The following is a 115,343-nucleotide window of genomic DNA, read 5'->3' as shown; positions in this document are numbered from 1 at the left end:
GCCTTGAGCAGTTGCGGCCAGCGGTTCTGATTGAGAGTGCCGGCCTTGAAATCGTCGCGCAGGATCTCGGCCATCAGGTTGGCGGTATCGACCAGGGTTTCTTCGGTGGACTGGCGAACGCCCGGGCGGATCTCTTGCATGACCGTGTTGAGCACAAAGTAGCCTGTCAGGCCGATGAACAGTGCGTAGACCAGAAAAAACCGGATTCCCAGCGGCATCAGCTTTGTCCCGGACTGTAACTGTAGCCGAGGCCGCGGTGGGTCTGGATCGGTTCGGCGTCAGCCTTCACCCGTCGCAACTTGGCGCGCACGCTCTTGATGTGGCTGTCGATGCTGCGCTCGTAACCGGCGTCGGCGGCCACGCCCAGGGCATCGAGCAACTGTTCGCGACTGAAGACGCGCTCGGGCTGTTCCAGCAGGCATTGCAGCAGGCGGAATTCATGGCGGGTAAGGGTCAGCAGTTGACCGCGATAACTGATTTGCACACGGTCGCTATCGATGCGAAACAGCGTCATCGACGCTTCGCTCACCGTGCGGGGCGCCATGCGCTTGAGAATCGCCCGGACCCGCGCCGCCACTTCCCGAGGACTGAACGGCTTGACCACGTAATCGTCGGCGCCGATTTCCAGGCCCACGACGCGATCGATCTCGCCATCCCGGGCACTGAGGAACATCACCGGCACTTCGCTGAAGCGCCGCAGTTGCTTGCAGGTTTCGAAGCCGCTGATGTCCGGCAGGCCGATATCGAGAATGATCAGATCCGCCGGGGTCTGACGCTGATACTCCAGCGCCGCCGCGCCGAGGCTCAACCATGTGGTGGTGAAGCCCTCGCCTTGCAGGGCGAAAATCAGGGTGTCGGCAATGGCCGCTTCGTCTTCGACAATCAGGATATGAGGCATGGCGTCCGAGCCCGGCAGGGATGTGGGCGAACGGTGCCCCAAGCCTCACACCCCGTCAATCAGCAATCGGGCTTGTCCGCCGTGAACCGCCGTGCCGGGTTCACCGCCGCACCGAACTCGCGCAACGCCTTGGCGCCGATCAGCAACGGGTAGTTGAAGCTGCTGCGGTCCGTCAGGTTGACCTCCACGGTGCGCTTGACGTTGCCCAGGCACAGCTCCAGATCGACCACCGGACGCTTGCTCGGCGCGACAACTTCGCTGTCCTCCTCGTCCTCTTCAGAGCGGGTCTTGATCTTGCTGATGCGCGCGACCTTGTGTTCGTAGACCTGGTTGCCCGCATCCTTGGTGGCCAGGCGGAAACGCACCCAGTCTTCGCCGTCACGCTTGAAGGTTTCGATGTCCTTGGCCGACAGGGATGCGGTCAGGGCGCCGGTGTCCATTTTCGCCTTGAGGACTTGCCCGCCGATTTCCGGCAGGGCGATGTATTCGTAACGCCCGTACAGGGTCGGCTCAGCGGCCATGACCGGCAAAGCGATGAGGGAGAGCACTGCAAGGAGGGATTTCACGTAATGGGCTTCCATAAGAGTGAACTGCCGGATTTTAGACCGTTGTTCGCTTGATCGTTCCCCCAAGGTTACCGACCCGGAGGTGAAACATTCGTCACCCCCGATTTGGCCTGTCGCCCGAAGCTGCTTATCATGGCGCGCCCAACCGCTTCCACGAGTGACTTATGCGCCGCCTGCTCACCGGCTGTTTCGTGACCCTGCTGCTTCTGCTCAACACCCTGGTCCTGATCGGGCCATTGCTGGTGTTTGCCCTGCTCAAGCTGATCCTGCCCGGCCGTTTTCGCGACTACGCGTCCTGGACCGTGATGTGGATCGCCGAAACCTGGTCGGAAATCGACAAGCTGATTTTCCGCGTCTGCATCCCCACTCAATGGGACATCCGTGGCGGTGAAGATCTGCGCCGCGATACCTCGTACCTGGTGATCAGCAACCATCAATCCTGGGTCGACATCCCGGCGCTGATCCAGACGCTGAACCGGCGCACGCCGTTTTTCAAATTCTTCCTCAAGAAAGAGCTGATCTGGGTGCCCTTCCTGGGCCTGGCGTGGTGGGCGCTGGATTATCCGTTCATGAAGCGCTACAGCAAGGCGTTCCTGGCCAGACACCCGGAGCTGGCGGGCAAGGATCTGGAGATCACCAAAAAGGCCTGCGAGCTGTTCAAGCGCCAGCCGGTGACGGTGGTCAACTATCTGGAAGGTACGCGCTTCACCGCAGCGAAAAGCGCTCAACAGCAGTCGCCGTTCACTCACCTGCTCAAGCCCAAGGCTGGCGGTGTGGCATTCGTGCTGGCGGCAATGGGCGAACAGCTGGACGCCGTTCTCGATGTGACGGTGGTTTACCCGCAGCAGAAGATTCCGGGGTTCTGGGACCTGATCAGCGGCAATCTGCCAAGGGTCATCATCGACATCAAGACCCGCGAGCTCGATCCGGCGCTGTGGCAGGGCGATTACGAAAACGATCCGGTGTTTCGCGAGAAGATCCAGAACTGGGTCAACCAGCTCTGGATCGAGAAGGACCGGCGCATCGACGCCTTGCGCGCCGAGCGCTACTGATTCAGCTACCGGTGCCGGCCCCGGCGCCCCAGATGTTGCCCAGGCTGCTCAGCAGCGTACCGCCGACGCCCTGCTGACCGAGGTACTGCAAGAGCACCGGGGTGAACAGGCCGATCATGCCGCTGTCCATGCCCAGGGCGCTGAAGGCGTTGTTCAGGTCGTTGGTGTCCTTGACGTTGCCCAGGGCATTATCCAGCCCTGCAGCTTTGCCGCTGGAGCCGAGCAGGCCGGCCAGCGCACCCAACTCACCGCCGCCCGAGAGCATGTCGATACCCGGCACGCTTTTGGCCAGTTCCGAGTAGTCGGTCGAACTCAACTGGTTCTTCGCCAGGCCCAGCATCGCCCCGGCGCCGCCAATGGCTTGCTGTGGGGTGATGTCCAATTCACTGAGGGTGCTCAGCAAATCGGCTGTCTGCGGCGTCGGTGCGGCGGTCGCGGTCGCGTCATCGCCCTTCATGCCGGCAATGACATTGGCTGCATCACTCAGGTTGAACTGTGCAAAGGCCGGGCTGGCAGCCAGGGTCAGGAGTGATGCCAGTGCAAAACCGCGTGAAATCTTCATTCAGACATCCTCGATGAACACCGCCCGGCAATGGGCGGCGAAAAACTGTGCATTGGACTGACGCCCTCAAGGATTGTTCCCGGCCCTGCGAGCTTGTCACGACTCTGTAGGCGCTGCCGAAGGCTGCGATCTTTTGTTCCTGGCGTGAATCACCAGTTCTGAGTAACAGCCCAAACAAAACGGCGACCCGAAGGTCGCCGTTTTGGTATTACCAGAACGCTTAAGCAGCGCTGAACATCTTGTGCGGATCGATCACAAACTTCTTCGGCACACCTGCATCAAACTCGCCATAACCCTGCGGAGCCTGATCCAGGCTGATCACCTGAACGCCCACCACTTCGGCGATGTTGATACGGTCCCACATGATCGCTTGCATGAGCGCGCGATTGTACTTCATGACCGGGGTCTGGCCGGTGTGGAAGCTGTGGGACTTGGCCCAGCCCAGCCCGAAGCGGATGCTCAGGCTGCCCATTTTCGCGGCAGCGTCGACAGCACCCGGGTCTTCGGTCACGTAGAGGCCCGGAATGCCGATCTTGCCGGCCACACGCACCACGCCCATCAACGAGTTGAGGACGGTGGCCGGGGCTTCGTGTTTCACGCCGTCATGGCCATGGCCACGGGCTTCGAAGCCGACGGCATCGATGGCGCAGTCAACTTCCGGTTCGCCCAGCAGCGCAGCGATCTGTTCGTGCAGCGGCGTGTCCAGGGACAGGTCGGCGATCTCGAAGCCCTGGGCCTTGGCATGAGCCAGGCGAACGGTGTTGACGTCACCGATGATCACCACCGCCGCGCCCAACAGGCGAGCCGAAGCCGCCGCTGCCAGACCGACCGGACCGGCACCAGCGATATACACAGTGCTGCCTGGGCCAACGCCGGCAGTCACGGCACCGTGATAGCCGGTCGGCAGGATGTCGGAGAGGCAGGTCAGGTCGCGGATTTTTTCCATTGCCCGGTCGCGATCCGGCAGTTTCAGCAGGTTGAAGTCGGCGTACGGCACCATGGCGTATTCAGCCTGGCCGCCGGTCCAGTCGCCCATGTCGACATAACCGTAAGCACCGCCAGGACGCGCCGGGTTGACGCTCAAGCACACGCCGGTGTGCATTTCCTTGCAGGAACGGCAGCGCCCGCAAGCCACGTTGAACGGTACAGACACCAGGTCGCCGATTTTCAGGTTCTCGACGTCGCTGCCCTTCTCGACCACTTCGCCGGTGATTTCATGGCCCAACACAAGGCCGGTTTGCGCCGTGGTACGCCCGCGCACCATGTGCTGGTCGGAACCACAGATGTTGGTGGAAACCACTTTGAGAATGACCCCGTGCTCGATCTTGCGACCGCGCGGGTCCTGCATTTTCGGATAGTCAATCTTCTGTACTTCGACCTTGCCAGCGCCGAGATACACCACACCACGATTGCCAGACATGCTTTCACCTCGCTGTTGTTTTTATGGAACCGCGTCGCCCAGGCAGGCAGCGCGTTAAGTGCTCGGGTTATTGCCTGTGTGTCTTGTGTTGCTTGTCAGGGCCCCATCGCGAGCAAGCTCGCTCCCACAGTGGATCGGGGGTGGACACAAGATCTGTGAACAACACAAAACCTGTGGGAGCGAGCTTGCTCGCGATGGGCTGCGAAGCGGCCCCAAAAAATCTAGAGAACGACCGTTCTGTTGGCGTTCAAAAACACTCTTCTTTCGATGTGATATCCAACCGCCCGCGCCAGCGTCAGCCCTTCGATATCCCGCCCCTTGGCGATCAAGTCTTCCGGGTAATGGCTGTGGTCCACTGCCTCGACGCCCTGGGCAATGATCGGGCCTTCATCAAGGTCGTTGTTGATGTAATGCGCCGTGGCGCCCACCAGTTTCACCCCCTTGTTGTAGGCCTGGTGATAGGGCTTGGCACCCTTGAAACCTGGCAGCAGGGAGTGGTGGATGTTGATTGCCTTGCCATCGAGCTTGCGGCACAACTCTGGCGACAGCACTTGCATGTAGCGCGCAAGGATCACCAGCTCGGCACCGGACTCTTCGATCACCTGCCACACCTGACGCTCTTGCGACGGCTTGTCGTTCGGGTCCAGCGGGAAGTGGTAGTACGGAATCTGGTGCCAGTCAGCCAGAGGCTTGAGGTCCGGGTGGTTGGAGACCACTGCGGCCACGTCCATCGACAATTGGCCGATGCGCTGGCGATAAAGCAAATCGTTGAGGCAGTGATCGGCCTTGGAGACCATGATCACCACTTTCGGCCGGTAGTTCGGCTCCGTCAGTTCGAAGATCATGCCGAAGGCTTCACCGCGCTCGGCGAGCCCCGCGCGGAATGATTGCTCGTCGAAGCCGTCGGGTTGACGGAATTCCACACGAATGAAGAAACGGCCCGAGAGCCGGTCATCGAAGGAATGGTGCTCGGTGACGTAGCAGCCCTGCTCGAACAGAAAGCGGGTCACCGCGTCCACGGTGCCGAGGACACTGGGGCAGTCGGCGGTCAGAATCCATGTGTCTGGGGCGCGGCTCATGGTGCGGTGACTCCTGTTTCAACATCGGTGATCACAGAGAATCCTGTGTTGAGCTTGTCTGTGGCGAGGGGGCTTGCCCCCGTTGGGCTGCGCAGCAGCCCCAAGTCCTGAGTGTGCGATCTAACAGGTACACCGCATTCACTGGTTTTACGACTGCTTTGCAGCCGAACGGGGGCAAGCCCCCTCGCCACAAAAAGCAGCTACAGCCATATGTTGTGATCAAGCCTGAACGCTGAGGCCATACTCGGCAGATGCATCCTGCAACCACAGCCACCAGTAATCCGAGAAGCTGCGACGAATCAGCAGTTCCCAAGTGTCTTCGGCGGTGTGACGGATCATCAGTTGCGACTTGGCGAACACCGTGCCGACCGCTTTGCCCACCGGGAAGTTGTTCGGGTGCACGTCATAGCTGGTGGACTTCATCAGCACCTGGCGCACGTTCGGGCCGCTCAGTTCGAGGAGTTGCTGGCCGCCGCTGACGTTGACGATTGCAATGTGCAGATCGCCCAGTGCTTTGCGCAGTTTTTGCTCGGCGGCCAGTTCTTCACCGGTTGGCACGATCAGCAGCCATTCATCCGGCCCCATCCATTGCAGGCTGGTTTCACCTTTGACGATGACGGTCAGTGCACCCGGCAACTCGATGCCCAGGGCCTTGTGCACACCGGCGGCGAACGCGGCATCGTGGCCGTCGCCACGAATGGTCAGGTGGCCGAGGAGTTTTTTCTCACGCACGGTCACGCCGGCGTTCTTGCGACCCTTGCCCACCAGGCTGGCGAGGTCGGCATGATGCAACGACGACTCGGCCTTGGCCCCGGAGGTTGGGCGTTGTTGGTAAACATTGGCTGCGGTCATAAAGCACCTGTTCTGAATTCTGTTGGTTCCGGCCCTTGTGGTGGCTGCTCTATCGCCATCGCGAGCAAGCTCGCTCCCACATTGGACTGATGCCTGGCACAAATTTTTCTGGCGACTTCAATCCTGTGGGAGCGAGCTTGCTCGCGATGCAGACGACGCGGTTTCACGGCGCGCCCACAGGACCCGAGGCCATTTAAACGTTCTGGCGTTCACCCTTCGGATCGAAGAACACCGAAGAAACGATTTCCGCCTCGATCACGCTGCCATCGGCCAGCGGTGCGAACACTCGCTCACCCATCCGCTGCAACCCGCCCTTGACCACGCCCATGGCGAATGAATAGCCCAGGGAGTTGTGCAGGTAGCTGGAAGTCACGTGACCCACCATGGTCATCGGGATGGCTTGCTTGGTGTTGAACACCAGTTGCGCACCTTCCGGCAGCCATTTGGTCGGATCGATCGGCTTCAGGCCAACCAGCTGTTTGCGCTGATCACGCACGCAGTCTTCACGGTTCATGCCACGCCAGCCGATCCACGAGAACGGTTTGGTGCGACCGACACACCAACCCATGTTCAGGTCGTCCGGGGTCATCGAGCTGTCAGTGTCCTGACCGACGATGATGAAGCCCTTCTCGGCCCGCAGCACGTGCATGGTTTCGGTGCCGTACGGAGTCAGGTTGTACTTCTTGCCGGCATCGACGATTTTTTCCAGCACACCCATCGCATAGTCGGCTTGCACGTTGACTTCGTACGACAGTTCACCGGTAAACGAAATCCGGAACACCCGCGCCGGCACACCGCCGACCAGGCCTTCTTTCCAGGTCATGAACGGGAAGGCTTCGCTGCTCAAGTCGATGTCGGTGACTTCGCTGAGCAGCTTGCGGCTGTTCGGACCGGACAGGGTCATGGTTGCCCAGTGGTCGGTCACGGAAGTGAAGTACACCTTCATGTCCGGCCATTCGGTCTGGTGGTACAGCTCCAGCCACTGCAGCACGCGAGCCGCGCCGCCAGTGGTGGTGGTCATGACGAAGTGGTTGTCGGCCAGGCAAGCCGTCACGCCGTCGTCGAAGACCATGCCGTCTTCTTTGCACATCAGGCCGTAACGGGCCTTGCCCACGTCGAGCTTGGTCCAGGCGTTGGTGTAAACGCGGTTGAGGAACTCGCGCGCATCCGGGCCCTGGATATCGATCTTGCCCAGGGTCGAAGCATCCAGCAGGCCGACGCTGTCGCGCACGGCTTTGCATTCGCGCTTGACCGCGGCGTGCAGGTCTTCACCGGATTTCGGGAAGTACCAAGGACGTTTCCACTGGCCGACGTCTTCGAACTCGGCGCCGTTTTTCAGGTGCCATTGATGCAGCGCGGTGTAACGCACCGGCTCGAAGATGTGCCCACAGTGACGACCGGCCACGGCGCCGAAAGTCACCGGCGTGTAGTTCGGACGGAACATGGTGGTGCCCATCTGCGGGATGGTCACGTTCAGCGAACGGGCGGCGATGGCCAGGCCGTTGACGTTGCCGAGCTTGCCCTGGTCCGTACCGAAGCCCAGTGCGGTGTAGCGCTTGACGTGCTCGACCGACTCGAAGCCTTCGCGGGTCGCCAGTTCGATGGCGGCAGCGGTGACGTCGTTTTGCAGGTCGACGAATTGCTTCGGCGCACGTGCGGTGTTCTTTTCATGGGGGACCTGGAACAGCGCCAGGGTCGGCTCTTCGAGACGGCTCAAGGCTTTTGGCAACACACCTTCAATCGTCTGGAACCCGGCTTCGGCAGCGGCGCGGGCGCCACCTTCAAAACCGTCAGCCAAAGAATCGCCAAGGCCGTAGACACCGTTGATGCCACCGACGCATACGCGTTTCTGCGGCGCTTCACCCGGTACGAAACCGAGGATGTCTTCGCGCCAGATCGGCTTGCCACCCAGGTGCGAAGCCAAGTGAACCACCGGGCTGTAACCACCGGAACTGGCTACCACATCGCAATCAAGCCATTCGCCAGGACTGGTCACGGCGTGGGCCTTGACGTCGATGGCGGCCACGCGGGCAGCGGTCACGCGCTTGCTGCCACGGGCCTCGATCACGGCGCTGCCGGTGAGAATGCGGATGCCTTTGGCACGCGCCTCTTCCACCAGCGCACCACGCGGGTTGCTGCGGGCATCGGCGATGGCCACCACTTGCAGGCTGGCGTCGAGCCAATCCAGGGCAACGCGGTAGGCGTGGTCGTTGTTGGTCGACAGCACCAGTTTCTTGCCCGGTGCCACACCGTAACGACGCACGTAGGTCGAGATGGCGCCAGCAAGCATGTTGCCCGGCACGTCGTTGTTGCCGTAGACCAGTGGACGCTCGTGAGCGCCGGTCGCCAGCACCACACGCTTGGCACGGACCCGGTGGATGCGTTGACGCACCTGGCCAATCGGTGCGCGGTCGCCGAGGTGATCGGTCAGGCGCTCGTGAATGGTCAGGAAGTTGTGGTCGTGGTAGCCATTGACGGTGGCGCGCGGCAACAGCAGCACGTCCGGAGTGTTCTTCAGTTCGTCGATGACGCTGGCCACCCACTCCATCGCCGGCTTGCCGTCGAGGCTTTCGCGGGAGTCGAGCAGGCTGCCGCCGAACTCTTCCTGTTCGTCAGCCAGAATCACACGGGCACCGCTGCGCGCAGCCGCCAGTGCAGCCGCCAGGCCGGCAGGGCCAGCGCCGACGATCAGCACGTCACAGTGCTGGTTCATGTAGTCGTAGGTGTCCGGATCGTTCTCGGTCGGCGAGCGACCCAGGCCGGCAGCCTTGCGGATGTACTTCTCGTAAGTCATCCAGAACGATTGCGGGTACATGAAGGTTTTGTAGTAGAAACCCGGCGGCATCAGCTTGCCGCCGACCTTGCCGAGAATCCCCATCATGTCGTTGTTCACGCTCGGCCAGCCGTTGGTGCTGGTGGCGACCAGGCCTTGATACAGCGCCTGTTGCGTGGCGCGCACGTTCGGGATCTGCGTGGCTTCGGTGGCGCCGATCTGCAGCACCGCGTTCGGCTCTTCGGCACCGGCGGCGAAGATGCCGCGCGGACGGGAATACTTGAAGCTGCGACCGATGATGTCGACGCCGTTGGCCAACAGTGCAGCGGCCAGGGAATCGCCTTCGAAGCCTTTGTAGTTCTGGCCGTTGAAGGTGAAGCTCAAGACTTTGTTGCGGTCGATCCGTCCGCCGTTGGACAGGCGATTGATCTGGCTCATACCTTCTCTCCCAGAGCCGTGCTGGCCGCTTTCGGGCTATCGGTCTTGTCGGTGAATTGTGGCTTGGTGCCGATCTTGTAGGTTTCGAGAATCTCGTAGGTCACGGTGTCGCGGGTGACGTTGAAGTACTGACGGCAACCGGCGACGTGATCCCACAGCTCGTGGTGCAGACCGCGTGGGTTATCGCGGAAGAACATGTAGTCGCCCCACTCCTCGTCGGTGCAGCTGTTCGGGTCCAGAGGGCGCGGGATGTGCGCCTGGCCGGATGCATGGAATTCCTCTTCGGAGCGCAGTTCGCCGCAGTGAGGACAGAAGATATGCAACATAGGAAATTTCTCCTGTTAGTGGGCGACGGCAGCAGCGCCGTGTTCGTCAATCAGCGCACCGTTGTGGAAACGGTCGATGGAGAACGGTGCGGCCAACGGGTGCATTTCGCCCTTGGCCAGGCTTGCGGCAAACACGTTGCCCGAGCCAGGTGTGGCCTTGAAGCCACCGGTGCCCCAACCGCAGTTGAAGAACATGTTCGGTACCGGGGTTTTCGAAATGATCGGGCAGGCATCCGGGGTGGTGTCGACGATGCCGCCCCACTGACGGTTCATGCGTACACGCGACAGCACCGGGAACATCTCGACGATCGCCTGGATGGTGTGCTCGATCACCGGGTACGAACCACGCTGGCCGTAGCCGTTGTAGCCGTCGATACCGGCGCCGATCACCAGGTCGCCCTTGTCGGACTGGCTGATGTAGCCGTGCACGGCGTTGGACATGATCACGCTGTCGATAATCGGCTTGATCGGCTCGGACACCAGCGCTTGCAGCGGGTGGGATTCGATCGGCAGGCGGAAACCGGCGAGCTTGGCCATGTGCCCGGAGTTGCCGGCAGTCACCACACCGACACGCTTGGCGCCGATGAAGCCTTTGTTGGTTTCCACGCCGATGCACACGCCGTTTTCCTTGCGGAAACCGATCACTTCGGTCTGCTGGATCAGATCCACGCCAAGGGCGTCAGCGGCCCGGGCAAAGCCCCAGGCCACGGCGTCGTGACGGGCCACGCCACCACGACGCTGGACGGTTGCGCCCATCACCGGATAGCGAGTGTTTTTCGAGCAGTCGAGGTACGGGATCTCGTCAGCCACTTGCTTGGCATCGAGCAGCTCGCCGTCCACGCCATTGAGGCGGTTGGCGCTTACCCGACGCTCGGAATCGCGGATGTCCTGCAGGGTGTGGCACAGGTTGTAGACACCGCGCTGGGAGAACATCACGTTGTAGTTCAGGTCCTGGGACAGGCCTTCCCACAGCTTCATCGCGTGTTCGTACAGGTGGGCCGACTCGTCCCACAGGTAGTTGGAGCGCACGATGGTGGTGTTGCGCGCGGTGTTACCGCCGCCCAGCCAGCCTTTCTCGACCACGGCCACGTTGGTGATGCCGTGCTCCTTGGCCAGGTAGTAAGCCGTGGCCAGGCCATGCCCGCCACCGCCGACGATGACCACGTCGTAGACCTTTTTCGGGGTCGGCGTGCGCCACATGCGCTGCCAGTTTTCATGGTGGCTGAGAGAGTGTTTGAAGAGGCCGAAGCCCGAGTAGCGTTGCATAGTCATTTACTCCAAAACCGCACTCAGCGATAAACCGGGAAGTCCGCGCACAAGGCTGCCACTTGCTCGGCGACATTGGCTTCGACATCGGCATCGCCGAGGTTGTCGAGGATGTCGCAGATCCAGCCGGCCAGCGTGACGCACTGGGCCACCTTGAAGCCGCGCGTAGTCACCGCCGGGGTGCCGATACGCAGGCCGGAGGTCACGAACGGCGACTGTGGATCGTTCGGCACAGCATTCTTGTTCACAGTGATATGGGCGCGACCGAGGGCGGCATCCGCGTCCTTGCCGGTCAGGCCCTGACGGATCAGGCTGACCAGGAACAGGTGGTTGTCGGTACCGCCGGACACTACATCGTAGCCGCGTTTGATAAACACGCCGGCCATGGCCTGGGCGTTGTCGATCACTTGTTGCTGGTAAGCCTTGAAGCCAGGCTCCAGCGCTTCCTTGAAGCACACCGCCTTACCGGCGATCACGTGCATCAGCGGGCCGCCCTGGGCACCCGGGAAAACTGCCGCGTTGAGCTTCTTCTCGATTTCTTCGTTGGACTTGGCCAGGATCAGGCCGCCACGCGGACCGCGCAGGGTCTTGTGGGTGGTGGTGGTGACCACGTCGGCATAAGGCAGCGGATTCGGGTACAGACCGGCAGCAACCAGACCGGCAACGTGGGCCATGTCGACGAACAGCAGCGCACCGACCTTGTCAGCGATCTGGCGGAAGCGCGGGAAGTCGAGGGTCTTGGAGTAGGCCGAGAAACCGGCAACGATCATCTTCGGCTTGCACTCGACGGCCAGGCGCTCGACTTCGTCGTAGTCGATCAGACCGGTCTTGGTGTCGATGCCGTACTGCACGGCGTTGTACAGCTTGCCCGAGGACGACACTTTGGCGCCGTGGGTCAGGTGACCGCCGTGGGCCAGGCTCATGCCGAGAATGGTGTCGCCGGCTTGCAGCAGGGCCAGGTACACGGCGCTGTTGGCCGAGGAACCGGAGTGCGGCTGGACGTTGGCGTAATCGGCGCCGAACAGTTGCTTGGCGCGCTCGATGGCCAGGGCCTCGACCTTGTCTACGTGCTCGCAGCCACCGTAGTAGCGCTTGCCCGGGTAACCTTCGGCGTATTTGTTGGTCAGGCCGCTGCCCTGGGCCTGCATCACGCGCTTGCTGGTGTAGTTCTCCGACGCGATCAGCTCGATGTGATCTTCCTGACGTTGCTCCTCGGCATTCATCGCCGCCAGCAGTGCATCGTCGTAACCCTGGATCTGGTCTTGCTTGCTGAACATCGCGTCTCTCCCAGCGGCGGCGGTGCGCCATTCGTCTCGGTGAGGCACTGGCTTTTCGGCAGTGCCCTTTGGTAGCGATGGTATGACTGGCTTGGAGTCGTCAAATGCCTACGGGCGCCACGCAAAGGTGCGTTTACGACATGGCGGGAAATGGTTGGGCTGAGGATATCTGTGTGGCGAGGGGGCTTGCCCCCGTTCGACTGCGAAGCAGTCGCAAATCCAGCAGGCGTGATGTATCTGAAAAAACGCGGTTTCAGCATTCGGGGCCGCTACGCAGCCCAACGGGGGCAAGCCCCCTCGCCACAAAGGCAGAGTCAGGCAATGAGTTGGCGCAAGGCTAGTAACAACAGGAAATGCACGGGATACAGCGCATAGGCCCAGCGACGCATCGGTGGTGGATTTACGCCCTTGGCATGTCGCAACAAGAACAGCCCTAGCCATGGCGCAATCAGACAAGCGGCGATTGCCGGAATGGCCGCGTGGTTGCCCAGTCGTGCGGCGTGATACAGCACCTGCCATTGATTGGCCGCCAGACAGGCCAGCCCCGCCAACAACCCGAAATACCAGGGTCGGCGCAGTACCAGCAGCAAGACAAACGGCAACAGGACGCCAAAAAAACCGAACATCAGTCGCTGGGAGAAAAACGCCGCCAGCAGGACAGCGCCAACTGCAAGCAGTCGCGATGCAAGCACCGGCTGCTGCCAGCCACGAACCACCAGCAAGCCCAGGGCAAGGGTGGGCAGCACGTTCAAGGTGTCGGGATGGGGAATGAACATCCGGTAGGGAACTTCACTCACCGCGCTAAACAGCAACAACCAACCCAGATAGCGCCACTGGCCACCGGTCGTCGTAGTCCGCTCGCGCGCCAGATTGGCCGCCATCGCCAGGCAGAACCACGGAAACGCCAGGCGCCCCGGCACATACAGCCAATCGGCGGAATAGCCGACATATCTCAGGTGATCGAGCAGCATGCTCAAAAGCGCCAGCCACTTGAGCAGATCCAGTGCCCCATCTCGCTGCTTTAAGTGCATGGCCTTGTGCATCGTCATGTGCATAATTGCCCTTCGACTGTGTATGTTCCAAACAGCGACATACTGTGCGCTGCACCTGACGATCTTGGGTACAGTGCGCACCCTCATTGACCACGGGACGCTTCACCATAGGCATCTCGACCACGGAAGCAGGCCATGACCGACAAGAGCCAACAATTCGCCAGCGACAACTATTCCGGTATCTGCCCTGAAGCCTGGGCGGCCATGGAACAGGCCAACCACGGCCACCAGCGCGCCTACGGCGACGACGAATGGACCGCCCGCGCCTCCGACGATTTCCGCAAACTGTTTGAAACCGACTGTGAAGTGTTTTTCGCCTTCAACGGCACCGCCGCCAACTCGCTGGCGCTGTCCTCGCTGTGCCAGAGTTACCATAGCGTGATCTGCTCGGAAACCGCTCACGTCGAAACCGACGAATGCGGCGCCCCGGAGTTTTTCTCCAACGGCTCCAAACTGCTGATCGCCCGCACTGAAAACGGCAAGCTGACCCCGGAATCGATCCGCGAGGTCGCGCTCAAGCGCCAGGATATCCACTACCCGAAACCTCGCGTGGTGACCCTGACCCAGGCCACCGAAGTCGGCAGCGTCTACACCCCGGACGAAATCCGCGCCATCAGCGCCACCTGCAAGGAACTGGGCCTGAACCTGCACATGGACGGCGCACGCTTCTCCAACGCTTGCGCATTCCTCGGCTGCTCCCCGGCCGATCTGACCTGGAAGGCCGGCGTCGACGTGCTGTGCTTCGGCGGCACCAAGAACGGCATGGCAGTGGGCGAAGCGATTCTGTTCTTCAACCACAAACTGGCCGAAGACTTCGATTACCGCTGCAAACAGGCCGGGCAGCTTGCTTCAAAGATGCGCTTCCTGTCGGCACCCTGGGTCGGCATCCTGGAAAACGACGCCTGGCTCAAATACGCCAACCACGCCAATCACTGTGCACAACTGCTGGCCGAACTGGTCAGCGACATTCCTGGCGTGGAACTGATGTTCCCGGTACAGGCCAACGGCGTGTTCCTGCAACTATCGGAGCCGGCCATCGCCGCCTTGGCCGCCAGGGGCTGGCGCTTCTACACCTTCATTGGCAACGGCGGCGCACGTTTCATGTGCTCGTGGGATACCGAGGAAGAGCGCGTACGTGAATTGGCAAAAGACATTCGTGAAGTGATGAGCGCCTGAGTCTGGCACCAGCAGCGGCAGGCGCATCCGGATTGCGTCGTGCCGCTCATCAGAACTGATATTTCTGACAGTTCAACTGCTCTGCAACGCTGGCGTATCGTCGGAACACCTGAAAAGGTTACGCAGTCTTTCAGGAACAAGGCCCGTCGAACATTCGGCGCAAACGCTGTTCCAGTAGAGAGCGATCAAAATGAACGATCTATCACAAGATGAGCGTCTGAGAAGTATTTTCTCAGAAATTGAAAAGCGTGAATTTGCAATTTCTGCGAACACCGGCGACACAGTTAAACTTTCCGACAATTCAGAATACTTTGTTAAAAGAAAGGATTTCGAGGAAACAGTATTAGGTTACAAGGCTCGGGTCGTCTTAGAACGTAAGTAAATTATTGCTCCAATGCTCCGCGTCTAAATTCTCTAGACGCGGAGCCCATCAGATGTCTTCCGACATACCCCCGCCGTTTACCTTACCCACTGCAGGCCCCGACAAGGCCCCTGCCAAAGGGTGAAAGTCACCTTTGTCCGCTCGCGCCATCAGGCTTCGTCGAGATTCTCTGTCGAACTCGTCCGCTCACATAACAACAATCAGGAGCGTACGCATGAGCGCGTACGTGAATTGGCGAAAGACATTCATGAAGTGATGAGTGCCTGAATCCGGCACCAGCAGCGGCAGGCACATTCTGATTGCGTCGCACCGCTCATCGGCTCTGGTATTTCTTACAGTTCCAGATCTGGATATCGCTGGCGTAGGGTTTGCCGACTTGAAAAGGAATCTACGCAGTCTTTCGGGAACCATGGCCTGTCGAAGATACGACGGAAAAACCGAGTTCCAAAAGAGAGCAATCCAAATGAACGATCAAACCTTGGACCAACCGCTGGAAAACGGCTCCATCACATCCGACTTTAATATCACTCCGCACGAGTATTATCTAAGTGTGAATGTCGGCAACACCTTTAAAATGCAAGGCATTCGTTACAAGATCACAAACAAGGAATACGAGGAGAATGCGGAAAGCATGCGCAGAGTAAAGCTGGAATTCATGCGCGCTTAACTGATGACTCCAACAGCCCGCATCATCGATTGATGGCGGTTTGAATCACAACCTTATCCATTGTGGCGAGGTGCTTGCCGCCTCGCCACAAAGGCCTCCACTTGCCACAGTCGCTGTGGATTGAAACCTCCAGAAACCCTCCCTCAAACCGACGCCTGCAAGACTTCGTCTACATTGTCTGTCGAGCCAATCCGCTCACATAACAATAATCAGGAGCGTCAGCATGTCATTGCAAGGCAAAACCCTGTTCATCACCGGCGCCAGCCGCGGCATCGGCCGTGAGATTGCGCTGCGGGCCGCACGCGATGGGGCCAACATTGTGATTGCCGCCAAAAGTGCCGAACCCCACCCCAAGCTGCCGGGCACGATTTTCAGCGTGGCCCGGGAAGTGGAAGCCGCAGGCGGCAAGGCGCTGGCCTTGCAGGTGGATGTACGTGAAGAAGATGCTGTACGCGAGGCACTGGCCCGGGCCAACGAACATTTCGGCGGTATCGACGCATTGATCAATAACGCCGGGGCCATCAAGCTGACCGGGGTTCAGCACATTGAACTCAAGCGCTTTGACCTGATGCACCAGATCAACACCCGTGCCGTATTGCTGTGCAGCCAGGCTGCGTTGCCGTACCTGAAGAAGTCCGGTGGCCACATCCTCAATCTGTCTCCGCCGCTGAACCTGGCCACCAAATGGTTCGCCCAGTACAGCCCGTACACCGTCACCAAGTACGGCATGAGCATGCTGACCCTGGGCATGAGTGAGGAGTTCAGGAATTACGGCATCAGCGTCAACTCGCTGTGGCCACAGACGATGATTGCCACTGCGGCCATCGAGTTTCAGTTGGGGTCGAAAGAATCATTCAAGCATGCGCGAACGCCTGCGATCATGGCGGATGCGGCGCATGTGATTTTGAGCTGCACAAACCGCAGCCTGACCGGGCGGTTGTTGATCGATGAGGAAATCTTGCGGGAGAACGGCGCGACCGAGTTCGAGCACTATCGGTTCGCGCCCGATAGCACCGAAAAGCTGATGACAGATCTGTTTATTGACTAAAACCCTCCCCTGTAGGAGCGAGCCTGCTCGCGATGAACCTGAGAACGCCGCGGGGTGCCAGGTTGCCAGCGTCATCGTTGACGCCCATCGCGAGCAAGCTCGCTCCTACAAGGGTATTGCGTAACGCTTAGAATTCGATGCGCACGTCGCCCTTCGGCACGCTGCAGCACGACAGGATGAACCCTTCGGCTTCGTCTTCCTCGGTGATGCCGCCGTTGTGCTCCATCTCCACTTCGCCACCCAGCTTCAACACCTTGCAGGTGCCGCAGATGCCCATGCCGCACGCTTTCGGAATCATCAGGCCGACCTTGGCCGCCGCCGCATGCACGGTCTCGCCCGGAGCCACGCGGATGCTCTTGCCGGAGGCGGTAAACTCCACTTGATGCAGGTCCGCGGCGTCGACTTCCGGTGCCTCGGCCGCTTGTTCCGCATGTTCTACCGCATCGGCGCGCGCCTCTGGCGGAGTCGCACCGAAGGATTCTTCGTGGTAACGCGACATGTCGAAACCTGCGCCTTCGAGCAAGCGCTTGACCGCATTCATATAGGGTGTCGGGCCGCAGCAGAATACTTCGCGTTCAAGGAAGTCAGGCGCCATCAATTCAAGCATTCTGTGGTTCAGGTATCCGCGATAACCGGCCCAGGGCTCACCCATGCCGTGCTTCTCGCAGATCAGGTGCAGGCTGAAGTTTTCGATCCGCGACGCCATGTGCTCCAGCTCGCGGTGGTAAATGATGTCTTTGGGCGAACGGGCGCTGTGGATAAACACCATGTCGACATTGCCGTTGGTGTCGTAGAACCAGCGCGCCATGGACATGACCGGCGTGATACCAACGCCGCCGCTGAGGTAGAGTACCTTCGGCGCGGTGAAGTCCATGGCATTGAACAGCCCGACCGGGCCGTGCACCGCCAGCTCCTGGCCTTCGTGCAGGGTGTCGTGCAGCCAGTTCGAGACCTTGCCGCCCGGCACACGCTTGATGGTCACCGAAAAGCTGTACGGCACCGACGGAGAGCTGGAAATGGTGTACGAACGCATGATCGGCTGGCCTTCGATTTCCAGCTCCAGGGTGACGAATTGCCCCGGCTTGAAGAAGAACAGGATCGGCTGGTCGGCCATGAAGCAAAAGGTGCGCACATCCCAGGTTTCCTGGATGACTTTGACGCAACGGACAATGTGTCGACCATTGGCCCAGGTCTGGGTGGTTACCGGATTCAGGAAGCTGTTGGACATGCTGATCTCCACGGCCGACTGTCGGCCTTCATGTTGGCGATTCTGCGTATAGCGCGGATCACCCATTTACCTATCTGCGACATTGACATGCTTATCGCGACCAGCCCCCAACGACCGGGGCTTGCGCGTCGGGAACAGATTGCACCATGTCGCCCATGGATAAGGTTCTGGCCAGCGCCGGCCCCACACTCGCCCCATACCAAGACACAACCATTACACCTTGCGTAGCAACCCTGATTAGCCACTTTCGCCGGCCACACAGAATGGCCTTGAGGATTAAACGATGGACGTCACTACTACCCTGAGCCTGGGCGATCCGCTGGAACCCGCACGCAAGGCCACCGCGCAAATGCTGCAGGAGCGCGAGCGCACGTTCTCGCTGCCGCAGCCGTTTTACTCCGACGAGCGCCTGTTTGATATCGACATGCAGGAAATCTTTCAGAAAGAGTGGCTGATCGCCGGCATGACCTGCGAGATCCCTACCAAGGGCAACTACCTGACCCTGCAGGTCGGCAAGAACCCGATCATCGTCATCCGTGGCGCCGAAGGCGTGGTGCACGCGTTCCACAACGTCTGCCGCCACCGTGGCTCGCGCCTGTGCACCAGCGACAAGGGCAAGGTCGCCAAGCTGGTTTGCCACTACCACCAGTGGACCTACGAACTCGACGGTCGCCTGCTGTTCGCCGGCACCGAGATGGGCGCCGACTTCGACATGAATCAGTACGGCCTCAAACCGGTGAACGTGAAGACTGCTGGCGGCTACATCTTCATCAGCCTGGCGGAGAACCCGCCAGCCATCGATGACTTCCTGTCGACGCTCAACCACTACATGGAACCGTACGACATGGAAAACACCAAGGTGGCGGTGCAAACCACCTTGATGGAAAAGGCCAACTGGAAGCTTGTGCTAGAGAACAACCGCGAGTGCTACCACTGCAACGCATCGCACCCGGAACTGCTGAAAACCCTGCTGGAATGGGACGACGTCACCGACCCGCGCGCCGACCAGGCGTTCAAGGACCACGTCGCTGCCTCCGCCGCCGCCTGGGAAGCCGAGAAGATCCCGTACGCCCACGCCAGCTTCGGCCTGCGTAACCGCATCGTGCGCATGCCGCTGCTCAAGGGCACCGTGTCGATGACCATGGACGGCAAACAGGGCTGTGCCAAGCTGATGGGCCGCATCAAGAACCCGGACCTGGGCTCGATGCGCATCCTGCACCTGCCGCACTCCTGGAACCACTGCATGGGCGACCACATCATCGTGTTCACCGTGTGGCCGATCAGCGCCCAGGAAACCATGGTCACCACCAAGTGGATCGTGCACAAGGATGCCGTCGAAGGCGTGGACTACGACGTGGAGCGCATGCGCCAGGTCTGGGACGCCACCAACGACCAGGACCGTCGCCTGGCCGAAGAGAACCAGCGCGGCATCAACTCCACCGCATACCAGCCTGGCCCGTACTCCAAGACCTATGAGTTCGGCGTGGTGAACTTCGTGGACTGGTACAGCGAGCGTCTGCTGAGCAACTTGGGGGCCGAGCCTGCGCCGTACCTCAAGGGCGTTCCGGTCCAAGGCTGAATCCACTCCCTGTAGGAGCGAGCTTGCTCGCGATGAGCCTGAGAACGCCGCCGGGTGTCAGGTTGCCAACGTTATCGTTGACGTCCATCGCGAGCAGGCTCGCTCCTACAGGGGGCTTGCCCGCCATTCATAGAACTGTACGAAATATGACCTATCTCGTTCAGACCTATGCCCGCCGCACCTCCCAGCCTTCCGCAAACAAGTTATCCACATTTCCACCCACAGCTATTGGGGACAACTGTGGAAATGCTGGAAACTTTCTTCACGAAAACCAAAGAAAAACCGTGACTTATCCAGAAGCCTGCTTCCACGAGTGAACTGGTCGTTTTTTGATCTAAAGCCTGAAAGCCACGCCCTGCATGGCTCTCAGAGGATGGCGAACACCTTATCCACAGAAGCGCCAACAGACTTTGGGGTTAACTTGGAAGGCTCTGTGGAAAACCGCTGAAACCTTGATAAATCCAGCGTTTGCGTGAAAGCCGACAATGCAAAACCGCCTTTTGATCATTTTATGATCAGATGCCTGCACACCTCTATTTACAAGGCCTGCAGCCGAGAGCAAACATCTTATCCACAGAAGCGCCAACAGAGATTGGGGGCAAGTCTGCGTTAACAGCAGCACTTATCCCCTTGAAAAAGCTTGGAAAAAACACACGCGAGGCTGGTTGTTTTTTGAACGACGCCTTGCAGGGCTTGATTTACATGGGCCGTAGCGAGGGGCGAACATGTTATCCACAGAACCACCAACAGGGATTGTGGGTAAACACCAACGTGTTCAGACTTTATTGAAGCATGAGCGACCTGAGTCCAGGTCCAGGTTCAATTCAAAGTCTTTGAAGGCACGCCAACCGAGCAATATCGACGGCACGTATTGCCCGCCCAGCAGCGACGGCGGGATGGTGAAGCCCGGGTAGTATTTGTAGCTGACCGCCATGATGTTGCCTTGCATGACCAATATGCCGTCAAAGCGCTGAAAGTGCTTGTTGTCGCCGGTGTAACCGTTCGAGCTTCCTGGCGTCAGTGCCTGCACGGCATTGGCCTGTCTGCCAGGTAACGCGGCCGTCAGGTAGTCGACATTTCCCGTATCGATGATGGCCAGCGTTGTGCGGCGATCCAGCTGAGCGGCAACCACCAGCCGCTGGTTGAGATCCACGCGGTTAAAGGCAATGAACGCATCACAGCGCCTGGCAGGCGCAGGATTGAGTTCCAGGGCGTTTCTGGTGATCTTCAAGCGCCCCAGTTTGCTGATCAGGTCCAGCCCCAGCAAATTCTCCCGGTCGCTGACAAACACCAGGACATTCCTGAACTCTCGGGTGCCGACTTTGAGTGACCTGAGAATGCCCAGCCTCGCAGCCAGGTCTTTTTCGCCATAAAACGTGCTGTAGCGATACTGAGCATCGGGTAACAACCTGATGCCCATCTGTTTCGCAGTGTCGATGTTGACCCGGGTTTGCGGTGCCCCCGTGTCCAGTACAAAACGCGCCGAGACACCGTTGGCCGCGCCGACATCGATAAATGGCAGCACTTCTTGCGCGATGTAAAAGTCGTTGGCATACGGATGCAGCGGCAGCACCTCATGCCGCACCGAATCGCTGACCGAGAAATTGCCAGTCGTCGCCAGGATAGCCAGTGATTTGTCGCCGAACATGGAGAACAGCGGTTTCAGCTCAGCGCTCGCCTCTATCGCCCGGGCATGCCTGCCCTTGATCGCCAGATAGTATTCGGGGAGTTGGTTGGCGACCTTGGCTTCGAGCATTCTGGCCAGGACCGACACCGAACAGTCGAGGTGCTTATCGGCATCCAGCTCCTTGTCGCACTGCTGCCGCAACTGTGCCAGGGACGCGTTACGCCCCTGCTCGGTCTCGACCCACTGATAAAAGTCCTGATCGGCCGCGGGGGCTTTTATCCGGACGGCAGACATCAAGCCTGTGGATACCCACATGGTCGTAGCGAAGAGCGCCAAAAGAGCGAAAGTCTTCATATTCAAGCCAGTCATAAAACCGGGTTTTATGAGTCAGCGCTGAATGTCTGAAAACTCCCGAAAGCGTGCCGCACCCTTGATCAGCGCATAGAAAACTGTAGCTCACCGCCCTTGTCAGCGTGGAGCCAGATAAATGATGCGTGGCGCTGTGGATAACTGTCGCGACTCGAACAACCCCGGAACCGGCTCAGGGTCTGTGCATAAGATAGGCGTCACCTGTGACGCGGATCATGGGATGAGGGGTGATCTGGCAGGTCTTGACGATCCCGAAGCCGTGTCGCTCGTAAAAACGCCAGGCGCCAGTGTTGGCGGCATAGTCGATCAGGCTCAGGCCGTTGAGCCCGAGCCGGTCGGCACGTTCCTGGGCATGGGCAAGAAACTGCTTGCCCAGCCCCCGGTTACGCCAGCCTTCATGCAGGGCCAGGCTGGAGATATACAGGGTATCGGACACTTCCATGTCGGCATAAGGCGCCAGCACCGGGTCGGTCGTCGGCACCGCCAGTGGATCGTGGCGCATCGCGTAACTGTGCATCATGCCAATGACCTGGCCATCGGCCTCGGCAATCAGGCAGTTCTGGTAGGAGAAATCGACGTCGTCCCGGGCATAGCGAATGGCACCGACGTCCAACAGATCCTGACCGGGCTCTGCGATCTGACTCCAGATGTAATCTGAAGCGCCCTCGGACGAAATCTGGAACAACCGCGCAATCTCACGCGCATCGGCGCGCACTGCCGAACGAAATTCAACGGCCATTGTTCCCCCATAAATGTCGGTGAGATGAAGCTTTTCTGTGGGAGCGGGCTTGCTCGCGAAAGCGGCGGGCCAGGCGATATTCATGTCGACTGACACGCCCCCTTCGCGAGCAAGCCCGCTCCCACATTTGATCCGGGGTGACTATTTGTCAGCGGACCACACCCTCTTCAATCAGCAACTTGAGGATCGCTTCAGCCCCCGCTTGTGCCGTCACGCCCTTGAGCACCTGCCCGCCCCCACCACTGGCCTTGGCCGTCGCGGCTTTCATGCGGTCGGCGCCGCTCTTGGCCTTGATCACTTTCAACCGCTTGGGCCGTGGCTTGGCCGGTTGCAGACTGGCGACCGCGAGCAGTTCATCATCGATGACTTCAACGTCCTGCGCTTGCAGCACGCCGCGCCGGGCCGGACCATACGCGCTCTGGCGAGGCTTGGGCGCGGCGTTGTCCACCGTTGCCAGAAACGGCAGGCGCACCTTCAGACGACGACGTTGACCGCGCGGCAAGGCTTGCAGCACCAGCGCCGAACCGCCATCGATGGACTCGACCTGCGCCAGCCCCACCACCAGCGGCCAGCCCAGGCTTTCAGCCAGCAGGAAGGGCAACATGCCCGAGCCTTCACCGGTTTCCGCCTGGCTGCCGGTCAATACCACCTGAGCACCGGCATCGCGCAGATACTCGGTCAGTGCCGGCAGCGCATCGGCACCCTCGGGTTGCTCAAGCACATGCAGCTGTTCGAGGCCCATGCCCAGGTACGCGCGCAGCGCAGGCTCGGCGATGTCGCCGGCATGCAGCACCTGCAAGTTATCCCCAGCCAGTTGCAGGCCCAGTTCCACCGCCCGCGCATCCTGTTCCGCGCGACGCGGCCGACCGGACGTCGGGTGGGCGCCGATGGACACCAGGCTGATGATTTTCGTGCTCATAACCCTTTCCTTCCCTTAAGCCGCATCGCGCTTGGCGTCGTTGCGGTAAGCCTCTACCGCTTCGATCAAGGCTTGAAGAATCTCCGCACTCTCGCCGATCACCGAGAGGTCGGCACGCTTGATCATGTCGCAGCCAGGGTCGAGGTTGATCGCCACCACCTTGTCGCAGGCACCGATGCCCTGCAGGTGCTGGATCGCCCCGGAAATCCCCACGGCCACATAGACCCGTGCAGTCACCCAGGTACCGGATGCCCCGACCTGACGATCGCGGGCCATGAAGCCGTCGTCCACCGCCACCCGCGATGCGCCTTCGGTCGCGCCGAGGGCTTCGGCGGTCCTGTGGAAAAGTCCCCAGTCCTTGACCCCGTTACCGCCGGAGAAAATGAACTCGGCCTCGGCCATCGGAATCGCCGCCGGATCCACCGCCACCGCGCCCAGATCTTCGATCCGCGACAGGCTGCGCGCCACGGTTGTGGATAACTCCACCGGTAATGCTTCATGACGGGTTTCGCTGACCGGTTCGGCGCACTCGGCAGCCGCCAGAATCAAGCGCGCCAAAGGACGGGCAAGGTCTTGCAGACCGGCACCGGCGCGGCCGATGCACTCCTGATCCTTGACCTGCCAGACCCGCGTCGCCGGGCGTTCGCCCCGGGCGGCGGCAAAGCGCCGACCCAGTTCCCCTCCACCGGTGCGACTGTCCGGCAACAACCAGTGACGTGGGTTGAACTGGTTATCCACAGCCCGCAGGCCCTGGACCCGTTGTTCCGGTGCATAACCGTTGAATTCTTCACCTTCCAGCACCAGCAGACGATCGACGCCCGCCGTGGCAAAAGCGCTTTCCTTATGCTCGCCGAACACCACGGCCAGCACCGCGCCGTCCTTGCCGGCCAGTTGATGGGCCAGGCCCAGCAGGTCGCGGTCGTGACTGCTCAAGCGGCCACCGACCATATCCGGCACCACGCTGATGTAAAACGCCGGCGCGGCCACCTGGTGCAATGGCAATTGCACTTCGACAGCGGCTGTACGTTTATTCGTCCCGCCCTGCTGGGCGCCGCTGCGGTCGATGCGCTTGATGCCGTTGGGGCCGATAAAGCCAATGCCATGGGGATTCTTGCGGATGACACCGTTAGGCCCCATCCAGCTGTGTTGCACCGGTTGCATGGCCGCGTGCAGTGGATGCAGACGGTTGCGGGCAATCCATTCGGCCCGAGGGTCGCGGCGAATAATGTCGCTCATCAGTGGGCCTCCGCAGGTTCACGCTTGACGGGTGTCTTGGCGGGCGCGGCGTCTTCGAGCAACGCATCGGCCACCAGTTCGGCGATGTCCTTGATCAGCGGCCGGGGTTCGACCACGCCTTCAAGCATCGCGGTGCACTGCGGACAACCCACGGCCACCAGTTCGGCGCCGGTTTCGCGGATGTCTTCCATGCGCATGTCAGGAATGCGTTGCTTGCCCGGAATGTCGGTGATCGGCGCACCGCCGCCACCGCCGCAGCAGCGGGAGCGGAAACCGGAACGTTGCATCTCTTTCACTTCGATCCCGAGCGCGCGCAGTACCTCACGCGGCGCCTCGTATTCGCCGTTGTAGCGGCCGAGGTAGCACGGGTCGTGGTAAGTCACGCTGTCGCCTTTGTGCTGACCGAGGTTCAGCGCGCCGGCCTGGATGATTTCCGCCATGTAGGTGCTGTGGTGCTGCACCAGGTAGTTGCCATCGAAGGCGCCGTACTCGTTTTTCAGCACGTGGAAACTGTGCGGATCGCAGGTGACGATGCGGTTGAAGCTGTACTTGGCCAGGGTCTGGATGTTGCGTTTGGCCAACAGCTGGAAGGTCGCTTCGTCGCCCAGGCGCCGGGCCACGTCACCGCTGTCGCGTTCTTCCAGGCCGAGCACGGCGAAGTCGATTTTCGCCGCCTTGAGCACTTTGACGAAGGCGCGCAGGGTGCGCTGGTTGCGCATGTCGAAGGCGCCGTCGCCAACCCAGAACAGCACGTCGGTGGATTTCTTTTCGCTGAGCAGGTTGAGGTTCAAGTCTGCCGCCCAGTTCATCCGCCCGCCCGGCGCAAAGCCGCCCGGGTTGTCGGTGGCGATCAGGTTTTCCAGGACTTCGGCGCCCTTGTTCGGAGTCGCGCCCTTTTCCAGGGTCAGGTGACGGCGCATGTCGACGATGGCATCGACGTGCTCGATCATCATCGGGCACTCTTCGACGCAGGCGCGGCAGGTGGTGCAGGACCACAGGGTCTCGGCGTCCACCAGACCGTTGACGATCGGTTGATGCGGATTGCCAGCGTGCTCGCCAACCGCTTTGCCGGGATATGGGCTGCCAGCGAATTTGGCATCGGTGCCACCGGCCAGGCCGACGACCATGTCCTGAATCAGTTTTTTCGGGTTCAGTGGCTGGCCAGCGGCGAAGGCCGGGCACGCCGCTTCGCATTTACCGCACTGCACGCAGGCGTCGAAACCGAGCAATTGGTTCCAGGTGAAATCCTTGGGTTTTTCCACGCCCAGTGGCGCACTCAGGTCGCTAAGATCCAGCGGCTTCAAACCGGTGGAACGGCCGCCGCCAAAACGTTCGGCGCGACGGTGCCAGGCCAGGTGCAGGGCGCCGGCAAAGGCGTGCTTCATCGGCCCGCCCCAGGTCATGCCGAAGAACAGCTCCGACACACCCCACAACACGCCAACCCCGAGAATCGCTGCCAACAGCCAGCCGCCGAAGTTTTCCGGGAGGATGCCCGCCACCGGCAGGGTCAACAGGAAGAACGAGGCCGAGAATGCCAGCAGGCTTTTCGGCAGGCGCATCCACGGGCCTTTCGACAGACGCGACGGCGGGTTGCGCCGACGCAGGTAAACGAAGATCGCGCCAACGAACATCACCGCCGACATCAGCAGCAGCGCATAGCCGAGGAAGCGATTATGCAGGCCGAAACCATGCACCAGAATCGCCAGCACGATGGACGCCACCGCACCGCCGGCTGTGGCGACGTGGGTGTTGGCAATGTATTTGTCCCGCGCCACCACATGGTGCAAGTCGACCATGTAGCGCTTGGGCATGGCGAACAGGCCGCCGATCAGGTCGACTTTCGAAGCCCGGCCCCGGCGCCACATGGCCACCCGCCGCAACGCGCCCAGGACACCAAGGCCCAGGGCTGCGAACAACAGGATTGGAAGAAGGGTGTTCAACATGGTGGAGCTCCCAAAGACCTCGGGCTTAACTACCTGGATGCCTTGCTCGATCCTCTGTAGGAGCGAGCTTGCTCGCGATGGGCGTTAACGATGACGCGTGCGGTCTGGAGAAACGCGGCGCCTTCAAATCCATCGCGAGCGAGCTCGCTCCTACAGGGGTTGTTCACAAGCTCTTAGAAATCCTTGCACAACCGCAGCGCGTCATAGATCGCCGCGTGCACGTTACGCTGGGCCACGCAGTCGCCGATGCGGAACAGCAGGTAGCCGTCGCCGCTCTGTTCCAGGCAAGGTTGCGGCTTGATCGCGAACAAGGCTTCGACGTCGATCTGGCCTTTGTTGCGCGAGCCTTCCTTCAGCGCGTAGTAGATTTCTTCGTCCGGACGCACGCCGTTTTCCACGACCACCTGGTCAACCACCCGTTCCTCTTTGGCACCGGTGTATTCGTTTTCCAGTACCGCCACCAGCTTGTCGCCTTCGCGGTAGACCTTCTCCAGCATCATGTCGCCGGTCATGATCACTTCTTTCGGGTACATGCTGCGGTAGTAAGTCGGGAACGATGTACCCCCGATGGCCACGCCTGGCTTGATGTCGTCGGTGACGATCTCGACCTGGCTGCCCTTGTCGGCGATGAAGTCAGCGGTGGACATGCCGGTAAATTCGCAAATGGTGTCGTAGACCAGCACGTTCTTGCCCGGTGCAACCTTGCCGTCGAGGATGTCCCAGCTGCTGACCACCAGGCCTTCAGCCGCGCCCCAGTGTTCGTTCTGCTCGATGAACGGATGACCGCCGACGGCCAGCACCACCACGTCCGGACGCAGGTCCATGATGGTTGGCGCGTCAGCCGCGGTACCCAGGCGCAGGTCGACTTTCAACCGTGCCAGTTCCAGTTGATACCAGCGGGTGATACCGGCGATCTGGTCCCGTTGCGGGGCTTTCGATGCGGTGGTGATCTGCCCGCCGATGAATTCCTTTTTCTCGAACAGGGTCACGTCGTGGCCACGCTCGGCGGCCACTCGGGCGGCCTCCATCCCGGCAGGACCGGCGCCGACCACCACCACCTTGCGTTTCACGCCAGTGGTTTTTTCGATGATGTGCGGCAGGCCCATGTATTCACGAGAAGTAGCAGCGTTCTGAATGCACAGTACATCCAGGCCCTGATACTGACGGTCGATGCAGTAGTTGGCACCGACGCATTGTTTGATCTGGTCGATCTGGCCCATCTTGATCTTGGCGATCAGGTGCGGGTCGGCGATGTGCGCGCGGGTCATACCGACCATGTCGACGTAACCGCCTTCCAGGATACGCGTGGCCTGGTTCGGGTCCTTGATGTTCTGCGCGTGCAGCACGGGGACCTTGACCACTTCCTTGATGCCGGCAGCCAGATGCAGGAACGGCTCCGGCGGATAACTCATGTTCGGAATCACGTTGGCCAGGGTGTTGTGGGTGTCGCAACCCGAACCCACGACACCGATGAAGTCGAGCATGCCGGTATCGTCGTAATACTTGGCGATCTGCTTCATGTCTTCGTGGGACAGGCCATCGGGGTGGAACTCGTCACCACAGATGCGCATGCCCACGCAGAAGTCGTCACCGACCTCGGCGCGTACGGCTTTCAAGACTTCCAGACCGAACTTCATCCGGCCTTCGAAGGTGCCGCCCCATTCGTCGGTGCGCTTGTTGACCCGTGGGCTCCAGAACTGGTCGATCATGTGCTGATGCACCGCCGACAGTTCGACACCGTCCAGACCACCGGCCTTGGCGCGGCGGGCCGCTTGAGCGTAGTTACCGATCACCCGCCAGATCTCTTCCGGCTCGATGGTTTTGCAAGTGGCACGGTGCACCGGCTCGCGCACACCCGACGGAGACATCAGCGTCGGCCAGTTGAAGCCGTCCCAACGCGAGCGACGGCCCATGTGGGTAATCTGGATCATGATCTTGGCGCCGTGCTTATGCATGGCATCGGCCAGATTCTGGAAGTGCGGAATGATGCGATCGGTGGACAGGTTCACCGAGCTCCACCACTCCTGCGGGCTGTCGATGGCCACCACGGACGAACCGCCGCAAATCGCCAGGCCGATCCCGCCCTTGGCTTTCTCTTCGTAGTACTTGACGTACCGATCGGTGGTCATGCCGCCGTCGGTGGCATAAACCTCGGCGTGCGCGGTGCTGAGCACGCGGTTACGGATGGTCAGTTTGCCGATCTGGATCGGCTGGAACATTGCTTCGAAAGCCATGGCGGGTTCCTCGACTTACAACGGCTTGACGATGAACAAGCCGTCTTCGTGGCCCTCTTCGGAGCCACCGTAGACTTGCTCGGCCACGGTGCGGATCTTGCTGCCGCGAGCGGCGAGGATCTGGTCCATCGCGCCGGCAAACCAGCCAGTGAACATGTAGTCGACCTTGCGCCCGACCTTGCCGTACACATAGACGAACGCCGAGTGCTCGAGCTTGACGCTGGCGGTGCCTTTGTCGAGGTCGATGTCCTGGATCTTGAACAGGCCCCAGCCGCGCTGCGACAGGCGCTTCATGTAGTGCTCGAACACCGCGACACCTTCCAGACCATGGCATTCGGCTTCTTTTTCACACCAGTGCCAGGCGGACTTGTAGCCGGCCTTGTAGAGGATTTCGGCATAGGCTTCAGCGCCCAGCACTTCCTCGATGCCCATGTGATTATTGACGAAGAAATGCCGTGGCACGTACAGCATCGGCAGGGCGTCGGACGTCCAGACACCGGTCTCGCTGTCGACTTCGATTGGCAATTGCGGGGCGATCTTGGCCATGGAAACTTAACTCCAGAAAAATTTTTGTGTTGCCCCCGGCGCGGGCGGCCGGGGGAAAGGATTCAGAGGTGCAGTGGCTTACTCGCCCCAAACGTCCTTGAGGACGTTCACCCAGTTTTCGCCCATGATCTTGCGTACCACTCGCTCGGAGTGGCCGCGCTTGAGCAGGGTCTCGGTCAGGTTCGGGAACTCGCCCACGGTGCGGATGCCCAGCGGGTTGATGATCTTGCCGAAGCTGGTCAGGCGGCGGGCGTAACCCTTGTCGTGGGTCAGGTATTCGAAGAAGTCCTGGCCATGGCCCTGGGTGAAGTCGGTACCGATGCCGATGGCGTCTTCGCCGACGATGTTCATCACGTACTCGATGGCTTCGGCGTAGTCGTCGATGGTCGAGTCGATACCCTTGGCGAGGAATGGCGCGAACATGGTGACGCCGACAAAGCCGCCGTGGTCGGCAATGAACTTGAGTTCTTCATCGGACTTGTTGCGTGGGTGCTCCTTGAGCCCCGACGGCAGGCAGTGGGAGTAGCAGACCGGCTTTTTCGACTCGAGGATGACTTCTTCGGACGTCTTGGAGCCGACGTGGGACAGGTCGCACATCACTCCAACGCGGTTCATCTCGGCGACGATTTCGCGACCGAAGCCCGACAGGCCGCCATCACGCTCGTAGCAACCGGTGCCCACCAGGTTCTGGGTGTTGTAGCACATCTGCACGATACCGACGCCGAGCTGCTTGAACACCTCGACATAGCCGATCTGGTCTTCATAGGCATGGGCGTTCTGGAAGCCGAAGAGGATGCCGGTCTTGCCCTGCTCCTTGGCCTTGCGGATGTCGGCGGTGGTACGCACCGGCATCACCAGGTCGCTGTTCTCGCGGATCAGCTTCTGGCTCGCGGCAATGTTGTTGACGGTAGCCTGAAAGCCCTCCCACACCGACACGGTGCAGTTGGCTGCGGTCAAACCGCCCTTGCGCATGTCTTCGAACAGTTCACGGTTCCACTTGGCAATAATCAGCCCGTCGATAACGATGCTGTCGGCGTGCAATTCGGCTGGGCTCATCAGGCTGTCCCCTTATTAGCGATTCATGCGCCGAATCGTCTGCCGGCGCTTTGGGGCCAGCATATGCCTCGGTGCCTCGGCGACCGGGTGCAAAAACGACAGGGGGTTTGCCGAAAGCGTCAATCCGCGACAAAGGGTCGTCTCCCGGCACAATCAGCGACCTGTTCAAGGCCCTCGGCTTGGGCCAGAATTCGCTGCATCACTGGAATAGAGCGGCGACCTGAATGAAATCCATCCTTCTGGCTTTGGCATTGATTGCGACTGGCGTACACGCAGCGCAGGAGTCCGACGACAACCCGTGCGATAAAGTCGAAAACGACGTCCAGACCCTCGAGTGCTCGGCCTTCAGCAAAACCAGCGCCGAAGACCTGCTCAAGGAAAACCTCCAGGGCCTGGCCGACCGCATGCAGTCGCAATACGGCAAAAACCCGTCGCAACTGGCCGACATCACCGCCAAACTCAAGGCCGCCCAACAGCAATGGCTGAAGACCCGGGATGCCGACTGCGCCGTCGAAGCCTTCCCGGCCACCGGTGGCAGCAAGGCGTTCACCATTGCCCAGAACGATTGCATTGCGCGGATGAGTGATGAACGGTCGGAGTTTTTGGAGTCGATTGGGCAGGAATGATCCATTCGCCAGCCAACTTGAGCTGTAAGCTGCACGCTTCAGCCAGTAAAGGGATTCAACATGAAAGTCTGCGGCATCGAAATCAAAGGCAGCGAAGCGATCATCGCCGTGGCCACGCTGGACGGTCAGGCGCTGAGCCATGTCGCGCTCGCCACCAAGAAAATTGCCCTGGACGATGACGACGAAGCCGCCAACGTCAAAGTATTCGCCGCTCAGCTCGCCTCATTTGTGCGCGAGAACTCCATCGACCGCATCGCGATCAAAAAGCGCAGCAAGAAAGGTGAATTCGCTGGAGGGCCGACCACATTCAAGATCGAAGGGGTTTTCCAGTTACTGGAGAATTGCGAGGTGACGCTGCTGTCTCCGCAGACAATCACGGCGCAGTGCAAGAAATTCAATGTCGAGCTGCCGCAGACACTGAACAAGTATCAGCATGAAGCGTTTAAAGCGGCTTGTTCGGCGTTGTTGAAGAAGTAAGGCTTTCTACCTGTCAAAACCGAACACTGTGGGAGCGGGCTTGCCCGCGAAAGCGGTGTACCTGTCGACATCCATATTGAAAGTGCCGGCCTCATCGCGGGCAAGCCCGCTCCCACAGGTTTCTCGGGTGTTTATGCCTGCGCGGTGCGCCGATCCTCCCGCGGACAACGCTCATATTTCGCCCGATAACTGCGGGTGAAATACGACGGCGACTCAAACCCGCAGGCAATGCTCACCTCCAGCACGCTCATGTCGGTCTGCCGCAGCAACTGCCGCGCTTTTTCCAACCGTAACCGCAGATAGAAATTGCTCGGCGTATCGTGCAGGTGCAACCGAAACAACCGCTCCAACTGCCGCCGCGTCACCTTGATCGATTCCGCCAGTTCCAGCGTACTCAGCGGCGGTTCGCTGTGCTGTTCCATCTCGCCGATCACCTGCACCAGCTTCTTGTTACTGATGCCGTAGCGCGTGGCGACTTCCATGCGTTGGTGGTCTTTGCGCGGGCGGATGCGGCCGAGCACGAATTGCTCGCTGACCTGGATCGCCAGTTCCGGGCCATGGGCCTGGGCGATCAAATCCAGCATTAAATCGATGGAGGCGGTGCCGCCAGCGGAAGTGATGCGCCGACGGTCGATCTCGAACAGTTCCTGGGTGACGCTGAGCTGCGGATAGGACTCCTTGAAGGCGTCGATGGCTTCCCAGTGCAGGGTCAGGCGATGGCCGTCGAGCAAACCGGCCTCGGCGAGAATGAAACTGCCGGTGTCGATGGCGCCAAGGGTCACGCCTTCGTTGTCCAGTCGGCGCAACCAATGCTCAAGCGCCGGGGTGGCGAATTTCAGGGGTTCGAAGCCAGCAACCACCAACAAGGTCGCGCCTTTCTTCAGCGGCTCCAGCGCCGCATCGGCGTTGACCGACATACCGTTGCTGGCCAGCACTGCCCCGCCGTCCGCGCTCAACACATGCCAGCGATAGAGTTCGCCACGAAAGCGATTGGCGACCCGCAACGGCTCGATGGCCGAGATAAATCCGATGGCCGAGAAACCCGGCATCAACAAGAAATAGAAATCCTGGGACATGGAGCGCACTCGCTTAGCAGGTAACAAGAGGCCAGGTAACGAGAGGGCGGGCAGCGTAGGGATGTTGATACGCCAGTTGCAAGCGGCTTTCAAGAGCGCAGGTCGCTGCAGTGCAAGAGCTGGTCGCCGCAGTGCGCTTTCATCGGTGCTTTGCTGCGTAACTTTGCATCACCGGCGCATCAGACACCGGAACTCACAATAAACGAACTGCCGAGGAACCTGAGAATGAAACGACTGATCAGCAGCTGTGTTCTTGCACTCAGTGGTACCGCGTTACTGAGCGCCAGTGCCATGGCCGCCGAACCCGCCGCGTGCCAGAACGTGCGCATGGGTGTAGTGAACTGGACCGACGTGATCGCCACCAGTGCCATGGCCCAGGTATTGCTCGATGGCCTCGGCTACAGCACCAAACAAACCAGCGCCTCCCAGCAAATCATCTTCGCCGGGATCCGCGACCAGCGTCTGGATCTGTTCCTCGGGTACTGGAACCCGCTGATGACCCAGACCATCACCCCCTTCGTCGAGGCCAAGCAGGTCAAGGTGCTTGATGCGCCAAGCCTGCAAGACGCCCGCGCGACCCTCGCCGTGCCGACCTATCTCGCCGACAAGGGCCTGAAAACCTTCGCTGACATCGCCAAGTTCGAAAAAGAACTGGGCGGCAAGATCTACGGCATCGAGCCTGGCTCGGGCGCCAACACCCAGATCAAGGCGATGATCTCCAAGAACCAGTTCGGCCTCGGCAAGTTCCAGCTGGTCGAGTCCAGCGAAGCCGGCATGCTCGCCGCGGTGGATCGCGCCGTGCGTCGCAACGAAGCCGTGGTGTTCTTCGGTTGGGCGCCGCACCCGATGAACGTCAACGTGAAAATGACCTACCTCACCGGCAGCGACGACGCCCTCGGCCCGAACGAAGGCAAGGCCACCGTGTGGACCGTCACCGCACCGACTTACGCCCAGCAATGCCCGAACATCGGTCGCCTGCTGAGCAACCTGACGTTCACCGCCGAAGACGAGAGCCGGATGATGCAGCCACTGCTGGATCACAAGGACGCTTTCGAGTCGGCCAGACAATGGCTCAAGGATCACCCGCAGGACAAAAAACGCTGGCTTGAAGGCGTCACCACCTTCGATGGCAAACCGGCCGCTGAAAACCTGCAACTGACCAGTAAATAAACCCGAACCCACCACCGTTCGCAGCCCCAAGGGGCTGCGAACGGGATCACCACGCCTGGCCAAAACCAAAAACTCGCCTGTAAGGAACCGCCAAATGAACCACGACGTCATCATCACCTGCGCACTCACCGGTGCTGGCGACACGACCAGCAAGAGCCCACACGTGCCGGTCACCCCAAAACAGATCGCGGCTGCCGCCGTGGAAGCCGCCAAGGCCGGTGCCACCGTGGTTCACTGCCATGTGCGCGACCCGCAAACCGGCAAGTTCAGCCGTGATGTGGCGCTGTATCGCGAGGTGATGGAGCGTATCCGCGAGGCGGACGTGGACATCATCGTCAACCTCACCGCCGGCATGGGCGGCGACCTGGAAATCGGTGCCGGCGAAAATCCGATGGAATTCGGCCCGAACACCGATCTGGTCGGCCCGCTGACTCGTCTGGCCCATGTCGAAGAACTGCTGCCGGAAATCTGCACCCTCGATTGCGGCACCCTGAACTTCGGCGACGGCGACACCATTTACGTTTCTACCCCGGCCCAGCTCCGCGCTGGCGCCAAACGCATTCAAGAGCTGGGCGTGAAGGCCGAGCTGGAAATCTTCGACACCGGTCACCTGTGGTTCGCCAAGCAGATGATCAAGGAAGGCCTGCTCGACAACCCGTTGTTCCAGCTGTGCCTGGGCATCCCGTGGGGTGCGCCGGCGGACACCACCACCATGAAAGCCATGGTCGACAATCTGCCGGCCGACGCGGTCTGGGCCGGCTTCGGTATCGGTCGCATGCAGATGCCGATGGCGGCGCAAGCGGTGTTGCTCGGCGGCAACGTGCGGGTCGGGCTGGAGGACAACCTGTGGCTGGACAAGGGCGTGCTGGCGACCAACGGCCAACTGGTCGAACGCGCCACGGAAATCCTCAGCCGCCTTGGTGCCCGCGTGCTCACCCCCGCTGAAGGCCGCAAGAAAATGGGCCTGACCCAGCGCGGTTAATTCACAACAACTTTCCCCCTGTGGGAGCGAGCTTGCTCGCGATGACATCGGTACATCCGAAGCATCATCTGCGGCAGGAATACCGCCATCGCGAGCAAGCTCGCTCCCACAGTTTTTTTCCGAGCCAAATTCAGGAATTGACCATGAGCTTCATCACCGAAATCAAAATCTTCGCCGCCCTGGGCAGCGGTGTCATCGGCAGCGGCTGGGTGTCCCGCGCCCTCGCCCATGGCCTGGACGTAGTGGCCTGGGACCCGGCACCAGGCGCTGAAGCAGCCCTGCGCAAACGCGTCGCCAACGCCTGGGGTGCACTGGAGAAACAAGGACTGGCACCGGGTGCATCGCAGGATCGCCTGCGTTTTGTCGCGACCATCGAAGAATGCGTTCGCGACGCTGACTTCATCCAGGAAAGTGCCCCGGAACGCCTTGAGCTGAAACTGGACCTGCACAGCAAAATCAGCGCGGCGGCCAAGCCCAATGCGTTGATCGGCTCCAGCACCTCCGGCCTGCTGCCGAGCGAGTTCTACGAGAGCGCCACGCACCCGGAACGCTGCGTGGTCGGTCACCCGTTCAACCCGGTTTACCTGCTACCGCTGGTCGAAGTGGTTGGCGGCAAAAACACCGCGCCCGAAGCCGTGCAAGCGGCGATGAAAGTCTATGAATCCTTGGGGATGCGCCCGTTGCACGTGCGCAAGGAAGTGCCGGGGTTCATCGCCGACCGCCTGCTCGAAGCGCTGTGGCGTGAGGCGCTGCACCTGGTCAACGACGGCGTGGCGACTACCGGTGAAATCGACGATGCGATCCGCTTCGGCGCGGGCTTGCGCTGGTCGTTCATGGGCACCTTCCTGACCTACACCCTGGCCGGTGGTGATGCCGGCATGCGTCACTTCATGGCGCAGTTCGGCCCGGCGTTGCAGTTGCCGTGGACTTACCTGCCGGCGCCGGAACTGACCGACAAACTGATCGACGACGTGGTCGACGGCACCAGCGATCAACTGGGTAAACACAGCATTTCAGCGCTGGAGCGCTATCGTGATGACTGCCTGCTGGCAGTGCTCGAGGCGGTGAAGACCACCAAAGAGAAGCATGGGATGGCTTTCAGCGAGTAAGCCCAGGCTGTGGGGCCAGCAGCACTGGCCCCATCGCGAGCAAGCTCGCTCCCACAGGGGATCTGCTGAGTGACATAGATTGTATTCACACTGCACATCACTGTGGGAGCGAGCTTGCTCGCGATAGCGGCAGTCCAGTCACCACACAAATTGGATCAGAAACCATGCCCACCCTCACCACCTACCAAACCACCATCATCCCCGACTGGGTCGACTACAACGGCCACCTGCGCGACGCCTTCTACCTGCTGATTTTCAGCTACGCCACCGATGCCCTGATGGATCGCCTGGGCCTGGACAGCGACAGCCGGGAAGCCAGCGGCAACTCGCTGTTCACTCTCGAACTGCACCTCAATTATCTGCACGAAGTGAAACTCGACGCCCAAGTCGAAGTGCACACCCAAATCATTGCCCACGACAGCAAACGCCTGCACCTCTATCACAGCCTGCATCGGGTCGGTGATGCCCAGGAGCTTGCAGGCAACGAACAGATGCTGCTGCACGTGGATCTCGCCGGACCTCGTTCGGCCCCGTTCAGCGAACAGTCCTTGAATCGGCTGCAAGCCATCGTCGCCGAACAGGCGGACCTGCCAACGCCCGGGTACATTGGCCGAGTGATCGCATTACCCCCAAAAAAATAACAAGGAGATCGCCATGAACACCGCCGCTGCATTTGCCGACTTTCGTACCTATCCGTTGATCAGCGCACTGACTGGCGTGCAGACACTGGCGGACCGGGTTCTGGTGAAGTGGGCCGACGATCGCGTCAGCCCTTTCCACCATCAATGGCTGCGGGATAACTGCCCGTGCCCGCAGTGCGTCTACACCGTGACCCGCGAGCAAGTGCTGGAAATCGTCGATGTGGCTCAAGACCTGATGCCCGACGCCGTACACATTGACAGCGAAGGTTGCCTGTCGGTGGATTGGCAGGATGGCCACACCAGCCGCTTCGATCCCGGCTGGCTGCGCGCCCACGCCTATGACGATGAATCCCGCGCCGAACGCCTGGCACACAAGCCCAAAGCCAGGCTCTGGCACAGCGATTTGCAGTTGCCGGTGTTCGAATATCAAGCACTGATGAACGACCCGCAGGCGTTGCTGCAATGGCTGCTGGCGGTTCGCGATGTCGGCCTGACCCAGGTTCGTGGCGTGCCCACCGAGACCGGCTCTCTGAAGCTGATCGCGCAACGGATTTCCTTCATCCGCGAGAGCAATTTCGGCGTGCTGTTCAACGTGCAATCCAAAGCCGACGCCGACAGCAACGCCTACACCGCTTTCAACCTGCCGCTGCACAGTGATTTGCCGACCCGAGAGCTGCAACCGGGGCTGCAATTCTTGCATTGCCTGGTCAATGACGCCGAGGGTGGCGAAAGCATTTTTGTCGACGGGTTTGCCATCGCCGATGCGCTGCGTCGCGAAGACCCGGAGTCATTCAAAAGCCTTTGCGAAATCCCCGTAGAGTTTCGCAACAAAGACCGCCACAGCGACTACCGCTGCCTCGCGCCGATCATTGCCCTGGACACGTTGGGGCAGGTATCGGAAATCCGCATGGCGAACTTTCTGCGCGGACCGTTCGACACCTCGGTGGAGCAGATGCCCAGGCTCTATCACGCCTACCGGCGCTTTATCGCGATGACGCGCGAACCCCGCTTCCGCCTGATGCAGCGGCTCAATCCCGGCGAGCTGTGGTGCTTCGACAACCGCCGTACCCTGCACGCCCGCAACGCCTTCGACCCCGCCACCGGGGCGCGGCACTTCCAGGGTTGCTATGTCGACCGGGATGAGTTGTTGTCGCGGATTCTCGTATTACAACGCTAGACCGCGCCATCGTTCATCGCGGGCAAGCCACGCTCCCACAGGATCGAAGTCACCACAGGTTTGGTGAGCGACGCCCAAACCTGTGGGAGCGTGGCTTGCCCGCGATGGCGTCAGTACCGGCACCTCATATGTCCCTGATTCACAGACAAAAAAAGCCCCGATCAAGCCGTGACAGGATCGAGGCAGAGGGTACTGTTGAGGAGCTGCCGTGCGAGGGTGACCAAACCTTCGTGAAGCGAGCTGAGCCCAGTGTGCCCACTCCTCCAAACGGCAAGTTAGTCGAAAACGACCTGTTCATAGCCATTGCGGCCATTGCGACAATTCGCCCTTGCCGCTACTGCGTGGCCCTACCAGAATCGAGCCACGACACCGTTCCCTGAAGAAGGATTGCGTCATGATGCACGCCGATTTGATAGACCAGGAAGACCTGTTGGGCCAGCTCAAGTCGTTGGGATTCGAGGTGCCCACCGGCGCCACCGCCGAGCAGGCCTGTGAGTGTGCGGTACGGGGTTTGAACGATGTACGGGCGATGACACTGCGGACCATGGTCAAGCAGATGTACACCAGCAGCGCGACCATCCTGCCGGCGGTGCGCCAGGCGATCGACAAGCAGTTGTTGCCGGCATTGGCGGAGTATCAGCAGAGCCACACAGGCCGATAAAAATCCTTCGCGGGCAAGCCCGCTCCCACAGGCTTTGAGTCAGAGCATTAATTTTGTGCTCGACACAAAGCCCTGTGGGAGCGGGCTTGCCCGCGATTGAAGGCGCCTCGGTTTAAAGCCTTACACTGGCAAACGTCGACTCATTACGCGCCTGGCTCAACGCCGACAACGGCCCGGACAACGGCGACAGCACCAAGGCTTGCGGCAACGGCATCATCGCCACTTGCTGGGTAGTGTTGGAGCCTACGCGCTCGTCACGCGGCGGAATGCCGAAGTATTCGCGGTAGCACTTGGAGAAGTGCGGCGTGGACACGAAACCGCACACCGACGCCACTTCGATGATCGACATCGGCGTTTGCTTGAGCAGTTGCCGGGCGCGGATCAGGCGCAGCTTGAGGTAGTAACGCGACGGCGAGCAGTGCAGGTATTTCTGGAACAGGCGCTCGAGCTGACGACGGGATACCGCGACATAGACGGCCAGTTCGTCGAGATCGATCGGCTCTTCGAGGTTGGCTTCCATCAGCGCAACGATTTCCTGCAGTTTTGGCTGATTCGTGCCGAGCATATGCTTGAGCGGCACACGCTGGTGATCCTGCTCGTTGCGGATGCGCTCGTAGACGAACATTTCCGAAATGGCCGCCGACAATTCACGGCCGTGATCGCGGCTGATCAGGTGCAGCATCATGTCCAGCGGCGCGGTGCCGCCGGAGCTGGTGAAACGGTTACGGTCGAGGGTGAACAGGCGGGTGCTCATGGCCACCCGCGGGAAAGCTTCCTGCATGGCTGCCAGGCATTCCCAGTGCACGCTGCAATCGAAGCCGTCGAGCAGGCCGGCGCAGGCCAGGGCCCAGCTGCCGGTGCACACCGCGCCGAGGCGGCGGGACTGGCGGGCCTGGCTTTGCAGCCAGGACACGTGTTCACGGGTAACAGTGCGTTGAATACCGATACCGCCGCAGACGATGACGGTGTCCATTGGCGGAGCTTTGTGCATGGAGGCGTCGGGGGTGATCTGCAGGCCATCACTGGCCCAGACCTGGCCGCCATCGACGGTGAGGGTGGTCCAACGGTACAGCTCGCGACCGGACAACTGGTTGGCCATGCGCAGGGGTTCCACTGCGGACGCCAGAGAAATCAGCGTGAAATTGTCCAGCAGCAGAAAGCCGATGGATTGAGGCGCACGGTTCTGGGGTTGGGCCCCGGAGTTGAACGTCGTCATCGCGGTATCTCCTCACACAAAGCGGGTGATGGCCTCAGGCGGAGGCTCTTTTTATTGCCATCGTTCTCGCGTGGGAGACGGGCTTTGTAATGACAGAGCAATTGCCATGCCTAAATTTGAATGCGCGTTCAATAACTCCTAAAAACGACGTCGGAATGTGTCTATATATGTCTTGCAAGGCGTGGGGATTTAAATGGCCATCAGGACGGGCAAGCGCCCCGGCTCACGAGCGGTGAGCAATTCGGTAGCACTTGTGGGAACAGCGTTGCGCCGCACTGGAAAGGAGTGTCACCGCAGGCACGGGTGACGAGCGGTCGAGGGCTGGTTGGCCCTCGATCAGTGGCAAGACAATTTATCTGTGAGCGACGCGCTAAAAGGAGGCGCGTTTTAATCCGGGTGTTCACTTAGCGCGCAGTTTTGACTGCTCTGGCGCTATCGCGAGCAAGCTCGCTCCCACAGGGATCAAGGTGAACACAATTTTTGTGACCGACGCAAAACCTGTGGGAGCGAGCTTGCTCGCGATGGGGTCGACGCGGTCTCAACACTCCACAGCACTCACCGCCAACCCGCCCCGCGATGTCTCCTTATATTTGTCATGCATGTCGGCACCGGTATCGCGCATGGTACGGATCACCCGGTCCAGCGAAATAAAGTGCTGGCCATCGCCCCGCAATGCCATCTGCGCAGCATTGATCGCCTTCACCGCTGCAATCGCATTGCGCTCGATGCACGGCACCTGGACCAGTCCACCCACCGGGTCACAGGTCAGGCCGAGGTTGTGTTCCAGACCGATTTCCGCCGCGTTGCACAGTTGCTCTGGCGTGGCGCCAAGGATTTCCGCCAGCCCGGCGGCCGCCATGGCGCAGGCCGAACCGACTTCGCCCTGACAACCGACTTCGGCACCGGAGATCGAGGCGTTCTTCTTGCACAGGATGCCCACCGCCGCCGCACCGAGGAAGTAGTCGACGACATTGGCGTCGGTCACAGCCTCACTGAACTTCATGAAGTAGTGCAGCACGGCCGGAATGATCCCCGCCGCGCCGTTGGTCGGTGCCGTGACCATGCGCCCGCCGGCGGCGTTTTCTTCGTTGACCGCCAGGGCGAACAGGTTGACCCATTCCATGGCGCTCAAGGTCGAGCCAATCACGTTGGGTTTGTTCAGTTCCTGCAGGCTGCGATGCAGCTTGGCCGCGCGGCGGCGCACGTTCAGCCCGCCGGGCAGGATGCCTTCGTGTTTCAGGCCCTGTTCGACGCAATCCTGCATGGCGCGCCAGAGCTTCATCAGACCGCTGCGGATTTCCTCTTCGCTGCGCCAGACTTTCTCGTTGGCCATCATTAATTCCGCCACGCGCAGGTTGTGCTTCTTGCACAGCTGCAACAGCTCGGCGGCGCTGGAAAAGTCATAAGGAAGTACGGTGCGATCCAGATCCACGACACCGCTGGAGGCTTGCGCCTCATCGACGACAAAACCGCCGCCGACCGAATAGTAGGTGTCGCGATGCAATTCGCCGTCATCGCCTTCGACAATCAGGGTCATGGCGTTGGGGTGGAACGGCAGGTTTTCGTCGATAAGGCGCATGTCCCGAGCCCAGACGAACGGCACCGGCAGGCGACCGTCGAGCAACAGCGTGTCGGTTTCGCGCAGTGCCTGGATACGGATGCCGATTTGCGACGGATCGATCGCATCCGGCCACTCGCCCATCAGGCCCATGATCACCGCGTTGTCGCTGCCGTGACCGATGCCGGTGGCCGATAACGAGCCGAACAGCTGGACTTCGACACGCCGCACCTGTTCCAGCAGACCCCGCTCGCGCAAGCCCTGCGCAAACAATGCCGCTGCCCGCATGGGCCCCACGGTGTGCGAACTGGAAGGGCCGATGCCGATTTTGAACAGGTCGAAAACACTGATAGCCATGACTGCCGAACTCCTGAATGGGCCCACTGCGCACGCCAAAGCGCAGGGTGACGGAGCTGCTACGCTCAAGCTGCAATCCGCCGAGATGGCCGCATCATCAAGCTTTTATCCAGTTGTTCGACGTCTCTAACCGACGCACTCATGCCCACCAGCGCCGCGTGTCTTTTACGCCGTGTTTTCGCCGTTTTTTTGCGGTTCAGAGGGGAAAAAAGAGCTGAAAAAATCTGTAAACGACGTCACCGACACTGGATGCGACCATCCCTGTACTGGATACGACGCACCCTGTAGGCGTCAGATTTTCACTGGTACATGATCGTATCGACTCGATTGCAAGGCGCCGTGGTAGAGCTGTCTCCAGAACGCCATCCAACCGCAACCTATAAGTGCGGTGGTCCAGTCGGAACACTGCCAAAAAAAACACCAAGGAGTCCATCCATGAAAGGTTCCCCGTCGTTGTTGTTGGCCGCCATGCTTAGTCTGCCGGTTCTGGCGCAAGCCGCAGAACCGGCGCAGTGCAGTACCGTAAACTTCTCCGATGTCGGCTGGACCGACATCACCGCGACAACCGCGACGACCAGCGTCGTGCTCAACGCCCTCGGCTACAAGACCAAGACCACCATGATTTCCGTGCCCGTGACCTACAAGTCGCTTGCCGATGGCAAGAACATGGACGTGTTCCTGGGGAACTGGATGCCGACCATGGAAAACGACATCAAGGCCTACCGCGATGCCGGCACAGTGGAAACCGTGCGCACCAACCTCAAGGGTGCCAAGTACACCCTCGCCGTCCCTCAAGCGCTGTACGACAAGGGGCTGCATGACTTCGCCGACATCGCCAAATTCAAGAAAGAGCTCGATGGCAAGATCTACGGCATCGAGCCTGGCAACGATGGCAACCGCCTGATCCAGTCGATGATCGACAAGAACGCCTTCGGCCTCAAGGACGCGGGCTTCAAGGTCGTCGAGTCCAGCGAAGCAGGCATGCTGTCGCAGGTCGACCGCGCACAGAAACGCGACACCGCCGTGGTCTTCCTCGGCTGGGCGCCGCACCCGATGAACAAGCGCTTCAAGATTCAATACCTGACCGGCGGCGACGATTTCTTCGGCCCCGACTTTGGCGCCGCCACCGTGGCGACCAACACCCGCAAGGGCTACGCCGAGGAATGCAGCAACGTCGGTCAGTTGCTGAAAAACCTGGAGTTCACGGTCGACATGGAAAGCGAACTGATGGGCAACATCCTGGACGACAAGATGAAGCCTGACGCGGCCGCCAAGGCCTGGCTGAAAAAGAATCCACAGGTGCTCGATACCTGGCTCGCTGGCGTGACCACCACTGACGGTAAACCTGGCCTGGAAGCCGTGAAAGCCAAGCTCGCACAGTAATCGCTTATGCCGGACGGCCCACGCCGTCCGGGCTGTTTATTTCCTTGCATGCGGACGTTCACTACCATGCTGATTGATCAGAAAATACCTCTAGGCCAGTACATCTCGGGCTTCGTTGAATGGTTGACGCAACACGGCGCCAGCACCTTCGACGCAATCGCCGTGACACTGGAAACGATGATCCACGGCGTGACATTTGCGCTGACCTGGTTCAACCCGCTGGTGCTGATCGGCCTGATCGCTCTACTGGCACACTTCATTCAACGCAAATGGGGCCTGACCGCGTTTGTCGTTGCCTCTTTTCTGCTGATCCTCAATCTGGGGTACTGGCAGGAAACCATGGAAACCCTCGCCCAGGTGTTGTTCGCCACCCTGGTCTGCGTGCTCATTGGCGTGCCCCTGGGCATCGTCGCCGCGCACAAGCCGATGTTCTATACTGTAATGCGTCCGGTACTCGATCTGATGCAGACCGTACCGACCTTCGTGTACCTCATTCCTACCCTGACCCTCTTCGGTCTGGGTGTGGTCCCGGGCCTGATTTCGACGGTGGTGTTCGCGATTGCCGCGCCCATCCGCCTGACCTACCTGGGTATCCGCGATGTTCCGGAAGAATTGATGGACGCCGGCAAGGCCTTTGGCTGCTCCCGACGTCAGCTGCTCTCGCGAATCGAACTGCCCCACGCCATGCCAAGCATCGCGGCAGGCATCACCCAGTGCATCATGCTGTCTCTTTCGATGGTGGTGATCGCGGCACTGGTGGGTGCCGATGGTTTGGGCAAACCGGTGGTCAACGCACTGAACACTGCTGATATCGCCCTGGGCTTCGAAGCAGGCCTGGCGATCGTACTGCTGGCGATCATGCTCGACCGTATCTGCAAACAACCCGACGCCAAGGTAGGGGGTGACGCATGAGCATTATTCGCTTCGATAACGTTGACGTTATCTTCTCCAAAGATCCACGCGAGGCGCTCAAGCTGCTGGATCAGGGCATGACCCGCAACGAGATCCTGAAAAAGACCGGGCAGATCGTCGGTGTTGAAAAAGCCAGCCTGGATATCGAAAAAGGTGAAATCTGCGTACTGATGGGCTTGTCCGGTTCCGGCAAATCCAGCCTGCTGCGCTGCATCAACGGCCTGAACACCGTCAGCCGTGGCAAGTTGTTCGTCGAGCACGAAGGCAAGCAGATCGACATCGCCTCCTGCAGCCCGGCCGAACTGAAAATGATGCGCACCAAACGCATCGCGATGGTGTTCCAGAAGTTCGCCTTGATGCCTTGGCTGACCGTTCGCGAGAACATCAGCTTCGGCTTGGAAATGCAGGGTCGGCCCGAGAAGGAACGACGCAAACTGGTGGACGACAAGCTTGAGCTGGTAGGCCTGACCCAGTGGCGCAACAAGAAACCCAACGAGCTGTCCGGTGGTATGCAACAACGCGTGGGCCTGGCCCGTGCCCTGGCGATGGACGCCGACATCCTGCTGATGGACGAACCGTTCTCGGCACTCGACCCGCTGATCCGCCAGGGTCTGCAGGACGAACTGCTGGAACTGCAACGCAAGCTGAGCAAAACCATCGTGTTCGTAAGCCACGACCTCGACGAAGCCCTGAAACTGGGCTCCCGCATCGCGATCATGAAAGACGGCCGGATCATCCAGTACAGCAAACCGGAAGAAATCGTCCTCAACCCTGCGGACGACTACGTGCGGACCTTCGTGGCCCACACCAACCCGCTGAACGTACTGTGCGGCCGCAGCCTGATGCGCACCCTGGACAATTGCAAACGCATCAACGGTTCGGTGTGCCTGGATCCAGGCGGTGATTCGTGGCTGGATCTGGCTGAAGGCAACACCATCAAGGGCGCTCGCCAGAACGGGTCTGCGCTGGACTTGCAGAACTGGATACCGGGTCAGGCCGTTGAAGGCCTGGGTCGTCGACCCACCCTGGTGGACTCGAACATCGGCATGCGCGATGCGCTGCAGATTCGTTATCAGACCGGCAACAAGCTGGTGCTGCATGACAACAACAAGGTGGTGGGGATTCTGGGCGACAGCGAGCTGTATCACGCACTGCTCGGCAAGAACCTGGGGTAAGGCAACAGACACAAAAACGCCGCGAGAGAATCGCGGCGTTTTTGTTTATGGGGTATCGGGTCAAACAGCTTTGCCGCTGATGACCCCTTCGCGAGCGAGCCCGCTCCCATATGTACGGTGAACAACCTGTGGGAGCGAGCTTGCTCGCGATGAGGGCTTAACATTCAACATGAGTGTTGACTGTCCCTCCGCTATCGCGAGCAAGCTCGCTCCCACAGGGATTGCGGTGCATTCCGTACACCGCAGACCCAAGCTTTAGCTATAAACCCGGCCAAGCAGTTGCCGATGGCTTTCAAACTGATCGAGCACGTCACGGGTGATCTGATCTTGAGTGAAACCCATCAAGTCGTAGTCCTGGCTACCGTTATGCAGGTAAACCTCGGCGCGATAGAAACGCTGACGCGCCTCATCGGACTGTGCCGATTCAGTCGGCGTGGCCAGGTAACCGTCCAGGCTGACTTCGTAGACAAACGGGTTGCCCTCTTCCATCTCGACGCGCACGCCCATGCAACGCTTGGACTTGCCCAGCAGCGTCTGAACCTGCAGACCTTGAGCACGCATTTGCGCCGTCGCATCTTCCAGCGCCGGGCTCACTTGCTTGTCCATGAAGCGCTGCACCACCGACTGGCTCGGCTGCAAGTCCAGCTGGGTCAAACGCTCGCTGAAACCACGACGACCGCGTGCCGCCAGTTCCGCTTGCTCCTGTTCGATCTGCACGTCCTGGCGCATGGCCTTGTGCAAGCCGAACATGAAGAACACCAGCACCACCGAGAACGGCAGACCAGCCAGTACCACCATGGTTTGCATGGCTTCGAAGTTACCGGCGAACAGCAGGCCGATGGTCACCAGGGTGATCACCACCGACCAGAAGATCCGCAGCCAGTGCGGCGCGTCTTCATCGACGGTACCGCCCTTGCACGACAGGTTGGCCATCATCACCGCGCCGGAATCCGCCGGGGTCAGGAACAGCACGAAACCAACGAAAATCGATACGCCGATCACCACCTTCGACGCCGGGTAATGCTCAAGCAACTGGTAGATCGCCATGGATGGCTGTTCCAGCGCCGTTTTTCCAAGCTCCACCGCCCCATGGTTCATCACCAGGTCCAGGGCCGAGTTACCGAAGATCGACAGCCACGCCAGGGTGAAGCCCAGCGGAATCAGCAGTACGCCGGCCACCATTTCACGCACCGTGCGACCACGGGAAATACGTGCGATGAACATGCCCACGAAGGGTGCCCAGGAAATCCACCAGGCCCAGTAGAACAGGGTCCACAGGCCCAACCAGCGGTCGGACTTCTCGGCGTCGCCTTCATACACATAGAGGTCGAAGGTCTTCAGCACCACGCCGTTCAGGTAGTCGCCGACGTTCTGCACGAAGCCGTTGAGCAGGTGCAGGGTCGGGCCGAACAGCAGGACGAAAATCAGCAGGCCGCTGAACAGCACAATGTTCAGGTTGGACAGACGACGGATGCCGTTTTCCACGCCCGACACAGCGGCGATGGTCGCCACGGTGCTCATCACAATGATCACGATCAGCAGGTTGGTGTTGCTGTGCTCCATGCCGAACAGGTTTTCAAGGCCCGACGACACTTGCAACGAACCGATCCCCAGGTTGGTCACCAGACCCAGCAGGGTCACGAACATGCCGAAGCCGTCCACCGCATGACCGGCCGCGCCCTTGACCCAGCGCTCACCCACCAGCGGATACAGCGCCGAACGCAACGCCAACGGCTGGTTATGGCGGTAGGCAAAGTACGCCACCGCCAAGCCGACCAGCGCGTAAATCGCCCAGCCGTGCAGGCCCCAATGCAGGAACGTCAGTTGCACTGCCTGACGTGCCGCGAGGTTACTGCCGGCCACGCCTTCCGGCGGGTTGAAGTAGTGGTCCAGCGGTTCGGACGCGCCGAAATACAGCAACGAGATGCCGATACCCGAGGAAAACAGCATCCCCGCCCAGGCGCCGTAGCTGAAGTCCGGGGTGTCGTCCTTGCTGCCCAGCTTGAGTTTGCCGTAGGACGAAAACGCCAGGCCGACGACGAAAATCAGATAGGCGGCAATCACCACCATGTAGTACCAGCCGAAGCTGCGGGACAACCAGGCTTGCGCCGTACCCAGCATTCTGCCGGCCTCTTGCGGGGCGATGATCAGAATGGCGGTCAACAACAGAATCAACGCGGTAGAGGTGTAGAACACCCAACCGTTGACCGACACCTTCTGCGGTGGGGTCTTTATTAGCGAGGCAGAACTCATGGCACAGATGCTCCGGGCAGTGCGAGAGAAGAACGCAAGGCAAACGAGTTACCCGACCAATCGGTTAGTGGGCAGCCGACCGGCGGGTGATATAAAGACACCCCGAAAAAAGCCCGAAACCCCTGGAGCGCCACAGCGCGTAGGTTTCGAGCAGTTTCGGAAGTCATTTTTCCGCCGCTACATGTTGGGAAAATCTGTAGGCAGCGACGATTTGTCGCAGATCTTATTCTTTGTTGATTGAACGTTCAATCAAAACAAAATAGACTGGCCCTCAAGCCGGTAGTCGTTTGACGTCTGCCGGAAGGCCCAAGGAGATGTGCAAGATGCCCAAGGTCGGTATGCAACCCATCCGTCGCCAGCAGTTGATCGAAGCCACATTGCTGGCGGTCGATCAGGTCGGAATGGGGGACGCCAGCATTGCGCTGATCGCCCGTTTGGCCGGTGTCTCGAATGGCATCATCAGTCATTACTTTCAGGACAAGAACGGCCTGATCGCTGCCACGGCGCAGTATCTGATGAGTGTCCTCAGCGAGAACGTCACCGCGCGCCGTCAGGCGCTGACAGATGCAAGCCCGCGGGCGCATCTGCAGGTGATCATCGAAGGCAACTTCGACGCCAGCCAGGTCAATGGCCCGGCAATGAAAACCTGGCTGGCCTTCTGGGCCACCAGCATGCACCACCCGTCTTTGCACAGGTTGCAGCGGATCAACGATCACCGTCTGTATTCCAACCTGTGCTGCCAGTTCCGCCGCGTACTGCCGCTCGACGATGCGCGCAGTGCAGCCCGTGGCCTGGCAGCCCTCATTGACGGTTTGTGGTTGCGCGGCGCGCTGTCGGGAGATGCTTTCGACACCGGGCAGGCGCACCAGATCGCTTACGAATACATGGATTTCCAACTGGCCAAGCAGGTGAGTTAGAGCACACAGAACGCTCAACCACCGGACCGCGCCAATCACTGATGCACTTGCGAGGACTTTATGGCCCGTTTCGAATTGCAAAAACTCTACATCGATGGCGCTTACTCTGACGCCAGCAGCGACGCCACTTTCGAAGCCATCAACCCGGCTAACGGTGAAGTCCTCGCAAAAGTACAACGTGCCACCTTCGATGACGTCGAGCGCGCCGTCGTCAGCGCCGAAAAGGGCCAGAAAATCTGGGCCGCCATGACCGCCATGGAGCGTTCGCGCATCCTGCGTCGCGCCGTGGAAATCCTGCGTGAGCGCAACGACGAACTGGCCGCCCTGGAAACCCTGGACACCGGCAAGGCGTACTCCGAAACCCGCTACGTCGACATCGTCACCGGCGCTGATGTGCTGGAGTACTACGCAGGCCTGGTTCCGGCCATCGAAGGCGAGCAGATTCCGCTACGCACCACGTCGTTCGTCTACACCCGTCGCGAGCCGCTGGGCGTTGTGGCCGGTATCGGCGCGTGGAACTACCCGATCCAGATCGCCCTGTGGAAATCCGCGCCAGCCTTGGCGGCCGGTAACGCGATGATCTTCAAGCCAAGCGAAGTCACCTCGCTGACCACCCTGAAACTGGCCGAGATCTACACCGAAGCCGGCGTGCCAAACGGCGTGTTCAACGTCCTGACCGGCAGCGGCCGCGAAGTCGGCACCTGGCTGACCGAGCACCCGCGCATCGAGAAAGTCTCGTTCACCGGCGGCACCGACACCGGCAAGAAAGTCATGGCCAGCGCTTCGAGCTCTTCGCTCAAGGACGTGACCATGGAACTGGGCGGCAAGTCCCCGCTGATCATCTGCGACGACGCCGACCTCGATCGTGCTGCCGACACCGCGATGATGGCCAACTTCTACAGCTCCGGCCAGGTGTGCACCAACGGCACCCGCGTGTTCGTACCGGCCCACCTGAAAGCCGCTTTCGAAGCCAAGATCGTTGAGCGCGTTGCACGCATCCGCGTCGGCAACCCTGAAGACGAAAACACCAACTTCGGCCCTCTGGTCAGCTTCGCCCACATGGAAAGCGTGCTGGGCTACATCGCCAAGGGCAAGGAAGAAGGTGCACGCCTGCTGTGCGGCGGCGAGCGTCTGACCGACGGCGAATTCGCCAAAGGCGCCTTCGTGGCCCCGACCGTGTTCACCGACTGCACCGACGACATGACCATCGTCCGTGAAGAAATCTTTGGCCCGGTGATGGCGATCCTCACCTACGAAACCGAAGAAGAAGTGATCCGTCGCGCCAACGACACCGAGTTCGGCCTGGCCGCCGGTATCGTCACCCGCGACCTGAACCGCGCGCACCGCGTAATTCATCAACTGGAAGCCGGTATCTGCTGGATCAATGCCTGGGGAGAGTCCGACGCGAAGATGCCGGTTGGCGGCTACAAGCAGTCGGGTGTCGGCCGTGAGAACGGCATCAGCTCGCTGAACAACTTCACCCGCATCAAATCGGTACAGGTCGAGCTGGGCGATTACGTCTCGGTGTTCTAAGACCCGAGTCCTGTATTGCCTGCGAGGGCCTCTTCGCGGGCAAGCCCGCTCCCACAGGTTTTGAGTCGTCCATCAAATCTGTGGCAGCTCCCAATCCCTGTGGGAGCTGGCTTGCCAGCGAATCGAGTGCGCAGCACTCGCCGAGGCCCGACCTGACCACCATCAAAGAGGGTGCATTCAATGTCCCAAGAATTCGACTACATCATCATCGGTGCCGGCTCGGCCGGTAACACCCTGGCGACCCGTCTGACCGAAGACGCAGGCGTCACCGTCCTGCTGCTCGAAGCCGGCGGCCCGGACTACCGTTTCGACTTCCGCACACAGATGCCGGCCGCCCTGGCGTTCCCGCTGCAGGGCCGTCGCTACAACTGGGCCTACGAAACCGATCCAGAGCCACACATGGACGGTCGTCGCATGGAGTGCGGTCGCGGCAAGGGCCTGGGCGGCTCTTCGCTGATCAACGGCATGTGCTACATCCGCGGCAACGCCATGGACTACGACGGCTGGGCGAAACTGCCAGGCCTGGAAGACTGGTCGTACCTGGACTGCCTGCCCTATTTCCGCAAGGCGGAAACCCGCGACATCGGCCCGAACGACTACCACGGTGGCGACGGCCCGGTCAGTGTGACCACGCCGAAAGCCGGCAACAACCCGCTGTTCCACGCCATGGTTGAAGCCGGCGTGCAGGCCGGTTACCCGCGCACCGAAGACTTGAACGGCTACCAGCAGGAAGGCTTCGGCCCGATGGATCGCACCGTGACACCGAAAGGTCGTCGTGCCTCCACCGCCCGTGGTTACCTGGACGTCGCCAAGAAGCGTTCGACCCTGACCATCGTCACCCACGCCCTGACCGACAAGATCCTGTTCGAAGGCAAGCGTGCGGTCGGCGTGCGTTACCTGGTCGGCGACGCTGAAGAGCGCGTTGAAGTCAAAGCACGCAAGGAAGTGCTGCTGTGCTCCGGCGCCATCGCTTCGCCGCAGATCCTGCAACGCTCCGGCGTCGGCCCGGCCGAGCTGCTGAAAAAGCTCGACATTCCGGTGGTCCACGACCTGCCGGGCGTCGGTGAAAACCTGCAGGATCACCTTGAGCTGTACCTGCAATACGCTTGCACCCAGCCAGTCTCGCTGTACCCGTCGCTGCTCCTGCACAACCAGCCGGCCATCGGTGCCGAGTGGCTGTTCAACGGCACCGGCATCGGCGCCAGCAACCAGTTCGAAGCCGGCGGCTTCATCCGCACCCGTCCGGAATTCGAATGGCCGAACATTCAGTACCACTTCCTGCCGGTGGCGATTAACTACAACGGCAGCAACGGTGTGAAAGAGCACGGCTTCCAGGCGCACATGGGCTCCATGCGTTCGCCAAGCCGTGGGCGCATCCAGGCCAAGTCCAAGGACCCACGCCAGCACCCGAGCATCCTGTTCAACTACATGGCCACCGAGCAGGACTGGCAGGAATTCCGCGACGGCATCCGCCTGACCCGTGAAATCATGCAACAGCCGGCGCTGGACGCTTTCCGTGGTCGCGAGATCAGCCCGGGCATCGAGGTGCAAACCGACGAGCAACTGGACAAGTTCATCCGCGAACACGCTGAAACTGCGTTCCACCCGTCCTGCTCGTGCAAGATGGGCACCGACGACATGGCCGTGGTCGATGGCGAAGGTCGTGTGCATGGCATGCAAGGCCTGCGGGTGGTCGATGCCTCGATCATGCCGATCATCACCACCGGCAACCTCAACGCACCCACGATCATGATGGCCGAGAAAATCGCCGACAAGATCCGTGGTCGCAAGCCATTGCCGCGCAGCACAGCCACTTACTATGTGGCCGGTGAAGCACCGGTGAAGGGCAAGCCGGTGCGGGAAGTGAGCCAGACAGCGTAAGGCGTTACACCGCGTCGAACCTATCGCGAGCAAGCTCGCTCCCACAGGTTTCGGGTTGGATTGCAGATTTGTGATCCAACCGGAACCACTGTGGGAGCGAGCTTGCTCGCGATGGGGTCCTGACAATCAGCACACATCTACCGGTCAAACCCGGTAATCCCTCCCTCCACAGATCCAAACTTGATCCTCCCCCCCTCGCAGGCCTAATCTAGCGCCACGCAATCGTTTCACCCCTTCCCCTCGCAGCACCGCGCCATCGCCACTCCATAACCAGGAGGTTCACGAATGTTCGATTTCTACCCCCAGCTCAAGCAGCGCTTCGCTGCCTTGCGCACGGGTGCTGAATTCTTTTCCCTGCGTTATGTGCGCGAATCCGGGCAGTACCTGTCGGTGCGCAAGAACATCGCCGAACCGCCTAGCCTGAGCCGTGACGAAGGGGCGATGCTGACCGTGCGGGTCAATGGCGTCGAGGTCTATGCGGCGACCAACGATCTGTCGCAACAAGGCCTGCAGGCCGCCCTCGAGCGCGCCGAACTCCAGGCCCGTCGACTCAAGCCCCATGCCTTGCTGGACCTGCGTGAACAGGCTGTTTCCAGCGACCGCGCCGATTACTTTTCGCCGAACTTCGACCAGCCCTTCCCGTCCCTGAGCGACTGCTACCAACTGCTCGGCGCCGAGTCGGCCGCCGTGCCCAGGGACGAGCGCCTGGTGAACTGGCAGGTCAGCCTCGGCATCACTCACGTCGAGCAGATTTACCTCAACAGCGCCGGTGCCGAACTGCGCCAGGCCCAACGCTTTGTGTACCCTGGCCTGGACGTCACGGCCTACGACGGCAAAGACAGCCAGACCCGCAGCCTGGGTCGCGAGAACTTCGGCCAGCAAGGCGCGGCGGACGTCATCAGCCGCTGCGGCCTGATCGGTGCCGGTGCCCAGGTGGCTGATCAGGCGCTGCAACTGCTGCTGGCGCCGAACACACCGCAAGGCAAGCGCGACCTGCTGCTGATGCCCGACCAGATGATGCTGCAAATCCACGAATCCATCGGCCATCCGCTGGAGCTGGACCGCATTCTGGGTGACGAACGCAATTACGCCGGCACCAGTTTCGTCAAAGCCGAAGATTTCGGCAGGCTGCAATACGGCTCCGGCCTGCTCAACGTGACCTTCGACCCGGACATTCCCGAGGAGCTCGCCAGCTACGGCCATGACGACGACGGCACGCCCGCCAGCAAACAGTTCCTGATCCGCGAAGGCCTGTTGCTGCGCCCGCTGGGCGGTGCGTTGTCGCAATTCCGGGCCGGCATGGACGGCGTCGCCAACAGCCGCGCCTGCGGCTGGAATCGTCCGCCGATCGATCGCATGGCCAACCTCAACATCGAGCCGGGCGATCAGTCCATCGAGCAGCTGATCGGCGGTATCGAACACGGCGTGCTGATGTCAACCAACCGTTCCTGGTCGATCGACGATGCCCGCAATAAATTCCAGTTCGGCTGCGAATGGGGCCAACTGATCGAAAACGGCGAACTCAAAGGCGTGGTAAAAAATCCCAATTACAGGGGCATCTCCGCGCAGTTCTGGAAAAGCCTCAGCGCCGTCGGTGATGCCAGTACCTTCAAGGTCCTCGGCACACCGAACTGCGGCAAGGGCGAGCCGAACCAGGTGATCCGCGTCGGCCACGCGTCACCGGCCTGCGTGTTCAGTAACGTTGATGTATTCGGAGGAGACGCCTGATGCATCCGTCAATCAGCCAGTCCGCATCGTTCAAAGCGCTGGTCAACAGCCTGCGTGCAGCGCTTCACGAGCCCGAACAGTTCACCCTCAGCTACGCCGCCGAATCCTCGGCCTTCATACGTTTCAACCACGCCAAGGTGCGTCAGGCCGGTCAGGTGCAGCAGGCGAGCATCGGCCTGAAACTGATCAACGAAGGCCGCCATGCCGATCTGCAAATCACTCTGGCCGGCGATCCCCAGATTGACCTGCAACGTTTGAACGAAGGTCTGCAACAGCTGCGCGACACCTTGCCGCTGCTACCTGCGGACCCGTATCTGCTGCTCAACCACAATGGCTGGCAGAGCAACAACGTACAGGCCCAACCGCTGCCGGACACCGAACAGGTGGTCGCGCAAATCACCCAGGCCGCCGAAGGCCTGGATCTTGTCGGTTTCTACGCTGCCGGACCGATCAGTCGTGGTTTTGCCAGTTCTTCGGGCGCCTTCGGCTGGCATCAGGCCAACAGTTTCAATTTCGACTTCAGCCTGTTCCACGAGAACGGCCAGGCGGTAAAGGCCAGCTATGCCGGGCAGGACTGGAACAGCGAGGGCTTTGCCAAACGCTTCGAGCAAGCCCGCGAGCAACTTGAGTTTCTGGGACGGCCGCTACGCACTTTGGCGCCCGGCCAGTACCGCGCTTACCTGGCACCGGCGGCGCTGGAAGAAATCATGGGCATGCTGTGCTGGGGTGGTTTCTCGGCACAGTCGATTGCCAGCAAAAGCAGCCCGCTGCAAAGGCTCTACGGTGGCGACAGCGCATTCAGCCCGCTGGTCTCGCTGGACGAAAAAGTCAGCGGTTCACTGAGCCCGGCGTTTTCCGACGAAGGTTATCCGCGCAGTGACCTGGGGTTGATCGTCAATGGCAAGGCCGGGGCACAACTGGTCAGTTCGCGCAGCGCCGCGGAATACGGTTTGACCGCCAACGGCGCCAGCGGCGGTGAATCCCCGAGTGCGCTGAACATGAAAGCCGGGGCATTGCCTGACGCGGACATCCTCAAGCAGTTGGGTACGGGGCTGTACATCAGCAACCTGTGGTACCTCAACTTTTCGGATCAACCGGCCGCGCGCCTGACCGGCATGACCCGCTTCGCCACTTTCTGGGTCGAGAACGGCGAGATTCAGGCACCGGTCAACACCATGCGCTTTGATGACAGTGCCTTCAGCCTGCTCGGTTCGCGGCTGGAAGCGTTGACCGAGGAGCGGGAGTTGTTGCTGTCGGCGAGCACCTACAGCCAGCGGGCGACGGCTTCGGCGTTGTTGCCGGGGGCGTTGGTCAGCCGACTAACGTTGACACTGTAAAAACGCATGCCCCTGTAGGAGCGAGCTTGCTCGCGATGGTCGTGAACGATGACGCGTGCTGCCTGGAAAAATGCATCGCCTTCACATTCATCGCGAGCAAGCTCGCTCCTACAGGAACGGAGTAAAGCTCACACTGACAAGAGGTCCCATGCCCAACCGCCCGCCTCTCGACGCTGTCACCGCCCGCTGGATACCCTGGGTCGTCGCCATTGCCTTCTTCATGCAGTCCCTCGACGGGACGATCCTCAACACCGCCCTGCCGGCCATGGCCCGCGACCTGGTCGAAGACCCATTGCGCATGCAGGGTGTGATCATCGCCTACATGCTCACGGTCGCCCTGCTGATCCCGGCTTCGGGCTGGATCGCCGACCGTTTTGGCACCAGGAAGATCTTCTTCAGCGCAATCCTTCTGTTCAGTCTCGGCTCATTGCTCTGCGCATTGTCGAGCAGCCTGAGCCTGCTGATCGGCGCCCGGGTGATCCAGGGCCTGGGCGGGGCGTTGATGCTGCCGGTCGGGCGGCTGGTGGTGCTGCGCGCCTACCCGCGTTCGGAACTGGTGCGGATCATGGGCTTCATCACCATTCCCGGGCTGCTCGGCCCGCTGATCGGCCCGACCATGGGCGGCTGGATGGTGCAATACCTGACCTGGCACTGGATCTTCCTGATCAACCTGCCGGTGGGACTGGTGGGATGCTACGCCGTATGGAAATTCATCCCGGACTTGCGTGGCTCGGAACGCACCCGTTTCGATAGCCTGGGCTTCGTGCTGTTCGGCGCGGCGATGATTCTGATCACCGTCGCCATGGAAGGCCTGGGCGAATTGCACCTGCCACACCTGCGGGTGATGTTGCTGCTGTTCGGCGGCATGGCGTGCCTGGCAGCGTACTGGTTGCGCGCCGGGCACATCGAGAACCCGTTGTTCGCGCCGTCGCTGTTCAAGACCCGAACCTTTGCCGTGGGCATTCTCGGCAACCTGTTTGCCCGCCTTGGCAGCGGCGCCCTGCCCTTTCTGGTGCCGTTGCTGCTGCAAGTGGCGCTGGGCTACTCGCCGTCCCAGGCCGGGATGAGCATGCTGCCGCTGGCCGCTGCGGCGATGATCGCCAAGTGGGTGGCCCGGCCGCTGATCGAGCGTTTGGGTTATCGCATCGTGCTGACCGGCAACACCCTGGCATTGGGCATCATGCTGGCGAGCATGGGCCTGGTCAGCGAGCAGACGCCGTATTGGCTGCTACTGTGCCTGCTGGCGATTCTTGGCGCGATCAACTCCCTGCAGTTCACCGCGATGAACACCGTGACCCTGATCGACCTCGACGATGCCAGCGCCAGCAGCGGCAACAGCCTGCTGTCGGTGGTCGCGCAATTGTCCCTGAGCCTGGGCGTTGCCTGTGCCGGTGCGTTGCTCGGCGGCTTCACGGCGGAGATCGGAAACGACGGCGTGCAGACCGTTCTGGGCGCGTTTCAACTGACGTTTGTGACTGTGGGAATCATGGCAATGCTGGCCGCGACTATCTTTTCCCAGCTTTCACGGAATGACGGACGGCGTGTCGAGCGTCCGGAAGAACACATAGAGCCTTAGTTTCCGAATGAGAAGTGCCTGCGCTCGACCATGCTGCGTTGAAAACAGCCTCGAAATGCTCATTGGCTAAAGCCAACTCCGCTTTCTCGCCTGTTTTCGCCTTGCCTGGTCATCGCTCGGCTACTTCTCGTCCGGAAACTGCGGGCGAATGGCCATCGGACTGGTACACTGCGCGACATTTTGTTTTGCAGGCCAGTCCCGTGACCACCATCGCCACCGAATTTAATACTTTGCCGCTGTCTGCCGCCATGCTGGCTAACCTCGAATCCCTCGGTTATGCCCAGATGACGCCGATCCAGGCGCAAAGCTTGCCGGTGATCCTCAAAGGGATGGACCTGATCGCCCAGGCCAAGACCGGCAGCGGCAAGACCGCTGCCTTTGGTATCGGCCTGCTGAACCCGATCAATCCGCGTTACTTCGGTTGCCAGGCACTGATCCTGTGCCCGACCCGCGAGCTGGCCGACCAGGTCGCCAAGGAAATCCGTCGCCTGGCCCGTGCCGAAGACAACATCAAGGTCCTGACCCTGTGCGGCGGCGTGTCCCTCGGCCCGCAGATCGCTTCGCTGGAGCACGGCGCGCACATCATCGTCGGCACGCCGGGGCGCATCCAGCAGCACCTGCGCAAGGGCTCGCTGGTCCTTCACGGCCTCAACACCCTGATCCTCGACGAAGCCGACCGCATGCTCGATATGGGTTTCTACGATTCCATCGAAGAAATCATCATGCAGGCCCCGGAGCGTCGCCAGACCCTGCTGTTCTCCGCGACCTACCCGGTAGGCATCAAGCAGCTGGCCTCGAAGTTCATGCGCAACCCGCAGCAAGTGAAGGCCGAAGCGTTCCACGACGACACGCAGATCGAGCAGCGCTTCTACGAGATCTCCCCGGATGACCGCATGAGTGCGGTGACCAAGGTACTTGGCCACTTCCGCCCGGCGTCCTGCGTAGCCTTCTGCTTCACCAAGCAACAGGTTCAGGAAACTGTCGATCACCTGACCGCCAAAGGCATCTCCGCCGTTGGCCTGCACGGCGATCTGGAACAGCGCGACCGCGACCAGGTGCTGGCGATGTTCGCCAACCGCAGTACTTCGGTACTGGTCGCCACCGACGTTGCTGCCCGTGGTCTGGACATCGATTCCCTGGACATGGTGATCAACGTCGAGCTGGCCCGTGATTCGGAAATCCACATCCACCGCGTCGGCCGTACCGGCCGCGCCGGTGAGAAAGGCCTGGCGATCAGCCTGGTGGCACCGTCCGAAGCGCAGCGTGCACAAGCCATCGAGCAATTGCAGAAAACACCGCTGACCTGGGATCAGGTGGACAACCTCACCTCCAAGGGCGGTGGTCCGCTGTTGCCGCAGATGAGCACCCTGTGCATCGCTGGCGGCCGCAAGGACAAGGTCCGTCCGGGCGACATTCTTGGCGCACTGACCGGTGACGCCGGCATCCCCGGCGCCCAGGTCGGCAAGATCGCGATTTTCGACTTCCAGGCCTATGTGGCCGTGGAGCGCGGCGTCGCCAAGCAGGCCTTGCAGCGTTTGAACGACGGCAAGATCAAGGGCCGTTCGTTGCGCGTGCGCATCCTGTAAAAACGCATCGCCCCCTGTAGGAGCGAGCCTGCTCGCGATGGACGACAGAACACCGCTGGGTATCAGACACCCCGCGTTATCGTTGACGTCCATCGCGAGCAGGCTCGCTGCTACAGGTTTGTTTTGTGGTGAGTCATCAAGAGGACACCGTTTTGCGCTCTACCGAAGTCGTGATCATTGGCGCTGGCGCCGCAGGGTTGATGTGTGCACTGACCGCCGCCGGGCGCGGGCGCAAGGTGCTGCTGCTCGACCATGCCAACAAGGCCGGCAAGAAAATCCTGATGTCTGGCGGTGGTCGCTGCAATTTCACCAACATGTACACAGAACCAGGCAATTTTCTCTCGCAGAACGCGCATTTCTGCAAATCCGCCCTGGCCCGCTATACCCAATGGGACTTCATCGGCATGGTGGCCAAGCACGGCGTGCCGTACCACGAGAAAAAACTCGGCCAGTTGTTCTGCGATAACAAATCCAGCGACATCCTCGAAATGCTGCTGAACGAGTGCGACCAGGTCGGCGTCAGCCTGCACCTGGACACCTCTATCCAGACCATCGAGAAGCTTGAGAAAGGCTATTTGCTGGACACGACGCTCGATCAGATCACCTGCGAATCCCTGGTGATCGCCACCGGCGGCCTGTCGATCCCGACGCTGGGCGCCACCGGCTTCGGTTACCAGGTGGCCAGACAGTTCGGCCACGAGCTGCTGCCGACCCGCGCCGGTCTGGTGCCATTTACCATCACCGATCAGCTCAAGGTGTTGTGCACCGAGTTGTCCGGTACATCGGTGGATTGTCTGGTGAGCTGCAACGACCAGAGCTTCCGCGAGAACATCCTGTTTACCCACCGCGGCCTCAGCGGCCCGGCGATTTTGCAGATCTCGTCGTTCTGGGAGTCCGGCGATACCGTCGAGATCAACCTGATGCCGGATCACGACGTGCCGGGCTGGCTGCAACAGCAACAGGCCGAACGCCCCAACAGCGAGCTGAAAACCCTGCTCGGTGAAATCTTCACCAAGAAGATGGCCAACCTGCTGGCGGACAACTGGTTCGCCTCCAAACCGATGAAGCAGTACACCCACGCGGAACTGGCTGACATCGCCGAGAAACTGGCGAGCTGGAAAGTCGTGCCAGCGGGCACCGAAGGTTATCGCACCGCCGAGGTGACCCTGGGCGGCGTCAACACCAATGAAGTGTCATCCAAGACCATGGAATCGCTGAAAAGCCCGGGCCTGTATTTCATCGGTGAAGTGCTGGATGTCACCGGGCATCTTGGCGGATTCAACTTCCAGTGGGCGTGGGCTTCGGGCTACGCGGCGGCGCAGTACGTCTGATTCAGAAACCTACACAATCCCCCTGTGGGAGCGAGCTTGCTCGCGATGGCGGCCTATCAGTCAACATCTCTGTTGAATGTTATGACCTCATCGCGAGCAAGCTCGCTCCCACAGGTTTCTCGGCCAGCCACAAAACTTGTGATCAACCCAGATCACCAATGCTCAAAGGAACAGATTTTGCTGTCTGATGTGATCGGCGCCATTGCGTCGGCGTCATTAGTGGCTCAATTTAGCGTCATTGCCTCGGAAGGCCTTCGCACTTCATGTCATCGACTTCGTTCCGCCAGTCTCTGCGGCGCCTTTGGGCGCTGGATAAATTCAGCTACAGCGTGCGGGTATTCATCGCCCTGACCGGCACCATGGCGCTGTGTTGGTATCAGGACGAAATGGGCCTGCTGATCCCGTTGTTCCTGGGGATTATCGCCAGTGCCCTGGCCGAGACCGACGACAGCTGGCAGGGCCGTCTCAACGCGCTGGCGGTGACGCTGGTGTGTTTCGCGGTTGCCGCCCTGTCCGTCGAACTGCTCTTCCCCTACCCCTCGCTGTTTATCATCGCTTTCGCCCTGGCCGCGTTCTGCCTGACCATGCTCGGTGCTCTCGGCGAGCGCTATGGCGCGATTGCCTCGGCAACCTTGATCCTGTCGGTCTACACCATGATCGGCGTGGACCAGCGTGGCGGCGCGGTGACCGACGTCTGGCACGAGCCGGTGCTGCTGGTGGCCGGTGCCGCCTGGTATGGCCTGCTGTCGGTGTTGTGGCAGGCGCTGTTTTCCAATCAGCCGGTGCAGCAGAGCCTTGCGCGGCTGTTCCGCGAACTGGGCTTTTACCTGAAGCTGAAATCCTCGCTGTTCGAGCCGATCCGGCAGATGGACGTGGAAGCCCGGCGCCTGGAACTGGCCCAGCAGAACGGCCGGGTAGTGGCGGCCCTGAATGCCGCCAAGGAAATCATCCTGCACCGGGTCGGCAACGGACGCCCGGGATCGAAGGTCAGCCGCTACCTGAAACTGTACTTTCTCGCCCAGGACATCCACGAACGCGCCAGCTCTTCACACTATCCGTACAACGCACTCGCAGAAGTGTTTTTCCACAGTGACGTCATGTTCCGCTGCCAACGCCTGTTGCGTCAGCAAGGCAAAGCCTGCCGTGCCCTGGCCGAATCGATCCAGATGCGTCAACCGTTCACCTATGACGCCAGTTTCACCGAGGCTCTCAGCGATCTGGATGCCTCTCTCGAACACCTGCGCATCCAGAGCAACCCGGCCTGGCGCGGCCTGCTGCGTTCGCTGCGGGCACTGGCGGCCAACCTCGGCACCCTCGACCGCTTGCTCAGCGATGCCAGTAACCCCGACGCCCTGGCCGACGCCACCGACAGCAGCTTGCTCGACCGTTCGCCCCGCAACCTCAAGGACGTGTGGGTTCGCCTGCGCACGCAGCTGACGCCGACCTCGTTGCTGTTCCGTCATGCCCTGCGATTGCCCCTGGCGTTGAGCATCGGCTACGCCATGGTGCATTTGATTCACCCGTCCCAGGGCTACTGGATCATCCTCACGACGCTGTTCGTCTGCCAACCGAACTACGGCGCCACTCGCCGCAAACTCGGTCAACGGATCATTGGCACCGCCATCGGCCTGACGTTGGCCTGGGCGCTGTTCGACCTGTTCCCGAACCCGCTGATCCAGTCGTGCTTCGCCATTGCCGCCGGGGTGGTGTTCTTTACCAACCGCACCACTCGCTACACCCTGGCGACGGCGGCAATCACCCTGATGGTGCTGTTCTGCTTCAACCAGGTGGGTGACGGTTACGGACTGTTCCTGCCACGGCTGTTCGATACCTTGCTCGGCAGCCTGATCGCCGGGCTGGCGGTGTTCCTGTTCCTGCCGGACTGGCAGGGCCGGCGCCTGAACAAAGTGCTGGCCAACACCCTGGCCTGCAACAGCATTTACCTGCGCCAGATCATGCAGCAGTACGCGGCGGGCAAAAGCGACGACCTGGCCTACCGCCTGGCCCGCCGCAACGCGCACAACGCCGACGCGGCGCTGTCGACCACGCTGGCCAATATGCTGATGGAGCCGGGGCATTTCCGAAAAGAAGCGGACGTGGGCTTCCGCTTCCTGGTGCTGTCGCACACGCTGCTCAGTTACCTGTCAGGCCTGGGAGCGCACCGGGAAACCCAACTGCCGGCAGACGTGCGTGAACAGCTGATCGAGGGGGCCGGGGTGAAACTGGCTGCCAGCATCGACGAGATCGCCCAGGGGCTGGCGAGCAAGGCTTCGATTGCGATCCAGAGCGATGAAGAAGAAGCACTGGCCAATGAGCTGGAACAGATGCCGGATGAAATCGACGAAGGCCAGCGGCTGGTGCAGACGCAGTTGGCATTGATCTGCCGGCAACTCGGGCCGTTGCGGACACTGGCGGCGCATCTGATCAAGGACAGCAGTGAGGATTGAGATTCAGGCTGGCTGTACCGGCCCCTTCGCGGGCAAGCCCGCTCCCACAGGGTTATCTGATGGTCACAAGATTTGTGTTCACCCTCGCCCACTGTGGGAGCGGGCTTGCCCGCGAAGAGGCCATCAGCAACAGTACAGAATCCGGATCAATGCACTCACATCCCATGCTGCTTCATCAACTTTTCATAACTGCCATCCGCCTTCATCGCCGCAATCTCCCGGTCGAACCCGGCAACGATCTGCTCATGCTGCGGGTTCTTCAGGCTGACCAGAATATGCAGGCTGTTCTCGCTCAAGGCCTTGGGCAGGAATTCCACGGCGTTTCGTACCTTGGGTGACTCCCGGGCGAGGTAATAGCGGGCGACGTACTCATCTTCCAGCGTCAGTTTGACCCGGTCGGCAGCGACCATGCGCACGGCCATGGCGAAGCTGTGCACGGGGACTTTCTGCAACGAGTCATCGTTGTCGAACCCGGGCGAATAGGCGTAACCACGCACGATGGCAATCGGATAAGTGTGCAATTGCTGCAGGTTATGGAATTCGATGGGCGCGTCTTTACGCTTGAGAAAACGTACGCGGTTGAGCAGGTATTCGCCGGAAAACTGGCCGAGTCTTGTCCGCTCCTCGGTGTACCAGGCGTTGACCAGCACGTCATATCGGCCCTCACCCAACCCCATCAAGGCCCGCGCCCAGGGCACTTGTTCAAACTCACTGGCATAGCCGGCCCTGGCGAGCGCAGTACTGACAATGTCCGTGGCCAGACCACCATTGATGAGCGTGGCATCGGTAAAGGGTGGCCAGGCATCAGCGACCAACCGCAGTTTTTCTGCCGCTGCCCCCTGAACCAGCAACAGCAATCCAATCAAGGCAAAAGCTCGATGCAATCGCGGCATGCTAGAAAAATCCTTAGCGGGCGATTGCCCGACGTGTTTTCAGCCAAAAACCCAAGGCCCCTGATCCGGCAATACCCGGGTACTCAACATTAGCTCAGCGAAGCCACAGCACAGCGCTTCGATCCAGATTACACAAAGAAGACATCCACGCGAGAAATGAATGATGGCATTTTGGCCTTTGTCACAGATTCTCCCGCCATAAAGACTTCTGGCGGGAGTACGCTTAGTATCGGAACAACGTTTTCAGGGAATCAAAACATGACAGTCGATTGGATCTGCAAACATCACAGCGACCTGGGCAAGGAGCAGCTGTACGCCATTTTGCAGCTGCGCGCGGAAGTGTTCGTCGTCGAGCAGAAATGCGTTTACCAGGATATCGATGGCCAGGACCTGGATGGCGACACCTGCCACGTGATGGCCTGGGACGGTAACCAACTGGTGGCCTACCTGCGGTTGCTTGACCCGCAATCGCAGGGCGGCGACGTGGTGATCGGGCGGGTGATCATTGCCCCGCAGGCACGCGGCGTGGGCCTGGGGCATGAATTGATGGATCAGGCGCTGAAACAGATCGAGAAGTACTGGCCAGGCCTGCCGGTCTACCTTTCGGCCCAGGCGCATTTGCAGGGGTATTACGGGCGCTATGGGTTTGTCGTGGCGGGTGAGGAATATGTGGAAGATGGCATTCCACACATTGGCATGCGTCGTCCGTAAGGGCCTCTTCGCGAGCAAGCCCGCTCCCACACTGGAATGCGGTCCCCTGTGGGAGCGGGCTTGCCCGCGAAGGCGTCGGCTCAGACACTACAGATTTCAGGGATACTCCAGCACCGCCTTAATCTGCCGCAGATTACGCTCGATCCAGCCACGATCAATCGCACCCCACTCGCGAATCCGATAGCGCCCCGCATGGTTGCGCGCGCCCTCTTCCTGCTCGAATTCACAGAGGATATCCAGATCCGCCAACGCCGCGATGGTGTCCTGCGCCGTGCGCCGGGGCATGCCGGTCACTTCGGTGAGCGCCGGGACGCTGCTGGCCAGTCCGCTGTCGATCAGGTACGCCACATACAAACGGCGATAGAAGCTGCTCTTGGTCTTGCTCACGTCCATCCATTGCTCCTTATAAGATCGCAGCCTGCGGCAGAGCCTGCAGATCCCGCCACGTCAGGTACACCCGCACATCGAACTCCACCTGGTGATACCCCGGCAGCATGTGCTCGCACAGTTTGTAGAAAGCCTTGTTGTGGTCCGATTCCTTGAAGTGCGCCAGCTCATGCACCACGATCATTTTCAGGAACTCGCAAGGCGCTTCCTTGAACAGCGAAGCGATGCGGATTTCCTTCTTGGCCTTGAGCTTGCCGCCTTGCACCCGGGAGATCGTGGTGTGCAGGCCAAGGGCACGGTGAGTGAGGTCCAGGCGATTGTCGAACAGCACCTTGTCGATGGCCGGAGCATTACGCAGGTATTCCTGCTTGAGGTCCAGGGCATAGGTGTACAGCGCCTTGTCGCTCTGCACACCATGCTTTTGCGGATAACGCTGGCTCAGGTAATCGCCCAGCCGACCGTCGGCGATCAGCTGGCGCACTTGATCCTGCAAGGTGGCGGGATAGGCCTGGAGATATTTCAACACGGTCATCGGGGCGGCAATACAGGTCACTGAAAGGTCGCCAGTGTAGCGAATTCAGCGGGGCAGCGCGCTCCAGTCAAACGGCTGGACAAAGACCCCGGCATCCTCGGCCATCATCGGTCGGGCCACCAGAAAGCCTTGCACATATTCGCAGCCGTTGGCCCGCAGCCATTCATACTGCGCGACGGTCTCCACCCCTTCGGCAATCACCAGCACCCCGAACTGTTTGCACAGGTCGATCACACTGCGCACCAGCGCCGCATCCCGTACCGAGTCCGGCAAGCGGGCTATCAAATGGCGGTCGAGCTTGAGGGTGTCCAGCTCCAGGTCGCGCAGGTGCGACAGGGAGCACGGGCCAACCCCGAAGTCATCCAATGCCACTCGTACGCCCAGATTGTGCAACAGGCGTAACTGCTTGCGGGCTTCCTCGGGGTGATGCATCAAGGCCTCTTCCGTGATCTCGACCTCCAGATGACGCGGCTGCAAGCCATGGCGCTCCAGCACCTGGCGCAGTTCGGTGACCAGGTTGGGCATGCCGAACTGCGTGCTGCTCAAGCTGACGCCGAGCACCAGATCATCGGTGAACAGGGTTTCCCAGGCTTTGCGCTGCCCCGCGCTGCGGTGGTAGATCCAGCTGCCCAGACGACTGATCAGCCGCGCCTCTTCCAGCAATGGCAAAAACAGCCCCGGCGGCACGTCGCCTACGCTCGGATGCTGCCAGCGCAGCAAGGCCTCGAAGCCACGAATCCGCCCGTCCGCAATCGCAACCTGAGGCTGATACACCAGGTTGAAATCCCGGTTCTCGATGGCCGTGCGCACACTTTCTTCGAGCATCAGCCGCGAGCGCGCCCGGCCGTTCATTTCGTGATCGTAGAAGCGATATTGCTGACGACCGGCACGCTTGGCTTCGTACATGGCGATGTCGGCCGCCCGCAGCATCCCGTCGAGATTGGCACCACATTCGGGGAACGTAGCAATGCCGATACTGGCACCCAGGGCGATATCGAGGCCGTCGACCTGCTGACAGATCGACACGCGCTCGATGAGCTTTTCGGCAATCTTCGCCGCTTGCTCGGGAAACTCCAGATCCAGCAGCGCGGTGAATTCATCGCCGCCCATCCGCGCCAGAATGTCGAAGGGCCGCAAGCAAGCCTTCAATTGTTCGGAGACCCAGCGCAGCACCCGATCGCCGGCATCGTGCCCGAGCGAATCATTGACGCGCTTGAAGCCGTCGAGGTCCAGATACATCAAGACCCAGGAACTGTCGGAACGCTCACCACGCAACAGCAGGTTCTCTACGGTCTGGTAGAAACCGCGGCGGTTGAGCAATCCGCTCAGCGGATCGGTGACCGCCTGAAACTCCAGTTGCTGATGCAAATGACGCACCACCGACATGTCCAGCACGGTCACGACCATTGCATGTTGCTCGGCAGGCAATGGCGCACAGGACAAGGCCACCGGCACCTGCTGGCCACGCGTCGTACGCAGCAGAGCATCGTGCAGGCGCAAGGTTTCACCACGTTTGTAGCCCGTGAAAAACTCTGAATCGGCCCAGACCGGCACATGGGGCTTTTGCAGATAGTCGAGAAACTCCTTGCCTTGCAGTTCCTGCACCGGGGCATTGAGCAGCCGCGACATCGCCGGATTGGCAAAACGAATCAGGCCGTCCTCACCCAACACCAGAATGCCTTCGGCCGCGTTATCCAGCACCGATGCATTAAAGGCCCGGGCGGACTCCAGATCATGACTCAAGCGCTGCAAGGCCCGGCGGTTGCGCTGGTGTTCGAGCAACGCCTGGACCTTGGGCGTGAAGATCTGCGGGTCGAACGGCTTGAACAGGTAATCCACCGCACCGCTGGCATAGCCCTTGATGACCGCGTCCTGGGACTGTTCATTGGCGGTCAGGAAAATGATCGGCGTGAGGCGGGTTCGCTGGCTACCGCGCATCAGGCGCGCCACTTCATAACCGTCCATGCCCGGCATCTGCACGTCCAGCAACACCAGGTCGATATCGTTTTCAAGCAACAAGCCGAGGGCGTCGAATCCCGAGGTGGCAGTAATGACTCGCCAGCCCTGGCGCTGTAACAACGCGCGCATGCTGATCAGGTTTTCAGGGTAATCGTCTACGACTAAAAGGGTTGAGCCGCCTTCTACTGGCGTGGGTTGCGCGCATTCCATGCTGCTTCTCTAATTGCGGGGGCGTCAGGCCGGTTTCTCGTGAAAACCGGACAAATACTGTGCCTTGACTCTAGACCCGCTTCTGCAAAAGCAGAAGGTATCAGTGAGCCATCATTCACCATTGTGACTTTTTGCCGACTAACGGTCGATGGTTCAGCCCCATAAAACCGGGAAAGATGGCATTTCGACAGGATGTTGACGTCAACCACCCGTCAGACGAGCGTTAACAAAATAACCCGCTACGATTATAAAGGCCGCCCAAAAGGTGCGGTCTAGAGCTTCTGGCACGCCCGTGCAGCATGAACCCAGTGGAAGAACCGACATGATCGATCTCGCAACCTGGAACCTCAGCGTTCCCGTTGGCAGCCCGCCGTACACCGTCGAAACCGCCAAACTGGTGGATGGCTTCAAGGATCAATACTTCCATTCCGACACCGGCACATTGTTTTTCTGGACGCCCGTGACCGGTTCCCGTACCGAAAACGCGATTTATCCGCGCACCGAATTACGTGAAACCTACAGCAACGGCACGTTGAAAAACTGGTATTACCCGGAGGCCGACAATTTGTTGTATGCCACGCTGGCAGTGAACCAGGTACCGAGCTCCGGGAAAATCGTCATCGGCCAGATCCATGCCTATCAAAGCCAGAAACCTCTGGTGAAGGTCGAGTACCAATACAAAACCAGTACGGCCACCGGCAATATCGTCGCCAAGGTCCGGATGCATCCCGATGACGATACAGGGCGGGTGATCATCGTTGCGACAGGGGTGAAACTCGACCAGGAGTTCAACTACCTCATCCACCTCAGCCCCGGCGGGGCCTTGGGCATCAGCGCGGCAGGTTATCAGTGGGATACGCAAATCAGCACAACCTGGCGCAACAAGCCGCTGTACTTCAAGGCCGGGGTCTATGTGCAGGACAACACCGGGTACACCACCGAAGGCGGGAAAGTGACCTTCAGCAAGCTGGATATCGATCACAATCAATGATGTCGGGGCACCGTTGACCCTGTGGGAGCGGGCTTGCTCGCGAAGGCGTAACATCAGGCGACATTGATGTTGAATGACACAACGCTTTCGCGAGCAAGCCCGCTCCCACACTGACCGCGTCGACGATGGATCATCGCCCACAAAAAACCCGCCTCGCGGCGGGTTCTTCATTTGTGCAGCTTAACGCCCGGTCTTAGTTGACCTTGGCGTTCAACTCACCTTTCAGGTAACGCTGATACATGCCTTCCAGCGAGATCGCCTTGATCTTCGAAGCGTTGCCGGCAGTGCCGAAGGCTTCGTAGCGAGCGATGCACACGTCGCGCATGGCGGTGACGGTGGCGCCGAAGAATTTACGTGGGTCGAACTCGCTCGGGTTGGTGGCCATCAGGCGACGCATGGCGCCAGTGGATGCCAGGCGCAGGTCGGTGTCGATGTTGACCTTGCGCACGCCGTGCTTGATGCCTTCGACGATTTCTTCAACCGGTACGCCGTAGGTTTCCTTGATGTCGCCGCCGTACTGGTTGATGATCGCCAGCCACTCTTGCGGAACCGAAGACGAACCGTGCATCACCAGGTGAGTGTTCGGAATGCGCTTGTGGATTTCCTTGATGCGGTCGATCGCCAGCACGTCGCCGGTAGGCGGCTTGGTGAACTTGTAGGCGCCGTGGCTGGTGCCGATGGCAATGGCCAGGGCATCAACCTGAGTGCGTTTTACGAAGTCAGCGGCTTCTTCCGGGTCGGTCAGCATCTGGCTGTGATCCAGAACGCCTTCGGCGCCGATGCCGTCTTCTTCACCGGCCATGCCGGTTTCCAGCGAACCCAGGCAACCCAGCTCGCCTTCTACCGAAACGCCGCAGGCGTGAGCCATGGCCACGGTCTGCTGGGTGACACGCACATTGTAGTCGTAGTCGGTCGGGGTCTTGCCGTCTTCGCCCAGGGAACCGTCCATCATCACCGAGCTGAAGCCCAACTGGATGGAGCGCTGGCAGACGTCAGGGCTGGTGCCGTGGTCCTGGTGCATGCACACCGGGATGTGCGGGAATTCTTCGATTGCCGCCAGGATCAGGTGACGCAGGAACGGTGCACCGGCGTATTTGCGAGCACCGGCCGAAGCCTGGACGATCACCGGGGAGTCAGTCTTGTCAGCGGCTTCCATGATGGCGCGCATCTGCTCAAGGTTGTTGACGTTGAAGGCTGGAACGCCGTAGCCGAACTCGGCTGCGTGGTCCAGCATCTGGCGCATGCTGATAAGTGCCATTGTGTGTGTCTCTCCCGGTTGAGGGTCGTTAATCGTGCCAGCCTGCCGTAGCGGCGGCGGCTATTCAAGTTATTGCAGATCGGGGGTTGAGCCCGGGCTGCGAATTCGGTACTGCAAAAAACCTGTGTCGCTGAAACCTTGTGGCGAGGGGGCTTGCCCCCGTTCGGCTGCGCAGCAGCCGCAAATCAAACGCCGCGTTCTTTCAGAAGCACCGCGCCAGCCTGCTTCGGGAGCGCTTCGCACTCCAACGGGGGCAAGCCCCCTCGCCACAAAAGCTCGCTCCCATCTTTGGATCTCTGTTATTCGGTTTTACAACCACGGCCGATCAAATCATTGGTGGCGACCCAGTAAACCAGGCCTTCCTCACCTTTTATGTGAAACGCCAGCATGTCATTGCTGTACAGCGAACCCGATGCACCCGGTTCCTGCTTCAAGCGGTAGACCTGATCGGCACCGCCCAGGCGCACATCGACTTCGTTACGGCTGTCGTCGGTGTAGCGCCACAGCACTTTGGCCTGGCTGTCGCAGGTCCAGGTGGTCCAGTTATCCACAGGTGCGGACGACTGGAACGGGTTCAACTGATCCATCTGAGCACAACCGACCAACAGCGCCAGCGCCGTAACGGCGATAAAACCTTTCATCCGTGTCCCTCGACTGGCGGCGCACGCTGCCAGCCCTGAGTAATGAGTCAGACCCGTCAAGGGCAGCCATGTTCCTTGGCGGGCGTCCGGGTCTCGTATTTGTCCAGGCCTTCGGGCCCGGAACGCTTGTTGAGCACCGGGTTGGTTTCGGCCTGCCAGTCAGCCTGGTAGCAGCCTTTGTCCGACTCGGACGGCGCCGGTTCCGCAGTGGCCTTCGGGTTACTCCCGCACGCCACCAGCGAACCTGCGACGATCAACAACGCTAACGTCTTGACCATGTCAACACTCCCTTGCCTGGTCAAACGGGCGACCCTCAGGCCTTGGCCCGACTTTCCAGGACTTCAACGGCTGGCAGCACCTTGCCTTCGACGAACTCGAGGAATGCGCCGCCACCGGTAGAAATGTAGGAGATCTGCTCGGCCACGCCATATTTGTCGATGGCAGCCAGGGTGTCGCCACCGCCGGCAATGGAGAACGCCGCGCTGTCTGCGATGGCCTGGGCCAGCACTTTGGTGCCATTGCCGAACTGGTCGAACTCGAACACGCCGACCGGACCATTCCACAGGATGGTCTTGGACGATTTCAGCAGTTCGGCGAAGTTCGCCGCGGTCTGCGGGCCGATGTCCAGGATCATGTCGTCGGCAGCGACGTCGGCGATCAGCTTGACGGTCGCAGTGGCGCTTTCAGCGAATTCCTTGGCAACCACCACGTCCACTGGCAGCGGCACGCTGACTTTGGCGGCGATGGCGCGAGCGGTGTCGAGCAGGTCCGGCTCGTACAGCGACTTGCCGACCGGGTGACCGGCAGCGGCCAGGAAGGTGTTGGCAATGCCGCCGCCGACGATCAACTGATCGCAGATCTGGCTCAGGCTGTTCAGTACGTCGAGTTTGGTCGACACCTTGGAGCCGGCGACGATGGCCGCCATCGGCTGGGCCGGAGCGCCCAGGGCCTTGCCCAGTGCGTCCAGTTCAGCGGCCAGCAGCGGGCCGGCAGCGGCGACTTTGGCGAACTTGGCCACGCCGTGGGTCGAACCCTCGGCACGGTGAGCGGTGCCGAAGGCGTCCATCACGAACACGTCGCACAGGGCAGCGTATTGCCGGGCCAGTTCATCGGCGTTCTTTTTCTCGCCTTTGTTGAAGCGCACGTTTTCGAACAGCACGATGTCGCCGGCCTTGACGTCAACACCGCCCAGGTAATCGGCCACCAGCGGCACTTCACGGCCCAGGGCACGGCTCAGGTAGTCGGCAACCGGCTTGAGGCTGTTCTCGGCCGAGAACTCGCCTTCGGTCGGACGGCCAAGGTGCGAGCAGACCATCACGGCCGCGCCTTTTTCCAGGGCCAGCTTGATGGTCGGCAGCGAGGCCAGGATACGCGCATCGCTGGTGACAACACCGTCCTTGACTGGGACGTTGAGGTCTTCGCGGATCAATACGCGCTTACCTTGCAGATCGAGGTCGGACATCTTCAACACGGTCATGGGTCGCACTTCCTACGGTTTTTTGAAGTTGCTGTTTGCAGATAGTGTTCTGCAACGTCCAGCATTCGGTTGGCAAAACCCCATTCGTTGTCGAACCAGGCCAGGATGTTCACCAGCCGTGGGCCGGAAACGCGGGTCTGACTGGCATCGACGATCGCCGAATGTGGGTCATGGTTGAAATCACAGCTTGCGTGGGGTAACTCGGTGTAAGCCAGCAGGCCTTTGAGCGGGCCGCTGGTGGCGGCTTCGCGCAGGATCCGGTTGACCTCGGTGGCGTCGGTCGCGGTGGCGGTCTGCATCGTGATATCGAGGCAGGACACGTTGACCGTCGGCACCCGCACGGCTTTGGCCTGAATTCGTCCGGCAAGTTCCGGCAACAGGCGTTCGATACCACGCGCCAGACCGGTGGACACTGGAATCACCGACTGGAACGCCGAACGGGTGCGGCGCAGGTCTTCGTGGTGATAGGCATCGATGACCGGCTGATCGTTCATCGCCGAGTGAATGGTGGTAATCGACACGTAATCCAGGCCAATGGCCTGATTCAGCAGGCGCAACAGCGGCACGCCGCAGTTGGTAGTGCAGGACGCGTTGGACACCAGCAGTTCATCGCCGGTCAGGCAATCCTGGTTCACGCCGTAGACAATGGTCGCGTCGACATCGGTCTCGCTGGCCATCGGCTGGGAAAACAGCACACGCGGGGCGCCGGCGTCGAGGAAACGCTGGCCGTCTTCGCGAGTGTGATAAGCGCCGGAACACTCCAGCACCAGATCGATGCCCAGGGATGCCCAATCGATGCCTTCGGGGGTGGCACTGCGCAGGACCTTCACGCAGTCGCCATTAATATGCAGACAATCGCCGTCGACTTTCACTTCGCCGGGGAACCGGCCATGGGTGGAGTCGAAGCGTGTCAGGTATTCGATGCTGGCCATGTCCGCCAGATCGTTGATCGCGACAATTTCAAACCCGGCCTTGTCGCCTCGCTCGAACAACGCACGCAAGACGCAACGACCAATCCGGCCGTAGCCGTTGAGTGCAACTTTGTAGGGACGCGGTTGAGGCATGGGGTTCTCGATAGACGCAGTCAGACGAATTTTCGCTAACAACACACCCTTGTAGGAGCGAGCTTGCTCGCGATGGACTTCAGGACAACGCGTTCATCCAGACAGCCAGCGTTATCATTAACGACCATCGCGAGCAAGCTCGCTCCTACAGGGGATCACGGTGGCCAGGGCCACCGCGTCGTGTTTTAGTCTTCCAGCAACTCTTCAGCCTGACCCAGGATGTTTTCCAGGGTGAAGCCGAACTCTTCGAACAAGGCCGACGCAGGTGCCGACTCGCCGTAGGTGGTCATGCCGATCACGCGGCCTTCCAGGCCCACGTACTTGTACCAGTAGTCCGCGTGAGCGGCCTCGATGGCGATACGTGCGCTGACCTGCAACGGCAGGACCGATTGCTTGTAGCCGGCGTCCTGGGCATCGAACACGCTGGTGCACGGCATGGAAACCACGCGAACCTTGCGGCCCTGCTCGGTCAGTTTGTCGAAGGCCTGAACAGCCAGGCCGACTTCCGAACCGGTAGCGATCAGGATCAGCTCAGGCTCGCCCGCGCAGTCCTTCAACACGTAACCGCCACGCGCGATCTCTTCGATCTGAATCGCATTGCGGGTTTGGTGCTGCAGGTTCTGACGCGAGAAGATCAGGGCCGAAGGGCCGTCCTTGCGCTCCAGCGCATACTTCCAGCACACCGCCGATTCAACGGCGTCGGCTGGACGCCAGGTGTCGAGGTTCGGCGTGCAGCGCAGGCTGGCCAGTTGCTCGATTGGCTGGTGAGTCGGGCCGTCTTCGCCCAGACCGATGGAGTCGTGGGTGTAGACGTGGATCACGCGCTGCTTCATCAGGGCCGACATGCGCACTGCGTTGCGGGCGTACTCCATGAACATCAGGAAGGTCGCGCCGTAAGGAACCAGGCCGCCGTGCAGGGCAACACCGTTCATGATCGCGGTCATGCCGAACTCGCGCACGCCGTAGTACATGTAGTTGCCGCTGGCGTCTTCGGCGGTAACGCCCTTGCAACCTTTCCACAGGGTCAGGTTGGAACCGGCCAGGTCAGCCGAACCGCCGAGGAACTCGGGCAGCAGCGGGCCAAATGCGTTCAGTGCATTCTGGCTGGCTTTACGGCTGGCGATGGTTTCGCCCTTGGCAGCCACTTCGGCGATGTAGGCCGCGGCTTTTTCGCTGAAGTCAGCTGGCAGTTCACCGCTCAGGCGACGAATCAGTTCGTTGGCTTCAGTCGGGAAGGCAGCGGAGTAGGCAGCAAAACGCTGGTCCCACTCGGCTTCGACAGCTTTACCTGCTTCCTTGGCGTCCCACTCGGCGTAGATGTCGGCCGGGATTTCGAACGGGCCGTGGTTCCACTTCAGCGCCGCACGGGTCAGGGCGATTTCCGCGTCACCCAGCGGGGCGCCGTGGCAGTCTTCCTTGCCTTGCTTGTTCGGCGAACCGAAGCCGATGGTGGTCTTGCAGCAGATCAGGGTTGGCTGCGTGCTTTTGCGCGCAGTGTCGATCGCGGTCTTGATCTCTTCCGGATCGTGACCGTCAACGTTGCGGATCACTTGCCAGTTGTAGGATTCGAAACGCTTCGGCGTGTCGTCGGTGAACCAGCCTTCGACTTCGCCGTCGATGGAGATACCGTTGTCGTCGTAGAAGGCGATCAGCTTGCCCAGGCCCAGGGTACCCGCCAGGGAAGCGACTTCGTGGGAAATGCCTTCCATCATGCAGCCATCACCCAGGAACACATAGGTGTGGTGGTCGATGATGTTGTGGCCAGGACGGTTGAACTGCGCTGCCATGACTTTTTCAGCCAAGGCAAAACCCACGGCGTTGGCCAGGCCCTGGCCCAGTGGACCGGTGGTGGTTTCAACGCCCGGGGTGTAGCCGAGTTCCGGGTGGCCCGGGGTGCGGCTGTGCAGTTGACGGAACTGCTTGAGGTCATCGATAGACAGGTCGTAGCCGGTCAGGTGCAGCAGCGAGTAGATCAGCATCGAGCCATGGCCGTTGGACAGCACGAAGCGGTCACGGTCGGCGAACGATGGATTGCTCGGGTTGTGCTTGAGGTAGTCGCGCCAAAGTACCTCGGCGATATCCGCCATACCCATTGGGGCACCGGGATGGCCGCTGTTGGCTTTTTGCACGGCATCCATGCTGAGGGCACGAATGGCGTTGGCACGCTCACGACGGCTAGGCATCGCTGTTCTCCTGGGGGACTTGAATAAAACGAAACGGAAAAAAGGCGAGCATTTTCCCTCACCCGGACGCCTCGGGGCAATGACAGATAGTCATCTGAAGGCGTTTTTCCAATGGATAACGACGTATTCGCCTGATGAAACCTTTCCGCCATCGGTTTGTTGACTGAAGCTAACGTCAAGAAGTGCCATCTATCGAGCAATATCAAAACTTTTTGATATTGCTCTTGCGATGCCTTCGACCCGTGACTAGACTGCCGGCCTTATGAATTTACGCGTGCCCTCCATCCAACATGACGATTGCGATGAGCTGGCGGCCTTGTGCAAGGCTGGCGGCGATCCCCTGCGGTTGAATGTTTTGCGCGCACTGGCCAACGATTCGTTTGGCGTGCTGGAACTGGCGCAGATCTTCGGCATCGGCCAGTCAGGCATGAGCCACCACCTCAAGGTCCTGGCCCAGGCCGACCTGGTGGCAACGCGCCGCGAAGGCAATGCGATTTTTTACCGTCGCGCCCTGCCCCATACCGAACTGCTGGGCGGCAAATTGCACGCTGCCCTGCTCGAAGAAGTGGACAACCTGACGCTGCCAGCCGATGTGCAGGCGCGCATCGCCCAGGTCCACGGGCAACGGGCAGCCGCCAGCCAGGACTTTTTCTCACGGGTAGCGGAGAAGTTTCGCGCCCAGCAAGACTTGATCGCCGGCCTGCCGCAGTACCGCGAAAGCGTGGTGGCCCTGCTCGACAAGTTGAGCCTGGACAAAGACGCCACGGCCATTGAAGTCGGCCCCGGCGATGGCGCATTCCTGCCGGAACTGGCGCGCCGCTTCTCGCAGGTCACGGCGCTGGACAACAGCACCGCGATGCTCGAACTGGCGCGCCAGGTCTGCGAACGCGACAAGCTGACTAACGTTAGCCTGCAATTGGCCGATGCATTGAACGGCGTCAGCCTCAAGGCCGATTGCGTTGTACTGAACATGGTGCTGCATCATTTTGCCGCGCCGGCCGATGCGCTCAAGCACATGGCCAATTTGCTGCAACCAGGCGGTAGCCTGTTGGTGACAGAGTTATGCAGCCACAACCAGAGTTGGGCCAAGGAGGCCTGCGGTGATCTCTGGCTGGGGTTTGAACAGGACGATCTGGCCCGTTGGGCCACCGCTGCGGGACTCGTTCCCGGGGAAAGCCTCTATGTAGGCTTACGTAATGGTTTCCAGATCCAGGTCCGCCACTTTCAGCGACCGGCTGGCGACACTCACCATCGGTAATTTCAGGAAAACATCGAGATGAGCGAATACTCCCTTTTCACCTCCGAGTCCGTGTCTGAAGGGCATCCGGACAAAATCGCCGACCAGATTTCTGATGCGGTGCTGGACGCCATCATTGCTGAAGACAAGTTCGCCCGTGTGGCGTGCGAGACTCTGGTGAAAACGGGCGTGGCCATCATCGCCGGCGAAGTCACCACTTCGGCCTGGGTTGACCTGGAGCAGATCGTTCGTGACGTGATCACCAACATCGGCTACACCAGCTCCGACGTCGGCTTCGACGGCGCCACCTGCGGCGTGATGAACATCATCGGCAAGCAGTCCCCTGACATCAACCAGGGTGTCGACCGTGCCAAGCCTGAAGATCAGGGTGCCGGCGACCAGGGCCTGATGTTCGGCTACGCCAGCAACGAAACAGACGTGCTGATGCCTGCGCCTATCACCTTCTCGCACCAGCTGGTGCAGCGCCAGGCCGAAGCCCGCAAATCCGGCCTGCTGCCTTGGCTGCGTCCGGACGCCAAGTCGCAAGTGACCTGCCGCTACGAAAACGGCAAGGTTGTCGGTATCGACGCGGTCGTCCTGTCGACCCAGCACAACCCGGAAGTGTCGTACAACGACCTGCGCGAAGGCGTGATGGAGTTGATCGTCAAGCACGTGCTGCCTGCCGAACTGCTGAGCAAGGACACCCAGTTCCACATCAACCCGACCGGCCAGTTCATCATCGGCGGCCCGGTGGGTGACTGCGGCCTGACCGGTCGCAAGATCATCGTCGACAGCTACGGCGGCATGGCCCGTCACGGCGGTGGCGCGTTCTCCGGTAAAGATCCATCGAAGGTTGACCGTTCGGCGGCCTACGCCGGTCGTTACGTGGCCAAGAACATCGTTGCCGCCGGCCTGGCCGAGCGTTGCGAGATCCAGGTTTCCTACGCGATCGGTGTTGCCCAACCGACCTCGATCTCGTTGAACACCTTCGGCACCGGCAAGATCAGCGACGACAAGATCGTCAAACTGGTTCGCGAAGTGTTCGACCTGCGTCCATACGCGATCACCACCATGCTCGACCTGCTGCACCCGATGTATCAGGAAACCGCTGCGTACGGCCACTTCGGTCGCACCCCGGCAACCAAGACCGTTGGTGACGACACCTTCACCACGTTCACCTGGGAAAAAACCGACCGCGCCGACGCCCTGCGTTCTGCTGCCGGCCTGTAAGACGTCCCCGCAACACCCCAAGCCCCGCACGGTTCGCGCCCTGCGGGGCTTTTTATTGGCTTGCGCTAGAGACCGCCTTCGCGAGCAGGCTCGCTCCCACATGACTAACTCATAACCCTGTGGGAGCGAGCCTGCTCGCGAAGAGGCCAGCACAGCCACCAGAAATACCCGGCAAAACACCCCCTCGCTGCGCCAACTGATACTGACCTAGCCTTCACACACCTCACCGAGCAAGGACGCTCAAGATGCTTCCCGACCTGCGCCTGTTTTTCGCCGCCCTGCTGACCCTTGCCTGCCTGAATGCCAGCGCCACCGAGTGCCCGGACTGGCCATCCGAACGCGCTCTGAAGGAAGTCGGCACACTGCAACAGCAGATCGACTCATGGGACGACAGCTATCACCGCCAGGGACATTCACTGGTCGCCGATGAACTCTACGACCAGTCCCGCGCGCGACTCACCCAATGGCGCCACTGCTTCAACCTGAACCCGCCCGCAGACCCCTTGCGCACCGCGCGCGGCGCGCTGCCCCACCCCATCGCCCACACCGGCCTGGGCAAATTGCATGATCGGCCCGCCGTCGAAAAATGGCTGCGTGACCGGGTGGACGTCTGGGCCCAGCCTAAAATCGACGGGGTGGCGGTGACCCTGGTTTACCGTAATGGTCAGTTGGCCCAGGCCATCAGCCGCGGCGACGGCGAGAGCGGTCAGGACTGGACGGCTCCGGCACGACAGATTCCGGCCATCCCGCAGCAGCTATCCCGGCCTCGGGATTTGCTCGTGCAAGGCGAACTGTATTGGCGCCTGACCGATCATGTGCAGGCCCGGGCCGGCAGCCTCAACGCTCGCGCCACAGTGGCGGGTTTGATGGCGCGCAAAGTATTGAGCACCGAACAGGCCGCCGGCATCGACCTGTTTGTCTGGGACTGGCCCCAAGGGCCGACAGGCACTCTCGCCCGGGCAGAAGCACTGACGGCGCTGGGCTTCCCGGATACCACAGCCTACAGCCAGCCAATCACCTCCGTCTTCGATGCCGAACGCTGGCGCGAATACTGGTATCGCGCCTCCCTGCCCTTTGCCAGCGACGGCATCGTCCTGCGCCAGAACCAGCGCCCGGCCGCCGGACGCTGGCAAGCCCGGCCACCCTACTGGGCCATCGCCTGGAAATATCCCTTCGCCCAGGCACTGGCCGAAGTCCGCCAGGTTCATTTCAAAATCGGCCGGACCGGGCGGATCACTCCGGTACTTGAACTGACCCCGGTGATGCTCGATGACCGGCAGATCAACCGCGTCAGCGTCGGCTCGTTGCAACGCTGGCGGGCGCTGGACATACGTCCGGGTGATCAGGTCGCCATCAGCCTGGCCGGGCTGACCATTCCCAGGCTCGATAGCGTCGTGTTGCGCAGCAGCGAGCGCGCCGAATTGAATGTGCCGAAGGCAGCGGACTTTCATTCATTGAGTTGCTGGCAGCCAACTCCGGGTTGTGAGGGCCAATTTCTCGCACGCCTGACCTGGCTCAGCGGCAAACAGGGTCTGGCGCTACCCTATGTCGGTCCGGGCACTTGGGAAAAACTTCTTGCAACAGGTCGCCTGAACGGTCTGCTGGATTGGTTAACCCTTGATGCCCAAGAGCTTGCTACCATTGACGGTTTCGGCGAACGCGGTGCGGCTCGCCTTGCAGACAGCTTCGACCGGGCCCGGCAACGCCCGTTCGCGCACTGGCTGAAAGCCCTGGGATTGCCGCCGACAGGTCCGGTGCCTCTCGGCGATTCATGGCAGACGCTGGCGCAGCGAGACATCGAGCAATGGCAGGCCGAGGCCGGTATCGGGCCGGGACGCGCGGCGCAACTGAACGCTTTTTTCCGCAATCCGCAGGTCCTGGCCTTGAGTGAAACGTTACGTGAAACGGGGATTGACGGCTTTTAGCTGCCGACCCTGTGCCCACCGGGAACCCCTGGGGACCGCTGGGCTCCAACAAGCCATTGCCACACCGGCCCGCTTGCCTTCTTACATGGAGCTTTTATGAAATTTCTTTCACCGCTCGCCCTCCTGGCCCTGTGCAGCATGCTGGCAACCCCGTTGATGGCGGACGAGGAAGCGCCGGGGCTGTCCGGTTGCGCAGCCAAGAAGCAAGGTATCGTCAACCAGATCGAATTGGCCAAGGTCCACGGCAACGCCGACCAGCAGGCCGGCCTGGAAAAGGCCCTGAGCGAAGTCGAAGCCAACTGCACCGACGCCTCGCTGAAGAAGGAGCGGGAAAACAAGGTGCTCGACGCCAGGCACGAAGTCAGCAAGCGTCAGGCAGACCTCGACAAGGCCATGAGCAAAGGCGACCCCGACAAGATCAACACGCGCAAAGACAAACTCGCCGATGCCCGCAAGGAATTGCAGGACGCTTTGGATGAGCTGGATAAGTAAGTACAGATAAGGAACAAAGATTTCGGTGTTGCCAAAGCAGTCTTCGCGAGCAGGCTCGCTCCCACAGGGTTATGAGACCACCTGTGGGAGCGGGCTTGCTCGCGAAGGCGTCAAACCGAACAACGCAAATCAATGATCCCGAAACGCCTTATGACACGCACTGCAAGCATCTTCGACTTTCTGCACCGCCGGCCCCAGGTTGCTGGCCTTGTAGGGTTGAATCTGACTGGCGATCACCAATTCACCGGTGGCGGATTCAAGATCGCGGGCCATGCCCTGAAAGCGTGCCTGCTGCTCCCAGACATCGCTCTTGGCGCTGGTGTGATCCTCCTCGCGCGCCTGCGGAAAATGCTGCCACGGCTCACGGGACAACCCATCGAGCTTCACCGCGCCCTCAGCGAATTTCGGGCCATCGAACGGAATACGCCCGCGCAACATGCCGCCCAGGTCTTCGCCGGTCTTGAGCATCTGCTTGAAAATGGCCTTGCGCTGACCGAGCGGCGAGTTGGGGTCAACACCGCCACAAGCGGACAATGTCAGGCAGGCCAGCAATACAACAGAAAGTCTATTAAGAGTCATGGTGGCTTCAGGTCACGGGAAACGGCGGCCAGTATCCTCGCGTCATCGGCAAAGACCAATAGCCCTATTATCAATAAGGGTTGCTTGAGCGCATGGAGCGATCAGGCAACCGGCAAAGGAATCACTCCATGAACAGCCGTTTCAAGGCATGGCGTCACAGCCTGGCCTGGACCCTGCCAATGATGGCCCTGCTCGCAGGCTGCACCGGTGGCGACAAGCAACAACCGAAAACCCATGCCCTGGCCACTTACTCCAGCGCTACATGGGAAGCGCTGCCGGCGGTGTCCGACACCGACCTGGTCGCCGGTTTCGGCTCCTGGCGCAGCGCCTGCACCCGACTCAAGGCCGACCCGGTCTGGGGTGGCACCTGCGCGGCGGCGGCCAACGTGCCGCAAACCGCCAGCGACATTCGCGGTTTTCTCAAACAGAATCTCGATGTGTATGGCCTGCGCGCCGCCAACGACAACCCCAACGGCTTGATCACCGGCTACTACGAGCCGGTCTATCCGGGCAGCCTGACCCAGACCGGCACGGCCAATGTCCCGGTCTATGGCGTCCCAGAAGACATGATCATTGTCGCCCTCGACAGTATTTACCCGGAACTCAAGGGCAAACGCCTGCGCGGTCGACTTGAAGGTCGCGTGCTCAAGCCGTACGACGATGCGGCCACCATCGAGAGCAAAGGAGTCAAGGCACCGGTCGTGGCCTGGCTGACCGATCCGATGAACCTGCAATTCCTGCAAATCCAGGGCTCGGGTCGTATCCAGCTCGATAACGGCCGCCAGTTGCGCATCGCCTATGCCGACCAGAACGGCCACCCGTATCGACCGATCGGCCGCTGGCTGGTGGAACAGGGCGAGTTGAAAAAAGAAGACGTGACCATGGGCGCCATCAGCACCTGGGCCAAGGCCAATCCGTCGCGGATTCCCGAACTGCTCGGCAGCAACCCCAGCTATGTGTTCTTCACCCGTAACCCGGACAGCAACGAAGGTCCGCGCGGTTCGTTGAACGTACCCTTGACCGCCGGCTACAGCGCAGCCGTGGATCGCAAGGTGATTCCACTGGGTAGCCTGCTGTGGCTGTCCACCACCAAGCCGGACGGCACAGCCCTGGTTCGCCCCGTAGCAGCACAGGACACCGGCGGCGCGATTGCCGGTGAAGTCCGGGCGGATCTGTTCTGGGGCACCGGCGATGCGGCCGGGCAACTGGCCGGGGACATGAAACAGCAGGGGCAGATCTGGATGCTCTGGCCCAAAGGTGCGGCGTTACCGCAAGTGCCGCAGGTGGCGGATGCGGTTAAAACCAATCCTTGAGTCTCGCATCGCCTGACAGACAGCTTTCGCGAGCAAGCCCGCTCCCACACCGGATCACTGTCGAACACAGAATCTGTGTCCACTGAGGATCAAATGTGGGAGCGGGCTTGCTCGCGAAGAGGCCCTGATTAGCGCCTGAGACTCAGACGGACACCACAAAGAAACTCACGATCAACGCCATCCCCACGAACCACATCAATGACCGCAGCGCCGCCAAGTCCGCCAGATAGAAAATGATGAAAAGCAGACGGCTGGTGATGAACAACACCGACAACACATTGATGGTCACCAATTCGGCGTTGCCCGCCAGGTGCGCCACGATCACCGCGGCTGCAAACGCCGGCGTCACTTCAAAACTGTTCAGCTGCGCCGCATTTGCCCGCTTGCCCAAGCCCTCCAGGGAATCGAGAAACCCTCGTGGATCATGATTGTCTTTCAGTCGGAACCCGCCACTGATCTTCGCGACACCCGTGCACAGATACGGCAGGAAGATCGCAATCAAAATGCACCACAGAGCAACCGTCATTACGCAGTCCCTTCTTCAAGTTGTAGAAAATCGAATCCATCAACGGCGATCAAAACTTCATCACCAGTATGCCGATCAGCACCAGCCCACAGGCTAAGAGGCGTGGCCCGCCAAAAGGTTCTTTGAGGTAACGCATGCCAAACAGCACCACCAGAATGACGCTGATCTCGCGCAGCGCCGCCGCTTCTGCAATCGAGCCCAATTGCATCGCCCACAGCACCAGAGCGTAGCTGAACAACACGCAAAACCCGACCGCCAGGCCCAGGCGCCACTGCTCGCGCCAGAACAGCATGAACGCGGGGCGCTTGCGCACCAATGCCAACAATGGAAACGGCCAGGCACTGAGCAAGGTGACCCAGACCAGGTAATCCAGTGGATGGGACCAGCGCCGCAAGGCCTGACCGTCGATGTAGGTGTAGCAACCGATGCACAGGCCGATCAACGCCACCACCGGAAGCATCGACCACGGCAAACGCGCACCGCCACCACCCTGCCAGAGCAGGCACAGCATGCCGACCGGGATCAGCAGGATTCCGAAAATCTGCTGATGGGTCAGCACCTCCCCGGCAAAAATCAGCGTCAGCGCCAGCACCACCAACGGTGACAGGCCGCGCATCAGCGGATAAACCAGCCCGAGGTCGCCGACCCGATAGGCCTGGATCAGCAAGTAGCGGTAGAGCAACTCGAACGCCGCCGAGGCCAGGATCCACGGCCAGATCTCCAGCGGCGGCATGCTCAGGAACGGCACCATCAGCGCGACAAAGAGCAGCGCCACGCTGTCCATGCAGGCCACCACCAACAGCCGCTCCGCACTGAACTTGATCAGGGTATTCCACGCCGCGTGCAACAGCGCCGCCACCAACACCAACGCCGTCGCAAGCACGGCTCACTCCTTTTGTTGTCTACACGATCCCTGTAGGAGCGAGCTTGCTCGCGATGGACGTTAACGATAACGCGTGCTGTCTGGATAAACGCGTCGACTTGACGTCTTTCGCGAGCAAGCTCGCTCCTACAGAGAATCCGGGTAGAGAATTGATTCGCCATATGTCAGCAGCTGTTTATACTGCAAACGACCACGCCGCACTCAGTTGCGCATAGACCAATTCCAATAAAAATCCTGCCCCGCCCGCTCTCGTCGAGAACGGTCGTCGGCCTGCGTATGCCTGATCACAGCGTCAAGACTACCGACAGAGACCTTGCGCATGCCACTCGCTTTGCTTGCCCTCGCTGTTGCCGCCTTCGGCATCGGCACCACCGAATTCGTCATCATGGGCCTGTTGCCCGACGTCGCCCGCGATCTCGGCGTCAGCATTCCCGATGCCGGATTGCTGATCACCGGTTACGCCCTGGGTGTGGTGTTCGGTGCGCCGATCCTCGCCGTCGGCACCGCCAACATGCCGCGCAAAGCCACCCTGCTGGGCATGACGCTGATGTTCATCCTCGGCAATATGCTCTGCGCGCTGGCACCGAATTACGCCACGCTGATGGCCGCGCGGGTGATCACGGCACTCTGCCACGGCGCATTTTTCGGCATCGGTTCGGTGGTGGCTGCCGGGCTGGTGGCACCCAACAAACGGGCCCAGGCGATTGCCATGATGTTCACCGGCCTGACCCTGGCCAACGTGCTCGGCGTGCCATTGGGTACCGCGCTCGGGCAATACGCGGGTTGGCGCTCGACGTTCTGGGCGGTGTCGGTGATCGGTGTGCTGGCCGCGATTGCGCAATGGGTCTGGCTGCCGAAAAACATCGCGATGGATAAAGCCAACCTGGCCAGCGAGTTCAAGGTGCTGGGCAAGGCCAACGTGCTGCTGGCCCTGGGCATGAGCGTACTGGCCTCGACCAGCCTGTTCAGTGTGTTCACTTACATCGCGCCGATCCTGCAGGACATCACTGGCGTCAGCCCCCACGGCGTCACCATCATGTTGCTGCTGTTCGGCGTTGGCTTGACCGCCGGCAGCATGCTCGGCGGTCGTCTGGCGGACAGCCGCTTGCTGCCATCGCTGGTGGGCATGGCATTGGCAGTGCTGGTGGTGCTGGCGGCATTCACACAAACCAGCCAATCGGTGATCCCGGCGGCAATCACACTGGTGCTGTGGGGGACGTTCGCCTTCGCGCTGTGCCCGATCCTGCAACTGCTGATCATCGATCAGGCCCATGAAGCACCGAACCTCGGCTCAACGCTGAACCAGAGTGCCTTCAACCTCGGCAACGCCGCCGGCGCATGGATTGGCGGCCTGGTAGTGGCCAGCGGCGCGGACCTGGCGGACTTGCCGTGGACCGGCGCACTGGTCAGCGGCTTGACCGTGCTGACCGCACTGTTCTTCATCTATCGCCAGCGTCGCGGTGCGGCTGCGCTGAATGTAGCGGGCTGAGCATCACCTTGATGGTTTTTTGATCTTCTGCGGATCAGCAGCTTCGCTCTGATCCGCTGATGCTTTCGGCGGCCCGCTTTCGCTGCGAATCTGCGCATGACTGATCAGCGCGAAAATAAAGCTGCCACCTATGATGTTCCCCACCAGCGTCGGCCCGGCGAACACCAGCCAGAAGTCCTTCCACGGCAACTCCCCGGCAAACACCAGATACGAAACCTCCAACGAGCCGACGACGATGTGGGTGAAGTCTCCCAGCGCCATGAGGTAGGTGATGAGGATGATGATCCACATCTTGGCGCTCTCCATGGACGGAATCATCCAGACCATGGTCGCGATCATCCAGCCGGAAACGATGCCCTTGGCGAACATCTGGCTGGCGTGGTTTTCCATGACCTTGCGACCGATATCGAGGAAGGCGACGTCGGTCTTGCTGTCGAAAATCGGCAGCTCCAGCATCACGTACGCCACCAGCAAGGTGCCGCTGAGGTTACCGATCAGCACCACCGTCCACAGCCGCAGCAGACGGCCGAAGTTGGCCAGGGTCGGCTTCGTCATCACCGGCAGCACGGCGGTCAGGGTGTTTTCGGTGAACAGTTGCTGACGCGCGAGGATCACCGCGAGGAAACCGGCGCAATAACCGAAACTGGCGATCACCTTGAATCCCTCGCCGTCCGGCAGGCGCGAATTGAGCAGGCCCATGCCCATCAGCGACAGGCCCATGGTCAACCCCGCCGCCAGCGCCGACCACCACAAAGCGGCAATGCTGCGCTCCAGCTCCTGATCGCCCTGGGTGCGGATGATCTCGTGCAACACGGCGGCACGGGGCGGCTGGCTCTTTTCGACATCGTGCTCTTCTTGCGCCGAAAGATTCGGGGTCTTGCCGTCTTGTGCCGAGTTCATGATGTGCGCAACCAGTGGCGGGCTATTTAGCTACGACACGCGGGGTTCACGGCTGTTCAGTGCCCAGACAAATCTTCAGCGAATGCAGAACCGCTTTCGCGAGCAAGCCCGCTCCCACATTGGAATGCGTTTCAAATGTGGGAGCGGGCTTGCTCGCGAAGAAAACGACGCCGATCTTACTGAACGGCGTCATCGTCCTGGAACTGGTCTTTGACGTACTTGATCTCGGTCCGGCCGTGGGGCGCCGGCAAGCCGTCTTCACCGAGGTTGACGAAGACCATTTTCTCGACCGTGAGGATGCTCTTGCGGGTGATCTTGTTGCGCACTTCGCAGGTCAGGGTGATCGAAGTACGGCCGAACTCGGTGGCGGTGATGCCCAGCTCGATGATGTCGCCCTGGCGCGAGGCGCTGACGAAGTTGATTTCGGAAATGTACTTGGTCACCACACGCTGGTTGCCCAACTGGACGATGGCGTAGATCGCCGCCTCTTCGTCGATCCAGCGCAACAGACTGCCGCCGAACAACGTGCCGTTAGGGTTGAGGTCTTCGGGTTTTACCCATTTGCGGGTGTGGAAATTCATGTTCACTCCTGAACGTCTTGCCGAATGATGCTGACCATCATGGCAGAGCCCGACCCAGAGCTCTATTGAGCATCGACTATGGTCTCGATTACCGTTCGGACATTGACCGACAGAAACGCTTTGGAAGATCAGCATAGCCCGCTATAATCGCCACCGTTTCAAAACGGTCATCATCACTTGATACCGTTTTCCCGCCACCTGTCCGAGGGGCGCTGCAGCAGGTTCGACCTGTCAGGCTCGGATGGGGCGTTGCCTGGCCTTAAGCCAGACACTAAACGCACAACGGCGCCCATTCGCATACATTACGAATGGAGGCTCTTCATGAGCGCTGTTATCACGCCTGCAGATTTTACCGATTACAAAGTCGCCGACATGTCCCTGGCTGCCTGGGGCCGTCGCGAAACCATCATCGCCGAATCCGAAATGCCAGCCCTGATGGGTCTGCGTCGCAAGTACTCCGAAGAGCAACCGCTCAAGGGCGCGAAGATCCTCGGCTGCATCCACATGACCATTCAGACTGCCGTGCTGATCGAAACCCTGGTTGCCCTGGGTGCCGAAGTGCGCTGGTCGTCCTGCAACATTTTCTCGACTCAGGATCAGGCCGCCGCTTCCATCGCCGCTGCCGGCATCCCGGTTTTCGCCTGGAAAGGTGAAACCGAACAAGAGTACGAGTGGTGCCTGGAGCAAACCATCCTCAAGGATGGCCAGCCATGGGACGCCAACATGATCCTCGACGACGGCGGCGACCTGACCGAGCTGCTGCACAAGAAGTACCCACAGGTTCTGGATCGCGTCCACGGCGTGACCGAAGAAACCACCACCGGCGTTCACCGCCTGCTGGACATGCTGGCCAAGGGCGAGCTGAAAATCCCGGCCATCAACGTCAACGACTCGGTGACCAAGAGCAAGAACGACAACAAGTACGGCTGCCGTCACAGCCTGAACGATGCCATCAAACGCGGCACCGACCACCTGCTGTCCGGCAAGCAAGCGCTGGTCATCGGCTACGGTGACGTGGGCAAGGGTTCCGCTCAGTCCCTGCGTCAGGAAGGCATGATCGTCAAGGTTTCCGAAGTTGACCCGATCTGCGCCATGCAAGCCTGCATGGACGGTTTCGAAGTGGTTTCGCCGTTCATCGACGGTATCAACAACGGTACCGAAGCCAGCATCGACAAGGCACTGCTGGGCAAGATCGACCTGATCGTGACCACCACCGGCAACGTCAATGTTTGCGATTCGAACATGCTCAAGGCCCTGAAGAAGCGCGCTGTTGTCTGCAACATCGGCCACTTCGACAACGAAATCGACACCGCTTTCATGCGCAAGAACTGGGCATGGGAAGAAGTGAAGCCACAGGTTCACAAGATCCACCGTACCGGCGCTGGCGATTTCGACCCGCAGAACGACGACTACCTGATCCTGCTGGCCGAAGGCCGCCTGGTTAACCTGGGCAACGCCACCGGCCACCCGAGCCGCATCATGGACGGTTCGTTCGCCAACCAGGTTCTGGCGCAGATCTTCCTGTTCGGCCAGAAGTACGCCGACCTGTCGCCAGCCCAGAAAGCCGAGCGCCTGACCGTTGAAGTACTGCCGAAGAAACTCGACGAAGAAGTAGCCCTGGAAATGGTCCGTGGCTTCGGCGGCGTTGTGACTCAACTGACCAAGACCCAGGCCGACTACATCGGCGTGACCGTCGAAGGTCCGTTCAAGCCGCACGCTTACCGCTACTGATACGCCCTGCCGCTCCCTTGTAGGAGCGAGCTTGCTCGCGATGGACGTCAACGATAACGCGTGCTGTCTGGATAAACGCGTTGCCTTTACGTTTTTCGCGAGCAAGCTCGCTCCTACAGGGAGCCTGCGTCCGGCTTACGTGTTTCCAAGGATATGACCATGTCCCAAGATCGTCGCTACAGCTTCGAATTCTTCCCTACGAAGACCGATGCTGGGCAAGAAAAGCTGCTCGCCACTGCTCGCCAGCTGGCCACCTACAACCCCGATTTCTTCTCCTGCACCTACGGCGCTGGCGGTTCGACCCGTGATCGCACGCTGAACACTGTGTTGCAGCTGGAAAGCGAAGTCAAAATCCCTGCCGCTCCGCACCTGTCCTGCGTCGGCGACAGCAAGGACGACCTGCGCGGCCTGCTGGCCCAGTACAAGGCCGCCGGCATCAAGCGCATCGTTGCCCTGCGCGGTGACCTGCCTTCGGGCATGGGCATGGCCAGCGGTGAAATGCGCCACGCCAATGACCTGGTTGAGTTCATTCGTGAAGAAACCGGTGATCATTTCCACATCGAAGTTGCCGCTTACCCGGAAATGCATCCGCAAGCGCGCAACTTCGAAGACGATGTCGCCAACTTCGTGCGCAAGGCCAATGCCGGCGCCGACAGCGCGATCACCCAGTACTTCTTCAACGCCGACTGCTACTTCTACTTCGTGGAACGCGTGCGGGCATTGGGCGTGGACATCCCGATCGTGCCGGGCATCATGCCGATCACCAACTACAGCAAGCTGGCGCGCTTCTCCGATGCCTGCGGTGCGGAAATCCCGCGCTGGATCCGCAAGCAACTGGAAGCCTACGGCGACGACACCCAGAGCATTCAGCGCTTTGGCGAACAAGTCATCACCGAGATGTGCGAACAACTGCTGCAAGGTGGCGCTCCAGGGCTGCACTTCTACACGCTGAACCAGGCTGAAGCGAGCCTGGCGGTGTGGAACAACCTGAAGTTGCCGCGTTAAGCAAAGCAAGATCAAAAGATCGCAGCCTGCGGCAGCTCCTACAGGAGCTGCCGCAGGCTGCGATCTTTTGCTTCAACGCCCTATAAATGTGCAGCAATCCACGGAGTTAGAGCATCTGCGGTCAGTTTCTGGCTCTTTCCGGTTTCTCGTCGTAATCTCAAGCCCATGCCTTTGATCACGCAGTTAATCGCCGTGCTTGTCTTCACTTGCCTGAGCTTCGCCGCCCGGGGCGAGAAGTTGCGCATTGTCACCGAGCCGTGGGCGCCTTATGTGTACGAGGACAACGGCAAATCACTGGGGCTGGACTACGAAACCACCGCCATTGTCTTCAAGCGCCTGGGCATCGAAGTGGAGTGGCAGTTCCTGCCATGGAAACGCTGCCTGTCGATGCTTGAATCAGGCCAGGCCGACGGCGCGCTGGACATCTTTCACAGCGATGAGCGTGATGCGACCCTTCTCTACCCCAGCGAACCACTGTCTGAAGTGCAGTTCGTGTTGTTCTACGCCAATGAGCGGCCCCATCCGTTTCGCACCCTTGATGACTTGCGCGGCCTGACCATCGGCACCTCGCCGGGTTACCTGTACAGCAAGGACTTCAGCGACTCCACGTTGTTCACTCGCGAGCCGGCGCCCACCCACGAAGCCAACTTCGGCAAACTCCTGCGCGGACGGATTGACCTGTTGATTACCGACCGCCGGGTCGGCCAGCATTTGCTCGATGAACTGGGCATCCGCGACAAGATCACCGAAAACCCGACGATCATCAGCCAGCAGAGCCAGTTTCTCGCGGTGCGGCGCAATGCGGGCATGGATCTGCTGGTGCAACGTTTCGGCGCCGAACTCAAGCGCTTCAAGCGCGAACCCGCCTACGCCGAACTGAGTGCCCGCTATGGCGCGGAACCGGCCGTGAACATGAAGACTGAAAAGGCTACGGCCGCCACGGAAAAAACCGTTGAGCAGCAGGAAAGCGGCGCGCAGTGATTGCTCTGTTATACTCCGGCCTTCCCGCCAGGCTCACGCCCGGACGCCCGGAATCGTTAAAGGCATCTCAACCCCGCTACTGCGCAGCTTTCAGCCCGCGCGAGCGCTTGCAGACGAGCCTTCGAGACCCAGCAGGACCGGACGGGATTGCGTCCTCTTAAACGCAATTCGCGCCAGGCAAGACTCCCATTGGGCCAAGCCCTAACTAAAACAGGATTACTCATGTCCTTTGCTTCCCTCGGTCTCTCCGAGGCTTTAGTCCGCGCCATCGAGGCAGCGGGCTATACCGAGCCTACTCCGGTGCAACAGCGGGCCATTCCCGCCGTGTTGCAAGGTCGCGACCTGATGGTCGCGGCACAGACAGGTACTGGTAAAACCGGTGGTTTCGCCCTTCCGATCCTGGAGCGGTTGTTCCCCAACGGTCACCCGGACAAATCCCAGCGTCACGGCCCGCGCCAACCGCGCGTGCTGGTCCTGACCCCGACTCGCGAACTCGCCGCGCAAGTGCATGAAAGCTTCAAGGTCTATGCCCGTGACCTGAAGTTCGTCAGCGCCTGCATCTTCGGTGGTGTCGGCATGAACCCGCAGGTTCAGGCCATGTCCCGTGGCGTAGACGTACTGGTGGCCTGCCCTGGCCGCCTGCTCGACCTGGCCGGCCAAGGCAGCGTCGATCTGTCCCACGTGGAAATCCTCGTGCTGGACGAGGCCGACCGCATGCTCGACATGGGTTTCGTCCATGACGTGAAAAAGGTCCTGGCCCGCCTGCCGGCCAAACGCCAGAACCTGCTGTTCTCGGCGACCTTCTCCAAGGACATCACCGACCTCGCCGGCAAGCTGCTGCACAACCCGGAACGCATCGAAGTCACGCCGCCGAACACCACGGTCGAGCGTATCGAACAGCGCGTATTCCGTCTGCCGGCCAGCCACAAGCGTGCCTTGCTGGCGCACCTGATCACCGCTGGCGCCTGGGAACAGGTGCTGGTGTTCACCCGCACCAAGCACGGCGCCAACCGCCTGGCCGAGTACCTGGACAAGCACGGCCTGAGCGCCGTCGCGATCCACGGCAACAAGAGCCAGAACGCCCGCACCAAAGCCCTTGCCGACTTCAAGGCCGGCACCGTGCGCATCCTGGTGGCCACCGACATCGCCGCCCGCGGCCTGGACATCGACCAGTTGCCACACGTGGTCAACTTCGAATTGCCGAATGTCGATGAAGACTACGTGCACCGTATCGGCCGTACCGGCCGTGCCGGCCGTTCGGGCGAGGCGATTTCGCTGGTCGCCCCGGACGAAGAAAAACTGCTCAAAAGCATCGAACGCATGACCAAACAGAAAATCGCCGACGGCGACCTGATGGGCTTCGATGCAAGCACCATCGAGGCGGAAAAGCCTGAAGTGCGCGAGCGTCCGGACATGCGTAACCCGCGCAATCCGCGTGGCCCGCGCGGCGACGGCCCGAACGGCAGCGGTGGCGGCGGCGGGCGCAAGGACAAAGGCAAGGACAAGGGCAAGGAAAAACCGGCCGGCGAACGCGGCGAGCGCCCTGCCCGTCAGCAGAAGCCACGTGAAGGCACTCCGGCCCGCGAACAGCGTCCGAGCCAACCGCCACGTGCCGCCGCTGACCGTGCCCCGGACGAGTTCCTGGACGACGATATCGATAACTTCGGTAACCGCGTCGACTACGTACCGCAGCAGAAACCCGCGCAAGGTCGTGGTCGTCGTCCGGGTGCTCCGGCACAGGGCACCGCCGCAGGCACTCCACGCTCCGGCAAGCCACAAGGTCGCCAGAATGGTCCGCGCAACAGCGATGGCCCCAGCACCGGTACCCCGCCGGCCAAGCGTAACGGTCCTCGCAGTGGCGCACCGCGCGATGGCCAGGCCCGCCGCGAAGACTCACGCAATCGCCGTCCGGCCCGTGACGACCAGCCTCGTGCGGAACCGGCTGTGCAGAACCCGCGTGGCCCGGCACCGAAGATCATGCACAAGGAATCGAAAGCCGACCGCTTCCCGACACCTGAGCAGCTGGATCAACTGCCAAGCCGTCCTCGTGGTGAGAAACCAGCGCTGCTGACCCGCAATCGCTGATTTGTCGCTGCAATAAAAAATGCCCCGATTTGTGAGAACCGGGGCATTTTTTATGACTGATGTAAAACCCTGTAGGAGCGAGCTTGCTCGCGATGGTCGTCAACGATAACGCTGGAAGCCTGATGCTCCGCGGCGCTCTCACGTCTATCGCGAGCAGGCTCGCTCCTACAGACTCAGCATCACTTCGCTTTGACACCTTCGAACGTCACGTACATCTCAACCGCGTCGGACGATGGGCCCAGGTCTTTCTGCTTGCCGAAATCGGAACGCTTGAGGCTGAAAGTACCCTCAAAGCCTGCACGGTAGCCGCCCCATGGATCCTTGCCTTCGCCCAGGAACGTGGCCTTGACCACGATTGGCTTGGTCACGCCGAGGATCGTCAGGTCGCCAGCCACGTCAGCAGTGTCCTTGCCAGCGGCATTTTTGCCGGTAGGTTTGACGCTGGTGGAAACAAAAGTGGCTTTGCTGGCGTTCAGGAAGTCTTTGCTGGCGATGTGCTTGTCACGCTCGGCGTTGTTGGTGAACACGCTGGCGGTGTTCACGTTGAACTCGATCTTGCTGTCTTCAGGCTTGGCAGCGTCGAAGCTGAACTTGCCGTCGATGTCCTTGAAAGTACCGGTGATGAAGCTGTAGCCCAGGTGGCTGATCTTGAAGTCAACGAAGGCGTGCTGGCCTTCCTTGTCGACCACGTAATCAGCGGCCATTACGTTACCGGCGGACAACAGGGCCGAACCGATTGCCAGAGCGGCCAGAGTCTTTTTCAACATGCTTTGTTTTCCTTGGGAGTCGAGGTTGAACTTCAGGCTTTGCGACCCAGCATTCGCTTGAGGGTCACATCACGGTCGATAAAGTGGTGCTTCAATGCTGCCAACGCATGGAGGCCGGAAAAAATTACCAGCACCCACGCCAGATAGAGGTGAATCACCCCAGCGGTATCTGCCTGGTCCGGTAATCCGGAGACCAGAGCAGGCACTTCAAACAAGCCAAACACCGGGATACCGACGCCTTCTGCGGTGGAAATCAGGTAACCGGCAATCAACACAGCAAACAGACTGAGGTACAGAAAGCCATGACCGAACCTGGCGCCCAGGCGCGTCATGCGGCTGTAGCTGCCCAGGGTTGGCGGCGGCGGGCTGATGAAGCGCCACAGTACCCGCAGCAGCATCACACCCAGCACCACCAGGCCGATGCTCTTGTGCAGGTCCGGCGCGTCTTTGCGCCAGGTGCTGTAGTAGTCGAGCCCGACCATCCACAACCCAAGCGCGAACAAACCGAATACGGCCAGTGCCACGCCCCAGTGCATGAAGATGCTGACCCAGCCGTAGCGGGAAGTAGAGTTACGTAGCTGCATTGCCTGGATCCCTGTAAGTGCCGACTCAAGAGTATCGAGTTATCTATCGAATTAAAGCGGAAAAATTTGCTTTGAAATATCGAAAAATACGATCAACAGTCTGAAGCCTGCGAGTTAAGGAAAGATTAAAGTCGAAATTGTGAGGAAAAGTGAATACAAACCAGAGAACACCTGTATCAAAAGATTTATTCGATTCTGGTCCCGGCTTTTCTCCAGGCGAAAAAAAGCGCGGCCCTTGAGCCGAATGCTGATCGGTAAAGGACTGTGTGGGAGCGAGCCTGCTCGCGATGGGCTCAAGAACACCGCGGGGTACCCAGTGGGTCTGCATCATCGTTTACGACCATCGCGAGCAAGCTCGCGCCTACAATGAGCGACGGCACAACCTTCACCGATCCAGAGCCCTTGATGGCGCCCGTTGCCTTTCTGTTTCACGCGAACCTGTAATGTAGGTTTTAGAAAAGATATAAATATGTATAGCCACTTTCGATTTTTTACCTGATTGAATGAGAGCTCAACAACTCATTAATCAAGGAAAAAATATGGCTATTACTTACACACCCTTTCAAGCAAGCGGCTTGCCTTTGCTGCCTCCCAATCAAAGGATGTCGCCGGGGCAGTACCTTATGTCCGCGACATGGACGCTTTAAATTGATATTACAGGCTGATGGTAATCTGATCATTAAAGATGGCGAAGCTGTAATCTGGGTTGCAGATAGCAATCAGCCTTATAGTCGAACTACCTACCCAAAAAGAATGCGAGAGCCTCTGATGTATGTAATCAGCAATAGTGGTTTTCTCTATGATCCGTCCAGAAGGCGTTTATGGGTTGCTGAAAGCACCCACAGCATTGATAAATCGCTTTGGTACAACGCTTGTATGGCTATTCAAGACGATGGAAATTTAGTCATTTACGATCAGCGCAATGGCAGCCTGCGCTGGGCCCGCTTTGGATTCGTCCCTGGTCGCATTTCAAATGCCAAATCCGATAAAAATTTTATTTGAAGATAAGGAGATTAAAACCTGGAAGTTTTCATTAGACCCTCTTTAACCGTGCAAACCACTTACACAATTAAGAACTTTTGAAAACCGGAGGTGGTTGCAAACAATCAGGATCGTACGGATTTATCTGGCATTTATAGGCCAGTTCATGGCTATACCCCTTAGGAAACCATTCGCTACTTACACAGCCAGAAAGTGCTATCAATATGATTATTACTGCTAGTGATTTCATATACCCTCCAATTACCTGATGAGCATAAAAATAAATATCAGTATCCAGCTATCATTTAGTTCCGGAATTTTTGTGGGAAGCTTCTGATGCATCGCTGCCGCATGTAGGACCGCGCAGCAAAAACCGGATGTTTCATGTTTGATGGCAAAAAAAAGCGCGGCCCTGGGGCCGCGCTTTTTTATACCCGAACGTTACTGAGCCTTGGTCACAGTATCCGTCGCAGGTTTGGCCACTGGCTTCTTGGCCGGCTCGACTTTCTTGGCCGGTGCCTTGGCCGGGGCTTTTTTCGCTTCGGTCTTGGCGGCTGGTTTCGCCGGTGCCTTCTTGGCTGGCTCGGCTTTTACCGGTGCCGCAGGCTTGGGTGCTTCCACCGGGGCCGGCGCGGCGGCCGGGGCTGGTGTCGGAGCAGGTGCTGGCGGTGCAACAGGCTCAGGCGTCTTGACCGGTTCCGGCTTCTTCTCGTCATCCGAGCCGCCGAACAGGTTGCTGAAGAAGTTGCCTTTTTTCGCCGCCACCGCACCAGCGCCTGCCGCAGCAGCCGCTGCCGGGACTACTTTGGCGGGTTCGAACGACTTGCCCGCCGCCAGGTCTTCAACCTGGCTGGCTGCACGTTGACCGGTGCGCAGCGCGCCTTCCAGAGTGCCCGGGTACAGGGTATCGGTGTGTTCGCCAGCGAAGGCTACGCGCTGAACCGGGCGTTCCCACAGGCGCCAGAACTTGCTGATCTGGCCCGGGCCGAAGGCCAGGTAGGCGCCGCCAGTCGATGGGTCGGTGCTGTAGCGACGGATTTCATAACCGGTGAACGAACCACGGGCCTGTGGATAGAACGCGTGCAGGCGGATCAACACCTGATCGACCATCTGCTTGTCGCCGAACGCCTGCATTACTCGCGCATTGTCGCCGGACAGGTTGATCACCACGTTGGCGCCGCCCTTCAGGGCAGGCTCGACCCACAACATGCCCAGACCGGTGTTGCTGTAGATCTCGCCGGACATGCGCGCCTTGCTTTCCCACACCGGCGTCTTGAACTTCAGCATGATCTGGTCGCGCCAGCCGTAGTTGGTGCCCTTGATCGCCGCCAGGTGCTGAGTGTCCAGCGCCGGGGTCATCTGGATCTTGTTCAGGGCGCGCAACGGCACGGCCAATACAACGTAGTCAGCTTTATAACCGACACTGTCGACTTTGACGGTCACGCCGTCCTTGTCCTGAATGATCGCCGAAACCGGGGAGTTGGTCTTGATGGTTTTCAGCTGCTTGACGAAGGCCTGGGCCAGCACCGGGCTGCCACCGACCAGGCGCGAAGCACGCAGGTCACGATCGGAGACGCCACGGTAGACGCGGCTCTGCTGCGCGAAGTACAGCAGCGACAAGCGCGAAGGTTCGTCGTAGCGGGTACGGATCTGCTGGTTGATCAACTGGCGGGCAGTGGCCGGCAGGTTCTGCTTGTCGAGCCAGCTCGACACGTTGATCTGATCCAGCGCGTGCAGCGTGTTGTTGGCGGCCGGGTTCAGCGGGTCGTCGATCGAACGCGCCAGATCGTCCAGGGTCTTGTCGAAGCGCTTGAGCGCCTCGGCGGTGGCCGGTTGTTTGGTCGCCAGATCGGCGGCAGAGAAATACTCGCCATCGATCAGGTAGCCTGGGGTCCGCACGAATTCAGGGGCCGGCGTGGTGCTCAGCTTGAAGTTCGATACGTACTTGTTCAGCACCGGCTGGGTCTTGTCATTGCCGATCCACTCGCTGGTGGCCATGCCGGAACGGCCGCCCAGGCTCGACCTGGCTTCCAGCAGGGTGACCTGCCAGCCCTTGCTCTGCAGCTCGTACGCGGCAGTCAGGCCCGACAGGCCGCCGCCGATCACGATCGCGGTTTTATCCTTGGCCAGCGCAGACACGCTGAACAGCCCCAACATCACCAGCGCACAGGCGCGCAGCCAACCGACAGACATTCAGCGAACTCCGGAATTACACGAGGAAAACAGCAGTTTTTGCGAGCCAGACGGCTCAAGAGCCGCGAAGGATACGTCAGCCATCAGGCACCTGCCAGCAACGTCGATCGGCCTGAACAAAGTAGTTCATTCGACACAATGGGTTGTCCCCGTGGCACGCATTGCATAGGCTTGCCCGATTGTTTGTCCGCGCAGGTCACGGACCGCCTCCAGGAGAGTGAAAATGGGCCTGAATAATCAGTGGATGCAACGCGATCTCGCCGTGTTGTGGCATCCCTGCACCCAGATGAAAGATCACGAACAACTGCCGCTGATCCCGATCAAGCGCGGTGAAGGCGTGTGGCTGGAAGACTTCGAAGGCAAACGCTACCTCGATGCGGTCAGCTCCTGGTGGGTCAATGTGTTCGGGCACGCCAACCCGCGGATCAATCAGCGCATCAAGGACCAGGTCGATCAGCTCGAACATGTGATCCTTGCCGGCTTCAGTCATCAACCGGTGATCGAACTGTCCGAACGCCTGGTGAAAATGACGCCGGAAGGCCTGACCCGGTGCTTCTACGCCGATAACGGCTCGTCCTGCATCGAAGTCGCACTGAAAATGAGCTTTCACTACTGGCTCAATCGCGGTCAGCCGAACAAGAAGCGCTTCGTCACCCTGACCAACAGCTACCACGGTGAAACCATGGCGGCGATGTCGGTGGGCGACGTGCCGCTGTTCACCGAGACCTACAAGGCGCTGTTGATGGACACCATCAAAGTGCCAAGCCCGGACTGCTACCAGCGTCCCGAGGGCATGAGCTGGGAAGAGCATTCGCGCAATATGTTCGCCGCGATGGAACAGACCCTGGCCGAGAACCATGACAGCGTCGCAGCCGTGATTGTCGAGCCGCTGATCCAGGGGGCTGGTGGCATGCGCATGTACCACCCGGTGTACCTCAAGCTGCTGCGCGAAGCCTGCGACCGCTACGGCGTGCACCTGATCCACGACGAAATCGCCGTCGGCTTCGGCCGCACCGGGACGATGTTCGCCTGTGAACAGGCCGGCATCCGCCCGGACTTCCTGTGCCTGTCCAAGGCCCTGACCGGCGGCTATCTGCCGCTGGCGGCGTGCATGACCACAGACGAAGTCTACAGCGCCTTCTACGACGACTACCCGACCCTGCGCGCCTTCCTGCACTCCCACAGCTACACCGGCAACCCGCTGGCGTGCGCGGCGGCCCTGGCGACCCTGGACATCTTCGAAGAAGACAACGTCATCGAGAACAACAAGGCCCTGGCGCAGCGCATGGCTTCGTCGACAGCGCATCTGGTGGATCATCCGAACGTGTCCGAAGTGCGCCAGACCGGCATGGTGCTGGCCATCGAGATGGTCAAGGACAAGGCCAGCAAAGAGGCTTACCCGTGGCAGGAACGCCGAGGCCTGAAGGTGTTCCAGCACGCCCTGGAGCGCGGTGCTTTACTGCGCCCATTGGGCAGCGTGGTGTATTTCCTGCCGCCGTACGTGATCACACCGGAGCAGATCGACTTCCTGGCCGAAGTGGCCAGCGAAGGGATCGACATTGCCACCCGTGACAGCGTCAGCGTGGCGGTGCCGAAGGACTTTCATCCGGGGTTCCGTGATCCGGGTTGATTGATTTCACCTAAGCTTCAGCGCTGACCGGACTACCGTCATCGTCGGATCGCCGCTCCCACAGGATTGCGCTGTACCTGTGGGAGCGGGCTTGCCCGCGATGGGGCCGCCAGATATTTACACCCTTTTCAGAGACCCCGCATGAGACTGTCCCGCTTCTTCATCGACGCCCCCCTGAGCACCGGCGAGCACGAGTTGCCCGAAGCCCAGGCCCATTACATCAGCCGCGTGCTGCGCATGGCCGAGGGCGATGCGTTGCAATTGTTCGACGGCTCTGGCCAGGAGTTTCGCGCCAGGCTGGTCGAAGTCGGCAAAAAACGCGTCGTGGTGCAGATCGATGAAAGCTTCGCCGGACAGATCGAATCGCCGCTGCAAATCCATCTCGGCCAGGGCCTGTCCCGGGGCGAACGCATGGACTGGGCGATTCAGAAAGCCACGGAACTGGGCGTCAGCGAAATCACCCCGATCTTCACCGAACGCTGCGAAGTCCGGCTCAAGGACGAGCGCGCCGACAAACGCCTGCTGCACTGGCGCCAGGTGGCGATCAGCGCTTGCGAGCAATGCGGCCGCTCACGGGTACCGCTGATTCATCCGCCACTGTTGCTGGCTGACTGGTTGAAGCAGACGCAAGCCGAGTTGAAGCTGGTACTGCATCCGGTGGCCGAGCCGCTGGTGAGCCATGCTAAACCTTCAAGTCTGGCATTCCTGATCGGTCCGGAGGGCGGTTTGTCCGACGCCGAAGTCGATCAGGCCAAGGCGGGCGGCTTCCACGCCGCCCGCCTCGGTCCACGGGTACTGCGCACCGAAACCGCGCCGGTTGTTGCACTGGCGGTGGCCCAGCAACTGTGGGGTGATTTCTAGGCCCCCATCGCGAGCAGGCTCGCTCCCACAGTAGATCTCCAGTGATCACAAAATCTGTGAGCACCACAGGTCCAATGTGGGAGCGAGCCTGCTCGCGAATGGCCACGACACGGTCTGGATGACTACTGCACCGGATCACTCACCGGTTTGGCAATGATCGCCTTGAGTTCGCTGGTCATCGGGAACTCAAGGTTCAAACCCTTCGGCGGGATCGGCTGCTCGAACCAGCGTTTGTAGATGCCATTGATCTCGCCCGAGCTGTACAGCTCCGCCAACGCACCGTTGACCAGCGCCAGGAACTGCGGATCGTCCTTGCGCACCATGCAGCTGTAGATCTCCCGCGATTGCTCCTCCCCGACCACCACCCATTTGTGCGGGTCGTTGGCCTTGGCGCGCTCGCCATAGAGCAGCGCGTCGTCCATGTAGAACGCCACCGCCCGGCCCGACTGCAGCATCTGGAAGGCTTCGCCGTGGTCCTTGGCACTGATCACGAACATGTCGATCTTGTGATCGACGTTGTAGCTTTTCAGGAAGCGCTCGTTGGTGGTGCCGGCGGTGGTCACCACGTTCTTGCCGCGCAGGTCAGCGAAGCTCTTGATCCCGCTGTCCTTCGCGGTCAGCAACTGGCCTTTGACGTAGATGAAACCATAAGAGAACGCCACCTGCTTCTGTCGTTCGGCGGTCACGCCGGTGGAGCCGCACTCCAGGTCCACGGTGCCGTTTTGCACCAGTGGAATACGGGTCTGCGAGGTCACCAGGTTGTACTTCACCTTCAAGTCCGGCAGCGCCAGTTGCTGCTGGATGCGCTCGACGATCTTGCCCGCCAGATCCACCGAGTACCCCATCGGCTTGCCGCTGTGATCACCCACGTAGGAGAACGGCACCGAAGCATCGCGATAGCCCAGGGTGATGCTGTTGGCGCTGGCGATTTTGCTCAGAGTGCCGGTCAGCGGCGCTTCATTGGCCTGAACCTGACTGCCGAGCAACAGGCCAAGCGTACAAGCGAGCAACGTGATTTTTTGCATTGTTATTCTCCGTTGTGGGTGTTGGGTTATCAGACGCGTGCAGCGATGACGGTGATTTCCACCAGCACCTGCGGGCGGGCCAGTTCGGCCTGCACGGTGGTGCGGCTCGGTGCCTGCCCCGGCGATAGCCAGGCCGACCAGACCTCGTTCATCGCGGCGAAATCCTCGGTGATGTTCTTCAGGTAAATGGTCGCACTGAGCAGATGATCCTTGTCGCTGCCCGCCTCGGCCAGCAAGGTATCGATTTTCGCCAGCACTTCACGGGTCTGGCCGTTGGCATCCCGGGCATCGCCCGGCACCTGCCCGGAGAGAAACACCAGGTCGCCAAAGGTCACGGCGCCAGACAGGCGCGGGTTGCTGTGCAGTCGGGTAATGGTCATTGCAGTGTCCTCTTCAGAAATCAGTATTCAGGCGGCCCGGTGGTTGAAACCCTGCAGGTCAATGGACGGCTGGCGCTCGCCGATCAGCTCACTGAGCAAGCGCCCGCTACCGCATGCCAAGGTAAAACCCAGCGCGCCGTGGCCGAGGTTGAGCCACAGGTTGCGATACGCCGTCGCGCCCAGCAACGGCACGCCGCTAGGGGTGGCCGGGCGCATGCCAGCCCACTCGACGGCTTCGTCATAGGCGCCGGCATTTGGAAAGGTGTCATGGGCCTGACGCTTGATCAGCGCCAGGCGCTTGGGGTCCGAAGCAGGGTCGAAGCCGACAATGTCGACCATTGCCGCCACTCGCAATTGCTTGCCGATGCGGGCATAGACGATCTTGCGGTCATAGTCAGTGATGCTCACGTCCGGCGCCCGGTGACCGGCGCCGATCGGCACGGTCAGGCTGTAGCCCTTGAGCGGATAAAGTGGCAGTTGCAGCCCGGGAAGTGCCAACATCGGACTGCGGTGACCGGCGGCGATCACCAGTTGATCGACCGGCAGCACTAGCTCGCCCAGTTCGATGGCGTTGACGCTGCCGTTGCTGTGACGGATGCCGGTTACCGCTTGCCCGAGACGAAACTCGCAACGGCCGGACGCTTGCAGCCGGGCGGCCAGTTGCTGGCAAAAACCGTGGCAGTCGCCCACCTCTTCGTCCGGGGTGTAGATCGCCCCGACAAAGGGCGCATCGATCAGCGCCGGTTCCAGTTGCGCGCATTCGGCCGGCGACAACACCTGCTGTTGCTGCGGGTCGGACAGGCTCAGGCGCGCATGCTCGAAGCTGCTGTTCTGACGGAAAGTCACCAGTTTGCCATTGCGCCGCCACTGGAATCCCGTCAGCCCATCGCCCTCGCGCCAGGACTCCAATGTGTCCTGGCTGAACAGCGCCAGGCGCAGCAGGTGCGCGGCGTTCTCGCGGTTGACCGAGCGGCGGCAGGCGCCGAGGAACGACACCATCCAGCGCCACTGGGCCGGGTCAAAGCGCGGGCGCAGCTTCAACGGTGAGTCGCCGCGCAGCATCCAGCCAATGGCTTGCAAAGGCACACCGGCGTCGGCCAGGGGCGCGACATAGCGATAGGACAACTGGCCGCCGTTGGCGAAGCTGGTTTCGCTGCCCAGCGAGTCCCGCGCCTCGACCACCGTCACCTCAAAGCCGTCGCGCACCAGCGCATAGGCCGTTGCCAGGCCAATCACACCGCCACCGATGATGCACACACGCTGAGCCATTTCAGTCCTTAAAACCGTTGTGAAGACGAAGCCAAGGTTAGAGCCAGGTGACAGACATTGAACAATGCATAAAGATGGCAAACCCATAAACAAAGGTTATGGACTTGCCATGCGCCTTCGCCATATTGAGATTTTCCAGGCCATCCGCCAGACCGGTTCGATCAGCGCTGCCGCGCAATTGCTGCATGTCTCGCAGCCGGCGGTGAGCAAGGTGTTGCAGCACGCCGAGCAACAATTGGGTTTCCCGCTGTTCCTGCGGGTACGCGGCAAGTTGCAGGCGACGCCGGAAGCGCTGGAGCTGGAGCGTGAAGTGGACAAGGTCAGTGAAAGCCTGCAAGGCGTGCGACGCTTGGCGCAGAGCCTGCGCCGCGAACCGGGCCACAGCCTGCGCATCGGTGCCACCCCGGCGCTGGCCCTGTCATTGCTGCCGCCGGCCATTCACGAATGGACCAGGCGTTACCCGGACATCGCTTGCGAACTCTCCAGTGCCCACAGTCGCGAACTGGTACAGAACCTGTTGATGCGCGAAGTGGATGTCGCCCTGACCCTGCAACGCCCGGATCACCCGGGGCTCAAGGCCCAGGCGCTGGCGTCCGGCGTGCTGGTGGCGCTGGCGCCGAGTGGTTACTGGCCTCAGGAAGAGGTGGGTAAACCGTTGCCGCTGATGGCGCTGGCGGATGCGCCGCTGATCGGCTTGTCCAGCGCCGACCCACTGGCCGCGCGGCTCGACAGTTACCTGGAAGCGGTCGAACCGCCGCCCCGGGTACGCATCGCCGTGCAAACCTACTCACTGGCACGGGCGATGGTGGAATCCGGCGCGGGCCTGGCGGTGATCGATCCGTTCACCGCCCTTGGCGCCTCTCCCGCCAACACAATGATCCGCCCTCTGGCACCGCCGTTACCCATCACCCTGTACGCAGTGACCCGTGCCGCCGAACCACCGCCCCACACCTTGAACGACCTGTTGCAGGTATTCAGCCGCCAAGCCCGGGAGCAACTGGATCGGCTGGCCCCGGTACAGCCTTAAAGGACATAAAAGAAAATCGCCACAAAGTGCAGCAAGCTCCCGGCGATCACGAACAGATGCCAGATCCCGTGGGCATGGCGCAGGCGATGATCAAGGGCAAAAAAGATAATCCCCACCGTGTACAACACCCCGCCCGAGGCCAACCACGCAAATCCGGCGCCGCCCAGCGCCGCGAGCAGCGGCTTGACCGCCACCAGCACAATCCAGCCCATCACCGCATAAATCACGATCGACAGAATCCGCGCCTCCGAACGCGGCTTGATCTCTTGCAGGATGCCGATCAGCGCCAGCCCCCAGACAATCCCGAACAAGGTCCAGCCCCATGGCCCACGCAGGGTCACCAGGCAAAACGGTGTGTAGCTGCCGGCAATCAACAGGTAGATCGAGAAGTGATCGACCTTCTGCATGATCGCTTTCTTGCGCCCGCGCACGCTGTGGTACACGGTCGATGCGCTGTAAAGCACCAGCAAGGTAAAGGCGTAGATCGCCATGCTGACAATCTTCCACGGGCTGCCGTCGAGACTGGCCAGCACAATCAGCCACACCCCGCCGATAAATGCCGCCACGGCCCCGGCCAGATGCGTCCAGGCGTTCAGTCTTTCTCCGTGATACATGTGGTGCTCACCTCGAATTTCATCAGCACAACGCGCTAGGCTCAGGCCTCAAGGTTAAAAGCGCAATGTTTCCGTATAGCGCAATCCCGTGTAGGAGCCTTCGGCAGCTCCTACAACGCTCAGTGTTTAACGGGCACAATTGACCGATACCAAAAAGAGTCCGCCCCATGCTGATCGATGAAGAGTTGACCCTGAAAAAACTCGAGGTGTTCCTGGCCTTCATGCGCACCGGCAACCTGGCACGCGCCGCAGCCGAGTTGCAGACCAGCAACGTCAGCGTACATCGGGCGATCCATTCCCTGGAAAGTGCCCTGCGCTGCCCGTTGTTCAAGCACGAAGGCCGCAACCTCACACCGCTGGAAAGCGCCTATGTGCTGGAAGAGCGGGCGCAGAAGCTGATTCAGGATGTCGTCGAAAGCGTGCGCCTGACCCGCGAGGCCGCCGGGTTCTCGGCTGAGCGTTTCAAGTTGGGATCGCTGTATTCGCTGACGGTGAAGACCGTACCGCAACTGATCATGGGCCTGAAGATCCGCCGCAGCGAACTCAACATCGACCTGATTCTGGGCTCCAATATCGACCTGCTCTACAAGCTCAAGAACATGGAAGTCGATGCGATCCTTGTGTCCCTGGACGACAGCATCAACGACCCGGATTGCGAACAGATCCCGCTGTTTTCCGACGACATCTTCCTCGCCACACCCGCCGACTCGAAGTTTGCCCAGCGCACAGAAGTCGACCTGGCCGAAGTACGCGATGAAACCTTCATCACCCTGACCCAGGGCTTCGCCACCCATCAGGACGGCAAGCGGGTATTCGAGCAGGCAGGGTTCGAGCCAAAGGTGGCGATGCAGGTCAACGACATCTTCACCCTGCTGAGCATGGTCAGTTCGGGCGTGGGTTATGCGTTGCTGCCGGGGCGTATTGCGGCGGTGTACGAGAACCGGGTGAAGCTGATCCCGTTGCAGGAAAAGTACCGCTTGCAGCAACACATTGGCGTGGTGTTCCTGAAGGCCAAGGAGCGTGATCCGAACCTGCTGGCGTTGCTGGCGGAGTGTCGGATGTATGCCAATCGGCAGGCTTGAAACCTTGCCGCGCCCTTCGCGAGCAGGCTCGCTCCCACAGGAGAATGCATTCCAATGTGGGAGCGAGCCTGCTCGCGAAGGCGCCGCGACATTCAATGATGAAGTAGCGGACTACCCGACAATCCCGCGAACAATGAAGAACAACAGCGAAGGCCCCAGCAGACACCCAAGCCCGGTGTGGAAGGTCGCGGTCAACGCGCCATAAGGCACCAGGCGCCGATCTGTCGCCGCCAGCCCCGCCGTCACGCCGCTCACAGTGCCGGCCAGCCCGCCAAACACCATCGCCGAACGCGGGTTGTCCAGGCCCATCCAGCGCGCCGCCATCGGCGTGCCGACCATCACCAGGATCGCCTTGATCAGGCCGGTGGCAATCGACAGCGCCATCACATCGGAACTGGCGCCAATCGCGGCTCCGGTCACTGGGCCGACGATGTAAGTCACCGCACCGGCGCCAATGGTGGTCATGCTCACCGCATCGCGGTAACCGAATGCCCAGGCCATGCACGCACCGACGATAAACGGCAGCACCGTGCCCAACAAAAGCGCGATCACGCCGATCAAGCCGGCCTTTTTCGCTTCCGTGGCCTGCACCTCGAATGCCGTGGCGACGATGGCGAAGTCCCGCAGCATCGCGCCACCCATCAACCCGATGCCGGAAAACAGCGTCAAGTCCGCCAAGCCCTTTTGCCCACCGGTCATAGTTCCGCCAACCCAGGCCAGCACCAGGCCGATGACGATGGCAATCGCCGAACCGTGGATGCGTCCGAAGGTCAGGCGTTTGGAGATCACCACTGACACCCACATGATCACGCCGACGAAGGCGAATGCGGTGACCAGGCCGTTGTGTTCCAGACCGCTCTTGATCAAATCCCACATATCAGCGACCTCCTGCCGGTGCGCCAACCGACGTTACATCCGCCGCTTCATCGGGCAAGGGTTCGCCTTTGTGGGTCCGGCTGATCAGGGCAATGGTGCAACCGCAAACCACCACCGAACCGATCGCCGCCAACACCGCTACCGGACCACCGTGCAACGCCGTGACCACGTTTTGTTGCGCCGCCATCGCCACCACCACCGGGATGTACATCGCGCCCCAGAAACCGACGCCCATCTCGCACTCCCGGGTCATGCCGCCACGCCTGTGCATCCATAACCGTGCGCAAATCAGCAGGATCATCGCGATGCCGACGCCGCCGACGTTTGATTTCACACCCAGCAACACCCCGAGCATGTCACCCATAATCACCCCTGCCAGCGTACAGATCGCCAACAGCGCCACACCGTAAATAATCATTGTTGTAGTCCTCAAAGTGCATTTCGAATGTTGTTTTTGTTGTTCGAAGCCTGAGTTTCAGGAGTGGCGGCTTCCCTCCTCACGCATCAGCGCCTGCAGGGTATCGAGCCGCGCACCGTCGAAGGCAATCACGGTGCCCTGCTCGAACACCCGGCGCGCCAGCCCGGTCAGCACCGCACCGGGCGGCAGTTCGATCTGTAGACGTACGCCGCGCTCGTAGGCGCTTTGTACCGTGCCGCGCCAATCGACGATGCGGCACATGTTGAAAGCCAGGTCGTCACGCAAGGCTTCAGGCTTGATCAGCGGACGCGCACGGCTGCCGCTCAGGTAGCCCACCTTCGGGGTTTGCAGCGGCACTTTGGCGAAGGCTTCGGCCAACTGTTGCGCGGGCACCTCAAGCAATGGGCAGTGGGACGGCACGCTCACTGCCAGACGTTTGGCCAGGCCAGCTCCGCAACCTTTCGCCAACTCCGCCACCGCTTTCATCGCCGCATCGCAACCAGCAATCACCACCTGGTTATCGGCGTTGATATTGGCCAGATAGACCGGCGCATCGGCGCTGTGAACCTGCGCCAACAAATCTTCCACCAAGGCCAGCTCCAGACCGATGATCGCGGTCATGCCGTAGCCCTGTGGATAAGCCTGCTGCATCAGCTCACCGCGCAGGCTGACCAGATGCAGTGCATCGCTGAAACCCAAGGCACCCGCCACCACTGCCGCCGGATAAGCGCCGATCGACAAGCCGGCCACGTAGTCCGGGGCCATGGCCAACTGGCGTGAAGCGGCGACGCCAGCGATCAGCAGGCAAAGCTGAACCGCCCTCGTCGACCGCAGTGCTTCGGCAGAGTCCAGCTGCGTCACGTCTTCACCGAGCCAATCGCTCGCCTCGTTCAACGTTTCCCGAGGCAAACGCGCCAGCATGCCGGGTTGCTGCGCACCCTGGCCGGGGAACACCAGCAAGCTGCTCACGCTGCCTGCTCCTGTGGATGCCACGGGTCAGTGACCAGACTGGCCTGAGTGGCACTTTTCAACAGGACCCGCGACGCAGTGCCGGCCCACTCGCGCAAGGCAACGGCGCCCAAGGGTGTCTGCAATTGCAGGTCCACGCGGCACACGGCCGTGTCGAGAATGGCCACCAGCGCCTGCGCGTCGGCACGACTCAACGGGCGCGGCGTTCGCAGGATCAGGTCGAGGTCGCTGCCCTCGTGCAACGCGGCAAACCCGCTGGCCAATTCGAACCCGGCACTGCCGCTGACACCCCAGGCCCAGCCACTCTCATCGAGGTGCGAGCGTAGTTGCGCCAAGGCACGCAGCGCCGGGAAATCACGCAGGCCTTGAACATGGCAGAGTTCTTCCGGCCGCACCCGCCGCGTGATGGCGGCGACTTCCATCTGCGTCGCAAACCGCTGCTCGCGCAACGGCCCGCGCACGCCCACCGCCACCTGCCCCGCCGCGCTCAAGGCGCGACGGACCACCACCGGTTGGCCGGCACTGATCGAGTCGATCACCCAGGTCGGGGCATCCGCAGGCAACTGCCGCGGGGTCATGCCCCACAGCAGGTCGTGAGCCAGAAGCGCACTCACCACTGTGCTCTCAGCAATTGGCGAACCTTGCTCGACGCCGCACGATTGGCCGCACCGAGACGACCGCTGAGATCTGCACCCTTCTCGGCGATATCGCCCATCGCCTGACTCAGGCACCCGGTCACCCGCGCCAGATCCGCTGCAGTCGGCTGCTCGATCTGCTCCACCGACAAGGTTTCCCACAGCAGCCCGAGGCTGGCATAGCTGTCGATGTCATAGGCCATCGGCGGCACACTGGCCGCCAGAGCTTCGAGTTCTTCGACGCTGCGCAAGGTCACCCGCGCCGCCGACGCCTTGCCCATGGCATGCACCATCACCCCCGGATCGCGCAGGGCGATCAAGCGATTGGCCTGATAACCGTGGGCCAGAAACGCCCCGGACATCGCCTTGCCCACCAGCAAACCGATCACCGCATGGCCGGCCAGTCGAGCACGGGCGTAACTGCCCGCTGCTGCGGCCAGCGCCTGATGAATGCCGAGCGCTTCTTCGCGGCGACCATAAGCCTGGCTCGGCACGTCGACAATGGCGATCAGGGCGCGCTTACGTGCCTTGTTCTGATCGGCGGCGATGACTTCATCCACCGCCTTGGCCAGGCCCCAGCCCTCGAGCAAACCCACTTCGCCATTGCGTGCACGGACGAAGCGGTTTTCCGGATCGGCCACCACCGCGATGAAACGCACAGGCTGATCGCCCAGCGAACCGTCCGCGACCTTCAGCGAAGCCGGCAAACCCTCGACCGCTTGCGCCCCGGCACTCAAGGCGTTGAACCAGTTCAAACCACGCAGGGAATACGAACTCATGGGCGTTCTCCTTGGTACAGATCGCGAACCACGGACGGCTCGATTTGCGGTTCGGCGTCCAGACGCGCCAGGCGTTGCAGGAACAATTCGGCCTGGCGACTGCGTGATTGCACCGGCAAACCCTGTTGGAGCAACTCACCCACCTGCTGGCGAATCTGCGCCACGTCGTCGGCAACATAGCGATCCACCAGAGCACTGGCGAAGCGCTGCTCCCCACCGGTCAGGCTCCAGATGAAGGGCCGGTCGCGGGAGTCGTATTCCTCAAGTCCGGCTTCCTGCTCGATCACCTGCGGGCCGTTCAGGCCCAGTCGCGCTTCCTGGGTCACCAACAGGTAGCTGCACAACCCGGCAGCAATCGACATGCCGCCAAAGCAACCGACGCTGCCCGCCACGACTCCGACCACGGGCTGGTACTGCTGCAAGTCGACAATCGCCGCGTGGATGTCGGCAATCGCCGCCAGACCGAGGTTGGCTTCCTGCAAACGCACGCCGCCGGTTTCCAGCAGCAGCACGGCGCGGGTCGGGATGTCGTTGCGGTTGTCTTCGGCGGCCAGTTCCAGTGCGCCGGCGATTTTTGCCCCGCCGACTTCGCCCAGGCTACCGCCCTGGAACGCGCCTTCGATGGCGGCGATCACCACCGGCAAACCATCGAGGTTGCCCTTGGCGATCACCACGCCGTCGTCGGCTTGCGGCACCACGCCCTGGCGCGACAGCCACGGCGACATGATCCGTTGAAAAGGGTCGAGCAGTTCGCGGAAGGTGCCGGCGTCGAGCAGGGCCTTGGCCCGTTGCCGCGCACCGAGCTCGACGAAGCTGTGCTTGCTCAGCAGGGATGCGCTGTCAGTCATGGCCGATCTCCTCGAAACCCTGTTCCAGACGCAGACGCACCACGCCGGGGGTTGCGCCGAAATCGTGGATGTCGATGGCCATCGCCGGCGGCGTCTGGCCGTCGAACATCCGTGCAAACAGATGCTGCCAGCGTTGTTCGCTACCATTGACCGAGGTCTGCACGTTGATCGTCAGCTTGCCGGCCTGACCCGGTTCGATCAGCACTTCCAGATCGCCCGAGCCGACACAACCCACCAGGGTGCGGCCACGTGGCGGCTGCCCGGCGGGGAATTCAAAAGATAAGGTTTCCATCAAAACACTCCCTGGATAAGGCCGTCGCCAGACTCGATACGGTCGATGAACAGGCAGGCTGCGAGCAGGTCCGCAGCACCACCGGGCGAGGCATTCAACGCGATGAGTTGTTGGTCCAGCTCATGCAAGCGGCGACGTCCGGCGAGGCTGGCGCTACCTCCGGCATCGAGCACTGCCTGGGCGCCGAGTTGCATGGTGTGCAGACCTTGTTCTCCAGCGCGGTACAGCACGCAGGTGTCGGCCAGATTCGTCATGATCGCCAGCAGCGCATCGAGTCGGGCGTTCTGTTCGCCATGGCCGGCGGCGCGGCTGCATTTGAGTTGCGGCAACGCGCGTTGCAACACCGCCGGGAAGCCCAGTTGCGCTTCCTCACGGGCTCCGCGAGCGCCGTAGCGTTGAGCGACTTGAGCACCGTGACTGAGTGGGCGCGGTGCGTAACGGTCGTCGAGCAGCGCAAGACGCGCCGCACGAATCGATACGCTGCTTGCAGCCGTGGATTCAGGGTCCAGCGCAGCGGCAGTGACCAACAGGCCCAAGGCCCAGATCGCACCGCGATGAGTATTCACGCCGCCCGTGGTGTCGAGCATCGCTTGCTCGCCTTCGCGACCGATCCGGCCCACGGCTTCGCGCAAGGGTAAGCCGATCTCACCGAACGCTATCGCGGCATCGGCCATCGCCTTGAAGGCCGGCCACAGGGACAGCGCCGAAGCGTGCATCAACCCCAGGTGCAAATCGGTGTGGGCGCCATTGCCGCGACGGTCGACCAGTGCCGGTTTCGGCGACAGGTCAGCCTCGTCGATCAACGCGTCCACCGCCAGGTCCGCCAGCCGCTCGGCCAGGCTCAGGGTTTTGGGTTGCAGGTTGAATGCGTGCATTACCAGCTCCTGAACTTGGCAGGCGGGTTGTAGAGGCCATCGGACCACTCCACCAGATCGGCCACGCTTTTCGCCGCGAGCAGTTCGCGGGTGGCGTCGGTGCGGCGGATGCCGAGGTCTTCGGGCAAGGCAATCAGGCCTTCGCGGCGCATGCGCGCGGTGTCTTTGGGGTTGTGGCGCAAACCGATGGCGGTCACCCCGGCGACGGCGGCGATCATCGCCTGGCGTTCTTCCAGCGAGCGCGCCTTGTACAGGTAGGCGATGCCTTCTTCGGTCAACAAATGGGTGACGTCGTCGCCGTAGACCATGATCGGCGCCAGCGGCATGCCGCTTTTCTTCGCGACATCAACGGCATCAAGGGTTTCGACGAAGGTCGGTTTGCCGCCCTCCTGGAAGGTCTCGACCATCTGCACCACGAGTTTCTTGCCGCGCTCGAGCATCGGCTCGGCCACGTCGGTGTTGCGCATATCGAGCCAGGCGGGTGTGCCGTGGCGGCGACCGCGCGGGTCGTGGCCCATGTTCGGCGCGCCGCCGAAGCCGGCCAGGCGCCCGCGAGTCACGGTGGAGGAATGGCCGTCGCCATCCACCTGCAAGGTCGCGCCGATGAACAGGTCCACCGCGTATTGCCCGGCCAGTTGGCTGAACATCCGGTTGGAACGCAGGGAACCGTCGCGCCCGGTAAAGAACACATCCGGCCGCGCCGCAATGTAGTTCTCCATCCCCAGTTCGGTGCCGAAGCAATGCACGCTTTCGACCCAGCCGCTTTCAATCGCCGGAATCAGGGTCGGGTGCGGGTTGAGCGTCCAGTTGCGGCAGATCTTGCCTTTGAGGCCGAGGGATTCGCCGTAGGTCGGCAGGATCAGCTCGATGGCCGCGGTGTTGAAACCGATGCCGTGGTTGAGCGACTGCACGTTGTGTTTTTCGTAGATGCCGCGGATCGCCATCATCGCCATCAGCACGTGCACCGGTTTGATGTGCCGTGGGTCGCGAGTGAACAGCGGTTCGATGTAGAACGGTTTGTCGGCCACTACCACGAAGTCGACCCAGGAGGCGGGAATGTCGACACGCGGCAGTTCGCTGACATCGTCCACCAACTGATTGACCTGGACGATGACGATGCCATCGCTGAAGGCCGCCGGTTCGATCAGTGCCGGGGTGTCTTCGGTGCTCGGCCCGGTATAGATGTTGCCGGCGCGGTCGGCCATGAAGCCGGCCGAGAGCACGACGTTGGGAATCAGGTCCACCACCAGCCGTGCGTAGAGTTCGATGTAGGTGTGGATCGCGCCGATTTCCAGCAGGCCGTCTTCGAGCAACTGGCTGATGCGCAGGCTTTGGGTGCCGGCGAAAGAGAAGTCGAGCTTGCGCGCGATGCCGCGTTCGAACAGGTCCAGGTGCTCGGAGCGTCCGACGCTGGGCATGATCATATGCAGGTCATGCAACTTCGCGGGGTCGGCCTTGGCCAGGGAACGTGAAAGGAAATCCGCCTGCTTCTGGTTGTTGCCTTCGAGCACCACGCGGTCGCCCGGCAGGATCAATGCCTCCAGCGCCGCGACGATGTTATCGGTGGGCAACACCACACCGTCGGCAAGACCTCGCACCAGCTCGAGACGCCGCTGCTTTTCGCTGCGCCGCCGCGTCCATCGCGAGTCGGGGGATATTGTTGTTGTCATGACCACTCCACGGGTTCGCTGTCGTGGGGGTCACATTAGGAGTGTTGGGTGGGGGCATCAATCAAGCAGAGTGGCGGATCGTTACGCTTGGAGTAATGGTTGTCTGGACTGACGCCTTCGCGGGCAAGCCCGCTCCCACAGGGTTAGTGGTTGCCGTTGAATTTGGGCAACCCACGGACACTGTGGGAGCGGGCTTGCCCGCGAAGAGGCCGGTCAGATCACCACTGAATCGGGATCAGTTGATTAACCCGGCATCCACCAACAACCCCTCCAGCGCCAACAAATCCGGCACTTTCGCCACCTGCTCCCCCACCTGCACCGCCGCCTGCTCCAGCGCACACAACGGCACATCCACATAACTCAACTGGCTGTCGAGCTTGCACGAGCGCGGAATCCCTTGCACCAGCAGCGCGATGAACTTCAGCTCCGGTCGCCCGCCGAGAGCGTTGAGAATGACGATCCGCGCACGCTCGCCAATGACAGTTTTCTGCCCGCAAGCCGACTCGAAACTCAGCAGCGGTATCTGCCGTTCGCGCCATGTCACCAGGCCCAGGTACCACGGCGGTGTGTCGAGATCGAAGGTCCCCGGTTGCTGGTAGTCGATCAGCTCGGCCACGGCGACGTTGGGCAGGATCAGGTTGCGGTCGGCCAACGGCAGCAGCAGGCCGGTGAGGTTGCTGGTGCGGTGTTCAAGCATGGGTCTTGCTCCAAAAGGCGATGCTTTCGAGCAGCACCGATTCCTGGTACGGCTTGCCCAGGTAGTCGTTGACGCCGATGGCCATGGCGCGGTCGCGGTGTTTCTGCCCGGTGCGGGAGGTGATCATGATGATCGGCAGGTGCTGCAGGCGTTCGTCGTTGCGTACCTGGGTCGCGACCTCGAAGCCGTCCATGCGCGGCATCTCGATGTCCAGCAGCATCAGGTCGGGCATGTGCTCTTCCAGCAGCAGCATGGCATCGACCCCGTCCTTGGCGGTCAGTACGTTCATACCGTGGCGTTCGAGCAAGCGGCTGGTGACCTTGCGCACGGTGACCGAGTCGTCGACCACCATCACCAGCAACGGCCGATGGGGTTCGACCTCAACCTCCTGCCCCGCGGGATGTTGGGGTACGCGGGCCTGCATGGCGCGGATCGGCGCCAGCAGATCCAGAATCAGCACCACCCGGCCATCGCCAAGAATCGTCGCCCCGGAGACCCCTTGCACCGCCGCAAACTGCGGCCCCAGGCTCTTGACCACGATCTCGCGAGTGCCGGCCATGGCGTCCACCAGCACCGCGATGTGCCGTTCGTTGCACTGCACCAGCAGCACCGGCAATGGCAGGCTCTGGCCCAACAGTTTCGGGCGCGGGATGGTTTTCAGCAGCTCACCCAGATAGCACAGCTCGTAACGTTGCCCGGCGTATTCGTAGGTGGGCGAATCGAAACGGAAATAGCCTTCAAGCTCATTGGGCAGGACACGAACGATGCCGTCGATGGTATTGAGCGGAATCGCGTATTGGTCCTCACCGCACTGCACCATCAGCGCTCGGTTGACCGATACGGTAAACGGCAGGCGAATGCGGAAATGCACGCCCTGCCCGGGCACCGAGTCGATGCTCATGGTGCCGCCCAGTTGCCGCACCTCTTCGTGCACCACGTCCATGCCGACGCCGCGACCGGAGATCTGGGTGATTTTCTCGGCCGTGGAAAACCCCGGTTGCAGGATGAACTGCAACACGTCGTGATCACTGATGACGCTGTCCGGGGCGAGCATGCCGCGCTTGATCGCCTTGCGCCGCACCGCGTCCAGTGGCACACCGGCGCCGTCGTCGCGGATGTCGAAAATGATGTCGCCGCCTTCACGCAGCAGATCGAGGGTGATCTTGCCCTTGGCCGGTTTCCCCGCCGCCAGCCGTGCTTCGACGGACTCCAGGCCGTGGTCGACGGCGTTGCGCAGCATGTGTTCCAGCGGCGCGGCCATGCGTTCTAGCACGTTGCGATCCATCTCGCCTTCGGCATTATCGACGATGAAATCCACGTCCTTGCCCAGTTCGCTGGCCACCTGGCGAACGATGCGCTGTAACCGCGGGAGCATGCGTTCGAACGGCACCATGCGCGTGCGCATCAGCCCTTCCTGCAACTCGGTGTTGATGCGGCCCTGCTGTTGCAGCAGGTTTTCCGCTTCCTGATTGCGCCGCTCGAGGGTTTCCTTGAGGTCGAGCAAGTCAGAGGCCGATTCGAACAGCGCGCGGGACAGTTGCTGCAACTGTGAGTGGCGGTCCATTTCCAGCGGGTCGAACTCTTCATAGCCCAGGCGTTCGGCGTCGACTTGCTGGCGGCTGAGGATCCGCCCCTGAGTTTCGGTATCGAGGCGGCGCAACTGGTCGCGCATGCGCTCGATGGTGGTTTCCATCTCGCTCAGGGCGATGTGCGCATCGTTGACCTGCTGTTCGATCCGGCCACGGAAGATCGATGTTTCACCAGCCAGGTTGACCAGATCGTCGAGCAGCTCCGCCGAGACCTTGACCATGTCGGCGCCGGCATCGGACGGCGGCGCCAGTGGCTCGGCCTTGTGCGTAGCCGGTGACGCAACCGGCGCGGGTGCTTCGGCCACGGCCGGGTGGCTGAAGTTCTTGATCGCATCGATCAAGCGGTCGGCGGGCGGCATCGGCTCACCGGCGCGGGCCGCGTCGAGCATCTGCGCCAGGCGGTCATGGCTGCGTTGCAACAGCGCGAACAACGGCGCCGTCGGCTGCAACACGCCCGTGGACAGGCCTTCGTAGAGGAATTCCAGTTCATGGGCCAGGTCGCCAATCGCGGCGATTTCCACCATGCGTGCACCACCCTTGAGGGTGTGCAGGTCGCGCAGCAGGGTTTCCACTTCCTGGCGACTTGAAGGCTGGGCCTGCCAGCGTTCCAGCGCCGCACCGGAGCTTTCGATGATGTCGAAACCTTCCTCGAGGAAGATCTCCAGCAACTCCGGATCATGGGCGGCCGAGTCATTAGTGGCCGCCAGTTCGCTGACCTCGGCGGCGCCGGAGTGGCCCTGCCGGTAGGCGCGAATGGCCTCGATCAGCTCAGCGCAATCGCCCAAGGGCTGGTTGTGCTGCAACTGGTCAAGGTACTGCGCCAAGCGGTCATGGCTCTGCTGCAACAGCACCGCCAATGAGTCGCTGTAGGCGTAGCGACGATCCACCAGGCCTTCGTAAAGGCTTTCCAGTTCATGGGCCAGATCACCGACCGGCCCGACCTCGGCCATGCGCGCGCCGCCTTTGAGGGTGTGCAAATCCCGTTGCAGGGACGACAGCGGCGCGGCGTTGTCCGAGTCGCGCAACCAGCGCTGCAAGGCCTGACCGGCGCTTTCGAGGATATCCACCGCTTCTTCAAGGAAGATCGCGACGATTTCATCATCCAGTTCGCGCCCCTCCCCTGTAGGAGCGAGCTCGCTCGCGATGGGCGTTAACGATGACGCGTTGTCATTGGATAAGCGCGGCGCATTTGAGTCCATCGCGAGCGAGCTCGCTCCCACAGGGGCAGGGGGTAGCGTGTGCTCTAGATCGGCGGTGGCAGCACCCAGCTCGCGGATGCTCAGGGTGCGGCTGCCATCACTGCGAATCAAGCCCATGGCCGACGGGTCGAGGCTCTCGTCGAGCAACTCGCGCAAGGCCCCGACCCGTTGCGGCTGCGGGCTGACTTCCTGACCGGCGGCCAGTTCGTCGAGCATGTTGATCAGCGCTTCGTGGGCACCCTGAGCCTCATGGAAAAACCGCTCGCTGACCGCCAGGCTGCTTTCTTCCACGGCACCATAGAGGTCGAGCAGCGCCTCGCACAGCTCATCCACCGGGTGCAGCTCGGCCAGGTGGGCGCCTTCGCCGAGGGTGGTCAATTCATCCAGCAGCGCGCTGAGTTCCTGGCGTTCGCCGGGGTGTTGCTGCCACCTTTGTAGCAGGCTCTCGGCGTCCAGCAGGATGTCCATGCCCTGGGCGAGGAAGTTGTTGATCAGCTGCGGATCGCGCTTGATCCGTAGCCCGGTGTTAGGTGTGCTCAGGAGGTTTTCCAGGCGCTCGGCCAGCAGCGCTTTGGCTCGCTCAATCAAATGCAGGGCGCCGGGAATTTCCGCCAGCGGATCGGTCTTGAGCTGGCGCAGACCGAGGCGGAACAGCCCTTCTGCCTCCAGCAGCAATTCCACTTCGTCCAGGTCCAGCGCGATCAGGTGCGCCTTGTACTCCCGGGCCAGTTGATCCAGTGGCGCGGCCAGCTCGGCAATCGGCAAGACACCGGCCATATAGGCACTGCCCTTGAGGGTGTGCAAGGCGCGCTGCAATTCGTCACTGGCCTGCAACGGCACATGCTCGGCAGCCTGATCAAGGAAGCGATTGAGGCTGCCCAAGTGGGTTTGCGCCTCTTTGCGGAAGATCTCCAGCAACAGCGGGTCGAGGGCCGCGACATCCTGCGTATCCTCATCGGACACCGGTTCGTCGCCCTTGGCCAGGGCATGGGCGCGGGCGGCCAAGTGGTCGACATCGTTGCGCTGACGCTGGGCATTGGCGGCGTATTCAGCCACCAGCTCCGGCAGCAGATGCAGCACATCGCCGATCAGTTGCTGCACCGTAGCCCCCGGTTCCACGCTGTTTTCCAGTACGCGGTTAAGCAGGTTCTCCACGGCCCAGGCCAGCTCGCCCAGCACCAGGGCACGCACCATGCGACCACTGCCCTTGAGGGTATGAAAGGCGCGGCGCAGTTCGCTCAGGGCCGAGCGGCTGTCAGGATTGGCTGACCAGCGCGGCAAATACTCGCGCAGGATTTCCAGGACTTCGTCGGTCTCTTCAAGGAACACCTCGCGCAGTTCCTCGTCCACCGGTTCTTCGCCCGGGGGTGGCGGCAGCAGGCTGCCCGGGGTGTCCAGGGC

101 protein-coding genes and 1 riboswitch (1 of these 102 running past the window's edge) are annotated in these 115,343 nt (G+C 60.9%); of the genes, 43 read left to right on the top strand and 58 right to left on the bottom strand.

The window, feature by feature from the left end:
• The 3 genes in view from creC to rloA2 are tightly spaced (at most 59 nt apart) and all read right to left on the bottom strand, a layout consistent with a single transcriptional unit that may run on beyond the window.
• Positions 1-218, bottom strand: the start of a protein-coding gene (creC, locus tag Q8X48_RS17245) for a two-component system sensor histidine kinase CreC (RefSeq protein WP_407799957.1). It extends 1,201 nt beyond the left edge of the window; only the first 218 of its 1,419 coding nucleotides appear in the window; the start codon lies at positions 216-218; its stop codon lies off the left edge, out of view.
• Positions 218-898 (bottom strand): two-component system response regulator CreB, encoded by a 681-nt coding sequence (gene creB, locus Q8X48_RS17240; RefSeq protein ID WP_407799958.1) that lies wholly within the window; start codon positions 896-898, stop codon positions 218-220. Before creB ends, creC begins: the two co-directional genes overlap by 1 nt.
• A gap of 59 nt (positions 899-957) precedes the next feature.
• The gene (gene rloA2 / locus Q8X48_RS17235) at positions 958-1,464 is read right to left on the bottom strand and encodes a retropepsin-like aspartic peptidase RloA2 (protein ID WP_015097118.1); all 507 of its coding nucleotides are present in this window, start codon (positions 1,462-1,464) and stop codon (positions 958-960) included.
• A gap of 164 nt (positions 1,465-1,628) precedes the next feature.
• On the opposite strand from rloA2, the gene Q8X48_RS17230 reads away from it, so the two are divergent.
• Positions 1,629-2,516: an acyltransferase gene (locus tag Q8X48_RS17230; protein WP_407799959.1), complete on the top strand. Its 888-nt coding sequence runs from the start codon at positions 1,629-1,631 to the stop codon at positions 2,514-2,516.
• Position 2,517: 1 nt separating this feature from the next.
• Here Q8X48_RS17230 and Q8X48_RS17225 read toward each other — a convergent pair whose 3' ends face one another.
• The 9 genes from Q8X48_RS17225 to Q8X48_RS17185 all read right to left on the bottom strand — a co-directional run bounded on the left by Q8X48_RS17225 (position 2,518) and on the right by Q8X48_RS17185 (position 13,552).
• Entirely contained in the window at positions 2,518-3,078 is a 561-nt protein-coding gene (locus Q8X48_RS17225; protein ID WP_407799960.1) for a DUF2780 domain-containing protein, read from the bottom strand.
• A gap of 220 nt (positions 3,079-3,298) precedes the next feature.
• On the bottom strand, positions 3,299-4,498 hold the full coding sequence (fdhA, locus tag Q8X48_RS17220; RefSeq protein ID WP_015097121.1) for a formaldehyde dehydrogenase, glutathione-independent: 1,200 nt from the start codon (positions 4,496-4,498) through the stop codon (positions 3,299-3,301).
• Positions 4,499-4,719: 221 nt separating this feature from the next.
• Complete coding sequence (gene purU / locus Q8X48_RS17215; RefSeq protein WP_015097122.1) at positions 4,720-5,577, bottom strand: formyltetrahydrofolate deformylase; 858 nt, start codon at positions 5,575-5,577, stop codon at positions 4,720-4,722.
• 219 nt (positions 5,578-5,796) lie between these two features.
• Positions 5,797-6,429: a sarcosine oxidase subunit gamma gene (locus Q8X48_RS17210; protein ID WP_126047958.1), complete on the bottom strand. Its 633-nt coding sequence runs from the start codon at positions 6,427-6,429 to the stop codon at positions 5,797-5,799.
• 193 nt (positions 6,430-6,622) lie between these two features.
• A complete protein-coding gene (locus Q8X48_RS17205; protein ID WP_217836562.1) occupies positions 6,623-9,640 on the bottom strand; it encodes a sarcosine oxidase subunit alpha in 3,018 nt (1,005 codons plus the stop codon).
• Entirely contained in the window at positions 9,637-9,966 is a 330-nt protein-coding gene (locus tag Q8X48_RS17200) for a sarcosine oxidase subunit delta (RefSeq protein WP_007980417.1), read from the bottom strand. Before Q8X48_RS17200 ends, Q8X48_RS17205 begins: the two co-directional genes overlap by 4 nt.
• Positions 9,967-9,981: 15 nt before the next feature.
• Positions 9,982-11,232 carry a sarcosine oxidase subunit beta gene (locus Q8X48_RS17195; RefSeq protein ID WP_007980419.1) on the bottom strand — a complete coding sequence of 417 codons (1,251 nt, stop codon included), beginning with the start codon at positions 11,230-11,232 and terminating at the stop codon, positions 9,982-9,984.
• Between the two features lie 23 nt (positions 11,233-11,255).
• Entirely contained in the window at positions 11,256-12,509 is a 1,254-nt protein-coding gene (gene glyA, locus Q8X48_RS17190; RefSeq protein WP_015097125.1) for a serine hydroxymethyltransferase, read from the bottom strand.
• 314 nt (positions 12,510-12,823) lie between these two features.
• A complete protein-coding gene (locus tag Q8X48_RS17185) occupies positions 12,824-13,552 on the bottom strand; it encodes a TraX family protein (RefSeq protein WP_407800089.1) in 729 nt (242 codons plus the stop codon).
• Between the two features lie 144 nt (positions 13,553-13,696).
• Between Q8X48_RS17185 and Q8X48_RS17180 the strand changes: the two genes are divergently transcribed.
• From Q8X48_RS17180 to Q8X48_RS17165, 4 genes are all read left to right on the top strand, one after another.
• On the top strand, positions 13,697-14,737 hold the full coding sequence (locus Q8X48_RS17180; RefSeq protein WP_407799961.1) for a threonine aldolase family protein: 1,041 nt from the start codon (positions 13,697-13,699) through the stop codon (positions 14,735-14,737).
• A gap of 190 nt (positions 14,738-14,927) precedes the next feature.
• Positions 14,928-15,119 (top strand): hypothetical protein, encoded by a 192-nt coding sequence (locus tag Q8X48_RS17175; protein WP_407799962.1) that lies wholly within the window; start codon positions 14,928-14,930, stop codon positions 15,117-15,119.
• Between the two features lie 259 nt (positions 15,120-15,378).
• Positions 15,379-15,786, top strand: a complete 408-nt coding sequence (locus Q8X48_RS17170) for a hypothetical protein (RefSeq protein ID WP_407799963.1) — start codon at positions 15,379-15,381, stop codon at positions 15,784-15,786.
• A 223-nt stretch (positions 15,787-16,009) separates the two neighbouring features.
• On the top strand, positions 16,010-16,834 hold the full coding sequence (locus Q8X48_RS17165) for an SDR family oxidoreductase (RefSeq protein WP_126047966.1): 825 nt from the start codon (positions 16,010-16,012) through the stop codon (positions 16,832-16,834).
• Positions 16,835-16,961: 127 nt separating this feature from the next.
• Here the strand turns inward: Q8X48_RS17165 and gbcB are convergent, their stop codons facing one another.
• Entirely contained in the window at positions 16,962-18,062 is a 1,101-nt protein-coding gene (gene gbcB, locus Q8X48_RS17160; protein ID WP_095964136.1) for a glycine-betaine demethylase subunit GbcB, read from the bottom strand.
• Between the two features lie 283 nt (positions 18,063-18,345).
• Here gbcB and gbcA point away from each other — a divergent pair, with 283 nt between their 5' ends.
• Positions 18,346-19,641 (top strand): glycine-betaine demethylase subunit GbcA, encoded by a 1,296-nt coding sequence (gene gbcA / locus Q8X48_RS17155; RefSeq protein WP_007975514.1) that lies wholly within the window; start codon positions 18,346-18,348, stop codon positions 19,639-19,641.
• 775 nt (positions 19,642-20,416) lie between these two features.
• Here gbcA and Q8X48_RS17150 read toward each other — a convergent pair.
• The 8 genes from Q8X48_RS17150 to Q8X48_RS17115 all read right to left on the bottom strand — a co-directional run bounded on the left by Q8X48_RS17150 (position 20,417) and on the right by Q8X48_RS17115 (position 30,310).
• A complete protein-coding gene (locus tag Q8X48_RS17150; protein WP_407800090.1) occupies positions 20,417-21,583 on the bottom strand; it encodes a retropepsin-like aspartic protease in 1,167 nt (388 codons plus the stop codon).
• 226 nt (positions 21,584-21,809) lie between these two features.
• Positions 21,810-22,376 carry a GNAT family N-acetyltransferase gene (locus tag Q8X48_RS17145; RefSeq protein ID WP_407799964.1) on the bottom strand — a complete coding sequence of 189 codons (567 nt, stop codon included), beginning with the start codon at positions 22,374-22,376 and terminating at the stop codon, positions 21,810-21,812.
• A 148-nt stretch (positions 22,377-22,524) separates the two neighbouring features.
• Positions 22,525-23,295, bottom strand: a complete 771-nt coding sequence (etfB, locus tag Q8X48_RS17140) for an electron transfer flavoprotein subunit beta (protein ID WP_015097135.1) — start codon at positions 23,293-23,295, stop codon at positions 22,525-22,527.
• Between the two features lie 15 nt (positions 23,296-23,310).
• Positions 23,311-24,531, bottom strand: coding sequence for an electron transfer flavoprotein subunit alpha (gene etfA / locus Q8X48_RS17135; protein ID WP_407799965.1), 1,221 nt, complete (start codon positions 24,529-24,531; stop codon positions 23,311-23,313).
• Positions 24,531-26,474, bottom strand: a complete 1,944-nt coding sequence (dgcB, locus tag Q8X48_RS17130; protein ID WP_407799966.1) for a dimethylglycine demethylation protein DgcB — start codon at positions 26,472-26,474, stop codon at positions 24,531-24,533. The genes etfA and dgcB overlap by 1 nt, the downstream gene beginning before the upstream one ends.
• Before the next feature lie 173 nt (positions 26,475-26,647).
• Positions 26,648-28,708, bottom strand: coding sequence for a dimethylglycine demethylation protein DgcA (dgcA, locus tag Q8X48_RS17125; RefSeq protein ID WP_007975506.1), 2,061 nt, complete (start codon positions 28,706-28,708; stop codon positions 26,648-26,650).
• A 15-nt stretch (positions 28,709-28,723) separates the two neighbouring features.
• Positions 28,724-29,254 (bottom strand): DUF5943 domain-containing protein, encoded by a 531-nt coding sequence (locus Q8X48_RS17120; protein ID WP_007975505.1) that lies wholly within the window; start codon positions 29,252-29,254, stop codon positions 28,724-28,726.
• 78 nt (positions 29,255-29,332) lie between these two features.
• Positions 29,333-30,310: a dipeptidase gene (locus Q8X48_RS17115; protein ID WP_015097138.1), complete on the bottom strand. Its 978-nt coding sequence runs from the start codon at positions 30,308-30,310 to the stop codon at positions 29,333-29,335.
• Between the two features lie 224 nt (positions 30,311-30,534).
• On the opposite strand from Q8X48_RS17115, the gene Q8X48_RS17110 reads away from it, so the two are divergent.
• The gene (locus Q8X48_RS17110) at positions 30,535-30,936 is read left to right on the top strand and encodes a lysozyme inhibitor LprI family protein (RefSeq protein ID WP_217836568.1); all 402 of its coding nucleotides are present in this window, start codon (positions 30,535-30,537) and stop codon (positions 30,934-30,936) included.
• A 60-nt stretch (positions 30,937-30,996) separates the two neighbouring features.
• A complete protein-coding gene (locus Q8X48_RS17105; protein WP_407799967.1) occupies positions 30,997-31,413 on the top strand; it encodes a DUF3010 family protein in 417 nt (138 codons plus the stop codon).
• 131 nt (positions 31,414-31,544) lie between these two features.
• Here the strand turns inward: Q8X48_RS17105 and Q8X48_RS17100 are convergent, their stop codons facing one another.
• Complete coding sequence (locus Q8X48_RS17100; RefSeq protein ID WP_407799968.1) at positions 31,545-32,489, bottom strand: GlxA family transcriptional regulator; 945 nt, start codon at positions 32,487-32,489, stop codon at positions 31,545-31,547.
• A gap of 225 nt (positions 32,490-32,714) precedes the next feature.
• Here Q8X48_RS17100 and choX point away from each other — a divergent pair, with 225 nt between their 5' ends.
• The 6 genes from choX (at position 32,715) to Q8X48_RS17070 (ending at position 38,229) form a co-directional block, all read left to right on the top strand.
• Entirely contained in the window at positions 32,715-33,659 is a 945-nt protein-coding gene (choX, locus tag Q8X48_RS17095; RefSeq protein WP_407799969.1) for a choline ABC transporter substrate-binding protein, read from the top strand.
• A gap of 94 nt (positions 33,660-33,753) precedes the next feature.
• The gene (locus tag Q8X48_RS17090) at positions 33,754-34,641 is read left to right on the top strand and encodes a 3-keto-5-aminohexanoate cleavage protein (protein ID WP_007975497.1); all 888 of its coding nucleotides are present in this window, start codon (positions 33,754-33,756) and stop codon (positions 34,639-34,641) included.
• A gap of 143 nt (positions 34,642-34,784) precedes the next feature.
• Positions 34,785-35,750 (top strand): L-carnitine dehydrogenase, encoded by a 966-nt coding sequence (locus Q8X48_RS17085; RefSeq protein WP_407799970.1) that lies wholly within the window; start codon positions 34,785-34,787, stop codon positions 35,748-35,750.
• A 164-nt stretch (positions 35,751-35,914) separates the two neighbouring features.
• On the top strand, positions 35,915-36,391 hold the full coding sequence (locus Q8X48_RS17080; RefSeq protein WP_007975495.1) for a thioesterase family protein: 477 nt from the start codon (positions 35,915-35,917) through the stop codon (positions 36,389-36,391).
• A 13-nt stretch (positions 36,392-36,404) separates the two neighbouring features.
• Positions 36,405-37,568 carry a gamma-butyrobetaine dioxygenase gene (locus Q8X48_RS17075; protein WP_407799971.1) on the top strand — a complete coding sequence of 388 codons (1,164 nt, stop codon included), beginning with the start codon at positions 36,405-36,407 and terminating at the stop codon, positions 37,566-37,568.
• Between the two features lie 394 nt (positions 37,569-37,962).
• A complete protein-coding gene (locus Q8X48_RS17070; protein WP_007995656.1) occupies positions 37,963-38,229 on the top strand; it encodes a hypothetical protein in 267 nt (88 codons plus the stop codon).
• A 112-nt stretch (positions 38,230-38,341) separates the two neighbouring features.
• Here Q8X48_RS17070 and Q8X48_RS17065 read toward each other — a convergent pair whose 3' ends face one another.
• Positions 38,342-39,445, bottom strand: coding sequence for a GlxA family transcriptional regulator (locus Q8X48_RS17065; RefSeq protein WP_007975492.1), 1,104 nt, complete (start codon positions 39,443-39,445; stop codon positions 38,342-38,344).
• A 538-nt stretch (positions 39,446-39,983) separates the two neighbouring features.
• Positions 39,984-41,360, bottom strand: coding sequence for an L-serine ammonia-lyase (locus Q8X48_RS17060; RefSeq protein ID WP_407799972.1), 1,377 nt, complete (start codon positions 41,358-41,360; stop codon positions 39,984-39,986).
• A 435-nt stretch (positions 41,361-41,795) separates the two neighbouring features.
• On the opposite strand from Q8X48_RS17060, the gene Q8X48_RS17055 reads away from it, so the two are divergent.
• The 3 genes from Q8X48_RS17055 (at position 41,796) to choV (ending at position 44,830) form a co-directional block, all read left to right on the top strand.
• On the top strand, positions 41,796-42,743 hold the full coding sequence (locus Q8X48_RS17055; protein WP_407799973.1) for a choline ABC transporter substrate-binding protein: 948 nt from the start codon (positions 41,796-41,798) through the stop codon (positions 42,741-42,743).
• A 66-nt stretch (positions 42,744-42,809) separates the two neighbouring features.
• Positions 42,810-43,655 (top strand): choline ABC transporter permease subunit, encoded by an 846-nt coding sequence (choW, locus tag Q8X48_RS17050; protein WP_407799974.1) that lies wholly within the window; start codon positions 42,810-42,812, stop codon positions 43,653-43,655.
• Positions 43,652-44,830, top strand: coding sequence for a choline ABC transporter ATP-binding protein (gene choV, locus Q8X48_RS17045; protein WP_015097151.1), 1,179 nt, complete (start codon positions 43,652-43,654; stop codon positions 44,828-44,830). Before choW ends, choV begins: the two co-directional genes overlap by 4 nt.
• 255 nt (positions 44,831-45,085) lie before the next feature.
• On the opposite strand, the gene Q8X48_RS17040 is transcribed toward choV, so the two are convergent.
• The gene (locus Q8X48_RS17040; protein ID WP_407800091.1) at positions 45,086-47,026 is read right to left on the bottom strand and encodes a BCCT family transporter; all 1,941 of its coding nucleotides are present in this window, start codon (positions 47,024-47,026) and stop codon (positions 45,086-45,088) included.
• A gap of 380 nt (positions 47,027-47,406) precedes the next feature.
• Here Q8X48_RS17040 and betI point away from each other — a divergent pair, with 380 nt between their 5' ends.
• The 9 genes from betI to yccS all read left to right on the top strand — a co-directional run bounded on the left by betI (position 47,407) and on the right by yccS (position 61,419).
• Complete coding sequence (gene betI / locus Q8X48_RS17035; protein WP_007975486.1) at positions 47,407-48,000, top strand: transcriptional regulator BetI; 594 nt, start codon at positions 47,407-47,409, stop codon at positions 47,998-48,000.
• 60 nt (positions 48,001-48,060) lie between these two features.
• Positions 48,061-49,533, top strand: a complete 1,473-nt coding sequence (betB, locus tag Q8X48_RS17030) for a betaine-aldehyde dehydrogenase (protein ID WP_407799975.1) — start codon at positions 48,061-48,063, stop codon at positions 49,531-49,533.
• 180 nt (positions 49,534-49,713) lie between these two features.
• Positions 49,714-51,414 carry a choline dehydrogenase gene (betA, locus tag Q8X48_RS17025; RefSeq protein ID WP_126047996.1) on the top strand — a complete coding sequence of 567 codons (1,701 nt, stop codon included), beginning with the start codon at positions 49,714-49,716 and terminating at the stop codon, positions 51,412-51,414.
• Positions 51,415-51,699: 285 nt separating this feature from the next.
• A complete protein-coding gene (locus Q8X48_RS17020; protein ID WP_407799976.1) occupies positions 51,700-53,142 on the top strand; it encodes a TldD/PmbA family protein in 1,443 nt (480 codons plus the stop codon).
• Positions 53,142-54,479, top strand: a complete 1,338-nt coding sequence (locus Q8X48_RS17015; RefSeq protein ID WP_095964155.1) for a TldD/PmbA family protein — start codon at positions 53,142-53,144, stop codon at positions 54,477-54,479. The genes Q8X48_RS17020 and Q8X48_RS17015 overlap by 1 nt, the downstream gene beginning before the upstream one ends.
• Positions 54,480-54,627: 148 nt before the next feature.
• Positions 54,628-56,055, top strand: a complete 1,428-nt coding sequence (mdtD, locus tag Q8X48_RS17010; protein WP_407799977.1) for a multidrug transporter subunit MdtD — start codon at positions 54,628-54,630, stop codon at positions 56,053-56,055.
• 248 nt (positions 56,056-56,303) lie between these two features.
• Entirely contained in the window at positions 56,304-57,641 is a 1,338-nt protein-coding gene (gene dbpA, locus Q8X48_RS17005; protein ID WP_238540823.1) for an ATP-dependent RNA helicase DbpA, read from the top strand.
• A 152-nt stretch (positions 57,642-57,793) separates the two neighbouring features.
• Complete coding sequence (locus Q8X48_RS17000; RefSeq protein WP_126050883.1) at positions 57,794-58,972, top strand: NAD(P)/FAD-dependent oxidoreductase; 1,179 nt, start codon at positions 57,794-57,796, stop codon at positions 58,970-58,972.
• Between the two features lie 263 nt (positions 58,973-59,235).
• The gene (yccS, locus tag Q8X48_RS16995; protein ID WP_407799978.1) at positions 59,236-61,419 is read left to right on the top strand and encodes a YccS family putative transporter; all 2,184 of its coding nucleotides are present in this window, start codon (positions 59,236-59,238) and stop codon (positions 61,417-61,419) included.
• Positions 61,420-61,574: 155 nt separating this feature from the next.
• On the opposite strand, the gene Q8X48_RS16990 is transcribed toward yccS, so the two are convergent.
• Positions 61,575-62,312 carry a substrate-binding periplasmic protein gene (locus Q8X48_RS16990; RefSeq protein ID WP_095964158.1) on the bottom strand — a complete coding sequence of 246 codons (738 nt, stop codon included), beginning with the start codon at positions 62,310-62,312 and terminating at the stop codon, positions 61,575-61,577.
• 258 nt (positions 62,313-62,570) lie between these two features.
• Here Q8X48_RS16990 and Q8X48_RS16985 point away from each other — a divergent pair, with 258 nt between their 5' ends.
• Positions 62,571-63,023 (top strand): GNAT family N-acetyltransferase, encoded by a 453-nt coding sequence (locus tag Q8X48_RS16985; RefSeq protein ID WP_407799979.1) that lies wholly within the window; start codon positions 62,571-62,573, stop codon positions 63,021-63,023.
• A gap of 96 nt (positions 63,024-63,119) precedes the next feature.
• Here the strand turns inward: Q8X48_RS16985 and Q8X48_RS16980 are convergent, their stop codons facing one another.
• Genes Q8X48_RS16980 through Q8X48_RS16970 form a run of 3 tightly spaced genes read right to left on the bottom strand, consistent with a single transcriptional unit; the run spans position 63,120 to position 66,111 of the window.
• Positions 63,120-63,416, bottom strand: coding sequence for a winged helix-turn-helix domain-containing protein (locus Q8X48_RS16980; protein WP_126048012.1), 297 nt, complete (start codon positions 63,414-63,416; stop codon positions 63,120-63,122).
• A 10-nt stretch (positions 63,417-63,426) separates the two neighbouring features.
• The gene (locus tag Q8X48_RS16975) at positions 63,427-63,942 is read right to left on the bottom strand and encodes a YgjP-like metallopeptidase domain-containing protein (protein ID WP_407799980.1); all 516 of its coding nucleotides are present in this window, start codon (positions 63,940-63,942) and stop codon (positions 63,427-63,429) included.
• Between the two features lie 45 nt (positions 63,943-63,987).
• Positions 63,988-66,111 carry a putative bifunctional diguanylate cyclase/phosphodiesterase gene (locus tag Q8X48_RS16970; protein ID WP_407799981.1) on the bottom strand — a complete coding sequence of 708 codons (2,124 nt, stop codon included), beginning with the start codon at positions 66,109-66,111 and terminating at the stop codon, positions 63,988-63,990.
• Between the two features lie 322 nt (positions 66,112-66,433).
• Here Q8X48_RS16970 and Q8X48_RS16965 point away from each other — a divergent pair, with 322 nt between their 5' ends.
• Positions 66,434-67,102 carry a polysaccharide lyase family 7 protein gene (locus Q8X48_RS16965; RefSeq protein WP_217836584.1) on the top strand — a complete coding sequence of 223 codons (669 nt, stop codon included), beginning with the start codon at positions 66,434-66,436 and terminating at the stop codon, positions 67,100-67,102.
• A 193-nt stretch (positions 67,103-67,295) separates the two neighbouring features.
• Here Q8X48_RS16965 and fba read toward each other — a convergent pair whose 3' ends face one another.
• The 6 genes from fba to tkt all read right to left on the bottom strand — a co-directional run bounded on the left by fba (position 67,296) and on the right by tkt (position 73,725).
• Positions 67,296-68,360, bottom strand: a complete 1,065-nt coding sequence (gene fba / locus Q8X48_RS16960) for a class II fructose-bisphosphate aldolase (RefSeq protein WP_007981624.1) — start codon at positions 68,358-68,360, stop codon at positions 67,296-67,298.
• Positions 68,361-68,659: 299 nt separating this feature from the next.
• Positions 68,660-69,001: an MliC family protein gene (locus tag Q8X48_RS16955; RefSeq protein WP_407799982.1), complete on the bottom strand. Its 342-nt coding sequence runs from the start codon at positions 68,999-69,001 to the stop codon at positions 68,660-68,662.
• Positions 69,002-69,057: 56 nt separating this feature from the next.
• Positions 69,058-69,279: a hypothetical protein gene (locus tag Q8X48_RS16950; protein ID WP_007975465.1), complete on the bottom strand. Its 222-nt coding sequence runs from the start codon at positions 69,277-69,279 to the stop codon at positions 69,058-69,060.
• A gap of 35 nt (positions 69,280-69,314) precedes the next feature.
• Entirely contained in the window at positions 69,315-70,478 is a 1,164-nt protein-coding gene (locus Q8X48_RS16945; protein ID WP_407799983.1) for a phosphoglycerate kinase, read from the bottom strand.
• Complete coding sequence (epd, locus tag Q8X48_RS16940; RefSeq protein WP_407799984.1) at positions 70,475-71,542, bottom strand: erythrose-4-phosphate dehydrogenase; 1,068 nt, start codon at positions 71,540-71,542, stop codon at positions 70,475-70,477. Before epd ends, Q8X48_RS16945 begins: the two co-directional genes overlap by 4 nt.
• Before the next feature lie 185 nt (positions 71,543-71,727).
• Positions 71,728-73,725: a transketolase gene (gene tkt / locus Q8X48_RS16935; protein WP_015097167.1), complete on the bottom strand. Its 1,998-nt coding sequence runs from the start codon at positions 73,723-73,725 to the stop codon at positions 71,728-71,730.
• A 262-nt stretch (positions 73,726-73,987) separates the two neighbouring features.
• Here tkt and Q8X48_RS16930 point away from each other — a divergent pair, with 262 nt between their 5' ends.
• The 4 genes from Q8X48_RS16930 (at position 73,988) to Q8X48_RS16915 (ending at position 78,609) form a co-directional block, all read left to right on the top strand.
• Positions 73,988-74,983, top strand: coding sequence for an ArsR/SmtB family transcription factor (locus Q8X48_RS16930; protein ID WP_407799985.1), 996 nt, complete (start codon positions 73,988-73,990; stop codon positions 74,981-74,983).
• An 18-nt stretch (positions 74,984-75,001) separates the two neighbouring features.
• The gene (gene metK / locus Q8X48_RS16925) at positions 75,002-76,192 is read left to right on the top strand and encodes a methionine adenosyltransferase (protein WP_008050251.1); all 1,191 of its coding nucleotides are present in this window, start codon (positions 75,002-75,004) and stop codon (positions 76,190-76,192) included.
• A 245-nt stretch (positions 76,193-76,437) separates the two neighbouring features.
• Positions 76,438-78,117, top strand: a complete 1,680-nt coding sequence (gene ligB / locus Q8X48_RS16920; protein ID WP_407799986.1) for an NAD-dependent DNA ligase LigB — start codon at positions 76,438-76,440, stop codon at positions 78,115-78,117.
• A gap of 96 nt (positions 78,118-78,213) precedes the next feature.
• Positions 78,214-78,609 carry a DUF1090 domain-containing protein gene (locus Q8X48_RS16915; protein ID WP_102699240.1) on the top strand — a complete coding sequence of 132 codons (396 nt, stop codon included), beginning with the start codon at positions 78,214-78,216 and terminating at the stop codon, positions 78,607-78,609.
• Between the two features lie 129 nt (positions 78,610-78,738).
• Here the strand turns inward: Q8X48_RS16915 and Q8X48_RS16910 are convergent, their stop codons facing one another.
• Positions 78,739-79,188, bottom strand: coding sequence for a c-type cytochrome (locus tag Q8X48_RS16910; RefSeq protein WP_126048027.1), 450 nt, complete (start codon positions 79,186-79,188; stop codon positions 78,739-78,741).
• Positions 79,189-79,316: 128 nt separating this feature from the next.
• On the opposite strand from Q8X48_RS16910, the gene mltA reads away from it, so the two are divergent.
• Positions 79,317-80,501, top strand: a complete 1,185-nt coding sequence (mltA, locus tag Q8X48_RS16905) for a murein transglycosylase A (RefSeq protein WP_407799987.1) — start codon at positions 79,317-79,319, stop codon at positions 80,499-80,501.
• 142 nt (positions 80,502-80,643) lie between these two features.
• Here the strand turns inward: mltA and Q8X48_RS16900 are convergent, their stop codons facing one another.
• Both Q8X48_RS16900 and Q8X48_RS16895 read right to left on the bottom strand, forming a co-directional pair.
• Entirely contained in the window at positions 80,644-81,027 is a 384-nt protein-coding gene (locus tag Q8X48_RS16900) for an MAPEG family protein (RefSeq protein ID WP_007975455.1), read from the bottom strand.
• A gap of 49 nt (positions 81,028-81,076) precedes the next feature.
• Positions 81,077-81,910: an EamA family transporter gene (locus Q8X48_RS16895; RefSeq protein ID WP_095964172.1), complete on the bottom strand. Its 834-nt coding sequence runs from the start codon at positions 81,908-81,910 to the stop codon at positions 81,077-81,079.
• A gap of 319 nt (positions 81,911-82,229) precedes the next feature.
• On the opposite strand from Q8X48_RS16895, the gene Q8X48_RS16890 reads away from it, so the two are divergent.
• Positions 82,230-83,399 (top strand): MFS transporter, encoded by a 1,170-nt coding sequence (locus Q8X48_RS16890; protein ID WP_015097175.1) that lies wholly within the window; start codon positions 82,230-82,232, stop codon positions 83,397-83,399.
• Between the two features lie 3 nt (positions 83,400-83,402).
• On the opposite strand, the gene Q8X48_RS16885 is transcribed toward Q8X48_RS16890, so the two are convergent.
• Complete coding sequence (locus Q8X48_RS16885) at positions 83,403-84,299, bottom strand: formate/nitrite transporter family protein (protein ID WP_407799988.1); 897 nt, start codon at positions 84,297-84,299, stop codon at positions 83,403-83,405.
• 176 nt (positions 84,300-84,475) lie between these two features.
• Positions 84,476-84,880, bottom strand: a complete 405-nt coding sequence (locus Q8X48_RS16880; protein WP_007975451.1) for an acyl-CoA thioesterase — start codon at positions 84,878-84,880, stop codon at positions 84,476-84,478.
• 198 nt (positions 84,881-85,078) lie between these two features.
• Positions 85,079-85,178: riboswitch (S-adenosyl-L-homocysteine riboswitch) on the top strand.
• 23 nt (positions 85,179-85,201) lie between these two features.
• On the opposite strand from Q8X48_RS16880, the gene ahcY reads away from it, so the two are divergent.
• From ahcY to Q8X48_RS16860, 4 genes are all read left to right on the top strand, one after another.
• Complete coding sequence (gene ahcY / locus Q8X48_RS16875; protein ID WP_007975450.1) at positions 85,202-86,611, top strand: adenosylhomocysteinase; 1,410 nt, start codon at positions 85,202-85,204, stop codon at positions 86,609-86,611.
• 159 nt (positions 86,612-86,770) lie between these two features.
• Positions 86,771-87,616: a methylenetetrahydrofolate reductase [NAD(P)H] gene (gene metF / locus Q8X48_RS16870; RefSeq protein ID WP_095964175.1), complete on the top strand. Its 846-nt coding sequence runs from the start codon at positions 86,771-86,773 to the stop codon at positions 87,614-87,616.
• A 165-nt stretch (positions 87,617-87,781) separates the two neighbouring features.
• The gene (locus Q8X48_RS16865; protein ID WP_126048033.1) at positions 87,782-88,597 is read left to right on the top strand and encodes a substrate-binding periplasmic protein; all 816 of its coding nucleotides are present in this window, start codon (positions 87,782-87,784) and stop codon (positions 88,595-88,597) included.
• A 222-nt stretch (positions 88,598-88,819) separates the two neighbouring features.
• Positions 88,820-90,682, top strand: a complete 1,863-nt coding sequence (locus tag Q8X48_RS16860) for a DEAD/DEAH box helicase (RefSeq protein ID WP_407799989.1) — start codon at positions 88,820-88,822, stop codon at positions 90,680-90,682.
• Positions 90,683-90,861: 179 nt separating this feature from the next.
• Here Q8X48_RS16860 and Q8X48_RS16855 read toward each other — a convergent pair whose 3' ends face one another.
• The gene (locus tag Q8X48_RS16855; RefSeq protein ID WP_015097179.1) at positions 90,862-91,449 is read right to left on the bottom strand and encodes a YceI family protein; all 588 of its coding nucleotides are present in this window, start codon (positions 91,447-91,449) and stop codon (positions 90,862-90,864) included.
• Positions 91,450-91,481: 32 nt separating this feature from the next.
• Complete coding sequence (locus Q8X48_RS16850) at positions 91,482-92,033, bottom strand: cytochrome b (RefSeq protein WP_407799990.1); 552 nt, start codon at positions 92,031-92,033, stop codon at positions 91,482-91,484.
• 768 nt (positions 92,034-92,801) lie between these two features.
• On the opposite strand from Q8X48_RS16850, the gene Q8X48_RS16845 reads away from it, so the two are divergent.
• Complete coding sequence (locus Q8X48_RS16845) at positions 92,802-93,035, top strand: hypothetical protein (RefSeq protein WP_407799991.1); 234 nt, start codon at positions 92,802-92,804, stop codon at positions 93,033-93,035.
• Positions 93,036-93,455: 420 nt separating this feature from the next.
• On the opposite strand, the gene Q8X48_RS16840 is transcribed toward Q8X48_RS16845, so the two are convergent.
• Complete coding sequence (locus tag Q8X48_RS16840; protein ID WP_407799992.1) at positions 93,456-95,207, bottom strand: flavin monoamine oxidase family protein; 1,752 nt, start codon at positions 95,205-95,207, stop codon at positions 93,456-93,458.
• A gap of 223 nt (positions 95,208-95,430) precedes the next feature.
• On the opposite strand from Q8X48_RS16840, the gene Q8X48_RS16835 reads away from it, so the two are divergent.
• The gene (locus Q8X48_RS16835; RefSeq protein ID WP_407799993.1) at positions 95,431-96,837 is read left to right on the top strand and encodes an adenosylmethionine--8-amino-7-oxononanoate transaminase; all 1,407 of its coding nucleotides are present in this window, start codon (positions 95,431-95,433) and stop codon (positions 96,835-96,837) included.
• Between the two features lie 141 nt (positions 96,838-96,978).
• Positions 96,979-97,698: a 16S rRNA (uracil(1498)-N(3))-methyltransferase gene (locus tag Q8X48_RS16830; RefSeq protein ID WP_116579611.1), complete on the top strand. Its 720-nt coding sequence runs from the start codon at positions 96,979-96,981 to the stop codon at positions 97,696-97,698.
• A gap of 122 nt (positions 97,699-97,820) precedes the next feature.
• Here the strand turns inward: Q8X48_RS16830 and Q8X48_RS16825 are convergent, their stop codons facing one another.
• The 3 genes from Q8X48_RS16825 to Q8X48_RS16815 are packed head-to-tail and all read right to left on the bottom strand — an operon-like array spanning position 97,821 to position 100,372.
• Complete coding sequence (locus Q8X48_RS16825) at positions 97,821-98,723, bottom strand: transporter substrate-binding domain-containing protein (RefSeq protein WP_126048042.1); 903 nt, start codon at positions 98,721-98,723, stop codon at positions 97,821-97,823.
• A gap of 29 nt (positions 98,724-98,752) precedes the next feature.
• Positions 98,753-99,103, bottom strand: a complete 351-nt coding sequence (locus tag Q8X48_RS16820) for a RidA family protein (protein WP_407799994.1) — start codon at positions 99,101-99,103, stop codon at positions 98,753-98,755.
• Positions 99,104-99,130: 27 nt separating this feature from the next.
• A complete protein-coding gene (locus Q8X48_RS16815; protein WP_407799995.1) occupies positions 99,131-100,372 on the bottom strand; it encodes a D-amino acid dehydrogenase in 1,242 nt (413 codons plus the stop codon).
• Between the two features lie 109 nt (positions 100,373-100,481).
• Here Q8X48_RS16815 and Q8X48_RS16810 point away from each other — a divergent pair, with 109 nt between their 5' ends.
• Positions 100,482-101,399 (top strand): LysR family transcriptional regulator, encoded by a 918-nt coding sequence (locus Q8X48_RS16810; RefSeq protein ID WP_407799996.1) that lies wholly within the window; start codon positions 100,482-100,484, stop codon positions 101,397-101,399.
• Here the strand turns inward: Q8X48_RS16810 and trhA are convergent.
• Positions 101,396-102,013: a PAQR family membrane homeostasis protein TrhA gene (gene trhA / locus Q8X48_RS16805; RefSeq protein WP_007975433.1), complete on the bottom strand. Its 618-nt coding sequence runs from the start codon at positions 102,011-102,013 to the stop codon at positions 101,396-101,398. The two genes, Q8X48_RS16810 and trhA, sit on opposite strands and share 4 nt — an antisense overlap.
• A gap of 167 nt (positions 102,014-102,180) precedes the next feature.
• Here trhA and Q8X48_RS16800 point away from each other — a divergent pair, with 167 nt between their 5' ends.
• On the top strand, positions 102,181-103,095 hold the full coding sequence (locus Q8X48_RS16800) for a LysR family transcriptional regulator (RefSeq protein WP_126048048.1): 915 nt from the start codon (positions 102,181-102,183) through the stop codon (positions 103,093-103,095).
• Between the two features lie 111 nt (positions 103,096-103,206).
• Here the strand turns inward: Q8X48_RS16800 and madM are convergent, their stop codons facing one another.
• From madM to Q8X48_RS16745, 11 genes are all read right to left on the bottom strand, one after another.
• The gene (gene madM / locus Q8X48_RS16795; protein ID WP_407799997.1) at positions 103,207-103,971 is read right to left on the bottom strand and encodes a malonate transporter subunit MadM; all 765 of its coding nucleotides are present in this window, start codon (positions 103,969-103,971) and stop codon (positions 103,207-103,209) included.
• A gap of 1 nt (position 103,972) precedes the next feature.
• Positions 103,973-104,389 (bottom strand): malonate transporter subunit MadL, encoded by a 417-nt coding sequence (gene madL / locus Q8X48_RS16790; RefSeq protein WP_126048052.1) that lies wholly within the window; start codon positions 104,387-104,389, stop codon positions 103,973-103,975.
• 57 nt (positions 104,390-104,446) lie between these two features.
• The gene (mdcH, locus tag Q8X48_RS16785; protein WP_407799998.1) at positions 104,447-105,358 is read right to left on the bottom strand and encodes a malonate decarboxylase subunit epsilon; all 912 of its coding nucleotides are present in this window, start codon (positions 105,356-105,358) and stop codon (positions 104,447-104,449) included.
• Positions 105,355-105,975: a malonate decarboxylase holo-ACP synthase gene (locus tag Q8X48_RS16780; protein ID WP_407799999.1), complete on the bottom strand. Its 621-nt coding sequence runs from the start codon at positions 105,973-105,975 to the stop codon at positions 105,355-105,357. Before Q8X48_RS16780 ends, mdcH begins: the two co-directional genes overlap by 4 nt.
• A complete protein-coding gene (gene mdcE / locus Q8X48_RS16775) occupies positions 105,969-106,772 on the bottom strand; it encodes a biotin-independent malonate decarboxylase subunit gamma (protein ID WP_407800000.1) in 804 nt (267 codons plus the stop codon). The genes Q8X48_RS16780 and mdcE overlap by 7 nt, the downstream gene beginning before the upstream one ends.
• A complete protein-coding gene (locus tag Q8X48_RS16770) occupies positions 106,769-107,620 on the bottom strand; it encodes a biotin-independent malonate decarboxylase subunit beta (protein ID WP_407800001.1) in 852 nt (283 codons plus the stop codon). The genes mdcE and Q8X48_RS16770 overlap by 4 nt, the downstream gene beginning before the upstream one ends.
• Positions 107,613-107,912, bottom strand: coding sequence for a malonate decarboxylase subunit delta (locus tag Q8X48_RS16765; RefSeq protein ID WP_008001147.1), 300 nt, complete (start codon positions 107,910-107,912; stop codon positions 107,613-107,615). Before Q8X48_RS16765 ends, Q8X48_RS16770 begins: the two co-directional genes overlap by 8 nt.
• Complete coding sequence (locus Q8X48_RS16760; protein ID WP_407800002.1) at positions 107,912-108,787, bottom strand: triphosphoribosyl-dephospho-CoA synthase; 876 nt, start codon at positions 108,785-108,787, stop codon at positions 107,912-107,914. The genes Q8X48_RS16765 and Q8X48_RS16760 overlap by 1 nt, the downstream gene beginning before the upstream one ends.
• A complete protein-coding gene (gene mdcA, locus Q8X48_RS16755) occupies positions 108,787-110,457 on the bottom strand; it encodes a malonate decarboxylase subunit alpha (RefSeq protein ID WP_407800003.1) in 1,671 nt (556 codons plus the stop codon). The genes Q8X48_RS16760 and mdcA overlap by 1 nt, the downstream gene beginning before the upstream one ends.
• Positions 110,458-110,692: 235 nt before the next feature.
• Positions 110,693-111,154, bottom strand: a complete 462-nt coding sequence (locus tag Q8X48_RS16750; RefSeq protein ID WP_407800004.1) for a chemotaxis protein CheW — start codon at positions 111,152-111,154, stop codon at positions 110,693-110,695.
• Positions 111,147-115,343 (bottom strand): Hpt domain-containing protein (locus Q8X48_RS16745; protein ID WP_407802773.1); only part of this gene is annotated, 4,197 nt, incomplete at its 5' end. The genes Q8X48_RS16745 and Q8X48_RS16750, both read right to left, overlap by 8 nt.

The sequence above is a fragment of the Pseudomonas sp. QLc11A genome (assembly GCF_052112305.1).
In the GTDB taxonomy this organism is placed as follows: domain Bacteria; phylum Pseudomonadota; class Gammaproteobacteria; order Pseudomonadales; family Pseudomonadaceae; genus Aquipseudomonas; species Aquipseudomonas laurylsulfatiphila.
The sequence above is the reverse complement of the archived record's forward strand: the minus strand, read 5'-3'. Positions and strand labels throughout refer to the sequence as shown.

What these genes read in the sequence shown, in the direction of transcription:
- creB (WP_407799958.1), bottom strand. Translation starts at nt 898, where the DNA reads ATGCCTCATATCCTGATTGTCGAAGACGAAGCGGCCATTGCCGACACC.
- Q8X48_RS17230 (WP_407799959.1), top strand. Translation starts at nt 1,629, where the DNA reads ATGCGCCGCCTGCTCACCGGCTGTTTCGTGACCCTGCTGCTTCTGCTC.
- Q8X48_RS17225 (WP_407799960.1), bottom strand. Translation starts at nt 3,078, where the DNA reads ATGAAGATTTCACGCGGTTTTGCACTGGCATCACTCCTGACCCTGGCT.
- fdhA (WP_015097121.1), bottom strand. Translation starts at nt 4,498, where the DNA reads ATGTCTGGCAATCGTGGTGTGGTGTATCTCGGCGCTGGCAAGGTCGAA.
- purU (WP_015097122.1), bottom strand. Translation starts at nt 5,577, where the DNA reads ATGAGCCGCGCCCCAGACACATGGATTCTGACCGCCGACTGCCCCAGT.
- Q8X48_RS17210 (WP_126047958.1), bottom strand. Translation starts at nt 6,429, where the DNA reads ATGACCGCAGCCAATGTTTACCAACAACGCCCAACCTCCGGGGCCAAG.
- Q8X48_RS17205 (WP_217836562.1), bottom strand. Translation starts at nt 9,640, where the DNA reads ATGAGCCAGATCAATCGCCTGTCCAACGGCGGACGGATCGACCGCAAC.
- Q8X48_RS17200 (WP_007980417.1), bottom strand. Translation starts at nt 9,966, where the DNA reads ATGTTGCATATCTTCTGTCCTCACTGCGGCGAACTGCGCTCCGAAGAG.
- Q8X48_RS17195 (WP_007980419.1), bottom strand. Translation starts at nt 11,232, where the DNA reads ATGCAACGCTACTCGGGCTTCGGCCTCTTCAAACACTCTCTCAGCCAC.
- glyA (WP_015097125.1), bottom strand. Translation starts at nt 12,509, where the DNA reads ATGTTCAGCAAGCAAGACCAGATCCAGGGTTACGACGATGCACTGCTG.
- Q8X48_RS17185 (WP_407800089.1), bottom strand. Translation starts at nt 13,552, where the DNA reads ATGCACAAGGCCATGCACTTAAAGCAGCGAGATGGGGCACTGGATCTG.
- Q8X48_RS17180 (WP_407799961.1), top strand. Translation starts at nt 13,697, where the DNA reads ATGACCGACAAGAGCCAACAATTCGCCAGCGACAACTATTCCGGTATC.
- Q8X48_RS17175 (WP_407799962.1), top strand. Translation starts at nt 14,928, where the DNA reads ATGAACGATCTATCACAAGATGAGCGTCTGAGAAGTATTTTCTCAGAA.
- Q8X48_RS17165 (WP_126047966.1), top strand. Translation starts at nt 16,010, where the DNA reads ATGTCATTGCAAGGCAAAACCCTGTTCATCACCGGCGCCAGCCGCGGC.
- gbcB (WP_095964136.1), bottom strand. Translation starts at nt 18,062, where the DNA reads ATGTCCAACAGCTTCCTGAATCCGGTAACCACCCAGACCTGGGCCAAT.
- gbcA (WP_007975514.1), top strand. Translation starts at nt 18,346, where the DNA reads ATGGACGTCACTACTACCCTGAGCCTGGGCGATCCGCTGGAACCCGCA.
- Q8X48_RS17150 (WP_407800090.1), bottom strand. Translation starts at nt 21,583, where the DNA reads ATGTGGGTATCCACAGGCTTGATGTCTGCCGTCCGGATAAAAGCCCCC.
- Q8X48_RS17145 (WP_407799964.1), bottom strand. Translation starts at nt 22,376, where the DNA reads ATGGCCGTTGAATTTCGTTCGGCAGTGCGCGCCGATGCGCGTGAGATT.
- etfB (WP_015097135.1), bottom strand. Translation starts at nt 23,295, where the DNA reads ATGAGCACGAAAATCATCAGCCTGGTGTCCATCGGCGCCCACCCGACG.
- etfA (WP_407799965.1), bottom strand. Translation starts at nt 24,531, where the DNA reads ATGAGCGACATTATTCGCCGCGACCCTCGGGCCGAATGGATTGCCCGC.
- dgcB (WP_407799966.1), bottom strand. Translation starts at nt 26,474, where the DNA reads ATGTTGAACACCCTTCTTCCAATCCTGTTGTTCGCAGCCCTGGGCCTT.
- dgcA (WP_007975506.1), bottom strand. Translation starts at nt 28,708, where the DNA reads ATGGCTTTCGAAGCAATGTTCCAGCCGATCCAGATCGGCAAACTGACC.
- Q8X48_RS17120 (WP_007975505.1), bottom strand. Translation starts at nt 29,254, where the DNA reads ATGGCCAAGATCGCCCCGCAATTGCCAATCGAAGTCGACAGCGAGACC.
- Q8X48_RS17115 (WP_015097138.1), bottom strand. Translation starts at nt 30,310, where the DNA reads ATGAGCCCAGCCGAATTGCACGCCGACAGCATCGTTATCGACGGGCTG.
- Q8X48_RS17110 (WP_217836568.1), top strand. Translation starts at nt 30,535, where the DNA reads ATGAAATCCATCCTTCTGGCTTTGGCATTGATTGCGACTGGCGTACAC.
- Q8X48_RS17105 (WP_407799967.1), top strand. Translation starts at nt 30,997, where the DNA reads ATGAAAGTCTGCGGCATCGAAATCAAAGGCAGCGAAGCGATCATCGCC.
- Q8X48_RS17100 (WP_407799968.1), bottom strand. Translation starts at nt 32,489, where the DNA reads ATGTCCCAGGATTTCTATTTCTTGTTGATGCCGGGTTTCTCGGCCATC.
- choX (WP_407799969.1), top strand. Translation starts at nt 32,715, where the DNA reads ATGAAACGACTGATCAGCAGCTGTGTTCTTGCACTCAGTGGTACCGCG.
- Q8X48_RS17090 (WP_007975497.1), top strand. Translation starts at nt 33,754, where the DNA reads ATGAACCACGACGTCATCATCACCTGCGCACTCACCGGTGCTGGCGAC.
- Q8X48_RS17085 (WP_407799970.1), top strand. Translation starts at nt 34,785, where the DNA reads ATGAGCTTCATCACCGAAATCAAAATCTTCGCCGCCCTGGGCAGCGGT.
- Q8X48_RS17080 (WP_007975495.1), top strand. Translation starts at nt 35,915, where the DNA reads ATGCCCACCCTCACCACCTACCAAACCACCATCATCCCCGACTGGGTC.
- Q8X48_RS17075 (WP_407799971.1), top strand. Translation starts at nt 36,405, where the DNA reads ATGAACACCGCCGCTGCATTTGCCGACTTTCGTACCTATCCGTTGATC.
- Q8X48_RS17070 (WP_007995656.1), top strand. Translation starts at nt 37,963, where the DNA reads ATGATGCACGCCGATTTGATAGACCAGGAAGACCTGTTGGGCCAGCTC.
- Q8X48_RS17065 (WP_007975492.1), bottom strand. Translation starts at nt 39,445, where the DNA reads ATGACGACGTTCAACTCCGGGGCCCAACCCCAGAACCGTGCGCCTCAA.
- Q8X48_RS17060 (WP_407799972.1), bottom strand. Translation starts at nt 41,360, where the DNA reads ATGGCTATCAGTGTTTTCGACCTGTTCAAAATCGGCATCGGCCCTTCC.
- Q8X48_RS17055 (WP_407799973.1), top strand. Translation starts at nt 41,796, where the DNA reads ATGAAAGGTTCCCCGTCGTTGTTGTTGGCCGCCATGCTTAGTCTGCCG.
- choW (WP_407799974.1), top strand. Translation starts at nt 42,810, where the DNA reads ATGCTGATTGATCAGAAAATACCTCTAGGCCAGTACATCTCGGGCTTC.
- choV (WP_015097151.1), top strand. Translation starts at nt 43,652, where the DNA reads ATGAGCATTATTCGCTTCGATAACGTTGACGTTATCTTCTCCAAAGAT.
- betI (WP_007975486.1), top strand. Translation starts at nt 47,407, where the DNA reads ATGCCCAAGGTCGGTATGCAACCCATCCGTCGCCAGCAGTTGATCGAA.
- betB (WP_407799975.1), top strand. Translation starts at nt 48,061, where the DNA reads ATGGCCCGTTTCGAATTGCAAAAACTCTACATCGATGGCGCTTACTCT.
- betA (WP_126047996.1), top strand. Translation starts at nt 49,714, where the DNA reads ATGTCCCAAGAATTCGACTACATCATCATCGGTGCCGGCTCGGCCGGT.
- Q8X48_RS17020 (WP_407799976.1), top strand. Translation starts at nt 51,700, where the DNA reads ATGTTCGATTTCTACCCCCAGCTCAAGCAGCGCTTCGCTGCCTTGCGC.
- Q8X48_RS17015 (WP_095964155.1), top strand. Translation starts at nt 53,142, where the DNA reads ATGCATCCGTCAATCAGCCAGTCCGCATCGTTCAAAGCGCTGGTCAAC.
- mdtD (WP_407799977.1), top strand. Translation starts at nt 54,628, where the DNA reads ATGCCCAACCGCCCGCCTCTCGACGCTGTCACCGCCCGCTGGATACCC.
- dbpA (WP_238540823.1), top strand. Translation starts at nt 56,304, where the DNA reads ATGCTGGCTAACCTCGAATCCCTCGGTTATGCCCAGATGACGCCGATC.
- yccS (WP_407799978.1), top strand. Translation starts at nt 59,236, where the DNA reads ATGTCATCGACTTCGTTCCGCCAGTCTCTGCGGCGCCTTTGGGCGCTG.
- Q8X48_RS16990 (WP_095964158.1), bottom strand. Translation starts at nt 62,312, where the DNA reads ATGCCGCGATTGCATCGAGCTTTTGCCTTGATTGGATTGCTGTTGCTG.
- Q8X48_RS16985 (WP_407799979.1), top strand. Translation starts at nt 62,571, where the DNA reads ATGACAGTCGATTGGATCTGCAAACATCACAGCGACCTGGGCAAGGAG.
- Q8X48_RS16980 (WP_126048012.1), bottom strand. Translation starts at nt 63,416, where the DNA reads ATGGACGTGAGCAAGACCAAGAGCAGCTTCTATCGCCGTTTGTATGTG.
- Q8X48_RS16975 (WP_407799980.1), bottom strand. Translation starts at nt 63,942, where the DNA reads ATGACCGTGTTGAAATATCTCCAGGCCTATCCCGCCACCTTGCAGGAT.
- Q8X48_RS16970 (WP_407799981.1), bottom strand. Translation starts at nt 66,111, where the DNA reads ATGGAATGCGCGCAACCCACGCCAGTAGAAGGCGGCTCAACCCTTTTA.
- Q8X48_RS16965 (WP_217836584.1), top strand. Translation starts at nt 66,434, where the DNA reads ATGATCGATCTCGCAACCTGGAACCTCAGCGTTCCCGTTGGCAGCCCG.
- fba (WP_007981624.1), bottom strand. Translation starts at nt 68,360, where the DNA reads ATGGCACTTATCAGCATGCGCCAGATGCTGGACCACGCAGCCGAGTTC.
- Q8X48_RS16955 (WP_407799982.1), bottom strand. Translation starts at nt 69,001, where the DNA reads ATGAAAGGTTTTATCGCCGTTACGGCGCTGGCGCTGTTGGTCGGTTGT.
- Q8X48_RS16950 (WP_007975465.1), bottom strand. Translation starts at nt 69,279, where the DNA reads ATGGTCAAGACGTTAGCGTTGTTGATCGTCGCAGGTTCGCTGGTGGCG.
- Q8X48_RS16945 (WP_407799983.1), bottom strand. Translation starts at nt 70,478, where the DNA reads ATGACCGTGTTGAAGATGTCCGACCTCGATCTGCAAGGTAAGCGCGTA.
- epd (WP_407799984.1), bottom strand. Translation starts at nt 71,542, where the DNA reads ATGCCTCAACCGCGTCCCTACAAAGTTGCACTCAACGGCTACGGCCGG.
- tkt (WP_015097167.1), bottom strand. Translation starts at nt 73,725, where the DNA reads ATGCCTAGCCGTCGTGAGCGTGCCAACGCCATTCGTGCCCTCAGCATG.
- Q8X48_RS16930 (WP_407799985.1), top strand. Translation starts at nt 73,988, where the DNA reads ATGAATTTACGCGTGCCCTCCATCCAACATGACGATTGCGATGAGCTG.
- metK (WP_008050251.1), top strand. Translation starts at nt 75,002, where the DNA reads ATGAGCGAATACTCCCTTTTCACCTCCGAGTCCGTGTCTGAAGGGCAT.
- ligB (WP_407799986.1), top strand. Translation starts at nt 76,438, where the DNA reads ATGCTTCCCGACCTGCGCCTGTTTTTCGCCGCCCTGCTGACCCTTGCC.
- Q8X48_RS16915 (WP_102699240.1), top strand. Translation starts at nt 78,214, where the DNA reads ATGAAATTTCTTTCACCGCTCGCCCTCCTGGCCCTGTGCAGCATGCTG.
- Q8X48_RS16910 (WP_126048027.1), bottom strand. Translation starts at nt 79,188, where the DNA reads ATGACTCTTAATAGACTTTCTGTTGTATTGCTGGCCTGCCTGACATTG.
- mltA (WP_407799987.1), top strand. Translation starts at nt 79,317, where the DNA reads ATGAACAGCCGTTTCAAGGCATGGCGTCACAGCCTGGCCTGGACCCTG.
- Q8X48_RS16900 (WP_007975455.1), bottom strand. Translation starts at nt 81,027, where the DNA reads ATGACGGTTGCTCTGTGGTGCATTTTGATTGCGATCTTCCTGCCGTAT.
- Q8X48_RS16890 (WP_015097175.1), top strand. Translation starts at nt 82,230, where the DNA reads ATGCCACTCGCTTTGCTTGCCCTCGCTGTTGCCGCCTTCGGCATCGGC.
- Q8X48_RS16885 (WP_407799988.1), bottom strand. Translation starts at nt 84,299, where the DNA reads ATGAACTCGGCACAAGACGGCAAGACCCCGAATCTTTCGGCGCAAGAA.
- Q8X48_RS16880 (WP_007975451.1), bottom strand. Translation starts at nt 84,880, where the DNA reads ATGAATTTCCACACCCGCAAATGGGTAAAACCCGAAGACCTCAACCCT.
- ahcY (WP_007975450.1), top strand. Translation starts at nt 85,202, where the DNA reads ATGAGCGCTGTTATCACGCCTGCAGATTTTACCGATTACAAAGTCGCC.
- metF (WP_095964175.1), top strand. Translation starts at nt 86,771, where the DNA reads ATGTCCCAAGATCGTCGCTACAGCTTCGAATTCTTCCCTACGAAGACC.
- Q8X48_RS16865 (WP_126048033.1), top strand. Translation starts at nt 87,782, where the DNA reads ATGCCTTTGATCACGCAGTTAATCGCCGTGCTTGTCTTCACTTGCCTG.
- Q8X48_RS16860 (WP_407799989.1), top strand. Translation starts at nt 88,820, where the DNA reads ATGTCCTTTGCTTCCCTCGGTCTCTCCGAGGCTTTAGTCCGCGCCATC.
- Q8X48_RS16855 (WP_015097179.1), bottom strand. Translation starts at nt 91,449, where the DNA reads ATGTTGAAAAAGACTCTGGCCGCTCTGGCAATCGGTTCGGCCCTGTTG.
- Q8X48_RS16850 (WP_407799990.1), bottom strand. Translation starts at nt 92,033, where the DNA reads ATGCAGCTACGTAACTCTACTTCCCGCTACGGCTGGGTCAGCATCTTC.
- Q8X48_RS16845 (WP_407799991.1), top strand. Translation starts at nt 92,802, where the DNA reads ATGTATGTAATCAGCAATAGTGGTTTTCTCTATGATCCGTCCAGAAGG.
- Q8X48_RS16840 (WP_407799992.1), bottom strand. Translation starts at nt 95,207, where the DNA reads ATGTCTGTCGGTTGGCTGCGCGCCTGTGCGCTGGTGATGTTGGGGCTG.
- Q8X48_RS16835 (WP_407799993.1), top strand. Translation starts at nt 95,431, where the DNA reads ATGGGCCTGAATAATCAGTGGATGCAACGCGATCTCGCCGTGTTGTGG.
- Q8X48_RS16830 (WP_116579611.1), top strand. Translation starts at nt 96,979, where the DNA reads ATGAGACTGTCCCGCTTCTTCATCGACGCCCCCCTGAGCACCGGCGAG.
- Q8X48_RS16825 (WP_126048042.1), bottom strand. Translation starts at nt 98,723, where the DNA reads ATGCAAAAAATCACGTTGCTCGCTTGTACGCTTGGCCTGTTGCTCGGC.
- Q8X48_RS16820 (WP_407799994.1), bottom strand. Translation starts at nt 99,103, where the DNA reads ATGACCATTACCCGACTGCACAGCAACCCGCGCCTGTCTGGCGCCGTG.
- Q8X48_RS16815 (WP_407799995.1), bottom strand. Translation starts at nt 100,372, where the DNA reads ATGGCTCAGCGTGTGTGCATCATCGGTGGCGGTGTGATTGGCCTGGCA.
- Q8X48_RS16810 (WP_407799996.1), top strand. Translation starts at nt 100,482, where the DNA reads ATGCGCCTTCGCCATATTGAGATTTTCCAGGCCATCCGCCAGACCGGT.
- trhA (WP_007975433.1), bottom strand. Translation starts at nt 102,013, where the DNA reads ATGTATCACGGAGAAAGACTGAACGCCTGGACGCATCTGGCCGGGGCC.
- Q8X48_RS16800 (WP_126048048.1), top strand. Translation starts at nt 102,181, where the DNA reads ATGCTGATCGATGAAGAGTTGACCCTGAAAAAACTCGAGGTGTTCCTG.
- madM (WP_407799997.1), bottom strand. Translation starts at nt 103,971, where the DNA reads ATGTGGGATTTGATCAAGAGCGGTCTGGAACACAACGGCCTGGTCACC.
- madL (WP_126048052.1), bottom strand. Translation starts at nt 104,389, where the DNA reads ATGATTATTTACGGTGTGGCGCTGTTGGCGATCTGTACGCTGGCAGGG.
- mdcE (WP_407800000.1), bottom strand. Translation starts at nt 106,772, where the DNA reads ATGAGTTCGTATTCCCTGCGTGGTTTGAACTGGTTCAACGCCTTGAGT.
- Q8X48_RS16770 (WP_407800001.1), bottom strand. Translation starts at nt 107,620, where the DNA reads ATGACTGACAGCGCATCCCTGCTGAGCAAGCACAGCTTCGTCGAGCTC.
- Q8X48_RS16765 (WP_008001147.1), bottom strand. Translation starts at nt 107,912, where the DNA reads ATGGAAACCTTATCTTTTGAATTCCCCGCCGGGCAGCCGCCACGTGGC.
- Q8X48_RS16760 (WP_407800002.1), bottom strand. Translation starts at nt 108,787, where the DNA reads ATGCACGCATTCAACCTGCAACCCAAAACCCTGAGCCTGGCCGAGCGG.
- mdcA (WP_407800003.1), bottom strand. Translation starts at nt 110,457, where the DNA reads ATGACAACAACAATATCCCCCGACTCGCGATGGACGCGGCGGCGCAGC.
- Q8X48_RS16750 (WP_407800004.1), bottom strand. Translation starts at nt 111,154, where the DNA reads ATGCTTGAACACCGCACCAGCAACCTCACCGGCCTGCTGCTGCCGTTG.